90 protein-coding genes and 2 pseudogenes (1 of these 92 only partly in view) are annotated in these 114,744 nt (G+C 72.8%); 40 read left to right on the top strand and 52 right to left on the bottom strand.

Annotation, left to right across the window (positions count from 1 at the left end):
* Nucleotides 1-314: the 5' portion of a WapI family immunity protein gene (locus HNQ79_RS11535; RefSeq protein WP_185029732.1), read on the bottom strand. Its footprint begins 172 nt before the window's first position; the window shows 314 of its 486 coding nt (coding positions 1-314); it begins with the start codon at nt 312-314; its stop codon lies off the left edge, out of view.
* 170 nt (nt 315-484) lie between these two features.
* Entirely contained in the window at nt 485-913 is a 429-nt protein-coding gene (locus HNQ79_RS11530) for a hypothetical protein (protein ID WP_229923382.1), read from the bottom strand.
* Nucleotides 914-1,131: 218 nt separating this feature from the next.
* On the opposite strand from HNQ79_RS11530, the gene HNQ79_RS11525 reads away from it, so the two are divergent.
* Together HNQ79_RS11525 and HNQ79_RS11520 are read left to right on the top strand one after the other, a co-directional pair.
* Entirely contained in the window at nt 1,132-1,320 is a 189-nt protein-coding gene (locus HNQ79_RS11525) for a hypothetical protein (protein WP_185029729.1), read from the top strand.
* 176 nt (nt 1,321-1,496) lie between these two features.
* A complete protein-coding gene (locus HNQ79_RS11520) occupies nt 1,497-1,721 on the top strand; it encodes a hypothetical protein (RefSeq protein WP_185029728.1) in 225 nt (74 codons plus the stop codon).
* Between the two features lie 155 nt (nt 1,722-1,876).
* Here the strand turns inward: HNQ79_RS11520 and HNQ79_RS11515 are convergent, their stop codons facing one another.
* Both HNQ79_RS11515 and HNQ79_RS11510 read right to left on the bottom strand, forming a co-directional pair.
* Nucleotides 1,877-4,498 (bottom strand): acyltransferase family protein, encoded by a 2,622-nt coding sequence (locus HNQ79_RS11515; RefSeq protein WP_185030235.1) that lies wholly within the window; start codon nt 4,496-4,498, stop codon nt 1,877-1,879.
* 47 nt (nt 4,499-4,545) lie between these two features.
* Nucleotides 4,546-6,306 (bottom strand): glycosyltransferase family 2 protein, encoded by a 1,761-nt coding sequence (locus HNQ79_RS11510; RefSeq protein ID WP_185029726.1) that lies wholly within the window; start codon nt 6,304-6,306, stop codon nt 4,546-4,548.
* 337 nt (nt 6,307-6,643) lie between these two features.
* On the opposite strand from HNQ79_RS11510, the gene HNQ79_RS11505 reads away from it, so the two are divergent.
* Nucleotides 6,644-8,071 (top strand): tetratricopeptide repeat protein, encoded by a 1,428-nt coding sequence (locus HNQ79_RS11505; protein ID WP_185029725.1) that lies wholly within the window; start codon nt 6,644-6,646, stop codon nt 8,069-8,071.
* A 34-nt stretch (nt 8,072-8,105) separates the two neighbouring features.
* Here HNQ79_RS11505 and HNQ79_RS11500 read toward each other — a convergent pair whose 3' ends face one another.
* Nucleotides 8,106-8,873 (bottom strand): NPP1 family protein, encoded by a 768-nt coding sequence (locus tag HNQ79_RS11500; RefSeq protein WP_229923380.1) that lies wholly within the window; start codon nt 8,871-8,873, stop codon nt 8,106-8,108.
* 342 nt (nt 8,874-9,215) lie between these two features.
* Here HNQ79_RS11500 and HNQ79_RS11495 point away from each other — a divergent pair, with 342 nt between their 5' ends.
* Complete coding sequence (locus HNQ79_RS11495) at nt 9,216-9,866, top strand: class I SAM-dependent methyltransferase (RefSeq protein ID WP_185029722.1); 651 nt, start codon at nt 9,216-9,218, stop codon at nt 9,864-9,866.
* A 53-nt stretch (nt 9,867-9,919) separates the two neighbouring features.
* On the opposite strand, the gene HNQ79_RS11490 is transcribed toward HNQ79_RS11495, so the two are convergent.
* The 6 genes from HNQ79_RS11490 to HNQ79_RS11465 form a co-directional block, all read right to left on the bottom strand.
* On the bottom strand, nt 9,920-10,744 hold the full coding sequence (locus tag HNQ79_RS11490; protein ID WP_185029721.1) for an SAM-dependent methyltransferase: 825 nt from the start codon (nt 10,742-10,744) through the stop codon (nt 9,920-9,922).
* 283 nt (nt 10,745-11,027) lie between these two features.
* Nucleotides 11,028-11,609: a TerD family protein gene (locus HNQ79_RS11485; RefSeq protein ID WP_185029718.1), complete on the bottom strand. Its 582-nt coding sequence runs from the start codon at nt 11,607-11,609 to the stop codon at nt 11,028-11,030.
* A gap of 146 nt (nt 11,610-11,755) precedes the next feature.
* Entirely contained in the window at nt 11,756-12,331 is a 576-nt protein-coding gene (locus tag HNQ79_RS11480) for a TerD family protein (protein WP_185029716.1), read from the bottom strand.
* 232 nt (nt 12,332-12,563) lie between these two features.
* Entirely contained in the window at nt 12,564-14,486 is a 1,923-nt protein-coding gene (locus HNQ79_RS11475; protein ID WP_185029715.1) for a CASTOR/POLLUX-related putative ion channel, read from the bottom strand.
* 40 nt (nt 14,487-14,526) lie between these two features.
* On the bottom strand, nt 14,527-16,644 hold the full coding sequence (locus HNQ79_RS11470) for a flavin monoamine oxidase family protein (RefSeq protein ID WP_229923379.1): 2,118 nt from the start codon (nt 16,642-16,644) through the stop codon (nt 14,527-14,529).
* Nucleotides 16,645-16,754: 110 nt separating this feature from the next.
* On the bottom strand, nt 16,755-18,452 hold the full coding sequence (locus tag HNQ79_RS11465; RefSeq protein WP_373312524.1) for a chitinase: 1,698 nt from the start codon (nt 18,450-18,452) through the stop codon (nt 16,755-16,757).
* 385 nt (nt 18,453-18,837) lie between these two features.
* Here HNQ79_RS11465 and HNQ79_RS11460 point away from each other — a divergent pair, with 385 nt between their 5' ends.
* Entirely contained in the window at nt 18,838-19,548 is a 711-nt protein-coding gene (locus HNQ79_RS11460; RefSeq protein ID WP_185029712.1) for a response regulator transcription factor, read from the top strand.
* Nucleotides 19,549-19,611: 63 nt separating this feature from the next.
* Here the strand turns inward: HNQ79_RS11460 and HNQ79_RS11455 are convergent.
* The 4 genes and pseudogenes from HNQ79_RS11455 to lanKC all read right to left on the bottom strand — a co-directional run.
* Nucleotides 19,612-21,606 (bottom strand): annotated as a pseudogene (locus HNQ79_RS11455) (ATP-binding cassette domain-containing protein); the annotation flags it as partial.
* Between the two features lie 143 nt (nt 21,607-21,749).
* On the bottom strand, nt 21,750-23,516 hold the full coding sequence (locus HNQ79_RS11450; RefSeq protein WP_185029711.1) for an ABC transporter ATP-binding protein: 1,767 nt from the start codon (nt 23,514-23,516) through the stop codon (nt 21,750-21,752).
* A gap of 143 nt (nt 23,517-23,659) precedes the next feature.
* Complete coding sequence (gene ramS / locus HNQ79_RS11445; RefSeq protein WP_185029709.1) at nt 23,660-23,788, bottom strand: mycelium formation morphogenetic lantipeptide SapB; 129 nt, start codon at nt 23,786-23,788, stop codon at nt 23,660-23,662.
* Nucleotides 23,775-26,534: a class III lanthionine synthetase LanKC gene (gene lanKC / locus HNQ79_RS11440; protein WP_185029708.1), complete on the bottom strand. Its 2,760-nt coding sequence runs from the start codon at nt 26,532-26,534 to the stop codon at nt 23,775-23,777. Before lanKC ends, ramS begins: the two co-directional genes overlap by 14 nt.
* A 632-nt stretch (nt 26,535-27,166) precedes the next feature.
* Between lanKC and HNQ79_RS11435 the strand changes: the two genes are divergently transcribed.
* Complete coding sequence (locus HNQ79_RS11435; RefSeq protein ID WP_185029706.1) at nt 27,167-27,340, top strand: hypothetical protein; 174 nt, start codon at nt 27,167-27,169, stop codon at nt 27,338-27,340.
* Nucleotides 27,341-27,753: 413 nt separating this feature from the next.
* Here HNQ79_RS11435 and HNQ79_RS11430 read toward each other — a convergent pair whose 3' ends face one another.
* Nucleotides 27,754-28,359 (bottom strand): GOLPH3/VPS74 family protein, encoded by a 606-nt coding sequence (locus tag HNQ79_RS11430; RefSeq protein WP_185029704.1) that lies wholly within the window; start codon nt 28,357-28,359, stop codon nt 27,754-27,756.
* Nucleotides 28,360-29,114: 755 nt separating this feature from the next.
* Between HNQ79_RS11430 and HNQ79_RS11425 the strand changes: the two genes are divergently transcribed.
* Nucleotides 29,115-30,425, top strand: a complete 1,311-nt coding sequence (locus HNQ79_RS11425; RefSeq protein ID WP_185029703.1) for a cation:proton antiporter — start codon at nt 29,115-29,117, stop codon at nt 30,423-30,425.
* Nucleotides 30,426-30,533: 108 nt separating this feature from the next.
* Here HNQ79_RS11425 and HNQ79_RS11420 read toward each other — a convergent pair whose 3' ends face one another.
* Together HNQ79_RS11420 and HNQ79_RS33675 are read right to left on the bottom strand one after the other, a co-directional pair.
* The gene (locus HNQ79_RS11420; protein WP_185029701.1) at nt 30,534-31,442 is read right to left on the bottom strand and encodes an aminoglycoside phosphotransferase family protein; all 909 of its coding nucleotides are present in this window, start codon (nt 31,440-31,442) and stop codon (nt 30,534-30,536) included.
* A 337-nt stretch (nt 31,443-31,779) separates the two neighbouring features.
* Nucleotides 31,780-32,052, bottom strand: coding sequence for a DUF3253 domain-containing protein (locus HNQ79_RS33675; protein WP_185029699.1), 273 nt, complete (start codon nt 32,050-32,052; stop codon nt 31,780-31,782).
* A 373-nt stretch (nt 32,053-32,425) separates the two neighbouring features.
* Here HNQ79_RS33675 and HNQ79_RS11410 point away from each other — a divergent pair, with 373 nt between their 5' ends.
* The 3 genes from HNQ79_RS11410 (at nt 32,426) to HNQ79_RS11400 (ending at nt 38,395) form a co-directional block, all read left to right on the top strand.
* Complete coding sequence (locus HNQ79_RS11410; protein ID WP_185029697.1) at nt 32,426-34,624, top strand: discoidin domain-containing protein; 2,199 nt, start codon at nt 32,426-32,428, stop codon at nt 34,622-34,624.
* A 362-nt stretch (nt 34,625-34,986) separates the two neighbouring features.
* Nucleotides 34,987-37,134, top strand: coding sequence for a discoidin domain-containing protein (locus HNQ79_RS11405; RefSeq protein WP_185030223.1), 2,148 nt, complete (start codon nt 34,987-34,989; stop codon nt 37,132-37,134).
* 172 nt (nt 37,135-37,306) lie between these two features.
* On the top strand, nt 37,307-38,395 hold the full coding sequence (locus tag HNQ79_RS11400; RefSeq protein ID WP_185029696.1) for a DUF1996 domain-containing protein: 1,089 nt from the start codon (nt 37,307-37,309) through the stop codon (nt 38,393-38,395).
* A gap of 145 nt (nt 38,396-38,540) precedes the next feature.
* Here the strand turns inward: HNQ79_RS11400 and HNQ79_RS11395 are convergent, their stop codons facing one another.
* The 3 genes from HNQ79_RS11395 to HNQ79_RS11385 form a co-directional block, all read right to left on the bottom strand.
* On the bottom strand, nt 38,541-39,581 hold the full coding sequence (locus HNQ79_RS11395) for a LacI family DNA-binding transcriptional regulator (RefSeq protein WP_185029694.1): 1,041 nt from the start codon (nt 39,579-39,581) through the stop codon (nt 38,541-38,543).
* Between the two features lie 67 nt (nt 39,582-39,648).
* Nucleotides 39,649-42,138 carry a glycoside hydrolase family 3 C-terminal domain-containing protein gene (locus HNQ79_RS11390; protein WP_185029692.1) on the bottom strand — a complete coding sequence of 830 codons (2,490 nt, stop codon included), beginning with the start codon at nt 42,136-42,138 and terminating at the stop codon, nt 39,649-39,651.
* Nucleotides 42,139-42,400: 262 nt separating this feature from the next.
* On the bottom strand, nt 42,401-43,735 hold the full coding sequence (locus HNQ79_RS11385; RefSeq protein ID WP_229923378.1) for an ROK family transcriptional regulator: 1,335 nt from the start codon (nt 43,733-43,735) through the stop codon (nt 42,401-42,403).
* Nucleotides 43,736-43,917: 182 nt separating this feature from the next.
* Between HNQ79_RS11385 and HNQ79_RS11380 the strand changes: the two genes are divergently transcribed.
* The 4 genes from HNQ79_RS11380 (at nt 43,918) to HNQ79_RS11365 (ending at nt 48,685) form a co-directional block, all read left to right on the top strand.
* The gene (locus tag HNQ79_RS11380) at nt 43,918-45,228 is read left to right on the top strand and encodes an ABC transporter substrate-binding protein (protein WP_185029691.1); all 1,311 of its coding nucleotides are present in this window, start codon (nt 43,918-43,920) and stop codon (nt 45,226-45,228) included.
* Nucleotides 45,229-45,241: 13 nt separating this feature from the next.
* Complete coding sequence (locus HNQ79_RS11375) at nt 45,242-46,240, top strand: carbohydrate ABC transporter permease (protein ID WP_185029689.1); 999 nt, start codon at nt 45,242-45,244, stop codon at nt 46,238-46,240.
* The gene (locus HNQ79_RS11370; RefSeq protein WP_185029688.1) at nt 46,233-47,126 is read left to right on the top strand and encodes a carbohydrate ABC transporter permease; all 894 of its coding nucleotides are present in this window, start codon (nt 46,233-46,235) and stop codon (nt 47,124-47,126) included. Before HNQ79_RS11375 ends, HNQ79_RS11370 begins: the two co-directional genes overlap by 8 nt.
* A gap of 203 nt (nt 47,127-47,329) precedes the next feature.
* Nucleotides 47,330-48,685 carry a GH1 family beta-glucosidase gene (locus tag HNQ79_RS11365; RefSeq protein WP_185029686.1) on the top strand — a complete coding sequence of 452 codons (1,356 nt, stop codon included), beginning with the start codon at nt 47,330-47,332 and terminating at the stop codon, nt 48,683-48,685.
* Between the two features lie 132 nt (nt 48,686-48,817).
* On the opposite strand, the gene HNQ79_RS11360 is transcribed toward HNQ79_RS11365, so the two are convergent.
* Nucleotides 48,818-49,165: a MerR family transcriptional regulator gene (locus HNQ79_RS11360; RefSeq protein ID WP_185029684.1), complete on the bottom strand. Its 348-nt coding sequence runs from the start codon at nt 49,163-49,165 to the stop codon at nt 48,818-48,820.
* A 926-nt stretch (nt 49,166-50,091) separates the two neighbouring features.
* Nucleotides 50,092-51,054 (bottom strand): glycoside hydrolase family 5 protein, encoded by a 963-nt coding sequence (locus tag HNQ79_RS11355; protein WP_229923377.1) that lies wholly within the window; start codon nt 51,052-51,054, stop codon nt 50,092-50,094.
* A 326-nt stretch (nt 51,055-51,380) separates the two neighbouring features.
* Here HNQ79_RS11355 and HNQ79_RS11350 point away from each other — a divergent pair, with 326 nt between their 5' ends.
* On the top strand, nt 51,381-52,214 hold the full coding sequence (locus tag HNQ79_RS11350) for an aldo/keto reductase (RefSeq protein ID WP_185029681.1): 834 nt from the start codon (nt 51,381-51,383) through the stop codon (nt 52,212-52,214).
* 223 nt (nt 52,215-52,437) lie between these two features.
* Here HNQ79_RS11350 and HNQ79_RS11345 read toward each other — a convergent pair whose 3' ends face one another.
* On the bottom strand, nt 52,438-52,593 hold the full coding sequence (locus tag HNQ79_RS11345) for a DUF6131 family protein (RefSeq protein ID WP_185029679.1): 156 nt from the start codon (nt 52,591-52,593) through the stop codon (nt 52,438-52,440).
* A 355-nt stretch (nt 52,594-52,948) separates the two neighbouring features.
* Nucleotides 52,949-53,308: a hypothetical protein gene (locus tag HNQ79_RS11340; RefSeq protein ID WP_185029678.1), complete on the bottom strand. Its 360-nt coding sequence runs from the start codon at nt 53,306-53,308 to the stop codon at nt 52,949-52,951.
* Nucleotides 53,309-53,412: 104 nt separating this feature from the next.
* On the opposite strand from HNQ79_RS11340, the gene HNQ79_RS11335 reads away from it, so the two are divergent.
* The 4 genes from HNQ79_RS11335 (at nt 53,413) to HNQ79_RS11320 (ending at nt 57,956) form a co-directional block, all read left to right on the top strand.
* Nucleotides 53,413-53,712 carry a hypothetical protein gene (locus HNQ79_RS11335; RefSeq protein ID WP_185029676.1) on the top strand — a complete coding sequence of 100 codons (300 nt, stop codon included), beginning with the start codon at nt 53,413-53,415 and terminating at the stop codon, nt 53,710-53,712.
* A 348-nt stretch (nt 53,713-54,060) separates the two neighbouring features.
* A complete protein-coding gene (locus HNQ79_RS11330; RefSeq protein ID WP_185029674.1) occupies nt 54,061-55,326 on the top strand; it encodes a serine hydrolase domain-containing protein in 1,266 nt (421 codons plus the stop codon).
* 306 nt (nt 55,327-55,632) lie between these two features.
* Nucleotides 55,633-56,418 (top strand): polyprenyl diphosphate synthase, encoded by a 786-nt coding sequence (uppS, locus tag HNQ79_RS11325; protein ID WP_185030218.1) that lies wholly within the window; start codon nt 55,633-55,635, stop codon nt 56,416-56,418.
* 107 nt (nt 56,419-56,525) lie between these two features.
* Entirely contained in the window at nt 56,526-57,956 is a 1,431-nt protein-coding gene (locus HNQ79_RS11320; RefSeq protein WP_229923424.1) for an oxygenase MpaB family protein, read from the top strand.
* A 64-nt stretch (nt 57,957-58,020) separates the two neighbouring features.
* Here the strand turns inward: HNQ79_RS11320 and HNQ79_RS11315 are convergent, their stop codons facing one another.
* Nucleotides 58,021-58,992, bottom strand: coding sequence for an LLM class F420-dependent oxidoreductase (locus HNQ79_RS11315; RefSeq protein ID WP_185029673.1), 972 nt, complete (start codon nt 58,990-58,992; stop codon nt 58,021-58,023).
* 497 nt (nt 58,993-59,489) lie between these two features.
* Between HNQ79_RS11315 and HNQ79_RS11310 the strand changes: the two genes are divergently transcribed.
* The 6 genes from HNQ79_RS11310 (at nt 59,490) to HNQ79_RS11285 (ending at nt 66,128) form a co-directional block, all read left to right on the top strand.
* Complete coding sequence (locus HNQ79_RS11310; RefSeq protein ID WP_229923423.1) at nt 59,490-60,185, top strand: hypothetical protein; 696 nt, start codon at nt 59,490-59,492, stop codon at nt 60,183-60,185.
* Nucleotides 60,182-60,571, top strand: a complete 390-nt coding sequence (locus HNQ79_RS11305; protein WP_185029671.1) for a GntR family transcriptional regulator — start codon at nt 60,182-60,184, stop codon at nt 60,569-60,571. The genes HNQ79_RS11310 and HNQ79_RS11305 overlap by 4 nt, the downstream gene beginning before the upstream one ends.
* A gap of 458 nt (nt 60,572-61,029) precedes the next feature.
* A complete protein-coding gene (locus HNQ79_RS11300; protein WP_185029669.1) occupies nt 61,030-62,340 on the top strand; it encodes a polyprenyl synthetase family protein in 1,311 nt (436 codons plus the stop codon).
* Between the two features lie 34 nt (nt 62,341-62,374).
* Entirely contained in the window at nt 62,375-63,952 is a 1,578-nt protein-coding gene (locus HNQ79_RS11295) for a phytoene desaturase (RefSeq protein ID WP_185029668.1), read from the top strand.
* Nucleotides 63,949-64,986: a phytoene/squalene synthase family protein gene (locus HNQ79_RS11290; protein ID WP_185029666.1), complete on the top strand. Its 1,038-nt coding sequence runs from the start codon at nt 63,949-63,951 to the stop codon at nt 64,984-64,986. Before HNQ79_RS11295 ends, HNQ79_RS11290 begins: the two co-directional genes overlap by 4 nt.
* A 152-nt stretch (nt 64,987-65,138) precedes the next feature.
* Entirely contained in the window at nt 65,139-66,128 is a 990-nt protein-coding gene (locus HNQ79_RS11285) for a Rieske (2Fe-2S) protein (protein WP_373312535.1), read from the top strand.
* Nucleotides 66,129-66,193: 65 nt separating this feature from the next.
* On the opposite strand, the gene HNQ79_RS11280 is transcribed toward HNQ79_RS11285, so the two are convergent.
* The 4 genes from HNQ79_RS11280 to HNQ79_RS11265 all read right to left on the bottom strand — a co-directional run bounded on the left by HNQ79_RS11280 (nt 66,194) and on the right by HNQ79_RS11265 (nt 70,685).
* Nucleotides 66,194-67,744 (bottom strand): FAD-dependent oxidoreductase, encoded by a 1,551-nt coding sequence (locus HNQ79_RS11280; RefSeq protein ID WP_185029664.1) that lies wholly within the window; start codon nt 67,742-67,744, stop codon nt 66,194-66,196.
* Nucleotides 67,741-68,505: a class I SAM-dependent methyltransferase gene (locus HNQ79_RS11275; protein WP_185029662.1), complete on the bottom strand. Its 765-nt coding sequence runs from the start codon at nt 68,503-68,505 to the stop codon at nt 67,741-67,743. The genes HNQ79_RS11280 and HNQ79_RS11275 overlap by 4 nt, the downstream gene beginning before the upstream one ends.
* An 89-nt stretch (nt 68,506-68,594) precedes the next feature.
* Nucleotides 68,595-69,776, bottom strand: a complete 1,182-nt coding sequence (locus tag HNQ79_RS11270; protein WP_185030196.1) for a lycopene cyclase family protein — start codon at nt 69,774-69,776, stop codon at nt 68,595-68,597.
* 264 nt (nt 69,777-70,040) lie between these two features.
* A complete protein-coding gene (locus HNQ79_RS11265) occupies nt 70,041-70,685 on the bottom strand; it encodes a sigma-70 family RNA polymerase sigma factor (protein ID WP_185029660.1) in 645 nt (214 codons plus the stop codon).
* 96 nt (nt 70,686-70,781) lie between these two features.
* On the opposite strand from HNQ79_RS11265, the gene HNQ79_RS11260 reads away from it, so the two are divergent.
* Nucleotides 70,782-71,792 (top strand): MerR family transcriptional regulator, encoded by a 1,011-nt coding sequence (locus HNQ79_RS11260; protein WP_185029658.1) that lies wholly within the window; start codon nt 70,782-70,784, stop codon nt 71,790-71,792.
* 136 nt (nt 71,793-71,928) lie between these two features.
* Here HNQ79_RS11260 and HNQ79_RS11255 read toward each other — a convergent pair whose 3' ends face one another.
* A complete protein-coding gene (locus HNQ79_RS11255) occupies nt 71,929-72,423 on the bottom strand; it encodes an NUDIX hydrolase (RefSeq protein WP_185029656.1) in 495 nt (164 codons plus the stop codon).
* A gap of 176 nt (nt 72,424-72,599) precedes the next feature.
* Between HNQ79_RS11255 and HNQ79_RS11250 the strand changes: the two genes are divergently transcribed.
* Complete coding sequence (locus HNQ79_RS11250; protein WP_185029654.1) at nt 72,600-73,163, top strand: DoxX family protein; 564 nt, start codon at nt 72,600-72,602, stop codon at nt 73,161-73,163.
* Between the two features lie 384 nt (nt 73,164-73,547).
* Here HNQ79_RS11250 and HNQ79_RS11245 read toward each other — a convergent pair whose 3' ends face one another.
* From HNQ79_RS11245 to HNQ79_RS11230, 4 genes are read right to left on the bottom strand one after another with little or no spacing between them, the layout of a single operon-like run.
* Nucleotides 73,548-74,063 (bottom strand): MarR family winged helix-turn-helix transcriptional regulator, encoded by a 516-nt coding sequence (locus tag HNQ79_RS11245; RefSeq protein WP_185029653.1) that lies wholly within the window; start codon nt 74,061-74,063, stop codon nt 73,548-73,550.
* A gap of 51 nt (nt 74,064-74,114) precedes the next feature.
* Nucleotides 74,115-74,531: an STAS domain-containing protein gene (locus HNQ79_RS11240; RefSeq protein ID WP_185029651.1), complete on the bottom strand. Its 417-nt coding sequence runs from the start codon at nt 74,529-74,531 to the stop codon at nt 74,115-74,117.
* Entirely contained in the window at nt 74,528-75,679 is a 1,152-nt protein-coding gene (locus tag HNQ79_RS11235; RefSeq protein ID WP_185029649.1) for a cobalamin B12-binding domain-containing protein, read from the bottom strand. Before HNQ79_RS11235 ends, HNQ79_RS11240 begins: the two co-directional genes overlap by 4 nt.
* Nucleotides 75,676-77,256 carry a PP2C family protein-serine/threonine phosphatase gene (locus HNQ79_RS11230; RefSeq protein WP_229923421.1) on the bottom strand — a complete coding sequence of 527 codons (1,581 nt, stop codon included), beginning with the start codon at nt 77,254-77,256 and terminating at the stop codon, nt 75,676-75,678. The genes HNQ79_RS11235 and HNQ79_RS11230 overlap by 4 nt, the downstream gene beginning before the upstream one ends.
* A 420-nt stretch (nt 77,257-77,676) precedes the next feature.
* Between HNQ79_RS11230 and rph the strand changes: the two genes are divergently transcribed.
* Nucleotides 77,677-80,364 (top strand): rifamycin-inactivating phosphotransferase, encoded by a 2,688-nt coding sequence (gene rph / locus HNQ79_RS11225; protein WP_185029646.1) that lies wholly within the window; start codon nt 77,677-77,679, stop codon nt 80,362-80,364.
* Nucleotides 80,365-80,383: 19 nt separating this feature from the next.
* On the opposite strand, the gene HNQ79_RS11220 is transcribed toward rph, so the two are convergent.
* Nucleotides 80,384-81,325 carry an aminoglycoside phosphotransferase family protein gene (locus HNQ79_RS11220; RefSeq protein ID WP_185029644.1) on the bottom strand — a complete coding sequence of 314 codons (942 nt, stop codon included), beginning with the start codon at nt 81,323-81,325 and terminating at the stop codon, nt 80,384-80,386.
* Nucleotides 81,326-81,605: 280 nt separating this feature from the next.
* On the opposite strand from HNQ79_RS11220, the gene HNQ79_RS11215 reads away from it, so the two are divergent.
* Nucleotides 81,606-83,198 carry a sodium:solute symporter family transporter gene (locus HNQ79_RS11215; protein WP_185029642.1) on the top strand — a complete coding sequence of 531 codons (1,593 nt, stop codon included), beginning with the start codon at nt 81,606-81,608 and terminating at the stop codon, nt 83,196-83,198.
* On the opposite strand, the gene HNQ79_RS11210 is transcribed toward HNQ79_RS11215, so the two are convergent.
* Complete coding sequence (locus HNQ79_RS11210; protein ID WP_185029641.1) at nt 83,146-83,802, bottom strand: TetR/AcrR family transcriptional regulator; 657 nt, start codon at nt 83,800-83,802, stop codon at nt 83,146-83,148. The genes HNQ79_RS11215 and HNQ79_RS11210 overlap by 53 nt on opposite strands.
* A gap of 53 nt (nt 83,803-83,855) precedes the next feature.
* On the opposite strand from HNQ79_RS11210, the gene HNQ79_RS11205 reads away from it, so the two are divergent.
* Nucleotides 83,856-85,241: an aldehyde dehydrogenase family protein gene (locus HNQ79_RS11205; protein ID WP_185029639.1), complete on the top strand. Its 1,386-nt coding sequence runs from the start codon at nt 83,856-83,858 to the stop codon at nt 85,239-85,241.
* A 34-nt stretch (nt 85,242-85,275) separates the two neighbouring features.
* Here HNQ79_RS11205 and HNQ79_RS11200 read toward each other — a convergent pair whose 3' ends face one another.
* Nucleotides 85,276-86,184, bottom strand: a complete 909-nt coding sequence (locus HNQ79_RS11200; RefSeq protein ID WP_185029638.1) for a helix-turn-helix domain-containing protein — start codon at nt 86,182-86,184, stop codon at nt 85,276-85,278.
* Between the two features lie 117 nt (nt 86,185-86,301).
* On the opposite strand from HNQ79_RS11200, the gene HNQ79_RS11195 reads away from it, so the two are divergent.
* On the top strand, nt 86,302-87,360 hold the full coding sequence (locus HNQ79_RS11195; protein WP_185029636.1) for an NAD(P)-dependent alcohol dehydrogenase: 1,059 nt from the start codon (nt 86,302-86,304) through the stop codon (nt 87,358-87,360).
* 194 nt (nt 87,361-87,554) lie between these two features.
* Here HNQ79_RS11195 and HNQ79_RS11190 read toward each other — a convergent pair whose 3' ends face one another.
* The gene (locus HNQ79_RS11190; RefSeq protein ID WP_229923420.1) at nt 87,555-88,136 is read right to left on the bottom strand and encodes a hypothetical protein; all 582 of its coding nucleotides are present in this window, start codon (nt 88,134-88,136) and stop codon (nt 87,555-87,557) included.
* Between the two features lie 114 nt (nt 88,137-88,250).
* Between HNQ79_RS11190 and HNQ79_RS33205 the strand changes: the two genes are divergently transcribed.
* The 5 genes from HNQ79_RS33205 to HNQ79_RS11165 all read left to right on the top strand — a co-directional run bounded on the left by HNQ79_RS33205 (nt 88,251) and on the right by HNQ79_RS11165 (nt 95,844).
* Nucleotides 88,251-88,616, top strand: a complete 366-nt coding sequence (locus HNQ79_RS33205; RefSeq protein ID WP_221507618.1) for a VOC family protein — start codon at nt 88,251-88,253, stop codon at nt 88,614-88,616.
* Between the two features lie 192 nt (nt 88,617-88,808).
* Entirely contained in the window at nt 88,809-90,053 is a 1,245-nt protein-coding gene (locus HNQ79_RS11180; protein WP_229923376.1) for a serine hydrolase domain-containing protein, read from the top strand.
* Between the two features lie 581 nt (nt 90,054-90,634).
* Nucleotides 90,635-92,863, top strand: coding sequence for an alpha-xylosidase (yicI, locus tag HNQ79_RS11175; protein ID WP_185029634.1), 2,229 nt, complete (start codon nt 90,635-90,637; stop codon nt 92,861-92,863).
* Between the two features lie 132 nt (nt 92,864-92,995).
* Nucleotides 92,996-94,756 (top strand): cellulase family glycosylhydrolase, encoded by a 1,761-nt coding sequence (locus HNQ79_RS11170; RefSeq protein ID WP_185029633.1) that lies wholly within the window; start codon nt 92,996-92,998, stop codon nt 94,754-94,756.
* Nucleotides 94,757-94,860: 104 nt separating this feature from the next.
* Complete coding sequence (locus tag HNQ79_RS11165) at nt 94,861-95,844, top strand: acetylxylan esterase (protein WP_185029631.1); 984 nt, start codon at nt 94,861-94,863, stop codon at nt 95,842-95,844.
* A 113-nt stretch (nt 95,845-95,957) separates the two neighbouring features.
* On the opposite strand, the gene HNQ79_RS11160 is transcribed toward HNQ79_RS11165, so the two are convergent.
* From HNQ79_RS11160 to HNQ79_RS11145, 4 genes are all read right to left on the bottom strand, one after another.
* Nucleotides 95,958-96,158: a hypothetical protein gene (locus HNQ79_RS11160; protein WP_185029630.1), complete on the bottom strand. Its 201-nt coding sequence runs from the start codon at nt 96,156-96,158 to the stop codon at nt 95,958-95,960.
* Between the two features lie 415 nt (nt 96,159-96,573).
* Nucleotides 96,574-97,290: a glycoside hydrolase family 12 protein gene (locus HNQ79_RS11155; RefSeq protein ID WP_185029629.1), complete on the bottom strand. Its 717-nt coding sequence runs from the start codon at nt 97,288-97,290 to the stop codon at nt 96,574-96,576.
* Nucleotides 97,291-97,776: 486 nt separating this feature from the next.
* Nucleotides 97,777-98,790, bottom strand: coding sequence for a LacI family DNA-binding transcriptional regulator (locus tag HNQ79_RS11150; RefSeq protein ID WP_185029627.1), 1,014 nt, complete (start codon nt 98,788-98,790; stop codon nt 97,777-97,779).
* Nucleotides 98,791-98,936: 146 nt separating this feature from the next.
* On the bottom strand, nt 98,937-99,338 hold the full coding sequence (locus HNQ79_RS11145) for a cupin domain-containing protein (protein ID WP_185029626.1): 402 nt from the start codon (nt 99,336-99,338) through the stop codon (nt 98,937-98,939).
* A gap of 52 nt (nt 99,339-99,390) precedes the next feature.
* Here HNQ79_RS11145 and HNQ79_RS11140 point away from each other — a divergent pair, with 52 nt between their 5' ends.
* The gene (locus tag HNQ79_RS11140; RefSeq protein ID WP_185029624.1) at nt 99,391-100,386 is read left to right on the top strand and encodes a GlxA family transcriptional regulator; all 996 of its coding nucleotides are present in this window, start codon (nt 99,391-99,393) and stop codon (nt 100,384-100,386) included.
* Nucleotides 100,387-100,538: 152 nt separating this feature from the next.
* Here the strand turns inward: HNQ79_RS11140 and HNQ79_RS11135 are convergent, their stop codons facing one another.
* From HNQ79_RS11135 to HNQ79_RS11125, 3 genes are all read right to left on the bottom strand, one after another.
* Nucleotides 100,539-102,260, bottom strand: a complete 1,722-nt coding sequence (locus tag HNQ79_RS11135; RefSeq protein WP_185029622.1) for an acyl-CoA dehydrogenase family protein — start codon at nt 102,258-102,260, stop codon at nt 100,539-100,541.
* 203 nt (nt 102,261-102,463) lie between these two features.
* Nucleotides 102,464-103,372: a PaaX family transcriptional regulator C-terminal domain-containing protein gene (locus HNQ79_RS11130; protein WP_185030191.1), complete on the bottom strand. Its 909-nt coding sequence runs from the start codon at nt 103,370-103,372 to the stop codon at nt 102,464-102,466.
* Nucleotides 103,373-103,413: 41 nt separating this feature from the next.
* Entirely contained in the window at nt 103,414-104,073 is a 660-nt protein-coding gene (locus HNQ79_RS11125) for a GNAT family N-acetyltransferase (protein WP_185029621.1), read from the bottom strand.
* Between the two features lie 843 nt (nt 104,074-104,916).
* Here HNQ79_RS11125 and HNQ79_RS33670 point away from each other — a divergent pair.
* Complete coding sequence (locus HNQ79_RS33670; protein WP_229923375.1) at nt 104,917-106,056, top strand: helix-turn-helix domain-containing protein; 1,140 nt, start codon at nt 104,917-104,919, stop codon at nt 106,054-106,056.
* Between the two features lie 39 nt (nt 106,057-106,095).
* Here the strand turns inward: HNQ79_RS33670 and HNQ79_RS11115 are convergent, their stop codons facing one another.
* From HNQ79_RS11115 to HNQ79_RS11090, 6 genes are all read right to left on the bottom strand, one after another.
* Nucleotides 106,096-106,836 (bottom strand): bestrophin-like domain, encoded by a 741-nt coding sequence (locus HNQ79_RS11115; protein WP_185029619.1) that lies wholly within the window; start codon nt 106,834-106,836, stop codon nt 106,096-106,098.
* Nucleotides 106,837-106,884: 48 nt separating this feature from the next.
* Complete coding sequence (locus tag HNQ79_RS11110) at nt 106,885-108,585, bottom strand: hypothetical protein (protein WP_185029618.1); 1,701 nt, start codon at nt 108,583-108,585, stop codon at nt 106,885-106,887.
* Between the two features lie 66 nt (nt 108,586-108,651).
* Entirely contained in the window at nt 108,652-109,221 is a 570-nt protein-coding gene (locus tag HNQ79_RS11105) for a 2'-5' RNA ligase family protein (RefSeq protein ID WP_185029617.1), read from the bottom strand.
* 233 nt (nt 109,222-109,454) lie between these two features.
* Nucleotides 109,455-110,126, bottom strand: coding sequence for a molybdopterin-dependent oxidoreductase (locus HNQ79_RS11100; protein ID WP_185029616.1), 672 nt, complete (start codon nt 110,124-110,126; stop codon nt 109,455-109,457).
* Between the two features lie 410 nt (nt 110,127-110,536).
* On the bottom strand, nt 110,537-111,592 hold the full coding sequence (locus HNQ79_RS11095) for a GNAT family N-acetyltransferase (RefSeq protein ID WP_185029615.1): 1,056 nt from the start codon (nt 111,590-111,592) through the stop codon (nt 110,537-110,539).
* Nucleotides 111,593-111,783: 191 nt separating this feature from the next.
* Nucleotides 111,784-113,229, bottom strand: a complete 1,446-nt coding sequence (locus HNQ79_RS11090) for an acyl-CoA synthetase (RefSeq protein WP_185029613.1) — start codon at nt 113,227-113,229, stop codon at nt 111,784-111,786.
* Nucleotides 113,230-113,581: 352 nt separating this feature from the next.
* Here HNQ79_RS11090 and HNQ79_RS11085 point away from each other — a divergent pair, with 352 nt between their 5' ends.
* Both HNQ79_RS11085 and HNQ79_RS11080 read left to right on the top strand, forming a co-directional pair.
* Entirely contained in the window at nt 113,582-114,136 is a 555-nt protein-coding gene (locus tag HNQ79_RS11085; protein WP_185029611.1) for a YbaK/EbsC family protein, read from the top strand.
* Nucleotides 114,137-114,548: 412 nt separating this feature from the next.
* Nucleotides 114,549-114,744 (top strand): annotated as a pseudogene (locus HNQ79_RS11080) (MFS transporter); the annotation flags it as partial.

Here is a 114,744-nt window from a genome sequence, read left to right as displayed (position 1 = left end):
CCGCCCTCGCTCCGCCCGGCGAGACCGAGGGCCACGAGCGGCTCGATGAACGTCACATCCGGTGACAACGCGCCCTCGGCATCGGGTGGGGTGACGGGTACCGTCCCGGCGGCCACCGCGCGCAGCCACGAGGTCACCTCACGGGCCTCGTCGGTCAGCAGGCACGGTTCGACGAAGGACCAACTGCCCTGCGGAGTCGTCACCGTGCCGTCGATGACCAACCAGTTGTCGTCGTAGGCGTCGCCCCGGGTTGTGGCGAACTGATAGCGCACGGGACGGAGTCCGACGCTGCTTGTGGGATCGCTCAAAAGCATGCGGCCAGGGTGTCACGCGCCGCCGGGCGCCTCGCACTGCGCCCTGCCTGCCGTCGCGCAGGTTGGCGCGCAGGCCGGCGCCGACAGCCGGGGCGAAGCGCCGGCCGGTCGAGGGGCCGGGGATTTCCCTCCCAGGGGCCGCACGCCCCCGCGCGCATCGCCGGCCGGGCTCAGCCCGGGCCCCGGCACGGCCGTCGGGCCCGCAGGCGCAGCAGAGCGGCGACCCCGCCCAGGACAGCGGCCGCACCTGCCAGCACGCGGATAAGCACGTGGTACGTCGGGGAGAGGTGCTCCACTGTCGAGCCGTCGGAGTAGACACAGGCATTGCGGAGAGGCCAGAAAGTCTGCGTCTGGGTTTCGACCCGGGCACCGGCGGCGTTCTCGTCCGCGCACACCACCGGGAACGGGCCGCCCAGGGTGACCGCAAACCAGCCGCAGCAGTACACGAGGACCGCCGACGCGAGGAAGCACAGAGCGAGCAGCGCGCAGAAGCCGGGCCACGGCACCGGACGGATCCGCGACAGGACCGCTGCGACCGTCGCAGCCGCTCCCGCGGTGGCCAGGGCGAGGAACGACAGGATGCCCATCAACGGCAGCAACAGGGCGGCCTCTCTCCTTCGGTCGCCCACGGAACGCGGAGGCCCGGTACGCCGTGCCCGGCGGGCAGGGACGGGCGGCACGGCGACCGGGTCATTGAATCAGCGCACCCGGCACGCCCGGGGACGGGGGCTCGACAGGGCGGCCCGCGGCAGCCACGCGGCCACCGACGCCGGACGCGCGGGCACCCGGCCCGGCACTCGGGTCATTCGGTTGCACGGTGGCGATGGGCGCCATGGCCGCCGAGGCCGACTTCGACACGGCCTCGGCGAAGTCCCAACTCACCGCGTTCGTGACGGCTTTGGTGATTTCGGCGATCGCGATCACGCTGTGCTCCCGGCCCGGCACGAAGGACTACGTCGGCGGCCGTCGCCCCTCCGCCGCCCGCATGCCTCCTCGAATCGGCTGACGCCCTCTCTCTGCGCGTCGCGACCGTTCGGCGTGGCGCAACCGCGGGAACACTGCCCGATGGTCACGGAGAGTAACTGATCGAAGTGCGGAGGGCGTGGGTCCGTGTGAGCCTGGTCGAGGGTTCAGGGGCATCCGCCCCGAACCCTCCCCACACCTCCCTAGGAGTGACATCTCATGGGCATTGGCGACCAGTTCAAGGACAAGGCGCAGGAACTGAAGGAGCGGGCCGAGAAGACCATGGACAGCGCGAAGGACCGGAAGCAGGAGTCCGGCCAGCAGGCTCGCGAGCGCGGTCAGCAGGCCCAGGAGCGCGGCGGTCAGGCCCGGGAGCAGGTCGGGGAGCGGGCCGACAGGGCACGCCGGGCGCGCGACGACGCCGACAAGCGCTACGGCAACTGACGCCTGGTCGCCGACCGTTCCCCGTGTTCCGGATCCGGGACACGGGGAACGGTTCTGTCCGGAACGAACATCGGTGCGTGACCGCGGCCGTACTCCCGACGGCAACCCGCCTGTTGCCCCGCGGCCGTACAGAACTCCGGGACGGGCGCCCGGGGTCAGAGCGATGCCTCCCTCGTGGCGACCCTCACGAAGTCGACGCGCATCGCATGGCCCGGTTGCGTTGCCGGACCCGGCACGGCTCCGTAGACCTCCGGAAGCTTCCCGCCGATGGCCACGTTGAGGATCAGGAACACCCCGTGGTTCACCGCCCTGTCCCAGGTGGTCCGGTCCATGCCGGCCGCGCGCACCCGGTGATGGACGCGGCCGTCCACGTACCAGCGGATCTCCTCGGCGCCCGGGGCGAGGTCCACCTCCACCGCGTAGGTGTGGAAGGCGGTGCGGCAGCCCGGGCAGCAGGTGCCGAGGTCGTACTGCCAGTGGGCGGAACGGGGACGGCTGCGGGCCGGGCCCTCGAAGCCGTCGCGGAACACCTCGGTCCAGCCCGCGGCGTCCGGCTCGGTCCCGGTGCCCGGCATCCCGGCGTCCGGCTTCGTGCCGGCGCCGGGCCTCGCCCCCGCGGGCGTGGCGGGCGGCGGCAGTGCGCCCGTGCTGGTCAGGAGGCGTTCCAGACGGCCGGTGAGGAGCACAGCGGCGACGTTCGTGAGGTGGGCGTCGTCACGGTAGAGGAGGATGCCGTCCCGGACGGCGGGGCACGTGGGCGCGGCGGGCGGGCACAGGACCTCGTTGACGCCGACGCCGTGTACACCGGGCACGGCCCCCGCGGCGATCAGCTGGGGCAGCGGGTCGGGGCGGAGGGCGTCGGAGCGGGGGAAGTCGCACGCCTGCGGGTCGTCGAGGTGGCCGGAGACGCACGCCGGGATGTCCTTGCCCGGTACCGGGGTGTCCTCCAGGCGGACGATCGGCGCGCCCGTCCCCCGCAGCGCGGTGAGGGTGTGCTTCCAGGCCTCCTTGAGCAGCTTGTGGTCGGCGGTGTAGCGGTTGAGCGAGGACACGACGATCAGCCGGGGCCGGGGCCCGCGCTTCAGCCGGTCGAGGGTGTCGGCCCGCCAGGTGTCGCACTCGTGGTAGGTACGTCCCAGCTGCGGGTTGTGGACGGTGAGCCGGGGAAGCGGGCAGCCCTGTTTCACCAACTCCTGAAGGGCCCAGCCGCGTTGGGAGGCGAGGGCGAGCAGCGGGGAGAACCACTGGCCGGCGTGCGAATCGCCGAGCAGGACGATGCGGCCGGGGCTGTCGGCCGCGCCGAACAGGCAGGTGGGGCTGCGGGTTTCGGCCGGCGCCACCTGGCACGCGCCGTCCGGCGGGAAGTCCTTGCGCGCCTGGAGGGGGCTCGGCTCGGGCGGGCCCTGCGGGGGGCGGGTGCCGGGGGTCCTGGCGAGCAGGCCGGGCCCGGTGACTGCGCCCTGCGGCAGGCCCTTCAGGTCCACCGGCTGGGCGGGGCCGAGGTGTTGGAGGGCGGTGGTGCCCATCACCAGGGCGAGCACGACGGGCAGCACCACGGCCGAGACGCCGACCGCGAGGCCGCGCCGTGGCAGTTCGGAAACGGTCCGGCTGCGGCGCAGCGGCTGTTCGACCCAGCGCAGGGTGGCCAGGGCGGGCAGGACGGCCGCCAGCGTCAGGGCGGTCTTCGCGGGCCAGTCCAGGGGGCCCAGGCGGACCTCGGCGAGGACGAGCACGGGCCAGTGCCACAGGTAGAGGTTGTACGAGAGCCTGCCGATGGCTCGGGGCGCGCGGCCCGCGAGGAGCCGTCCGACTCCGTAGGCGCCCTGGACGTTCCGTTCGCCCCGGCCGGGGATGGCGGCCAGGATGACGGCAGCGGTGCCAAGGGTCGGCACGAGGGCCGCGGTGCCCGGGTACGGGGTGGTGGCGTCGTACACCAGGACGCTGCCGACGACGGCCGCCACGCCTGCCCAGCCGCACAGCAGCCTGAGCGGGCGCGGTCCGCGCAGCAGGTGCCACGGGAGCAGTGCGAGCAGTGCGCCGACGCCGAACTGCCAGACTCTGGCGGGGGTCGAGAGGTACGCGAGGGCCGCCGACTCGCCGGTCCAGTACAGGCTCAGCGCGAACGTGCCGAGGACCAGCGGTACCGCGAGGAGGGCCACCGCCCCCCGGACGGCCCGGCCCCTGCGGGCGGCGCGCAGCCCCCGTACCGCGGCGAAGGCGCACAGCGCCAGCAGGGGGGCCCAGAGCAGGTAGAACTGCTCTTCGACGGCCAGGGACCAGAAGTGCAGCAGTGGGCTCTGGTCGTGGCCCGCGGCGAGGTAGTCGGTCTGCTGGGACACGAAGCGCCAGTTGGCCACCGACAGGGCGGCGGCGAGGACGTCGTTCGCCAGGTCGGTGCGGCGCAGCGGCGCGGTGAGCCACGCTCCGGCGACCGCGACGGCGGCGAGCACCACGGCGGCGGAGGGCAGCAGTCGGCGGGCGCGCCGGGAGAAGAAGTCGCCGAGCCGGACGCGGCCGGTGCTGACCGCCTCCCGGGCCAGCAGTCCGGTGATCAGGTAGCCGGAGATGACGAAGAAGACGTCCACGCCGACGAATCCGCCGGCCAGGCCGGGTATGCCGGCGTGGAAGGCGAGGACCGCGAGGACGGCGACGGCGCGCAGGCCCTCGATGTCGGGTCGGAACACGGACCGGTGCGGATGCGGACCGGACTCGCCCGCGGGCCGCGCGGGGCCCTGACGGCGGGTGGTGCCGGTCCGGGCGGGCGGCCGTTCGGGCACGACGGGGAGGTTCACGGCGAGAGGACCTTTCGACTCGGCCGCGGGCGTCAACTCAGCCACGGCAGCATCGGGTTGACCCAGCCGGACGCCAGCAGGGCGGTGAGCAGAAGGAGCGCGGAGGCGGCCAGGGTTTCCGGCCAGCGGCGGGGCAGCACCCGGGCACGCGGTGAGGCGTCCGGTACGTACGTCACCCGCGCGTCGCGCACGGCCGTGCCCCGGAGCACGGTCGCGGCACGCCGTACCCGGTCGGGCAGGGGGCGCCGCGCCTCGGCGGGACGCGGCCGTCCCGCCGCACGGCGTTCGGCCCAGAGGGCGCCGATGAGGGGCACGTTGATGTGGCACTGGACCAGGAAGTAGAGGAGCAGGCCCCAGTTCGGTTCCCACCCGTTGCGGGCGACGGCCAGGGCGAGGCCGGCCGCGGCCGCTCCGTTGGACAGGACGAGCCAGCACAGGGAGACGGCGATGACCCGTCCGGCCATGCCGCCCCCGGACTGCGCCCCGCGTGCTCCGGTGGGGACCCAGGCGGCGCTGCGGCCCCGCACCGTGTGCAGGAACGCGGTCGCGGCGGCGACGCTGGTCAGGACGTTGGCGCGGACGACCTCGACGCGCCAGCGGGTACGGCTGACGCGTGGCAGCAGGACGTGCCACAGCCACAGCGGGGCGAGCAGCGGCAGGACGTGCCAGGGGCGGATGTCGTCGGGGTGGAAGTACAGCATCACCAGGGGCGGCAAGGGTGCGGCGAAAGTGTTGACGGCCGTCGTGAGGTAGCCGACGACGCCCTCGTAGAAGCACAGCCGCATCCGCCAGGGGGCGCGCATCCGGCGCAGCACCGGGTGGGAGAGCAGGTGCAGGTTGCCCATCGCCCAGCGGTACTGCTGGTTGACGTAGGCGCCCAGTTCGTCGGGAGAGGTGCCCTTCGCGACGAGGACCGGGACGTACTGGGTGCGGAAGCCCTGTTCGTGCAGGGCGAGTCCGGTGTACAGGTCCTCGCTGTGGGCGATCCTGGCGAATCCGCCGGCGAGGTCGAGGGCGCGCCGCCGGTAGACGGCGTTGCTGCCGCAGCAGATGGCGGCGTCGCTGGCGTCCCGGGAGGGCTGGATCCAGCGGAAGAACCATTCCTGGGCCGACCCGGCGGCGCGCTGGACCCAGCCCATGGTCTCGTCGGTGTCGAAGCACTGCGGGCTCTGCACGATGCCGACCCGGGGATCGGTGAGGTACGGGACGAGGTGGTGCAGGAAGTCCGCGCGGGGCGCGAAGTCCGCGTCCAGGATGGCGACGAGTTCGGCGTCGCTCAGGGTGAGGGCGTGGTTGAGGTTGCCCGCCTTCTTCAGGTGTCCGCGGTCGGGCCGTACGACGTACCGGTAGCCGTGTGCGGCGGCGAGCCGTGCGACCTCGGGCCGGTCGGCGTCGTCCAGGACCCAGACGGTGAGCGGCCCGTTCCAGTCCATCCCGGCCACCGCGCGGTAGGCGTTGGCGAGGACCGGCAGCGGTTCGCCGCAGGTCGGCAGGTACAGGTCGACGCCCGGCGGATCGGCGGGCGCCCAGGCGCGGACGAGGACCTCGTGCGACTGCCGGGTGAGCCTGCGCTGTCGCAGGCTGTTGACGGACGAGAGCACGAGGGCCACGGCGTTGAGACAGAGGACGGCGAGGAAGGCCCACAGGGCGGGCGTCCGGAGCGCGAAGGTGAACATGGTGGCGGCGAGCACGAAGGCGAGCGAGGTACTGACCAGGACCCAGCGGCGCTGCGGGCCGAAGTACCAGAAGAGCTCGTCGTCGGAGGGAGGCTGCGGAAGATGATGCATCGTCATAAAGCACCCCTTGGCTGCGTATAAGGGTCTTTCTGCTTCCTTCAGCGCCTCACTGTAGTGCCAAAGGTTTAGACCAATAAACAGCGACAGCGACAACTGGCTTGATACGACACGTAATTGACATGGCGCATTGGTCCAGACCTCTACGGGTATTCGATCAAGCGGGAGAGCCGCACCGGGGTGGGCGGAAGACACCCTCGGGTGAACTGCCCGTGAACACCTGCCGTGCCGTCACGGGGCCGTCGGGCCGTCGGCAGTCGTCGAGCGCGACTCCCCGGGCAGGATGGGGACACGCCCCGCCCGGCGCAGTCCTTCCTCCAGAGCCCTGGGAGCCCCGATGACAGTGGACCGGCACCGACTCACCATGAGCGACACGAGCCGTGACGCCGCGGAGCACTACGAACGGGCCCTGGACTCCCTGCTGTTCTTCCGACCCGATGTCTCGGACCGGGCGGCGGACGTCCTGAAGGCTTCCCCCGGTTCCCCGATGGGGCACGCGCTCCACGCCTATCTGGCGGTCCTCGGTACCGAGCAGACGCAGGCCGCCGCGGCCCGCGGCCCCTTCGCCCGCTTCCGCGCCGCGCTCGACCACGCGCGGACCACTCCCCGGGAACGGATGCACCTGGCCGCGGCCGGAGCGTGCCTCGACGGTGACCTCCACGGAGCCGCCCGGCTGCTCGACGAGCTGTCGGTCGGCTGGCCCCGGGACGCGCTGGCACTGGCCGCGGGCCACCAGCTCGACTTCCTCACGGGCGACGCGAACCGACTGCGCGACCGCATCGGCGGGGCGCTGGGGGCCTGGGACGAGACGGACCCGCACTACGGCCCGCTGAAGGGGATGTACGCCTTCGGGCTGGAGGAGTCCGGCCACTACGAGCAGGCGGAGGAAGCAGGCCGGGAGGCCCTTGCCCACAACCCGCGTGACGTCTGGGGCGTGCACGGCGTGGCGCACACCTTCGAGATGCGCGGCCGGTTCGCCGACGGCATCCGGTTCCTCGACGCGCACGTGGCCGACTGGTCCACCGGCAACTTCCTGAACGTTCACAACTGGTGGCACTACGCGCTGTTCGCCATGGAAACGGGCGGCACCGACCGCGTCCTGGACGTGTACGACGCCTCGATCCTTCCCCGCGAGTGCGGCACGGACGCACTCGCCATGCAACTGCTGGACGCGTCGGCCCTGCTGTGGAGGCTGTTCCTCTCGGGCGACGCGCAGCCGGCGCGCTGGAACCGGCTCGCGGACATGTGGGCCGCGCGCGCGGACGCTCCGCACTACGCGTTCAACGACGCCCACACCGTGATGGCGTACGTGGGAGCCGGCCGTTTCGCCGACGCCGAACGGCTGGTCGCCGACCGTCGCCGCTGGCTGGCAGCCCCTCGGGACGCGGCCGGACGCCCGGTGTCGAACCGGGCCATGACCGCCGACGTCGGCCTGCCCGTGTGCGAGGCGCTCCTCGCACACGGAACAGGCCGCTACGAAGCGGTGGTCGAGCTACTGCTCCCGGTCCGCCACCGGCTCGCCGGGTTCGGCGGCAGCCACGCGCAGCGGGACGCCGTGCACAAGACCCTCCTGGAGGCCGCACTGCGCTCGCGTCGAACCGACCTGGCCCGTTCCCTGATCAGCGAGCGTCTCTCCCTGCGCCCGGCCTGCCCGTACAACTGGCTCGCCCAGGCGCGGCTCGCCGACCAGCTGGGCCGTCATGCCGAGGCCGCGACCGCCCGGCACCGCGCCGGCCACCACGCCGGTTCGGCCGACTCCGCCTGACCGTGCCGCTTTTCGACGGGCCGCGTCCCGGTGCCTAGGCGTATGGATCGAAGGGGATTCCGGACGGCTTGGCCTTCGCGAGGTGCGCCGCGAAGCTGCCGTCCTTGAGGCCGAACACGGCGCTGCCGAAGTCGGTCCGGCTGAGCTTGTCGCGCAGCCCCTCGGGGTAGCCGTTCCAGCCCACCAGGGCGGGGAACTGCCAGGCGCGCCTGTGGTTCTCCGGGGGCTCGTCGTTCGCGTTCGCGGCGCGGAAGCAGTGCGTGCCCGCGCCGTCCTTGTGGTAGACGACCTTGGGGTGCGTGCCGTCCCAGCGGATGCGGTCGCGGGAGTGGACGGCGAAGTTCCCGTGCGCCGAAGTGGCCACGTACCGTGCCTCGTTGTTCTGCACCCACACGACGACGTGCTCCCAGTCGTGACGGTGTCCGCCGAGGCCGCTGCCCGCCACCGCCTGGTCCTTCTCGAAGTACAGGCCGTACATGACGGCGCACCAGCCGTTGTTGCACTTCTGACGCGCGTAACCGTTGGTGTTGTCGAGGTCCCAGGCGTCGCGGCACTGGCCGTTGAGGGCGCCGGAGGGCTTCAGGCCGCCGTTCGTCGTCCCGTCCGGGCCGATGGCGGCCGTCGGGTAGCAGCCGTCCGTGTCGTAGTCGAAGGCCGGCTGGTACGTCCGTTCCAGCGCGTCCGCGTTCGCGGGCAGGGCCCGCGGCGGCTCGGCATGGGCGTTGCCGGACGCCGCGACGACCAGCGCGACGGCACTTGCCAGCACGAGCGGGATTCTGCGGGTCCGTGACGTCCTCTTCACTGTGTCCCCTGTCGCGTCGGTCTCCGGCACGCCCTGTCTTGACATGCCCATCGCAGGTTGAGTGAACCTCGTGACCGTTCCGGCGTCCAGGGGTGTCGCCGGGATGAAGCGTCGGCCAACGGTCACCCGCAGGGACCCGCGCCCACGCCCCCCGGCACGCGAAGTCCCGCGCTCCCCGGCGCGCGAAGTGCGGTGCGGGACGGCGGCGTTGTGGACCGGCAGCAGCCATGGAACGATGCGCGGACGCAGGGCGCGACGGGCCCGGCGGCGCATCCGTGACGACGCCGGGCAGGTCCGCGGCGCACCGGGCGGCCGGAGGAGCACGACGAGGGGACGCACGCCATGGACGACGGGCACACGCACCGGGCGGCGGCCGTCTTCGACGCCCTGGGCGCCGAGTACGAGCGCGCCTTCGGCGGCTCCGCCGCGCACCACGAATCCCTGCGCCGACTGCTGGACGCCCTGGCCCCCGGCAGCCGGATTCTCGACGTGGGCAGCGGCACGGGGAGGCCCACCGCGGCCACCCTGGCCGCGGCCGGACACCACGTACTGGGCGTCGACGTCTCTGCCGTCATGGTCGATCTCGCGCGGCGGCAGGTGCCCGAGGCGGAGTTCCGGCACGCGGACATCCACGAAATGCCCTTGCGGGAAGCCTCGTTCGACGCCGTCTGCGTCTACTTCTCGCTGCTCCAGATGTCACGCGACGAACAGTCCGCCCTCCTCCGCCAGCTCACCCGGGCCCTGCGACCGGGCGGGCTCTGCGCGCTGGCGACGGTGCCCCTGGACGTCGAGGACGTTCCGGGCGTCTTCATGGGCCGGGACGTACGGGTGACGAGCTTCGCCGCCGAGGACTTCGCCGCCGCGGTACGGGAGGCGGGGCTGACCGTGACCCACCAGGAGAGCCTTCTGTACACACCCGCGCACCCCGGCGCCGGCCCCGAGCCCCACCTCTTCGTGCACGGCCGCCGGGCACACCCGCAACAGGCGGCCTGAGCCGGCGGCTTCTCCGGAGGCGGAGCGGCGTGCGGGCCGCTCCGCCGGCCGGGCTACGGCTTGCGGCCCACCCCGCCGTAGGCGTCGACGGCCACCGGGGCGCCGGACGGGTCGTCGGAGTCCGGACGCCAGCGCGTGACCTCGACGATGCCGGGCTCGACGAGGTCCAGCCCGTCGAAGAAGTTCGAGATCTCCTCGACCGTGCGTACGTGGTAGGGCACCGCGCCGCTCTTGTTGTAGGCCTCCGACGCCGCGATCATGCCCGGACTGGTCGAGGTGCTGTCGCTGATCACCAGGTGGCTGCCCGACGGCAGACCGGCCATCAGCCGGGACACCAGCGTGCGCGCCTGGCCGTGGTCGGCGACATGGCCGAGCGTGTTGAGGATGACGAGGGCCACCGGCCGCGAGAAGTCAAGCGTCTCCGCCGCCGCCTTGAGAATTGCCTCGGGCTCGTACAGGTTGGCGTCGATGTAGGCGGTCTCTCCCTCCGGCGTGCTCGTGAGCAGAGCACGGGCGTGCGCGAGCACCAGTGGATCGTTGTCCACGTACACGATCTTCGAGTCCGGTGCGGCCCGCTGGGCGACCTGGTGGGTGTTGTCGGCGGTCGGCAGCCCGGTGCCTATGTCCAGGAACTGGCGGATGCCCTCGTTCTCCGCGAGGTGGCGGATCGTACGGCCCAGGAACTGGCGGCTCGTGCGCGCCACGTCGGCCAGGCCGGGGAAGATCTCCCTGATGTGGTCGCCGAGTTCGCGGTCCACTTCGTAGTTGTCCTTGCCGCCCACGAAGTAGTTCCAGAAGCGTGCGGAGTGCGGTGTGGCCGTATCGATCCGCTCGTTCAGTTCGGCGGCCGAGACAACAGGGGGATTACGGTCGGACACGGGGGCCTCCTGCGGCGCGTCTTGAATGATCAGCCCCCAACTTAAGCCGTTTTCCCCCGGACAGGCGGTGGTTGGCCGAGGTGAATACCGGCCGGGGTTCGCCGTGGCACCGGTCACCGTCTTCCGCGCCCGCGCTTCCCGGCCGGCCGGGCGTGTTCGGACCCGGGAGGTACGTGGCCGCCGTACCCCCGACGACCCGGGGGGGAGTGGTTGCGGGAACGCCGGTCCCGTCGACCGGCGTTCCCGCAACTCACACACAGCGCGCGGGGGTTCCTTGGTCCGCCTACAGGTGCGAGGCGATGGCGGGCATCAGGTCCTGGAACGTGCGGCCGTCGGCCGGCGAGCCGAGGGCCGCCATCTGCCAGCCCGTTCCCTGCCGGACCACCTTGGCCATGACCTGCGCGGTGTGACGCCCGCCGCCGGTGAGGGTGTAACGGGCGAGTTCCTGGCCGTTCGTCTCGTCCAGGAGCCGGCAGAAGGCGTTGTCGACCTCCTCGAAGGTCTGTCCCGTGAAGGAGTTCACGGTGAAGACGATCTGGTCGACGTGGACGGGAACCCGGGAGAGGTCGACCACGATGGACTCGTCGTCGCCGCCCTGTCCCGCGCCGCCCACGCGGTTGTCCCCGGTGTGGGTGACGGAGCCGTCGTCACTGACGAGGTGCTGGAAGAAGACCACGTCCACGGGCTGCTTGTCGGCGAACAGGACCGCCGAGGCGTCCAGATCGATCTCGCGGGCGGTCAGCTTGGCGAGGAAACCCTTGCGAGGAGCGGCCTTCCAGCCCAGGCCCATGCGCACGACGGTGAGTGCGCCGCCGTCGGACTTGCTCAGGCTGATCTGCTGGCCCTTGGTCAGGTTCACGGACACGCGGTGTCTCCTTCTTGTGGCGTGCGGGTGGTGCGGGGGGGTACGGACGGACGTCCGGTCGGCAACGGGGCGGAACCCGTCGGCTACGTGTCCGGCCGCATGGCCCGGGTGCGGGCGCACCGCCCGCACCCGCCGGCGCAGCGCAATCAGACCTCGACGCCGAAGTCCGAGGCGATGCCGGCCAGTCCGCTCGCGTAGCCCTGTCCGACCGCGCGGAACTTCCACTCCGCGCCGTTGCGGTACAGCTCGCCGAAGACCATGGCGGTCTCCGTGGCGGCGTCCTCGCTCAGGTCGTACCGGGCGATCTCCGCGCCGCCGGCCTGGTTGACGACGCGGATGAACGCGCCTCGGACCTGGCCGAAGCTGTGCCCGCGGGACTCGGCGTCGTGGATGGAGACCGGGAAGACGATCCGCGACACCTGGGCGGGCACGGAGGCCAGGTCGACCTTGATCGATTCGTCGTCGCCCTCGCCCTCACCGGTGAGGTTGTCACCGGTGTGCTCGACCGAACCGTCCGGGCTCTTCAGGTTGTTGAAGAACACGAAGTGCTCGTTGGACAGCACTTTCCCCGCCTCGTCGACGAGCAGTGCGCTGGCGTCCAGGTCGTAGTCGGTGCCCGTGGTGGTCCGTACGTCCCACCCCAGACCCACCACGACGGCGGTCAGCCCCGGGGCCTCCTTGCTCAGCGATACGTTGCCGCCCTTGGCGAGGCTCACGCCCATGTCGTTTCCCTTCGTCGGTGCCGGGATGCGCGCACACCCCGGCAGCAGGTGTTCCCGGATCAAAAATCTACAGCACTGTAGAAGAGTTGGCGGGTGCGAACTGCGACTGTCACCGGAGGATTTCCGGCCACGCCGGGACCTGCTGCGACGGCGTGCGAGGGGCTTCGATGGCCGGCATGACCCTCCTGCTGCGTTCGGATCCGCGGTGCCGACCGGTCAGCCGGTCAGCCGGTCAGCCGGTCAGCACGATGATCCGGTCCAGGTCTTCGTAACTGACGCGCTCCGTCTTGTCCGGGTTGAGGATGTTCCCGTACCGGGGCGCCAGGTGGGCCCGTGCGTGGATGCGGTGCCCGATGGCGGTCTCGCCCCGGCGCCGGGCCGCGTCGACGACGGCGTAGAAGTCGGTCACCTCCCCCAACGGGACGTAGTCACCGGCCGCTTGCAGCGCGATCCGGCACCCCTCCGGCGAGAACAGCTCCTCGAAGATCACGTCCACCCGGGGGTTCTCGGAGACCTGGGCGAGCCGCAAACTCAGCAGGTTGCCGCTCACCACGAAGTCGTCGGGTTTCGCGGCCTGGGCGAGGGCCCGGTGTCGGTCGTAGGCCATTTCCGTGACCACCGAGTAGGTGTGGGTGTGCAGTTCGGAGAGGTCCCGCAGGTTCAGTAGGACGGTCAGGGTGCGGGCGTCGGCGCGGTGCGGGTCGCAGTCGTCGGGGCTGATGACCAGAACGTGGTCGTAGCTCTCCAGCCCGAGGGCTTCGAGGACGTCCCTGCGGGTGACGTCCGCCCGGCGGAAGCTCACCGTCGTGGGATCGTCCGTGTCGTCCGCCGCGTCGCTGTGCCCGAGGCCCAGGGCTTCGGCCGCGTACGGGAGGCCGCCGTCTTCGTGCGCGGGGGAAAGGTCCCGGCCCCGGTCGGCGACCACGTCGATGCGGGAGCCGACGGGCAGATGGGCGCGGAGCTGTCCGACGACGTCGGGAAGCCTCTGGTTGCTGCCCAGGATCAGCACCGCCCGGCCCCTGCGCACCGCCCCGGCCGGCGTCCGCAGGGGCGCCGAGGCGGGCAGGGCGGGGGCCTGGGCCGTCTCGACGGTGCTGTCGTCCTCGCTGATGACGACGATCTGGTGAGCGGCTCCGATCCGGGTCCCGCCGGGCGGGTTGAGCACGATGCGGCCGTCGCCCTCCAGCAGTCCGATGGCACTGGAGGTCCGGTAGGCGAGCTGGGCGTCCGCGAAGGTCCGGCCCACCAGTTCGGGCTGCGGCCGGATGTAGATCTCGTCGCCCGCGAATTCGAGGAGTTCGGTGTAGACGGAGGAGAGCCCGGTGTGCAGGCTCGTCTGCACCAGCAGCCGGGCGATGAAGCCCTGGACGCTGACGAGGCGGCAGTTCGCGCCGCCCGCCAGCCGTGCCGCGGGCAGGTTTTCCTTGTCCTTGATCCCGGCCACGATGCTGGGCCCGGGCCCGTCCCCGCGCCGGGTGCGGGAGACGGCGAGCAGGGACTTGATGACTGCGAAGTCGGGCCGGTCCTCCTCGGGGGCCACCACGATCACCGACCGGGCACGCTCGGGGCACACCAGCGCGAGATCGAGGACGTCCGCCGGGTCTCCGGTCCGGCAGACGACCCTGGTGCTCGCCAGGTCGCCGGCCCGTTCCCGGATCTCGGTCTCCATCTCGGTGCGGTCCTTCTCGGCCAGGACGACCACGCAGGCGCGCCGCCTGCTCCGGTTGGCCTCCACCAGTTCCGCGACGATCACGTGCACCTGTGACGACCAGCCGAGCAGGACGACGTGCCCCGTCTCGACCACCGGCGACCTGCCCTGCCGCAGCCGTGCCAACTGGTTCTGCAGTCCCGCGCTGATCACCGGAATGAGGGTGCTCATCAGCAGGATGCCGCCGAAGGCCATGACCACGGCCGACGCCAGGAACGGCGCCGGCCCCCGGTCCCGCGCCAGGTGTGTCGGGCTCAGCACACGCAGAAAGCCCGACCAGAGGGAGGAGCCCACGCTCCGGTGGTGGAGGGCCTCCGGGGCCAGCAGCAGCAGGAGTGCTCCGTTGAGCAGGGTGAACAGGCAGCACGCGGCGGCCAGGAGACCGATCAGGGCGGGGGTGCCACGCGCCATGACGTTGTCGAACCTGTAGTGCAGACTCCGCAGCAAGAGCGGCTCCTCCTTCTCCCGGCCGCCCCGCGGCGGGTTCTCAGCGCTGGAGATGGACTTCGAGTGCCGTACGGACGGCGGACTCCAGGGCACCCTCGATCCACGCGGGTTTGACGGAGGTGTGGCAGCCCGCGAAGTGCAGCGGGCCCTCGGCTGCGGGGACGTCCGGCATGAGCTCCAGGTGCTGGCCCGGGGTCAGAACCGCCGCTTCGCCGTAGGCGTAGGGGTCCCGCATCCAGCTCTGGGTGCGGCCGCTGCCGGTGAAGAAGACCTCGATGCGCCGCCCGTACACCTCCTGGAGGCCGCGCAGCGCCATCGGGTAGCGCTCGTTGTCGTCGTAGGAGTCCCAGCGCAGGGCGTCGTCCGCCCAGCTGTAGGAGGCGAGGACCACGCCGCCCTCGCTGCCCTCGATCCGGTGCGAGGGGTGGAACATGAACCGGTTGGAGTTGTCGCTGACGGAACCGCCGCCGGTTGCCCCGGTGGCCTCGCTGACCTCTCGGGTCTCCCAGCCGTGTGCGGCGTACTGCACACGCATGGCCGGCGGGATGCGGCCGTCCGGAACGGAGGGGTGGGCGCCGAGCATCCTGCCGTCGTCGGGCAGCCGGTGCTTGAGGTAGGCGTCGTACGTGCCGGGGCGGACGGCCTCCAGCTCCCGCTTCCAGTCGTCCTCGCTGAACTCCCACCAACGGCGGCTGAACTCGAGCAGCACCTTGGTGGCGGCGTCGTAGTGCATCTCCATGACGGCACGACGCTTGGGGTACGACAACTGCGGGGTGAACTGCACCTGGCGGAGGCCGGAGAAGGGCACCGTGATGATGGCGGCGTCCGCGGTGAACTGCTCCCGTTCGGCCCTGCCGTCCGGGCCGCGGCCCTCGGAGACGGTGTCCACCCACACCTTCGGTCCGCGCGGGCCGGTGTGCGTGTGCACGGCGGAGTCCCGGCCCCCGTTCCAGTACTCGATGCGGGTGACGCGGCGGTTCATCCGGACCACGTCGCCGCCGAGTTCCCTCAGCATGGCGTCGGGCAGCTCGGCCGTGCCGCCGGGCAGTTCCCAGAACGTCATGCCGGGCCGGATCAGGGAGGAGCCGATGAAGCTGTGCAGGAACGACAGCGGCAGCCGCGAGGTGAGGTTCTCCAGGGTGCCGATCAGGTCGACGGTACGGTCGTCGAGTCCGGCGTGCTGGGTCAGGAACTGGTACATGGACTGGTTCCCGAACCGCTGCACGACCCTCGCCCAGCCCTCGACCAGTTCGCGCTGCGGCTTGTTGGTGCGGGTGCCGTCCGGGCCCCGGACGCTGAACTCGTCGCGGACCGGATCGAGGAGATCCCCGAGGATCTTCCCCGCGGTGACGTGGCGGTACTTCCCCGGCACCCCGAAGGACGCGTTCACCCTTGCGGGCGCGCGCAGGTAGTCGGCGCGCCGCACCCGCAGGCCGTTCACCTTGATCCAGGTGCGGTGGGCGGGCTCGGGCATGGCGAAGTCGGTCCGCTCGGGGCCGCGCCGCCACTGGCTGCCGTCGGGCGAACGGTGCACCACCGCCGGCGGTGCGGCCAGCGGATTCCCGGTGCCGTCCACGGCGTCGAGGTAGTGGAACGGCCTCCTGGCGATGCCCAGTTCGTCGATGAGGGCAAGGACGAGCGGGTGCGTCTCGGGAATGCGCATCGCGCCGGCTTCCGCGTACTGCGCCGGGTCGGTGAAGGGCGGGGCCTCGCCGGGCAGGGTACGGAAGGTTTTGATCCTGCCGCCGACCCGGTTGCCGTTGGCCTCCAGCACCGTCACCCGGTGTCCGGCCCGCCGCAGCAGCATCGCCGCCGCCAGGCCGGCCGGTCCCGCCCCGACGACCAGAACGTCCTTGGGGCGGGTCCGGCTCCGCGGCAGTCCGTTGTCGATCAGGACCTCCAGGTACCTGCGCTTGAGGTCGGTGCCGTCGGCGGCGAGCACCAGCACCTGCCGGGCCACTGCCAGGCAGCGCTCCCAGTCGGGGGCCGCGGGGGCGAGGGGCGGTGATGCGTGCGGCGTGGCCGGGGCCGTGGCGTTCGCGGGTCCCGCCGACGCCGTCCCGGCGGCGAGCACGGTCGCACCGGTCACGGCGGTGAAGGTGCGGCGGCTGAGGCCCGCATCGCTCGGGGTGGCGGCGTCGTTCACTGTTTCGTTCACACCCCCAGGGAGCGCCCACCGCGTGCGGGAGTCGGCGCGGCACGCCGACTCCCGCGCAACAAGGCACCCTTCGGCCGAACGGAAACGGTCCGGCCGTGTCGTACGGGTGCCTACGGCAGGCCGTGCACGTGCGGGCCGACCGCGTTCGACCAGACGTTGCCCGCGGTGGCGTCCCAGTTGGTCGACCAGGTCATCGCGCCGCGCAGGGCCGGGTACGTCTTCGCCGGCTTGAAGGCGCCGCAGCCCGTGCCCCTGGTGAGGCAGTCCAGGGCGTTGTTGACGATCGCCGGGGAGACGTAGCCGCTGCCCGCGCCGCGGGTCGAGGCGGGAACTCCGAGGCCGACCTGCGAGGCGTCGAGGCCGCCTTCGAGCTGTATGCAGGCGAGGGCGGTGAGGAAGTCCACCGAGCCCTGGCTGTACACCTTTCCGTCGCAGCCCAGCATGGAACCGCTGTTGTAGTACTGCATGTTGACGACCGTCAGGATGTCCTTCACGGCGAGGGCCGTCTTGAAGTACTCCGTGCCGGTGGACTGCATGTCGATGGTCTGCGGGGCCATGGTGAGGACCATGTCCGGGCCCGCCTTGGCGGACAGCTGCCGCAGCGCCTTCGTCAGGTAGGTCGAATTGATGCCGTGTTCGAGGTCGATGTCGACGCCGTTGAAGCCGTACTCCTGCATCAACTGGTGGGTGCTGTTGGCGAAGGCGGTCGCGGAGGCGTCACTGTTGATGGTGACGTTGCCCTTCTCGCCGCCCACCGAGATGATCACCGACTTGCCGGCCGCCTTCTTCGCGGCGATGTCCGCCTTGAAGTCGGCGACACTGGCGTAGCCCACCGCCGGGTCGAGGTTGAAGACGATCTGGCCCGGGGTGGCCGTGGAGTCCGCGAAGGAGACGGCGATGATGTCGTACTGGGCCTGCACGTCACGCAGCTTCTGCACGGCGGCGCCGTTGTCGAAGTTCTGCCAGTACCCGGTGAGGGCGTGCCTGGGCACGCGGGGGTTCGGGCTGGTGCCGCCCTTGGCGGTACGTCCGCTGGCCACGGCCGACTTGGCGGACTCGCCCGCGGCGTTCACCGCGGAGACCTGGAAGTCGTACGCGGTGTCGGCGGTCAGTCCGGTGACCGTCGTTGAAGTGCCGCTCACCGTCTGCACCTTGGCGGCGCCGCGGTAGACGTGGTACGAGGTGGCGCCCGCGGCGCCGGACCAGGACAGGGTGAGGGAGGAGGGGGTGGGCGAGCCGACGGTCAGCCCGGTGGGGGCGGCCGGGATGCCGGGCTCCGGGTCGGTGCCGCCGCCGCCGTCGGGGCCGAAGACGGAGACGTCGTCGACGTAGTACGCCGCCTGTCCGTACCAGCCGTGGGTGTAGACGGTGACGGACTTGGTGTTCGGGCCGGCCTTGAAGGTGGTGGTCAGCTGCTTCCAGGCGGTCGATCCCGGTGACCAGGTCGACACGTCTGTGGTGCCGGTGCCGCTCGCACCGAGGTAGGCGTATCCGCCCTGGGTCCAGGCGGACAGGCTGTAGGTCGCGCCGGGCTTGACGGCGACGGTCTGTGAGCAGCGTGCGTGGTCCTGGCCGGCCGGGGTGGCCTTGAGGGCCGCGGTGCCGCCGTGCACCGGGGTGGTGACGGAAGTCCCGGCCGTGCAGGTCCAGTTGGCGAGGCCCGATTCGAATCCGGCGTTCTTGGCGACGTTGAGGTCGGCTGCCTGGGCGGCGGGAGCGGTGGCCAGGCCGACGGCGGCCAGGGCGGCTGCGGTCAGGCCGGCGGCGAAGGCCGAACGGCGTCGTGCGGGCAGGCGTTGGCGGTCCACTTGCTTCCTCCGGGGAGAGGTGTGGGGGAGGTGCGGGGATGCGGTGGCCACCGTTGGAGGTACAAGCTGGTCCAGACCATTGCTGTTGTCAAGATGTTCGACAGGAAACGCGGCAGCACTTCACCGGGCGTGCGGGCGCATTCGGTGGCCTCGGCTTCCGCCCTCTCGCGGCGGGGGTCCGGACAGCTGGGGAAACAGGGGGACGGGATGCGCGAGTGCGGAGCCACGCGCTCCATGGACCCGCACACCTGTCCGGGGCGCACGGTGGCGCACAGCGACGGATCATGTGCCCCCTGTGCTTCACGGGGTGGACATCAGTACGTTGGGTCCTGCGCGGCGTGGGAACTGGTGTGGCAGTGTCCCGCCGGATCCCTCCGGCTGCCGGATGAAGGAGCGCAGTGTGATACGCGTCCAAGTCGACCAAGCGGCAGGGCTGTTCAGCTCGGCCCTGGCGTCCCTGCTGCGCGAGGAGGAGGATCTCGACGTCTCCTGCGGAGTCACGGACCCCTGCACGCAGGACCCGGGCTGGGCGGAGGTCTGGGTGACGGACGCGGAGAAGCTGCCACCCCGGTTCACCGCTCCGTGCGTGCCGACCGCGAGAAGAGCCAGGGGCGCGGGAAGGAGGCCGGGCGGAGACCCGCGAGAGGGGCGGGCGTCGGTGGTGGCCCGGCGGCCAGGTGTGGGCCGGACCGTCGGCCCCGTGATGCCCAAGGGTGCCGGGCTGCTGGTCCTGGTCGCCGCCCGCCGGCCGGGGGTGCTGCGGCGTGCCCTGGAGGCCGGAGCGCTCGGCTACGTCGACAAGGAGGGGTCGCCGCAACGATTACTGGAGGGGGTCCGCAGCGTCGCCCGCGGGGAACGGTACGTCGACGGGTCCCTGGCCGCCGACCTGCTGCACGCCACCGACATCCTGTTGACGCCGCGGGAGCTGAACGTGCTGTCCCTCGCCGGGGCCGGGGCCGGGGTCCGCGAGATCGCTCTCGCCCTGCACCTGTCCCCGGGGACGGTCCGCAACTACCTCGCGGCCGCCATCCGCAAGACGGGCGCCCGCAATCGCGTGGACGCCATCCGCATCGCGCACGGCGCGGGCTGGGTGTGACCGGACGCACCCGGCACCCGGCCCGGCACCCGGCCCGGCGCCCTCCCGCGCTCCTTCCTCCTGCCAGTGCCCCGTCAGGTCCCGGTAGAGGGCGGAACGTTCCAGCAGCTCCGCGTGGGTCCCGCAGTCCACCCGGGTGCCGTCCAGCACGAGGACCCGGTCGGCGCGCAGGGCGGAGGACATCCTGTGCGCCACCACGACAAGCGCCCCGGGCCTGGCTGCCAGAGCCCGTTCGGCGCGCCCTTCCCACTCCTGGTCCAGGTGGCAGGTCGCCTCGTCCAGTACCAGCAGCGGCGCGGGCGACAGATGGGCGCGTGCGAGGGTGAGCAACTGGGCCTCCCCCTCGGAGAGTTGCGCCGGTACGAGAGGGGCGTCGAGGCCGCCGAGCCGCGCGGTCAACGGGCCGAGGTGCAGCGCCTCGACCACCTCCGCGAGCTCGGCGTCCGTCGTGCCGGGGCGCAGATGGGTGAGGTTGTCGCGCAGGGACGCGGTGAAGACGTACGCCTGCTGGGGAACGAGCGCGCGCCACCGGGCCAGTTCGGCGGGCGTACGACCGCGGAGCGGATGGCCGCCGAGGAGAACCGATCCCCGGCCCGGTACGAGCAGTCCCGCCAGGACGTTGGCGAGGGTGGACTTGCCGACTCCGCTGGGACCCACCACCGCCAGGTGCTCGTCGGGGCCGACGGTCAGGCTGAGCCCGTCCAGTACGGGCCTCGCACCGGGCCCGTACGCGAGGGTGACGGCACGCAGCTCGGCGGCCGGGGTGCGAATGGCGACGCGGGAGTCCGGGCCGGCAAGTTCTGGCACAGAGCGCGGAGTTGGACGCTGACCAGGTGCTAGGCCGTGCGGTTCTTGCGTGAGCGGCGGAGTAGGGCGCGGGTCCGGCACGGGGTCCTTCGGCGCGTCGCCGTCCTCGGGCGGGCGCGCGAACCGGTCCAGTACGACCAGCAGCCGGGTTCCCGCCGCGCCCAGTGCCGTCATGAGCGTGTGCAGGGCGGGCAGCAGCGACTGTACGAGGTAGGTGAGCGCGCCCGTCAGCACCCCTGCGGTGAGCCCTCGGTCCAGTAGCCACGGGACAGCCAGCAGCAGGAGCACGGGCGGGAGTTGACCTGCGACGCCGAGGGCGAGGACGCGCACACCGGCCCATCGCGCCAGCACGCGTGCCGCGCGCTCGGCCTCTTGCGCCGACCGTACGACCCGGGCGCCCAGTTCCGGCTGCACTCCGCAGGCGACGGCGTCACGCAGTCCGGCCGCCGTCGCGCGGACCCGGTCGGTGAAGTCCTCCTCCGCGTCCAGCGCTGCCCGCTGCGCCCCGGCCATCGGCCTCAGCGTGGCCAGGAACAGACCCAGTCCCAGTACCAGCGGAGGAGTCGTGACCAGCAGCAGCTCCGGTGCCAGCGCGAACATCCCGGCGAGCGCGCCCACCGCGGTGAACACGAACGAACGCGCCGTGAGGACCAGTCCCGCGAAACTGTCGCGGGCGATCTCGCTCTGCTGCGAGAGGCGCGAGACGGCGACCCCGGACGTACCCGCCGGGGCGGCTAGGGCGGGTGTGGTCGCTGTGCCCGCCGTGCCGGGTGTGTTCTCGGAGACGGGGGTCGTGTCGGTGGGAGCCGTGCCGGTGGGCGCTGTGCCGGTGGGCGCTGTGCCGGTGGGCGCTGTGCCGGTGGGCGCTGTGCCGGTGGGCGCTGTGCCGGAAGGGGCACCTGTCGCAGCCCGCGGGCGCGCTGTCGCCGTGCCGTACCGGCCCGTGACCGTGCTTCGCAGCGCCTGGTCCACCGCCCGGCGCACCAGGGCGTCCCTGAATGGCTCGACCAGGTGCGCGAGTTGGGCGAAGACGCCGCGCGCCACCGGGCCGCCCGCGAGGATCGCGAGCGCGGCGACCGACAGCCAGGCCGTACCCGCCCCCGGCCGCCCCGCGAGAAAACCCTGGTCGAGGGCCTGCGCCAGGCAGTAGCCGCCGAGGAACGTCTGCGCCGACTCCACCAGGGACCACGCGGCGAGCCGTGCCAGCACTCCCTTGCGCCGGGCGAAGAACCTGCGTCCGTCCCGCCGCAACTCGGCACGATCGGCACCGCGCCGCCCCGCACCGACCCGCGCGCCCCTCCTTCCGGCGCCGCCCCTCGCGTCACCACCGCGGCGGCCGTTCCCCGGGGCGTCACCGTTCCGGGCGCGATGCCCCCGGGCCGCACCCCGCGCCCTCACCGTCGCTCCCCCGGCGCCGTGGCGGACCTCCGTGGCCCGGGCCCGTCGTCCACCGCGAAGACTTCCCGGTAGGCGTCCTGTTCCCACAGTTCCCGGTGCGGGCCGACCGCGCGCACCCGCCCGCCGTCCAGCCAGACGACCTGGTCCGCGCGCGCCGCCGACGAGAGCCGGTGCGCGACGCACAGCCGGGTGCCGGGGCCGACGTCGCGGGCGAGTGCCTCCTCGACCCGGCGTTCCGTGGCCGTGTCCAGGCTGGAGGTCGCGTCGTCGAGTATCAGCAGGCGCCCCGCGTGCGCGAACGCCCGTGCCAGGCCGAGCCGTTGGAACTCGCCGCCGGAGAGCGGGGCATCGCCGGGGGCGGTTTCGTACCCCAGCGGCAGCAGCCGTACGAAGTCGTCCGCGCCGGCCGCGCGGGCCGCCGCGCGCACCTCGTCGGATGAGGCCGTGCGGGCCCCCGAGGCAAGCGCTTCGGCGAGGGTGTCACCGAAGAGCGCCGGCCGTTCGAACGCGTATGTCACCTCGTCTCGGAGCTGCCGGACGCCCAGCTCGCGCAGCGGTACGCCGTCCAGCAGGACGCTTCCCGCGTCCGGGTCGCACAGCCTCCCCGCGACCGCCGCCAGGGTCGACTTGCCCGCCCCGCTGCGCCCGACGACGGCCGTGGTCGTCCCCCCGGGGAGGGTCAGTGACACGTCCTTGAGCAGGGGCTTTCCGTCCTGAACGACGTCGACGCCGCGCAGTTGCAGTGTGCCGGGGCCGTCCGGCGGCAGGACGCGCTCGCCGTGCGTCAGTCCGGGCAGCGTGAGGATGCCGGACATCCGGCGGGCGGCGGTGCGGCTGCGGACCAGGGTGCCGAGCAGTCCGGCGACCGCGCCGATGCCGGCGGCGAGCGCCGCGTACCGGGAGGCGGCCAGGAGTTCGCCGACGCTCACACGGCCCGACACCACGCCGAGGCCGCCGACCAGCACCACGACGGTCGTCAGCAGAGGGAGCAGCACCCCGCTGCGGGCCACGGCACGGCCGTGCACGGACCACATGCGGCGCCCCTGGACGCCGAGTTCGGGCAGCGGGGCCAGGATCCGGGCGCGATCGCGCTCCACGGTGCCGGCGGCTGCGATGCTGCGTGCCCCGGCCAGCGCCTCGGTCAGCAGCGAGGCGAGCGTCGACTGGACCTGCTGGTAGCGGGCGACGCTGTCGGACGACCCGACGGCGAAGGCACGCAGCACCAGGAGCAGCAGCGGCAGCCCGGCCGCGAACGCCAGCGCGCACCACGGATCCACCAGCGCCAGCGCGACGAGTGCGCCCACCGGGGCGATCAGCGCCGCGACCAGGGCGGCGGCGGCTCCCGGGGCGGCACCCGCCTCGGTCGCGTTCGCGGACAGCCGGGTGGCGGTGTCGCCCGGCGGGAAGTGGGCGGCGTCCCGCGGCGCACAGCCCAGCAGCCGGGACACCGCCCGAGTGCGCAGCCATGCCGTGGAGCGGGCCTGGGCGGTCCCGGTGAACAGGGCTTCGAGGGCCTCCAGCAGCATTTCGGCGGCCACCAGGGCCGCGCACAGCACGAGCCAGCCCCGGGCCGCGGGATCCCGGGCGAGCAGCAGGTCGAGGGTGCGCCCGACGACGGCGGGCAGGGCGACGGCCGCGCAGGCGGACAGGGCGGAGGCCGTGAACACCCCGGCGGCGCGGCCCTTGTTGCGGCGGGCCACGGCCAGCAGGAGCGTGTCCGCGGGGGAGGACAGGTGCTTGCGTGTGCGGTCCGGGTTCCTCATGGGCGGCGTCCCTCCCTCGTGCCCGCGCCTGGTGTCCTCGCGCAGTGACGTGCGCCCGCGCGGTCGCGCCCCGGGCGCGTGATGTCGCAGTGCGGGCCCCGGGCGAGGAATTCGCCCGGGGCCCGCACCTGTGACTGACGACGTCAGTTACAGGTGGTGATGCTCAGGCTGCTGTCGCCGCAGAGCAGCAGGCTCGCGCGGCTGCCCGACTCGACGTCGCCGATCGCTTCTTCCTTCGGGGTCTCCATCGACTGGAGGTCAAGAATGCTCATGACATTTCCTTTCACTGGGGACGATTTCTTTCTGTACGGCCCAGGTATCGGGCCGGTTCTGGGGCCGCCGCAGGGGCGGCAGGAAGGGCAGCTGCGCGGGCCGGTCCTCGACGGTCGGCAGACCGGAGGCGGCGGCGAGTGCCAGCAGGCAACCGGCGGAGCCGGTCGCGAGGTCCATGGACAGGCGCATCATCTGCTCGCCAGGGAAGGCGAGCCGCCCCTGGTGGGGTACGGCGTGCCAGGCGAGCGTGTCGATCTGGCGCCGTACGTCGGCGGGCCCGGTGCCGGGGCCGCCGGTGGTGGTGCGGCTGAGGTGGAGCACCATTCCCGCCGCACCCCGGAACAGGCCGGGCTGCGCGTAGAAGGTGGCCTGCGCGGCGCTCACGATGTCACGGCGGGCGCGGGCGAAGTCGCCCTCGGGGCCGTCGTGGTCGGGCCGGTGGACGTGGTGGTCGTCGAGCACCGCGCCGATGCCGACGCTGCCCGCGCCGAGGTAGGGCATCGTGCGCCAGCCCTCGTCGACCTGGAGGGTGCCGCTCGCGCTGCGCACACAGCGGTCGAGGTCGCGGCGCAGCGCGTCGGTCGCGTGGTCGAGCAGCGCGGCGTCACCGGTGCGCTCGTACAGCCGCAGGAACAGCAGGGCGCTGCCGGTCGCCCCGTACAGCAGCCCGGCGCGCGGCGCCCTGCCGTCCGGTGCGCCGCCGTTGGGACGTACGAGCAGGTCGGCGCAGCGCAACGCGGCGTCGTGCAGGGTGTGTTCGCCGGTCGCCGCCGCGAGTCCTTCGAGGGCGAGTCCGAGTCCGGCGAGCCCGCTGTGCAGGTCGGGGGAGAGCGCTTCCCACGGCTGGCCGAGGGCGAGTTCGGCCAGTTCCAGGGCGCGGGCGCGATGGCCGAGCCGTTCCAGGGTCCAGGCGATGCCCGCGAGTCCGTCGTAGAAGCCCAGCGGGGTGCCGGAGTCCGGTTCCTTGGTGCGGGCGAGCAGCCACTCCTCCCCCGCGGCGAAGCGCCCGGCCCCGCTCTCGGTCAGGGCGTAGAGCACCCCGGCCGCGCCGTACCCAAAGCTCTGGCCGCCGCCGGCGGTGGCGAACTGGGCGATGTCGCCGGGGAAGAGGCGGTCCGTACGGCCGGGCGTGGCGGAGGCCGTGATCGCGCCCGCCAGGGAGTCGCGGCTGGCCGGCCAGTCGCCGGGCTCGACGGGCAGATACGGTTCTGCGGCTTCCGTCGCCGGGGCGGTGGCGATCGCCGGGGCGGTGACCGTCGTCGTGGCGGTGTCCTTCGCCGCATCCGGCCCGTTCCCGCTCGCGGGCGGCGTGGCCTGCGGGTCGCGGCATATCTCCTCGACCGCCTCCCGCAGGAAGGACTCCGCCACCGGGAACTGCCGGGCCGCGATCTGTGCCAGGTGTGCGGACTTCCCGCGGTCCAGCGCGAACAGGCTGGTCAGAGGTATGAAAAGGGCGAGCCGCAGACACGCCAGCGCATAGCGGTCGACGTCGAAGCCGCGCCGGTCCGCCGGTGCCACGAACGCCGGGTTGGCGACGGTCTGCCGCCGGTTCTCGGCGGCGGGCGCGGCGGCCTCGAAGTCCAGCAGCACCACCGACGACTCGTCCTCGGACACCATGATGTTGAACAGGTGCAGGTCGTTGAAGACCACACCACGGGCGTGGACGGCGGCCACCGCGTCGGTGACCAGCGCGTGGATGCGCAGCGCCCACTCGGTGTACTCGGCGAGCCGCTCGGGCCCCGGGTCGGCCTCGATCAGCGGATGGCGGCGCGCGAAGAAGGAGTTGAGCGGCTTTCCCTCGACGAACTCCAGTACCAGGAAGTGGTGTTCGCCCAGGACGAAGGAGTCCAGCACCTCGGGGGTGCATCCGAGCCCCGACAGCCTTTCCAGGGCGACCTGTTCGCGCCGGAGCCGGGCGACCGCGTCCGCGCCGTCCGCCGCGAGTCCCGCGTACGGCCTGGCCTCCTTGAGCACGACCTTGGCCCCGGTCCTGCGGTCCGTTCCCGCGTACACGCCGCCGCCGTTGGAGAAGTGCAGCGCCTTCTCGAACACGTACGGCAGGTCCGCGACGTTCGCCTCGGCGCGCGCCTCAAGGTGCGGCTTGAGCCACTCCGGGAATTCGACCCATTCCGGCGTACGGAAGACCGGACCGCGTACGTCGGGTACGAGCACGCCCTCCGCGTTCTCCAGTGCCGGACACAGTTCGCCCCGCTCGTCGTAGCAGTGCCGCCGGGTGAAGCTGCCGTACCGCAGATGGACCGGGCCCCGGCCCCAGCGCAGGTCGCTCAGGATGTACGGGCCCGGCTCCCCCGCGAGGAGCGCGTCGAGGTCCGTGGCCACGGTCCGGCACTGCTCGTCGTCGGCCGGGTAGACCGTGACGAACTTGCCGCTGGCGCTGCGGTCCGCGTACTTGGCGTTACGGGTGTGCAGCAGGTACCGGCTCGGCACGAACTTGAAGGCGACACCACGCGGTACGCAGTACTCCGCGACCCGCTCCAGGACCGACTCCGCGTTGTCCAGGGTGGCCGACACGTGGATCTTCCAGCCCTGGGCGGGCAGCGGGCTCGTCGCGGGCCGCAGTGCGAGCCAGTCCCCGGACCGGTGACGCTGCCAGCCCTCGGGCACCGGGCGGGTGGCCGCGGCGTACAGGGCGTTCCGGCCGCCATGGGCGTCGGCGCTCATCCGGTGCGGCGCGTCGTAGAAGTGCCGGTCCGCATCGCAGAACACGGCGTACCCCTTGTTCACGCGCTCTCCTTCGCCCTCGCCGCGCTCTCCGGTCGTGCTGACGGACCGAATCTGTCACGGTGCGAGGACGGCGAACAGTCACAGTTGTCACCGTCCGGTCACGCAGAACTCATGCGTAACCGCGGCGAGGACGAGGGCGTCGCGGAGCAATCGGGGTTTCTTGCGCTCGTGCTTGCCGAGGTCATCCGCGGAAAGGCCCGGGGCCGGCAAACCCGGGCGGCGTCCCCCGGGCCCGGCCCCCACGCCTCAGCGCTTCTTCCTCTTCGGCTGCTGTACGGGGGCCCACTCGCCCCTGTGCAACTGGCAGCGCGAGTATCCGACCATCGCCGGGTTCTGACACGGTTTGCCGGTGGCGGTCCTGGTCGAACGGCACTTCACCTGTTTGCCCATACATCCTCCCGGGACCGTGCAGACGGCACGTCAGGCACCCGTTGTCCCTTCCCGGCCGCGGGTGCGGCAGATCGGGTCGGCGTCACTTTTGTCCGGTACGCGCTCCACAACGGCCGATTTCCTGGCCCGCCCCCGCTCCCGCCTCCTCGCCCGGCCCGGCGGCGGGCCGGGCGTGCCGCCGCCCGTTTTCCGGGCGCGCCAAGGGGCAGACGCAGCTTTGTACCAACAACGAAGGGATCGCCATGAGCGCCGGAGAAAAGGCAAAGGCCAAGGCCGAGCAGGTTGTCGGGAAGGCCGTGAAGAAGACGGCCCACGCGGCCGGCAAGGACACCACCGCTGCCAAGGGCGCCGCTCTGGAGGCACGGGGCGAGGCCCGGGAGTCCAAGGAGAAGGCCAAGGACACCTTCAAGCACTGACACGCGGTCGGCGCGCGCCCGACACGAGCGAGGCGGGGCCGGGGCAGCTGCCCCGGCCGCGCCCTTCGCGTCCACGTGCCGACCACCAACTGCTGCCGACGGTCGTCATCCTTTCTCGGCGGCACCCGTGACCAGTCGGACCGTCGGGCGTTGTACGAGGCAGTGCGCCCAGCACACCCCCCATACAGATGCCTCCCGGCGACGTGCACCCGGGAGGCATCTGGGGTGGGGTACCGCACTTCCACGTGGCGCACGCGACGTCGGTCACGCGCTCGATCCGACCCCGGCCGAGATCAGCGCTCACGTCGCCGCAGGACGCTTCCCCGACGGCGTAACGCGGAGCGCTCCCTACGGTGCATCTGCGCGAACAGGCCGGCAGTGCCCGTCCGGTGCTCTGCGGGACCGCGCCCGGCTCAGGGTCCGCGCCAGATGTTGGCGAAGGCCGCGTTCTCGATGGTCCGCCGCTGCCGCACCGCTTCCAGCTCCGTCACCGCGTCGTGCACGACCGCGATCACGGTCGACACCGCCTCGTTCTCGACGCCGGGCTCCTCGCCGGTCCCTTCGACGTCGACACCCACCGCCGAGGCGAGCGCCACCAGTACGGGTTCCCGCCGGTCCCGGCGTTCGGAAGCCCGTCGGCGCGCGGGCGTGTCGACAGGTTCCACGCGGGCCGAGCCGAAAAAGCGCCGGCCGCTGCGCTCCTGCGCCAACTCGCCCTCCTCCTCCAGGACGTCCTGGTAGGCGGCCGAGAGGTCACGTCCGCGACGCCACAGCCAGTCCTCGATCAATTCGTACGGCGCCTGCCGGACGAGACCTGCCGCCGCCTCCGCCAGGAGCCGGTCGTCCGCCGTCGACGGTTCGCCCGGAACGACACGGTCGCCGTCCACCGCGACAGCCCCCGCACCGATGAGATCGATCAGCTCGGCCCCCGCGAGGGCGAGCGACAGGTCGCCCTGGCCCACGGACTGCCCCGGCCCCGGGTCCATGGCGATGATGAACAGGTCCTTCGCCGTGGTCATGAACGGCCCCCCTCGCAGACAACGACCAGTACGCGTCCCCACCGAGCCGGCCCACGTCCGGCCCGGCAACGGGGAGACTGACACGCCCAGTATCGCCCCGGGCGCGCGACCGGACGAAGCGGCAGGGCGTGCGGGAAGAGGCCGGACGCGAGGGCGGGCCGGGGGACTCCTACGCCGGGGCGCCCGGGTGCCGGTGCCGTGCACGCGTGGGCGGGCGAGCCCGGAAGTCGTGGACGGTCCCCGCACGGCACCGGGTACGTCTGTGATCGGCGACACCGGCGGCTACCGGGGCGCGACCGGGTTCATCCGTCGGGCCAGTTCCGCGAGGCGGTGGCGCTGGACGTTCGTCGCACGGCCGACGACCAGAGCGGACCGCACTTCCGGCCCCGTCCGCACCCCAGAACGCCACGCCCCGACGCAGGACCCGATGAACGAGCCGCACCGCCCGTGCGCTGCCACGATGCGTCCCATGGATGTCGAGGACACCGGTCGGCCCCCGAACGACCCCGTGCGAGCTCCGGCCCGGTCGGCGTCGCAAGGCTCCGACCAGGCCGGAACGGCAAGCCGGGGCCCGGTCACAGGGATAACACGCGGACGGCGGGCACAAGAGGCAGCGGGTGCGCGACGCACGTCAAGTGCCGTCGCGGACCCGGACGAGACCCCGCGCCTCCCTGAGCCGCGCACGACGGGACTCGGACCGCCCGGAGCCGAGTCCGGTGGCATCCGGGGACCGGCCGCTGACGAAAGGACCACAAGTGACCCTCAGTGACGGGCTGTTCGCCTGTGCCGGCGCGGGAGCGCTGCTCGCGGCGGTGCTCCCGCGGGCCCTGGCCGGGCGCCCGGTGTCGCTCCCCCTGGTGTTCCTGGTGGGCGGCTTCTGCATATACCTGCTGCCGCTGCCGCTCCCGGCGATCGACCCGGTCCAGGACCGGCTGCTCACCGAGCACGTCACCGAGATCGGCGTGATCATCGCGCTGATGGGCGCCGGGCTGGCACTCAACAGGCCTGTCGGACGGCGGCGTTGGGGCTCCACCTGGCGGCTGCTGGGGCTCACGATGCCGCTGACGGTGATCGCCACCACGCTCGTCGCGTGGTGGCTGCTGGACTGGCCGCCGGCCGCCGCCCTGCTGCTCGGCGCCGTCCTCGCGCCGACCGACCCGGTGCTGGCCTCGGAGGTGCGGGTGGGAGAGCCGACCGAGCACGAACACGACGAGGACGAGGTGCGGTTCGCCCTCACGAGCGAGGCCGGCCTCAACGACGGGCTGGCGTTCCCCCTGACGTACGCCGCCGTGGCCCTGGCCGCCGCGGCGGGGAGCGGCTGGTCGACGGACTGGGTCGGCGGCTGGGTGGTCGAGGACGTGGTGTTCAAGTGCGTCGTCGGCGTACTGGGTGGCATCCTCGTCGGCCGGCTCCTCGGCTGGCTGTTCTTCCGGCCCCGCTCGTCGATACTGCGCCTGTCCGACCACCGCGAGGGCTTCGTCGCGGTCGGCGCCACCTTCCTGGCGTACGGAGTGACCGAACTGGCCGGCGGCTACGGATTCCTCGCCGTGTTCACCACCGCCTGCACGATCCGTGCGGCCGAGCGGGCCCACGGGTTCCACAACGTGCTGCACGACTTCGTGGAGCAGGTCGAGCGCCTGTTCACCGCGGGCGTGCTGTTCCTGCTCGGCGCCTTCATCGCCCTGGGCGGGCTCGCCGCCCTGACCTGGCGGGGCGCCCTCACCGCACTGGCTGTCCTGCTCGTGATCCGCCCGCTGGCCGGCTGGGCGGGACTGCTCGGAGGCAGCCTGCGGGGCAGGGAGCGCTGGGTGGTGGCGAGCTACGGCATCCGGGGCATCGGCTCGCTGTACTACCTCGCATACGCGCTGGGGGCGGCGGAGTTCCCCGTACCGCAGGAGGAGCTGTGGGCGGTGGTCACCTTCACCGTCCTGGTGTCGGTGGTCCTGCACGGCGTCACTTCGGGCCCGGTGGTCTCCCGCCTGGACCGGCAGCGGGAGAAGGAACGCGGGAAGGAAGCCGCGGAGGATCCCGGGTCGCCGGACGGGGAGAGGCCCGCGACCGTATGACGGCGCCCCGCGCCCGACGGGTCGGCGGAAGCGACGGGGCCTGCCGTCGTGGAGGGACCGCCCGCAGCATCCGGCCGGACCGGCCGGACCGGGAGCACCGGTCCGCCGTCAGGCCGGGGAGGGATGGCTGAGGATGGCCTGTAGCCGGTTCCGGCACTCGGTGACGAACGCGGGAAAGGTGTCCCAGTAGTACGGGATGCCGCTGGCGGCGACTGCCACGGCCCAGGCGCGGGCGCGCAGCCACGTCGCGTCGTCGAGGCCCAGGGCGTCCCAGTACGCCTGTCGTGCCTGGGCCGGCAGGTCCCAGACGGTGGAGTGCTCGGCGTCGGGAAGACCGACGGAGAGTCCTCCGAAGTCGATGACCGCGTGCAGCCTGCCGTCGCGGACCAGGAGGTTGGCCGGCTTGAGGTCGCCGTGCAGCCACACGTGCGGCCCGGAGGCCTCCGGCAGTGCGAGGGCGGCTCGCCACATGTGTTGCAGGGCGTCGACGTCGAGCTCGTCGCCCAGCAAGCCGCGGCAGCCGTCGAGACTCTCGCCGACCCACTGGTCGCACTCCCCCAGGCTCCCGCCGCGGTACCAGCTGAGCCCGCCGGCGCGGGTCGCCCCCATGAGGTCGACACGGTGCAGCTCCCGCACGAACACCGCCAGATCCGCCCCGAAGGTGGCCCAGTCCGCCACGGTGTCCGGACCCGCCTCGGCACCTTCGATCCACCGGTGGACCGACCAGCCCACCGGAAAGGCCCCGGTGGGCGTACCGGCGTGGACGGGCTCGGGGACCGGATACGGAAGGAACGGCGCCAGGCGCGGCAGCCACGTCTGTTCCTTCCGTACGGACTGCCCGTTGCCGGCGGTCCGTGGAAGGCGCACGAGCAGGTCGTCGCCCAGTCGGTACATGGTGTTGTCCGTGCCCGCCCCCGCGGGCGACAACGGCAGGTCGGCCCACTCGGGGCGCTGCGCTTCGAGCAGCGACCGGACCAGCGTCTCGTCGACCGGGATCTCGTTCTCGTGAAGGGGCATGGCGGGAAGTCTCGTCCCTCGGGGCGCGGGGAGCGAGTGACTTTCGTCGGCCGCGGCGGACGGTGCTGAGGTGCGCGGGAGCACCAAGCGGAGCAGGCGGGTGCACCCCGCTTCGTGCCATGTCGTTCCCTCGGACATGCCGTCCGGGGACGGAGCCGGGGGGGCACACGAGTGCAGGTCCGCAGCCTCTTCACGGTGTCGTCGGGCAGTCGGCCCTGCCGGGCGCAGGAAGCGCGACATCAGGCAGGGACCCGATTTCCGGCGCCGCACCTCCGACGCTTCCCGTGCCGACGTCACCGAGCCCCGCACTACCGACGCCGCGCTCCCCGTACCGACCTCACCTCGCCCTGCGGATGCGGATGGGGCCGCGGGCCTGGGTCGGCTCCACCCTGCGGCCGCCCTGGGTGATCTCCACTTCCCCTTCCGCGACGAGCAGCCGGGCCGCGCGGCGGGCCGGCTCCATGAGGGCTCGCCAGCCCTCGTCCTGACCTCCGTACACCGCCCTGGCTGCGTCGGAGGGGCAGATCGACGCCTCCGGACCGCGCCGCTGCAACAGCTCCACGATGGCCTGCCGCAAGCGCAGGTCCGTTTGCCCCTCGCTGTCCGTCACCCTCCCAGTATGGCCACGGCGCGCGGTCGCGGCACGAGATCCCGGGCGCAGGCGCGCGCCGGCACTTGCGCCACTCGGAGGCCCCGGCACGTCCCACGGCGCAGGCCCACCTTCAACCGTCGTCGGGTCGTTCGAGCGGGCTGCGACCCCATCCCCCGGCTCGCACACGCCGGCAGCGCGGACCGGCCGGTTTGCCATGGCCGAGTCGGGCGGAACCGCGCGCCCGGTCGAGGCGGGGCGACGAGCACGTGTGGAGGAAACCGCTCCGGAAATACCGAAAGTCGCTGCACACACCTTGACCCGCGCTCCCCGCAGCAGATATCCCTCATTCGGGAGAGCGCTCTCCCGCCCCCTCTCGAAGGAGATCCGTCCCATGCGTACTGTCGGCATATCCGTCGTTCCTCCGCCCCGCAGACGTGCGGTGGCCGTACGCCGCGGGGTGGCGGGTGCGGTCGTCTCCGCGCTCGTCTCCACGCTTCTGCTGTTCGTTCCGACCGGCTCCGCCCACGCCGCCCCCGTGCTCCTCTCGCAGGGCAAGCCCGTCACGGCGTCCAGCCAGGAGCACTACGGCACTCCGGCCGCCTCCGCGGTCGACGGCGACCCCGGCACGCGCTGGTCGAGCCTCGCCGCGGACCCCCAGTGGATCCAGGTCGACCTGGGTACCCCTGCCGCGGTGAGTCAGGTCGTGCTCCGCTGGGAGGCGGCATACGCGAAGGCGTACCGCGTCGAGTTCTCGACCGACGGCACCAACTGGTCGACCGCCCACTCCACCACCACCGGCCAGGGCGGCACCGAGACCCTGAACGTCTCCGGCACCGCCCGGCACGTCCGCGTGACCGGGACCGTCCGCGCGACCGGGTACGGCTACTCGCTGTGGGAGTTCCAGGTGTACGGCACCGCCGGCGGCACCGGCCCCGGCCCGGTCACTCCGGGCGGCGACCTCGGCCCGAACGTGCACGTCTTCGACCCCTCCACCCCGGGCATCCAGGCCAAGCTGGACCAGGTCTTCAAGGAGCAGGAGTCCGCGCAGTTCGGCAGCGGACGGCACCAGTTCCTCTTCAAGCCCGGCACCTACAACAACCTGAACGCCCAGATCGGCTTCTACACCTCGATCTCCGGTCTCGGCCTCAAGCCCGACGACACCACCATCAACGGCGACGTGACCGTCGACGCCGGCTGGTTCAACGGCAACGCCACGCAGAACTTCTGGCGTTCGGCCGAGAACCTTGCGGTCAACCCGGTCAGCGGCACCAACCGCTGGGCCGTCTCCCAGGCGGCCTCGTTCCGCCGCATGCACGTCAAGGGCGGCCTCAACCTCGCGCCGAACGGCTACGGCTGGGCCTCCGGCGGCTACATCGCCGACTCCAAGGTCGACGGTCAGGTCGGCAACTACTCGCAGCAGCAGTGGTACACCCGCGACAGCGCGATCGGCGGCTGGTCCAACGGCGTGTGGAACCAGACCTTCTCCGGCGTGGAGGGCGCCCCGGCGACCGGCTTCCCCGACCCGCCGTACACCACCCTCCAGAACACACCGATCTCCCGTGAGAAGCCGTTCCTGTACCTGGACGGCAACACCTACAAGGTCTTCGTCCCGGCGAAGCGGGACAACGCCCGCGGCGTCTCCTGGAACGGCACCCCGCAGGGCCAGTCGCTCGGACTGGACCAGTTCTACGTGGTCAAGCCCGGCGCGACCGCGGCCACCATCAACCAGGCGCTCTCCCAGGGGCTGAACCTGCTCTTCACCCCCGGCGTCTACCGCGTCGACCAGACCATCAACGTGAACCGCGCGAACACCGTCGTGCTCGGCCTCGGCCTCGCCACGATCATCCCCGAGGGCGGCGTCACCGCGATGAAGGTCGCCGACGTCGACGGCGTCAGGCTGGCCGGCTTCCTGATCGACGCCGGCACGGTCAACTCCCCCACCCTGCTGGAGCTCGGCGCGCAGAACTCCTCCGCCGACCACGCCGCCAACCCCACCACCGTCCAGGACGTCTACGTCCGCATCGGCGGCGCGCACGCCGGCAAGGCCACCACCTCCATCGCCGTGCACAGCGACGACGTGATCATCGACCACACCTGGGTGTGGCGCGCCGACCACGGTGACGGCGTCGGCTGGGAGACCAACCGCGCCGACTACGGCGTACGGGTCTACGGCGACGACGTACTGGCCACCGGCCTGTTCGTCGAGCACTTCAACAAGTACGACGTCGAGTGGTACGGCGAGCGCGGCCGGACGATCTTCTACCAGAACGAGAAGGCGTACGACGCGCCCAACCAGGCCGCCATCCAGAACGGCGCCACCAAGGGGTACGCGGCCTACCGGGTCGACGACTCGGTCAACGTCCACGAGGGCTGGGCGATGGGCAGCTACTGCAACTACAACGTCGACCCGACCATCCGTCAGGACCACGGCTTCAAGGCACCGGTCAAGCCGGGCGTGAAGTTCCACAGCCTGCTGGTGGTCTCGCTCGGCGGCATGGGCCACTACAACCACGTCATCAACAACACCGGGGCCTCCACCGTCCCGGCGGGTACCTCGACGGTGCCGTCGACCGTGGTCTCCTTCCCCTGAGCGGCGCCGCCGCCCGGTAGAGACCGCACCACGGAAGCCCGCGCCGCAGCACCCACCGTGCGGCGCCGGCTTCCCCACCGGTGGTCACGCGACCGTCGCGTGACGCCTCCCCGAGCCGTCGGGGTCCGGACCTACTCCCGTGGTGACGGGAGCCGGACCCCGGCGGCTTCGCGCGCCCTGCGGAAGCCGGATGCGGGGCGGGGCCGACTCCGCCCGCCCGTACAGAAGTTGACGTCCGAGGCGTTGACAGGCACACGACGGCGCGCCACTCTCGGAGAGCGCTCTCCGGCGCGGCTACGGGATGCCGGCGCCTCTCTCCCCCATTTCTGCCAGGAGCCCACGTGTTCAGACCCCCTTCCGTCATGACCGGCCGCCCACGCGCCGCGGCCCTTCTCCTCACCGTCGGCGCCGTGATGGCGTCGTCCCTCACGCTGGTGGGCGCACCGAGCGCCGCGGCCGCCGACACCCTGCTCTCCCAGGGCAGGCCCGCCACCGCCTCGACCCAGGAGGGCGGGTTCACCGCCTCGGCGGCCGTCGACGGCGACCTGACCGGAACCCGCTGGGCCAGCGAATGGCGTGACCCGCAGTGGATCCAGGTCGACCTGGGACGGCAGGCGAATCTCAGCCGTGCCGTCCTGACCTGGGAGGCCGCGTACGGCAAGGCGTACACGATCCAGGCGTCCGACAACGGCACCGACTGGCGGACCCTGAAGACCGTCACCCAGGGCGACGGCGGCACCGACGACCTCGCGCTCTCGGGCTCCGGCCGTTACGTGCGCATGCTCGGCACCGAGCGGGCCGGCGGCTACGGGTACTCGCTGTGGGAGTTCCAGGTCTACGGCGACACCGACACCACCACCCCGCCTCCCGGCGGCGCGGTCAAGGTGACCGGCTCGCAGGGCGCCTGGCAGCTGCAGGTGGGCGGCCAGCCGTACACCGTCAAGGGCCTCACCTGGGGACCGTCGGTCGCGGACGCCCCCAAGTACCTGCCCGACGTGCGGTCCATGGGCGTCAACACGATCCGCACCTGGGGCACCGACGGCTCCACGAAGCCGTTGCTCGACAGCGCGCAGGCCAACGGGCTGCGCATCGTCAACGGCTTCTGGCTCCAGCCCGGCGGCGGCCCCGGCAGCGGCGGCTGCGCCAACTACGTGACGGACACGACGTACAAGAACACCATGCTCACCGAGATAGCCAAGTGGGTCGACGCCTACAAGAGCCATCCCGCCACCCTGATGTGGAACGTGGGCAACGAGTCCGTCCTCGGCCTGCAGAACTGTTACAGCGGCACGGAACTGGAGGCGCAGCGCAACGCCTACACCAGCTTCGTCAACGACGTCGCCAAGAAGATCCACACCATCGACCCGGACCACCCCGTCACCTCCACCGACGCCTGGACCGGCGCGTGGCCGTACTACAAGCGCAACGCCCCCGACCTCGACCTGTACTCGATGAACTCCTACGGCGACATCTGCAACGTGCAGAAGGACTGGGTGGCGGGCGGCTACACCAAGCCGTACCTGATCACCGAGGGCGGTCCGGCCGGTGAGTGGGAGGTGCCGGACGACGTCAACGGAGTCCCCGACGAGCCCACCGACGTGGCGAAGGCCGAGGGGTACACCAAGGCGTGGGACTGCGTCACCGGTCACCGCGGGGTGGCGCTCGGTGCGACGCTCTTCCACTACGGCACGGAGTACGACTTCGGCGGCGTCTGGTTCAACCTGCTCCCCGGCGACAAGAAGCGGCTTTCGTACTACGCGGTGAAGAAGGCGTACGGCGGCAACACCGCCGGCGACAACACGCCGCCGGTGATCACCAACATGGCGGTGTCCCCCGCTTCGGCGGCCCCGGCCGGGCGCGAGTTCACCGTACGGGCCGACGTGCGCGACCCCGAGGGGGATCCGCTCACGTACAAGATCCTGCTGAGCGGAAACTACGCCACCGGTGACAAGGGCCTGGTGGAGGCCAAGTGGCGGTCCACCGGCAACGGGACGTTCGCCGTCACCGCACCCGAGAAGCTGGGTGTGTGGAAGGTGTACGTCCAGGCCGAGGACGGCCGCGGCAACGCCGGTATCGAGACGAAGTCCGTCAAGGTCGTCCCGCCGCCCGTCGCGGGCACCAACGTCGCCCTGAACAAGCCGACCACCGCGTCCTCGTACCAGAAGGAGTACGGCGACTGCCCCTGCGCACCGGGCCGCGCGACCGACGGCAACACGGCCACCCGCTGGGCCAGCGACTGGAGCGACCCGCAGTGGATCCAGGTCGACCTGGGCGCGCGCACCGACATCCGCCGGCTGCAACTGCACTGGGACCCGGCGTACGCCAAGTCCTACGAGGTGCAGGTGTCCGACGACGGCACCACCTGGCGTTCGGTGTACTCCACCACGACCGGCAACGGTGACGTGGACGCCCTCGAAGTGGCCGCTACCGCCCGGCACGTACGGCTGCACCTGACCGCGCGGGGCACCGGCTGGGGCTACTCGCTGCACGACTTCGGCGTCTACAGCTGAGACACCGGATCCCACGACCGGGGGTGGCGGGGCCTGCAGAAGCACTCCGCCACCCCTGCACCACCCCCGCACCGCCGCACCACCGCACGAACCGGAAAGGCCCGTCCACCCCACCAGTCGCGTGGCGCCTTCACCGACACGCGAGACCACCCCCCATGGGCAGGAGATCCCCATGCGATCGAGTCCCAAACGGCTCCCCGCACTTCTCGTCGGCACGGCGCTCATCGCCAGTGTCCTCGGCATCGGCACCATGGCTTCCGCCGCCGACACCCACAGCGGCACCCCGGCCGTCGTCGCGGCCGCCACGCACAGCGGGCACACCATGGCCGCGTCCACCCGGGCCGCGAGCGAGGATGCCGACGCGGACGGTTACATCCCGGCGGTCCCGCAGGTCACCGGTGTGACGCCGTCCGACAGGACCCCGCCGCCCGCCTACCACCACGAGTTCCAGGCCGGCTGTTCGGTCACGCACACCGCCCCGGACGACCCGATCGTCTACCCGGGCCAGTTCGGCAGGTCCCACGACCACACGTTCATGGGCAACACGACGACGAACGCGGCCAGCACGACGGCGAGCCTCTCCGGCAAGAGCACCACCTGCAAGGCGCCGGCCGACGCCTCCGCATACTGGATGCCCTCGCTCTACAAGGGCGATCAGAAGATCCTGCCCACCGGCCCGCAGGTCATCTACTACAAGGCAGGTGTCACCGACTACACCAGTGTGCGGCCCTTCCCGAAGGGCCTGCGGTTCGTCGTCGGCGACCCCATGCAGAGCGCCGAGCAGTTCCGTGCGCACAAGGGCTTCGTCGAAGGCTGGGAATGCGGTGACAGCTTCTTCAACACCGACATCCCGGCGAGCTGTCCGAGCCGGCCCGACGTGCAGCTCAACCTGCGTATGCAGGCGCCCAGTTGCTGGGACGGCAAGTACCTCGACACCCCCGACCACAAGAGCCACATGGCGTATCCGGTCGTCAAGCCCGGTACCAACGACAACATGTGCCCCACCTCCCACCCGGTCGCCCTGCCGATGATCGAGTTCAAGATGGCGTGGCCGGTCAACGGCGACATGAGCCAGGTCCGCCTGGCCAGCGGCCGCGGCTACTCCTTCCACTACGACTTCTTCAACGCGTGGGAGGACCGCACCCTCAAGGCCATGGTCGACCACTGCATCGTCGGCGGCCTCCAGTGCGACACCCGAGGCTTCGACCTCTACCGCCCCGAACGCGGCACGGTCCTGAACGCCGACCACCGACTGCCCTGACCGGGCCGCTCCGGCGGCCCTCCGATCGCCCGGCCCGTCCCGTCCTCCCCGCGTCGGGACGCGCCGGGCTTCCTCATGGCCGGAGGGGCACCGGGCATCGTGGGGCCGGACGTGACCGGCCGGGGCAGAAGGACGCGGCGGGGCGTCAGGCCGATGCGCGGACCACGAGTTCCGCGTCGAAGATGACGGACGTGGGGCGGGTCCGGCCGCCCTCGATCTGCTCCTGGAGGAGACGCGCCATCGCGGCGGCCATCTCCTCCATCGGCTGGCGGACCGTGGTCAGCGGCGGCCGGCAGTCGTACGCCGGGCTGGAGTCGTCGAACCCGATCACCGCCACGTCGTCCGGCACCCGTCTGCCGCTCTCGTGCAGGGTCCGGCAGACGCCCTGCGCCATCAGGTCGTTGGCCGCGAAGACCCCGTCGATGTCGGCGTGTCCGGCGAGCAGACCGGCCATCGCCGACGCACCGCTGTCCGCGGTGAAACCGCCCTCGGCGCTCAGTACGTAGGGATGACCGTGACGCGCCATGGTGTCCTGGAAGCCGGTCAGCCGCTCCTGCGCCGCCGGCAGGTCCAGCGGCCCGGTGATGGTGGCGACGCGCCGGCAGCCGCGCGCCAGCAGGTGCTCCGCGGCCAGCCGCGCGCCGTCCCGGTGCGCGAGGTCGACGTAACTGACCGGCGCGGGGAGCGCGGGACGCCCGAACAGCACGCAGGGGAGGCTCTCCTCGGCGAGCATCGCCGGCAGCGGGTCCCCCGCGTGCGTGGAGAAGATCAGCGCGCCGTCCGCACTGCCCTGCCGCAGGTACGCGACCACGTCGCGGCGTGCGGCACCGGTCTCGGCGAACATCAGCACCGGGTACATCGACCGGGGGCGCAGGAAGCCGACGACCCCGCTGACCACCCGTCCGAAGAACGGGTCGGCGAGCACTCGGGCGGCGAACAGGTTCTGTTCGCTCTCCGAGTCGTCGCCCGCGCCGGAGACGACCAGGGCGATGGTCTCCGCGCGCCGGGTCACCAGGGAGCGTGCGGCCCGGTTCGGGGCGTAGCCGGTCCGTTCGATCGCGCCGCGCACCGCGGCCTGGATCGCCGGGTCCACGTTGCGGATGCCGTTGACGACCCGGGACACGGTCGCGCGGGAGACTCCTGCCTCCCGCGCGACGTCCTCAAGGGTCGGCGCCTGTCTGGTCATGCCGGTAACCCTACCGGCGGCCCCTCGGCGCCGTGTCGCGCACAGGGGAGCGCTCTCCCGGTCGTGCTCAGCCGCTCACGTCCGCGGTCCCGGCCCAGTGCGCCTCGGCGGTCAGGGGCAGCTTCCCGGCCGACGGACCGGCGAGCACCCGGTAGGTGCCGCCTTCGGTCCGCCAGCCGTGGTGCCCGGGTGACCAGTGGCGCAGTGCCCGTACCGGCACACGTACCGGCACGGTGACCGCCGCACCCGGTTCCGCCTCGGCGCAGGCGTACCCGGCGAGCCAGCGCGCCGGGCGCTCGACGGCCGATCCCGGCCGGGCCAGATAGACCTGCACCACCTCCCGGCCCGCCCGCGGTCCCGTGTTGCGCAGCCGTACGGAGGCGGTGAACGCCTCGTCGTCCGGCGCGGCCTCCGCCGCGCGCCCACGGGCGGCCGCGTCCCCCTGCCAGGCGGACACCGTCATCGCCTCGTACGCCCACGTCGTGTACCCGAGGCCGTGGCCGAACCAGTAGGCGGGTTCGCGGCCCGCGCGCAGCCAGGCGCGGTACCCGACGTGCAGGCCCTCCTCGTAGCGCAGTACGCCGTGCTCGGGCCGGGTCGCGGTGACGGGTACGTCGGTGAGGGCGGCGCCCCAGGTGGTGGGCAGCCGGCCGCCGGGCTCGGTGCGGCCGAACAGCACGTCGGCGAGACCGGAGCCCGCCTCCTGGCCGGGGAACCAGGACAGGAGCACCGCCGCGGCCTCCTCGCGCCACGGCATCTCGACCGGACCCCCGGCGTTCACGACCACCACGGTGCGCGGGTTGGCGGCCGTCACCGCGCGCACGAGTGCGTTCTGGGCGGCGGGGAGGGCGAGGTCCGCCCGGTCGTGGCCCTCGGACTCGCTGTCCTCGGAGGTGCCGACCACCACCACGGCGACGTCCGCGGACCGCGCTGCCCCGGCCGCTTCCGCGAGCGCGGCGGCGGGCTCCGGCAGCGGCGGCGAGGCGGTGAACAGGGTGGCCCGGCCGGTGTCCGGGGCGAGTTCGCGGCGGGCCACCACGTGCACGGAGTGCCCGCTGGCGAGGACGGTCCGCCCGTACTGGCAGGGCGGGTTGACGTGCACCACGGCGGGATCGTCGGTGGCACGCGGGAACTGTCCGCGGACCAGGACCCGGCCGTCGACCGTCAGGCTCATCCGGCCGAATCCGCCGACGCCGAACGTCCACTCGCCGCCCGCCGCGGGCAGCAGCCGGGCGCTGATCTCCACCGTGTGGGCGCCGGGCGGCTGCGGTGGCTCCAACTGCCGTCCGGAGAAGCGGTGTCCGGCGTACAGCTCCCGGCCCCGCGCGTCGAGCACCCGCAGCAGGACGCCGGGGTGCCCGTCCCGCGGGTCGGTGCACTCGCGGACGTCCAGCGGCGGCGGGGAAGCGGACGCGGGTCCCGGTGCGTGCAGCAGGCGCACCTCGGGCCCGAGGGCTGCGCGGATGCCGTCGAGCGGTGTCGTGACGTGCTGCGGGTAGACGCCGGCGCTGCCGCCGCCCTGGATGCGGGGCCGCACGGCATGGGTTCCGATCACCGCGAGCGTGCGCAGTCGGGCGGGTGCCAGCGGCAGTACGCCGTCGTTGCGCAGCAGGACGGTGCTCGCGGCGACCGCACGCCGCAGCAGCCCGCGCACCGCGCGCGGTGCGGGCCCGGCCCGGTCCTGCAGGGCCCGCGGGGTCGGGTGCAGCGCTCCGACCCGGTCGGCGAGGCGCAGCAGGCGGCTCACCTTGTCGTCGATCACTCCCTCGGGTACGACGCCGTCCCGTACCGCGCGCACCAGGGCGTCCCCCCAGAGGCTTTCGGGGCCGGGCATGGCGAGGTCCTGCCCGGCGAGCGCCGGGCCCACGGTGGAACGGAGCGCGCCCCAGTCGGACACGACGGCTCCGTCGAAGCCCCACTCCCCCTTGAGGGGTTCGTCCAGCAGCGGGTTCTCCGTCATGGTGCGGCCGTTGAGGCCGTTGTAGCCGGTCATCACGAGCCAGACGCCGGCCCGTACGGCGGCTTCGAAGGGGGCGAGGTAGACCTCGCGCAGGGCGCGTTCCCCGACGCGGACGTCGACGGACAGCCGGTCGGTCTCGGAGTCGTTGGCCGCGAAGTGTTTGGCTGTCGCGGCGACGCCGTGCGCCTGGATGCCCCGGATCAGCGCGGCTCCGGTGCGGCCGGTGAGTTCGGGGTCCTCGGAGAAGCACTCGAAGTGCCGGCCGCCGAGCGGCGAGCGGTGCAGGTTGAGGGTGGGCGCGAGCACGATGTCCACGCGCTTGCGCCGGGCCTCGGCCGCCAGCAGCCCTCCGAGGTGTGCGACGAGTTCCTCGTCCCAGAGCGCGCCGAGTGCCGAGGCGGAGGGCAGCAGGACGGACGTGTCGCGTTCGTCCCAGGCTTCGCCCCGCACCCCTGCCGGGCCGTCGGACATGGTCATCCCCCGCAGCGCGACGGCGGGTTCGGCGGCGGTGCGCCAGGTGGTCGCGCCGGTCAGCAGGCGCACCTTCTGGGGCAGGTCCAGCTTGTCGAGCAGTCGGGCGAGCTCTTCTTCCGTCATCTGTCCCCTCCGGAAGCGCTCACTGGGAGAGCGCTCTCCGAGAGGATGACCAGGCGGCCCCGGGCTTGTCAACGCATGCGCGGCCCGCGCCGGGCCACAGCGGGCAGGACGGCGCTGCCGATCGCGGGCGCGGTCCGGGTGAACACGCTGGTCGGGCCCGCCTCGCGGTGCGTCGTCGTCCGGACCCGCCGCCCGGCCGGCCGGCGGGACTCGCGGGTGCCGCACTCTTCTCGCGGGCACGGGAGCGGCGTCGCCGCCGCACTCAGGGCGCCGTGCGTTCCCTCACGGTCCGGTGCCAGGCGGGCTCCGGTTCCTGCTGCTCGGTACGGGCCGGGTGGCCGCCGCGGGCGAAGAAGTCGGCGAGGGGGAGGATCGCCGCGCCGACCGTGACGGCGTCGGGGCCCAGCGTGCCGAGGCCCAGGGTCACCCGGCCCGCCGGGTAGGACAGGGCGTACGAGGTGGCGTGGGTGCGTACCAGGTCCAGGAACCGCGAGCCCAGCTGGAGGCCGGCCCAGCCTCCGACGAGGATCCGCTCGGGCTGGAAGAGGTTGATCAGGTCGGCGAATCCGGCACCCAGGTATTCGGCGGTCTCCTCCAGGACGGAGAGGGCGGTGGCGTCGGCCGGGACGGGGGTGCCGTCCTCGTGCGGCGGCGGGTAGGCGGCGGCGAGCATCGCGGTGAGCGCCGTCTCCTCGTCGGCCCCCTCCGGCGGCCGGCCGCCCGCTTCCGCCCAGCGCTCCAGGAGCGCCTCCGCCCCCGCGTACGCCTCCAGGCAGCCCAGGGCGCCGCACCGGCAGCGGCGGCCCCTGACCCGTACCGTCAAGTGCCCCCACTCCAGGGCGCGGCCCGGGGTGGCCTCGTCGGTGACGACGCAGGCGCCGACGCCCGAGCCGAACAGCACCACGACCGCGTCGCGCGCGCCGCGACCGGCACCGAACCACATCTCCGCCTGGCCGAGGGTCATGGCGCCGTTGTCGATGCGGTACGGGACGCTGTCGGGCAGCAGCGCGGATTCCCGCAGCAGGCGTTCCAGGGGGACGGCGTCCCAGCCGATGGTCTGGCCGTGCACGACGGCCCCGTCCTCGGCGGAGTGGGCGACGATGCCCGGGACGCCGATGCCGACGCCCAGCAGACTGCCGGGATCGATGCCGCCCCCGGCCAGGACCTCGGTGATGCCCTCACGGAGGTGGGCGACGACCACGTTCACGTCGTACCGGTCGGTGCGCGTCCCGCCGGTGGCCTCCAACGGGCATTCCACCCGGGCGAGTTCGGCGAGCGTGAGGTCGAACAGCTCGATGCGGATGCGGGTCTCACCGATGTCGACGCCGATCAGGTATCCGCTGCCGGGGGCGATGCGCAGCAGGGTGCGGGGGCGGCCACCCGCGGAATCGACGCTGCCCGCCTCCTCCAGCAGGCCGTCGGCGACCAGTTCGGCCACCACGTTGCTGACCGAGCCGGAGCTCAGTCCGGTCGCGGGGCCGAGCGTGTGACGGCTCAACGGGCCGTCGAAATACAGGCGTTGAAGCACCGCGGTGCGGTTCTCCCGCCGCAGGTCACGTACCGTACGCCCGCCGCTCGCCATCGCCCTGTCCCCCATGTGCCGCCCCGCGTGTCGAATTCGTAACGGAAACATACCTCTGCGAGAGCCCTTGACGCGACCTTCGCTTGAGGTTTAACTCACGCCATAAATTAAGCCATGTGGACCAGTGGAGCGAACACGGAACGGCCCCCGCCACTGGCCCACCGGCGCCCAGCCTCTTTCCGAAAGGCCCTGGAGACATGCGCAGAAACAAAGCCGCATCCGTAGGCGCCCTCGTCCTGTCCCTCGCACTCACCTCGGCCGCCTGCGGCGGGGGAACCTCGGGCGGAAGCAACGAGCAGCCCAAGACCCTCACCTACTGGGCCTCCAACCAGGGCGCCAGCATCGAGGTCGACAAGAAGGTCCTCCAGCCCGAACTCGACAAGTTCGAGAAGGAGACGGGCATCAAGGTCAAGCTGGAGGTCGTCCCCTGGAGCGACCTGCTCAACCGCATCATGACCGCCTCGACCACCGGCCGTGGCCCCGACGTGCTCAACATCGGCAACACCTGGAGCGCCTCGCTCCAGGCCGGCGGCGCGCTGATGCCGTGGGACGACGCGGCCTTCCAGAAGATCGGCGGCAAGGACAAGTTCGTCGAGTCGGCTCTCGGCTCGACCGGCGCCGAGGGCAAGCCACCGGCCGCGGTCCCGCTGTACTCGATGGCGTACGCCCTCTACTACAACAAGAAGCTGTTCAAGGAGGCGGGCATCAGCAAGCCGCCGGCCACCTGGGACGAACTCGTCTCCACCGGCAAGAAGCTCACCAAGGACGGCAAAGCCGGTCTGGGCGTGGAGGGTTCGAACCTCTCCAACAACATCCACCAGGTCTTCGTCCTCGGCAAACAGCACGGCGTGGACTTCTTCACCCCCGATGGCAAGGCGGACTTCACCTCGGACGGCGCCGTCGCCGCCGTCAAGCAGTACGTCGACCTCATGGCCACCCACAAGATCGTCCCCAGGGGCAACGCCGAGTACGAGCAGAACCAGTCCCTGAGCGACTTCGCCACCGACAAAACGGCGATGGTGCTGTGGCAGACCGCCGCCGCCACCTTCGCGGCCAAGGGCATGTCCGAGGACGAGTGGGGAGTGGCTCCCGCGCCCGTGCAGTCCGGCGCCCCCGGACAGGGCAAGGGGACCAACTCCATGGTCGCCGGCATCAACCTGGCGGTCTTCAAGAACACCAAGAACTCCGAAGGCGCCATGAAGTTCGTCGAATTCATGTCAAGTGATGGCGAGCAGAAGATCCTCAACAAGGCGTACGGGTCCATCCCGCCGGTCAAGACCGCCCAGCAGGACCCGGCCTTCAATGGCCCCGGCATCGCGACGCTCCGCGAGACCCTGACCACCAGCGCCGCCGCGCTGCCGCAGGTCCCCGAGGAGTCCCAGTTCGAGACGGTCGTGGGCACCGCGGTCAAGGAGCTCTTCGCCGAGGCCGCCGCCGGACGGCCGGTGACGGACCAACTGGTGCGCGCCAAGCTCGACAAGGCCCAGCAGCAGATGCCGAAGAAGTGAGCGCGGAAATCCCATGACCACCACCGCTTCCCCCGAAGCAGGTGAGCGGACGGCCCGTACGGACCGCCCCGGAGCGCAGGCGCCGCGTGCGCCCCGCTTCGGGCGGCTGCGCCGCATCGGCCTGCCCTACCTGCTTCTGCTGCCCGCGCTGCTGCTGGAACTCCTGGTCCACCTGGTGCCGATGGCCACCGGCATCGCCGTCAGCTTCAAGGAACTGACGCAGTTCTACCTGCGCGACTGGATCAACTCCCCCTGGGCCGCACTCGAGAACTACCGGGTCGCCCTCGACTTCGACGCCCCGGTCGGCCAGGCGCTGCTCTCGTCCTTCGCCACCACGTGCCTGTTCACCGCCCTGTCGGTGGCGCTGTGCTGGGTCCTCGGCGTGAGCGCGGCGATCTTCCTCCAGGAGAGCTTCCGAGGGCGTGGCATCCTGCGGACGCTGTTCCTCGTCCCGTACGCACTGCCCGTGTACGCGGCCGTCATCACCTGGTCCTTCATGTTCCAGCGGGACAACGGGCTCATCAACCACGTCCTGCACGACCAGCTGGGCCTCGCCGACACTCCGCCGTTCTGGCTCATCGGCGAGAACAGCTTCGTCGCGCTGCTCGTCGTGTCGGTGTGGAAGGGCTGGCCCTTCGCCTTCCTGATCGTCACCGCGGGCCTGCAGAACATTCCGCGCGACCTGTACGAGGCCGCCGCGCTGGACGGCGCGGGCATCCCGCAGCAGATCCGCCGGATCACCCTGCCGTCGCTGCGCCCGGTCAACCAGGTGCTGGTCCTGGTTCTGTTCCTGTGGACCTTCAACGACTTCAACACGCCGTTCGTGCTGTTCGGGAACGCGGCGCCGGAGTCGGCGAACCTGATCTCACTGCACATCTACCAGTCCTCCTTCCAGACCTGGAACTTCGGCCTCGGCTCGGCGATGTCGGTCCTGCTGCTGCTGTTCCTGCTGGCCGTGACGTCGGCCTATCTGCTGTTCACCTCCCGAGGAAGGCAGGCCGGCGATGCCTGAGCGCAGCGTGCGCGTCCCGCGCTCCCCGCGTACCCCGCGCTCCCCCATGGCGGCGCCGCCCTCGTTCCTGTGGATCCGCAGGGTCTTCCTGACCCTGCTCACCGCGTTCGTGGTGCTGCCGGTGTTCGTGATGGTCACCAGTTCGCTGAAGCCGCTGGAGGACGTGTCGGGGAAGTTCCGGTGGATTCCCTCGGGTCTGACCATCCGGCCGTACATCGACATCTGGTCGACCGTGCCGCTCGCCGACTACTTCGTGAACTCGCTGATCGTGGCGGGGACGGCGACCGTGTTCTCCGTGGTCGTCGCGGTGTTCTCGGCGTACGCGGTGAGCCGGTACTCCTTCCGTGGCAAGCGCGTCTTCACCGTCACCGTGCTCTCCACGCAGATGTTCCCGGGCATCCTCTTCCTGCTCCCGCTGTTCCTGATCTTCGTCAACATCGGCGACGTGACCGGCATCCCCCTCTTCGGGTCCCGTCTCGGCCTGATCATCACGTATCTGACGTTCTCGCTGCCGTTCTCGATCTGGATGCTCATCGGATACTTCGACTCGGTGCCCCGGGAGCTGGACGAGGCCGCCAAGGTCGACGGCTGCGGCCCGGTCGGGGCGCTGCTGCGGGTGGTGGTGCCCGCGGCGAGGCCCGGCATCGTCGCCGTCGCGGTGTACGCGTTCATGACGGCGTGGGGCGAGGTCCTCTTCGCGTCGGTCATGACCAACGAGACGACCCGCACCCTCGCGGTCGGTCTGCAGGGCTACTCCACCCTGAACGATGTCTACTGGAACCAGATCATGGCCGCGTCCCTCGTGGTGAGCGTGCCCGTGGTCGCCGGGTTCCTGCTGCTCCAGCGCTACCTGGTCGCGGGACTCACCGCGGGCGCGGTCAAGTAGGCGCAGCTGCATGGCGTTGGGCGTCGCGCACTCCCGTGCGGCACGGCGCACCACCTGCACCGCCTGCACCACCTGCACCGCCCGCACCGCTGTGCGGCACCACGCCCGGCGTCCCCTGCTGTCCCGGACGCGCCCTCCCCACCCCGTTCTGCCCTCCCCTGCCCCGCTACCCGACCCTGCCCTGCTCCTCCGAAAGGTTTCCTGTGTCCGACTCGTTTGATCTCGCCGCCTTCCCGAAGGGGTTCTCCTGGGGAACCTCCACCGCCGCCTACCAGATCGAGGGCGCAGTCGCCGAGGACGGCCGCTCCCCGTCCATCTGGGACACCTTCTCCCGCACCCCGGGAAAGATCGACAACGGTGACACCGGCGACGTGGCCTGCGACCACTACCACCGGTGGCGCGAGGACATCGCCCTGATGAAGGAACTGGGCACCGACACCTACCGGATGTCCGTCGCCTGGCCCCGGGTGGTGCCGGGCGGCGACGGCCCCGTCAACGACCCCGGCCTGGACTTCTACGACCGGCTCGTCGACGGCCTGCTCGACGCCGGGATCACTCCCTCCGTCACCCTCTACCACTGGGACCTGCCGCAGATCCTCCAGGAGCGCGGCGGCTGGACGGTCCGCGAGACCGCCGAGCACCTCGCCTCGTACGCGAGCGTGGTCGCCACCCGGCTCGGCGACCGCGTGACCCGGTGGGCCACCCTCAACGAACCCCTGTGCTCCGCGTGGATCGGGCACCTGGAGGGCCGGATGGCACCGGGGCTCACCGACCTCACCGCCGCCGTCCGCGCCTCGTACCATCTGCTGCTCGGCCACGGCCTCAGCGCGCAGGCGGTTCGCGCCGCCGCGCCCGGCGCACGCATCGGCCTGGTCACCAACCACTCCCCCGTCGTGCCCGCGAGCAGCCGCCAGGAGGACGTCGAAGCGGCCCGGCGCATGGACGGCCACCTCAACCGCTGGTGGCTCGACCCGGTGTACGGCCGCGGTTTCCCCGCCGACATGCGAGCCCACTACGGGGTCGAACTCCCTATGCGGGAAGGCGACTTGGACATCATCTCGACGCCGCTCGACTGGCACGGGGTCAACTACTACTTTCCCGCCACGGTCGCCAACGACCCCACCGGGCCGGTCCCCCATGCCCGTGAGGTCCGGCTGCCGGACGTACCGCGCACCGGCATGGACTGGGAGATCGACGCCGGCGGCCTGGAGACCCTGCTGATGCGGCTCACCGACGACTACGGGGTGCGCGAGCTGTACGTCACCGAGAACGGGTCGGCGTTCCCCGACACCGTCGGACCCGATGGCACGGTCCACGACCCGGAACGCATCCGCTACCTGGAACAGCATCTGGCGGCCTGCGCCCGCGCCCTGCGCAAGGGCGCCCCGCTGACCGGTTACTACGCGTGGTCCCTGCTGGACAACTTCGAGTGGAGTTACGGCTACGCCAAGCGCTTCGGCCTGATCCACGTCGACTACGCGACCCAGCAACGCACCGTCAAGTCCAGCGGCCACTGGTACGCGGACCTCATCAGCGCCCACCGGGCGGGCGGCGCCTGAGAAGGCACGCCCGCGGTGGCGGAATTCCCGGGCGGTGGCCGGCCCCTGCTCCGCCGCATCGCCACCGGGGTACATCTCCCGGCCACCTCGCCCTGCGGGTGGAGGGGTTGGCGAGGACGGGGCGGCGGGTTCTCAGCCGTCCGCGCCCGCGGCGGCCGGGCCCGCCGCCTCCGCGGTGCGACGGTACTGGGCGTTGATCCGCTGCGCCTCTTCGAGCTGGTCCTCAAGGATGATGATCCGGCAGGCCGCCTCGATGGGGGTGCCCTGGTCGACGAGTTCCCGGGCCCGGGCGGCGATGCGCAACTGGTAGCGGGAGTAACGGCGGTGGCCGCCCGGCGAGCGCAGCGGGGAGATGAGGCGGGCTTCGCCGAGGGCGCGGAGGAATCCCTGCGTGGTGCCGATCATCTCGGCGGCCCGGCCCATGGTATAGGCGGGGTAGTCGTCGTCATCGAGTCGGTCGTACGAGTTGTCTGCTGTCATGGGCTCTCCGTCAACGCGCTGGAGGGGCCCGGGTGCCAACTGGCACCCGGGCCCCGAAGGAACTGCTACACCATCCGCCGGCTCATGCTCTGTGCCGGCTCTCTGTATCCGCTGGCCCGACCGCTGTGGCCGGGGCGCGGGGATCGCGGTTGCTTGACCGGAGACCACCTCACTGTCGATGTCCTGCGGTACCCGGGCTGAGCCCGGGCGATCCCGATGGCGCCCGCTCCTCCGTTCTTCCCTCTGTGATCTACGTGATGCACTGCGATTTCTACCCGGTGCGCGCGCCCGCAGCCGACGCCTTCACCGGGATACTGCTCTCTCAACTGCGCTGCTGTGCACTGCACTTGCGGGTACTGCTTGTCGGTACTGCCGGCGGCGGCCCCTGATTACTGCGGGCCACCCGGTCCGGCGGTCAGCCCCGTCACCGTCCTGCGACTTCTCTGGCTTCGGAACTCCACCGCCGCACCGTTCTGCGGGTACTGCTGTTGCGGGTACTGCTGCCCGGCAGTTCGTCTCTGCCGGGCCTTGCGGTCTCTCTGGCTACGAGAGAAACCATAACCACGTCGCGCCCCAATGTCTACTCCAGCCACGACAGATTTTTGTGTTCCGGGCGCGAAGGAATCCATGTGCGGATCGGGGAGGAAATCGCACGCAGACCCCGCAGGCCCGCATCGCGCGACGGCGTGGCCGGTCCAGGGGCCGAGGGCGTCGAGCAGCCGCCCGAGCACTCCGTCGAGCACGGCGCGCAGCAGATCCTGCCGGCCGTCGAAGTAGTGGTAGGCCGCGGACTTCGGAAGCCCGCGGCCTCGGTGATCCTGTTGTACGAGGCGCTCTCCGCACCGTGTTCGGCGACTCACGGGCGCGAGGGTGTGTACCGCCAGTACACACCCTCGGTTCCCTTCCCTCCGGACGGGGCTCGCGGATCAGGCGCGGAGCCTGGCGCGTATCCAGACGCCCGCTTCCTTCAGGACGGAGGTGCCCGCCCAGGTGTCGTCGGTGTCGCACACGCCGTCCTTGAAGACGGCGCCCGAGCGGTGGTCGTCGGAGTAGTTCCAGTTGGCCCACGAGATCTTCTTGCGCTTCATGAGGTCGAGGTACTTCTGCGACATCGCGAAGTCGTTGGCGCCCTCGCCCTCGTAGTTCTGGGTGCCGAACTCGGTCACGAAGACGGGCAGCCTGTCGGAGGCCCGGTCGAGGGCCGCCAGGTACTCATCGCGGTGCGAGGCCGCGTAGAAGTGGAACGTGTACATGATGTTCGAGGCCCGGACCGGGTTCTTGACCACCTCGGACTCGTCGGCCCCCTCGGAGACCCCGAAGGACGACCAGGCGCGGGTCCCCACCAGTACCACCGCGTCGGAGTCCTGCGCCCGGACGACCGGGATGATCTGCTCGGCGTACGACTTGATCCGGGACCAGCCGACCCCTGACGGCTCGTTGGCGATCTCGTAGAGCACACCGGGGTGGTTCTTGTACTTCTTCGCCATCGCGGTGAAGAAGGTACGGGCGCGGTCCAGGTTGAAGTGGGGATCGCCGGGGCTGAGCATGTGCCAGTCGATGATGGCGTACATGCCCCGGGCGTGGGCCATGTCGACGAACTCCTGCGCGCGGGCGGTGAATTTGGCCGGATCGTCCTCGTAGCCGCCGTCCTGGACGTAGGTGGAGACGCGCAGGACGTCCGCACGCCAGTCGTGGGCGAGGGCGTCGAGCGACTTGCCGGTGACGCACTTGGGGAACCACTGGGTGCCGTGGGTGCTCATGCCCCGGAGCTGGACGGCCTTGCCGCTGTTGTCGCAGAGCTGCGTGCCGCAGACCTTCAGGGGGCCGTTGATCGCCCGTGCCCCCGCGTCGCGGGATCCGGGTCCGGCCGCGAGAGAACCGGCAGCCATGGACATGACAGATCGACTCGTGCGAGGCGTCGCGGACTCCAGGGGTGGGGGGTGGGCGTGCTTCCCGGCGTGAAAGCTAGGGCCGTTCACAAGGGGGCGTCAAGAGTGTTGGGAAACCTTCCTAACGATTAAGCGGAACGGTGTCGCTCACCTCGCCCGGCGGTCTCGGGGCCGCCTCCGCGCCGGGCCGCACTCCCCGCAGATCAGACGTCCCGGCGCAGACGGAACGAGCGCGCGGCGGAGGGATCCGTCGGTTGTGCGCGCCCCCGTGGGCGTGGTGGGGTGACCGGTACGGGCGCGACGCGTGACACGAGAAAGGACCCACGATGACAGCGGCCAGAACGGTGACGCTCCCTTCCGGTGCGAAGGTGCCCGCCCTGGGTCAGGGCACCTGGCGCATGGGCGAGGACCGCGCGCGGCGTGGCGAGGAGATCGCCTCGCTCCGCAGGGGTCTGGACCTGGGCATGACCCTGATCGACACCGCCGAGATGTACGGCGACGGCGCGGCCGAGGAACTGGTCGGCGAAGCCGTCCGTGGGCGTCGCGACGAGGTGTTCCTCGTCAGCAAGGTGCTGCCGGCCCATGCGCACGCACGCGGCACCGTGGACGCCTGCCGCGCGAGCCTGCGCCGCCTCGGCACGGACCGCATCGACCTGTACCTGCTGCACTGGCGGGGCGGTGTTCCGCTCGCCGAGACCGTCGAGGCGCTCGAAGGACTGGTCGACGACGGCAGCATCGGCGCCTGGGGCGTGAGCAACCTGGACGTCGAGGACCTGGCCGACCTCCCCGCGGGCGCCGTGCCGCAGACGAACCAGATCCTTTACAACCTCACCCGCCGGGGCCCGGAGTACGACCTGCTGCCGTGGTGCCGGGAGCGCGCCGTACCGGTCATGGCGTACTCCCCGCTGGAACAGGGGCGGCTCGCGGGGCACGAGGCGCTGGACGCCGTGGCGGGCGCGCACGGGGTGACCCCGCTGCAGGTGGCGCTCGCCTGGGTGCTGCTCCGGGACGACGTCATCGCCATCCCCAAGGCCTCCGGCTTGGCGCACGTGGAGGACAACCACGCCGCCCTCGGCATCCGCCTCACCGACGAGGACTTGAGGGCGCTGGATGCCGCGTTCCCCGCGCCGACGGGCAAGCAGCCGCTGGAAATGCTGTAGCGGGCTCCCCCGCGGGGGCTGCCGATCCGTGCGCGGGGGACGGCACGAGCCGTCCCCCGCACGGACGCGGTCCGTGCGGTGCCCCGGCCCCGCACGCAAACCGGCAGCGCGCCGCTCGGTCGGAGCCCGTTTCGGGCTCCGGGAGCGGCGCGCTGCCGGTGCTGTGGAGGCAGATCCGTTACGTGGATCCGTCCGCAGTTCGCAGGGGAATTTCGGGCCGGGTCTAGAAGTAATGCTTGCGGCCACCGACGGCGCGTCCCATCGCACCGAGGATCCACAGGACGGCGCCGACCACGACGAGGATGCCTCCGATGGTGGTCAGAAGCGAAACATGGGCCAGCATGCCGATGAGGAGGAGGATGACACCAAGGATGATCATTTCGATTCCGATCTTCAAGTCTCTTCGGATCGCGCGGCCCTGCCGGCCACGCGAAAGCACCTTTGTACCCACTCGCCGCACGAGCAGGTGCTCTGTCGTGCGCTCTGTCGTGCGACCTGCGTGTGCCCCGCCCCGGCGGCCCTATGCATGGCATGTCACCTGCATCTTTCGGCCCGTGCCGGGCACCAGGACCTGCTCGGCGACGGGCGTCCCCGCGACAGGCCGCGCAGAGGCGCACGCTGCCGCCGCGGGAAGGTGTCCGAACAGCGGTGGGGGCCGGATCGGCGCACCGATCCGGCCCCCACTCGTGGCCCCGGGTTCTCGTCCCGGTCGCCGCTCCCGCCCCGTTGTCGTGTCAGTGGTCGGAGTAGCTGAAGTCGCCGACGGTCCAGGCGCTGATGTCCTTGATCGCCACGCGGTACATGCCTCCGGTCTCCGGGATGCCCACCGTGCCCTGCAGGATCCGGGCGACGTGGAAGTGCAGGTGCGTGGGCGGCCCCTCCTTCTGCGAGGGTGTCTTGAAGACGGCGGAGAACTCGCCCAGGAGGTCCGAGTCGGAGAGCACTTCCGACACCCGTGCCCTCCACACGGCTTCGGGTGCGAGCCGACCGGTGATGACAGCACCACCGGTGACCACGGTCAGGGACATCTGGTTGCTCTGCCCGGCTTCCACCAGGGCTGCGACGTCAACGAGCAGATCGTCAGGCTTCGACATGGGGCAGATTATATTCAACGGCCGACCGGCTGTTTCACGGGCGGCCCCCGGCCGGTCCGGTGCGGGGACGTGCGCCCCCCGGACCCATCATGCAGGGAGCGGACTTGAGGGACGACAGTGTGGCCGAATGCCGATGCCGCCACTCGTGGACGGTTCATCTGGAGGGCCGCTGCGGCGGTACGGACGGCAACTGCGCCTGCCGGGGCTTCTGCCCCGGCGACTGGCGGCCCCACACCACCGCCACGTGCCGTGGCTGCGGCCACCGCAGGACCCAGCACGGTGTGAGCTGCCGCGTCGTCACCGGTCAGGACACGACCACCGAGCGCCACTCCGGCCACGAGGGCGACACGTGGACCACGGACGGCACGGTGGAGATCCGCTGCACATGTCAGAACTTCTGGTGACGGGACGGGCGTCGCGGACTGCACCTCCTGGCCGATGACGCGGGAGGGCTCCGGGCCGGACGGACGGGGCCGGGCCGGGTCCGTCCTGACGCCGAGCCGGCCCCCGGGGCGGGCAGCCGGGTCCGGCCCGGCGGCATTCCGGCCACCGCGCGGGCGGCCGGAACCTTCTCGCGGGACGGCAGCAACTGCCCCCGCGTCTCCCGCGGGTGCACCTGAGTGCCCCGCGCGGTGGGGCTGGCCCCCAGTGCGATGCGCCTGCTGACCGTATGGGCTGGTGGATCTTGAACGGAGAGTCTGGACGAGTCCGGCCGCCACCGCGCCGGTGCCCGTGTCCAGAAGGGGTTCTCCATGTCCGATCGTTCCGCCGTGCGTTCTCCCCGGCAGCAGCCCGCGACGTCCGCACGCGTCCTGTCCCCGGCCGGGCGCCGTCGCGGCATCGCCGCGGTGGCCGTACTCGCGGCGGCCCTCGCCGCGGGAGGCGTCCTGCCCGCGTCCGCGACGCCCGCCGCGGCCCCGGCGGCCTCCGTCACCGCCGCCACCGCCAACACCTCCGCCGGCAAGCGGGACGTCGCCCTGCGCCAGGGACTGACCGATCTCGTCCGGAAGGACAAGTACCCCGCGGCCCTCGCCTCCGCTGTCGGCCGGGACGGACGGGCCCGCAACTACGCTGTGGGAACGGGCGACTTGAGGACCGGTGCGCCCGCCCCCGTCGACGGCCGGGTGAGAGCCGGAAGCAACACCAAGACGTTCGTCGCGGCCGTCGTCCTGCAGCTCGTCGGCGAGGGGAAGGTCGACCTCGACGCCCCCATCGAGGACTACCTGCCGAAGCTGGTACGGGGCGAGGGCATCGACGGCCGGAAGATATCGGTCCGTCAGCTCCTCAACCACACCAGCGGTCTGCCGAACTACACGGAGTACATGCTCGACGATCTGCTCGGCAACGACCGTCACACCTACGTCCAGCCGCGCACCCTCCTCGACGTGGCGCTGGAGCACAAGGCCCTGTTCGCGCCGGGAAAGAAGTGGTCGTACAGCAACACCAACTACGTGCTCGCCGGGCTGCTGATCGAGAAGGTCACCCGGCGTCCGCTGGACGAGCAGATCGCCCACCGCGTCATCGACCGCATCGGGCTGCGGCACACGTACTTCCCGGGCGTGGGCGAGCAGCGCATCCGCGGCGAGCACCCCAGGGCGTACCACTCGCCGAAGCAGGGGGCACCGCTGGTGGACTTCACCGAACTGGACCCCTCGTGGGGCTGGGCCGCCGGGCAGATCGTGTCCACGCCGAGTGACCTGAACCGGTTCTTCAAGGCCCTGTTGGACGGGAAGCTGCTGAAGCCCGCGCAGGTCGGGCAGTTGCGGACGACCGTCGCGGTGCCCGAGGAGTGGGGCGGCAAGGGGGTCCGTTACGGGCTCGGGGTGACGAGCACGCCACTGAGCTGCGGCGGCACCATGTGGGGGCACGGCGGCGACATCCCGGGTCACGCCACCCGTACCGGCGTCACGGACGACGGCCGCGCGACGGCCATCGCCCTGACGGCGAACATGGCACCGACACCGCAGGGACCGGAGCACGCGCTGACGGTGCTCGACGCGTCGTTCTGCAAGAAGTAGCCCGTTGCGGGCCGTCCCGGCCGTGCGCCCCGGCGCCGGCCGGGACGCCCACCACCACCCCTGTCGGACTGGCGTCCCAAGGGTGAACGCGACGGCCTTTTCGGGCCCCGCCCGGTCGCCCGGTGCCAATCTGATCGTGTTGATCGGATCAGCGCACCGCCCCGGTGATACCCGCCGACGCGGCTCGCCGCACCGCACCGCACCGGCCGTCCGGGTCGGGTGCGGTGCCGGGGCCGGGCCGTCCGGGTGTCCACCCCGTCCACGCGGCGGCGGGGAGGCGTGAGAGGCCCCAGGGAAGGCATGAACATGCAGCAGACGGCCGACGGGGCCGCCCCGTCCCCGGACCTTCCCGGGCCTTCCGACGGCGGGCCGGGCCGGGTACCGCACCACGTCGCCTGCGTGATGGACGGCAACGGCCGGTGGGCGCAGTCGCGGGCGCTGCCGCGCACCTCCGGGCACAGTGCCGCGGAGGCGACCGTGATCGACGTCATCGAGGCGGCGCGGGCGGCCGGGGTGGGGTGGCTGAGCCTGTACGCGTTCTCCACCGAGAACTGGGGCCGGCCGAGCAACGAGGTCGACTTCCTGATGCGGCTGGTACGGCGCGTGGTGCGCAAGCACGCGGTGTTCTTGCACGCACGCGGCATCCGCTGCCGCTTCCTGGGCGTGACCGACCCGCGCATCCCGCCCAAACTGGCCCGGGACTTCGACGACTTGATGACGCTCACCGGTGACAACCGGGGCATGACGCTGACCGTGGCCTTCGACCACGGGGGCCGCAGGGACATCGTCGAGGCGGCGCGTTCACTGCTGCGCAGCAACACCCCCGCCGAAAGCGTGACCGAGCAGACCTTCGCCGACCACCTTCCCTACCCCGACACGCCCGACGTGGACCTGGTGATCCGTACCTCCGGAGAGCAGCGGATCTCCAACTTCATGCTCTGGCAGGTCGCTTACGCCGAGTGGGTCTTCCCGCCCGTCCTGTGGCCCGACTTCCGTGCCTCCCACTTCCTGGAGTGCCTGCACTCCTACCGGCAGCGCGACCGCCGCTTCGGCGGCGTACTGCCGAACGAGATCGGAGAACCCCGACTGTGACCATTCCGGACGCGCCCCGCCCCGGCGGCTTCCCCTTCGACGACGCCGACCGCCAGGACACCGGGGCCAGGCCACCCGCGTCGGACACCGGTGCGCCGCACCGGCCCCTGGGAAGTCCGGACGCGCGCTTCGAGACGTTCTTCAACGACCCCCGGTGGGCGCTCGCCATGATCCGGGCGACGGTACTGGAGGCCGCCCACCCCACCATCGGGGCGGCTCTCATCGACAACTCCACGTTCGTCACCCACCCCTGGCGGCGCCTGCGCAACACCTTCCTGAGCATGCAGCGCATGACCGGGGCGGACGAGGAGGCACGCAGCAGGGAGGCGGCGCGGCTGAACCGCATGCACGCGCGGCTGAAGGGGACGGATCCGCACCGCCGGCCCTACGACGCGATGGACCCCGGTGCGCGCGCCTGGGTGGTGGCCACCCTGTTCGAAAGCTCGGTCACCATGTGCCGGCTGAGCGGCCAGCCCCTGGAACAGGGGTTCATGGAGGCGCTCTACGCCGAGTTCCAGGCCATGCTCGCGGAGATGGGCGACGAGCCCGGTCATCTGCCCGACACGCTCCCCGAGTTCTGGCAGTACTACGACAGGGTCGTGGCGGAGGAGCTGGAGAACACGGAGGCGATGCGCGTCATCCTGTACAAGCTCTTCGACCACCTCCCCGCTCCCCCGCTGCTGAGCGGTCTGCCCACGGTGTGGGCGGCCGGCCGTGCCGTCGTGGGTCCGGTGGTCGGGGCGATCGCGGTGGCCTCGCTGCCCGAGCCGTTCCGCCGCCGTGCCGGGCTGCCGGAGATGCCCGGCGCCCAGACCCTGATGCAGGGCGCCTACCTGGCGGTGGGCCTGGCCCGCTTCCTCCCCACGAGCTGGATGCAGCCCGCGAACATCATCGGCCTCCTGGAAATGACGCCCGACAGCGACGATCCGCGCGCCAGGACCCTCGCGGAACTCCAGGCCAGGATGAAGCGGGCCGGCGCGCTGCTCCGGCTGCTGACCCCGCTCCCCGACCGGCCGGAACCCGCCGCGCCTCCCGCGACGGCCGCCGCTGCCGAGCAGCGGCAGGACACGGAGAACTTCTTCCGGCAGGTACTGGACCAGACCGGCAACGGCTCCCTGGACTGGCCCGACCTGGCCGCCATGGCCCGGGAGCTGTGCAGCCGCCTCGACCTGGACGAGCCCGAGGAGACCAGGCTCTACGACGCCTACGCGGCCTGGTGGCGCGAACTCCAGGCGGCCCTGGACACCGACGGCGACGGCAGCATCAGCGCCCAGGAGTACGCCGCCGCCGCGCCCTCCCTCGCCGGGCCCGCGCTCATCAGGGTCGCCGAAGTCCTCTTCGACGTCACCGACAGGGACGGCAGCGGGCACATCGACGCCGCCGAGTACCGGGCGCTGTTCCGTACCGCCTTCCACCGCGACATGCCGGGGGCCGGCGGTGCGACGTACACGCGCAGTGCCTTCGTGAAGGAGTTCCTGGCGTTCATGTCCGGCCGGCAGCGCACCACGGCGTTCGACCCGCTGATCGCGGGGGCGTGACGGCGGGGTGGGCGGCGGCGCCTGCCGGGCCGGGCCCGGCAGGCGCGCAACGGACGCCGGAGCGTCAGGCCTCCGGCGTCCGGTCCCGCAGCCGGGGCAGGACGCGGGAGCGGTAGAAGTCGAAGAAGCCCTGCTGGTCGGGGCCGATCTGGTTGACGTAGACCTCGTCGAAGCCGGCCTCGGTGAAGGCGTGCACCGCCTCGACGTGGGCGTCCTCGTCGTCGCCGCAGACGACGGCGTCGGCCACCATGTCCTCGGTGACGAGCTGCGCGGCCTGCTCGAAGTGGGCGGGCGTGGGCAGGACCTGGGGAAGTTCGCCGGGCAGCTGTTCGTTGGGCCACAGCCGGTGCACGGTTTCGACCGCCTGTGACCGGTCGGTGCCCCAGCAGACCTTCAGGCCGCCGAGAACGGGCTTGCTGCCGCCGCCCGCGTCACGGAACCGGTCCACCAGGTCGGCGTCCGGCATCATCGTCACGAAGCCGTCGCCGGCCCGTCCTGCCAGCTCCGCGGCCTTCGGGCCGAACCCGGACACGTACAGCGGCGGCGGCTCGTCGGGGAGGGTGTAGAGCCGGGCGTTCTGCACGGTGTAGTGCGTGCCCCGGTGGGTGATCTGTTCACCGGTGAACAGGCGGCGCATCACCTCCATCGACTCCTCCAGCATCTCCATGCGCCGGTCGGCCTCGGGCCAGGGGTCGCCGAGGATGTGCTCGTTCAGGGCCTCGCCCGTACCGATGCCGAACCGGAAGCGGCCTTCGGTCAGCACTGCGGCCGTGGCCGCAGCCTGCGCGTTGACCGCGGGGTGCATGCGCACGGTGGGGCAGGTGACGAACGTCGTCACGGGCAGGGACGTGACCTGGGACAGCGCTCCGATCATCGACCAGACGAAGGAGCTCTGGCCCTGTGCGTCGTTCCACGGGTGGAAGTGGTCGGAGATCGCCAGCGCCTGGAATCCCGCCTGTTCGGCGGCGCGGGCCTGGGAGAGGAGTTCGGCCGGGGTGAACTCCTCGGACGACAGGAAGTAGCCGTAAATCGTCATGCCTCACCTTTCACGCGTCTCTCGAACCGGTCGTGCGGCCGCGGCTCCGGTGCCGTGCGCACCCCGGTGGTCTGCGCCGGCCGGGTGACTCGGCGCCCTTGCGCGCCACGGCCGGGCGGCCGTCCGCAGGAGGGGGTGCGCGGGCATCGAGCCGTACGGCACGAGGGGGCGGCCCCTTCCTTCGCCGTCCTCCGCCTCCGCTCCCGCGCCTCCGTTCGCCTCCTGCGTACCCGCTTCCCCGGAGTGCCGCCAGGCGGAGCGACCCGGACGCGGGGGCAACCCCGGCACCCGGGTGCGGGTTCCGCCGTCCTCCCCGCCGAGGTTCTCCCCTTCCTGCGGGACCGAAACTGTGTCATCTCCTTGACACAGCTATCCACATGGCCAATTGTGTCAGGTAGTTGATACACATTGCCGATGGGGAGGGGCCGAACGGTATGCCTGTTGCTTCACGGACACACGGCTTCTGGCGAGCGGGGATGGAGACCTCGGTGCGATGGATGGGCGCGGTGGCCGGGCTGGCGGTCAACGCGCTGGTCACCTTCAGCTCCGAGTCCGACGTGGACCTGCTCTACGGGTTCGCCGTGTTCGGCCTGTGCGTCATGGGCGGGGTGTACGCCACCGACGTCCTCGCCCGGCCGGGACCCGGCCAGCTGCGGGCGGCCGACATCACCAGGCGCCGGATCAGGGACTACGTGCCCCGGGGGCTCACCGCCTCGCTCGCCGTGCAGGCCGTCGTCCTGCTGGCCCTGGTGACGGTGGCCGCCGCGACCGCCACGGCGGACGCCACCGGCCGTCCGGGGCGCGCCCTGACCGCCACCTGCTCGACGGGCACCTACACCCATGCGCCCTGGCCGGGCCCGCACTACCTCGGGCCGGCCCTGGGCGGTCTCGCCGTCGGCACGGTCGCCTGCGTACTGCTCCTGCACCGCGTCACCACCCGGTCCGGGGACGACGCCCTGCGCCGCGCCAACGCACGGGCGACGGTGGGCGCGTGGGGAGTGCTGGTGACCGCTCCGCTGTTCGCCGTCGCGGTGACGACGGGTCAGGCGCTGCTGGGCGTGCCGTGCGGGGGCGCGATGAGGACCGCGGCCATGGTGGGGCTGCTCGTCGCCGCCGTCATCTCCGCACTGTCCGCAGGACACTGTCTGGGAGTCCTCCTGCTCCCGCAGGTCTATCTGAAGGCGCGCTCATGACGACCCACGGCACCCTCGTCACCGTCAACCACGCTTCCCCGGTTCCGCCCTACGAGCAGCTCCGCTCCCAGCTCGCCGACCTGATCTCCGTCGGCCGGCTCGTCCAGGGCGCGAAGCTGCCGTCGGTACGGCAACTGGCGTCCGACCTCGGTCTGGCCAACAACACCGTGGTGCGGGCGTACCGCGAGCTGGAGAGCGCGGGGCTGGTCAGCACCCGCAGGGGCTCGGGCACGCGGGTCGTCGCCCTGCCGTCCGGTGCGGAGGTCAAGACCAGGCTGGCGGAGCACGCGAGCGCCTTCGCCTCGTCCGTCCGGCAACTCGGGGCCACCGACGAGGAAGCCCTGGCCGCGGTACGCCACGCCCTCGCGAGCCGCGAACTGCCGTGAGGCGCGCGGCGCGTACGGGGCGCGCGGCACACCGGTGCGGTGCGCGGAGCACTGCCGGACGCCGGGCGCCCCGGTCGCGCAGTACCCCACTGCCCGGGTGACCGCCGGCGCCCGCACGCCCGGTGCGGGCGCGCCGGGGCCCGGGTGCCGTCGCCGCTGCGACAACGCGTCGCCCGGGGCCCGCATGCCGCCCCCCTCCCCCGCGGGTCCGCCGTTTCTGGTGCGTTCGAGTGGGCGGCGGCCCCCGCGTGTTGCCGCGGGCGCGGGCGGGGAAGGGACGAGGCGCCCGGGCCTCCGGCGCGGGCGTGCGTGCTCCGTCGTGGGCGTGGGCCCCCGGGCGCGGCCACGGCTGCCCGGGGGCGTGCGCCGAAATCTGGGGCTCAGGTGCATCCGAACGGGCCCGACGGGGCGAATACCGACCGGATGCAGTCCGGCTGACGCCCAGGAAAGGCAGTGTGATGCGCCGTACGAGGACGGGCGAGAGCTCCTCGGACAGTGAACGGGTCCGCCCCGGGCCGGGTCAGGAGCTGTGGTCGGCGCCCGCCCGGCCGCGCGCCCTGCACGGCCGGGAGCCGGTACGTCCCTCCCGCACCGGTGCGCACGGCGTGGACAGGGATGTTCCGGAGGCCGTACGGCGGGTGCTCCAGGAGGTGCTGCGCGAACGGGTGCGGGAATGCGCCGCGCTGGACGACACGTTCGCGCAGGACGTCGCCGGACGGGTCGCCGACTTCACCCTCAACGGCGGAAAGCGGCTGCGCGCCCAGTTCCTGTGGTGGGCCCTGCGCGCCTGCGGCGGAGGTTCCCGGCAGGCCGAGGCGGACACGGCGCTGCGGCTGGCCGCCGGACTCGAACTCATCCAGACCTGTGCCCTGGTGCACGACGACGTGATGGACGGCTCCGCGGTCCGCCGGGGCAGGCCCGCCCTGCATGTCGCGCTGGCCGCGCGCTACGCCGGGTCCGGCGCGACCGGGCCCGGTGAGCCCTTCGGCAGGTCGGCCGCCGTCCTCGCCGGGGACCTGGCGCTGAGCTGGGCCGACGACGTGGTCGCCGAGGCGTGGGACGCGGCGGCGGTGACCGGGGACGTACGGCAGCGGGTCCGCGGGCTGTGGCGGGCCATGCGGACGGAGATGGTGGCCGGTCAGTACCTGGACCTGCACGGCCAGGTCACCGGCTCCCGCGCGGTGAGCACGGCGATCCGTACCGCCACCCTGAAGAGCGCCCTGTACTCGGTGGAACGGCCGCTGGCACTGGGCGCGGCCCTCGCCGGGGCGGACGACCGGACCACGAGCGCGCTGTGCTGCGCGGGCCGGTGTGCGGGCATCGCCTTCCAGCTCCGCGACGACCTGCTCGGTGTGTTCGGCGACCCCCGCACGACGGGCAAGCCGTCGGGCGACGACATCCGGGACGGCAAGCTCACCTACCTCACGGCGGTCGCCAGGGCCCGCGCGGAGGCCGGCGGCGACCGGGCCGTGACCGCCCTCCTGGACACGTCGCTGGGGGACGCGTCGTTGAGCGACGAAGGACTGGCACGGGTCAGGGAGGCGCTGGTGGAGACCGGCGCCCGGGACCTGGTGGAGGCGAAGATCGAGCGGCTCGTGGCGGTGGGCCACCGGCACCTGGCGTCGGTGCCACTGGCCCCGCGCGGCGAGACCCGGCTGCGGGCACTGCTGAATTCGGTCGCCGCCGTGTCCGTACCGGCCCCCGTGCACGTGGGACGGACGGTGGACGGTCCGCGTCCGGCCGAGATCTGCGAGGAGAGGGCCCGATGACGAGGACGAGCACCCGAGGACGGGGGCCCGGCGGATGACGGCGAGGACGTTGAAGGGCCCCACCGGCCACGTCGTGGTGGTGGGCGCGGGGCTGGCCGGACTGTCCGCCGCCCTGCACCTGCTCGGCGCGGGACGCCGGGTCACCGTCGTCGAACGCGCGGACGAACCCGGCGGCCGGGCGGGCCTGTTGCAGCGGGGCGGCTACCGCATGGACACCGGCCCGACCGTACTGACCATGCCGGACCTCGTCGAGGACGCCTTCGCCGCCGTCGGCCACTCCATGGCCGGGCGGCTGGAACTGCTGCCCCTGCACCCCGCCTACCGGGCCCGGTTCGCCGACGGGAGCGCGCTGGACGTGCACACCGGGGGCGCGGCGATGGAGGCGGAGGTCGCCCGGTTCGCCGGGGCCCGGGAGGCTTTGGGCTACCGGCGGCTGCGGGTCTGGCTGGAGCGGTTGTACCGGGTGCAGATGGACCGGTTCATCGACGCCAACTTCGACTCGCCGTTCCAGCTCCTGCATCCCGACCTGGCGCGGCTCGCCGCCCTCGGCGGGTTCTCCCGGATGGACGCCCGGATCGGCCGCTTCCTCTCCGACGAGCGGTTGCGCCGCGTCTTCACCTTCCAGGCCCTGTACGCCGGTGTGCCGCCCGCCCGGGCGCTCGCCGCGTACGCCGTGATCGCCTACATGGACACCGTGGCGGGGGTGTACTTCCCGCGCGGCGGCATGCACGCCCTGCCGCGGGCCATGGCGGACTCCGCAGCGGAGGCCGGCGCGGACTTCCGCTACGGGCACGAGGTGACCCGGCTGGAACGCTCCCCGTCCGGCGAGCGCGTCACCGCCGTCGTCACCGACCGGGGACGCATCCCGTGCGACGCGGTGGTACTCACCCCCGACCTGCCCGTCGCCTACCGGCTGCTCGGACGTCTCCCGCGCAGGCCGTCGCCGCTGCGCCACTCGCCGTCCGCGGTGATCCTGCACGCGGGCACCGACCGGACCTGGCCCGGGCTGGGGCACCACACGATCTCCTTCGGCGACGCCTGGAAGGAGACGTTCCGCGAGCTGACCCGTACCGGGGACCTGATGTCCGATCCCTCGCTGCTGATCACCCGGCCCACCGCCACGGACCCCTCGCTCGCCCCGCCCGGCCGGCATCTGCACTACGTCCTGGCGCCCTGCCCCAACACCACCGTGGGGCCGGACGCCCGCGAGTGGGCCGACCTCGGTCCCCGCTACCGCGACAGCCTCCTGCGCACCCTCCAGGCGCGCGGGCTGGAGGGCATCGGCTCGGCGATCGAGGAGGAGTGCCTGGTGACGCCCGCCGACTGGAGCGCCGACGGCCACGGGGCGGGCACGCCGTTCTCCGCGGCGCACACCTTCCCGCAGACCGGGCCCTTCCGCCCGCGCAACCTGGTGCGCGGCACCGAGAACGCCGTCCTGGCAGGCTGCGGCACCACCCCCGGCGTCGGGGTGCCGACCGTCCTGATCTCCGGCAAGCTCGCCGCGGCCCGCGTCACCGGCGGCGCCCGCGCCACGGGTGCCGCCCGGGTCGTCGCCCCCGCCCGCCGCCCCCGCACGCCCGACCCCGAAGCCCGGAGGTCCCCTTCCGCATGACCGATCGTGAACTCGACGCGGCCGGCATCACCGAGCCCCGTCTGCGCGCCGCCTACCGGCGCTGCCGGCAGCTCAACGCCCGGCACGGCCGCACGTACTTCCTGGCCACCCGGCTGCTGCCGGTCGAACGCCGTCCGGCCGTCCACGCGCTCTACGGCTTCGCCCGCTGGGCCGACGACATCGTCGACGACCTGCACTCCTCGGCGACCACCGCCGACCGGGCGGCGGCGCTCGACGCGCTGTCCGCCCGTCTGGCGGCGGGGCTCGCGGGGGCGGACAGCGAGGAGCCGGTGGTGCGCGCGCTGGCGCACACCGCCGCCCGGTACGACATCGATCACCGGCACTTCACCGACTTCATGGCGTCCATGCGCAGCGACCTGCACGTCACGGACTACGCGACGTACGAGGACCTGCGGGCGTACATGCACGGTTCGGCGGCGGTGATCGGCCTCCAGATGCTGCCGGTCCTGGGCACCGTCGTCCCGCGCGCCGAGGCGGCCCCGCGCGCCGCGGCGCTCGGCGTCGCGTTCCAGCTGACCAACTTTCTGCGCGACGTGGGCGAGGACCTCGACCGGGGACGGGTCTACCTGCCGGCCGACCTGCTCGCCGCGCACGGCGTCGACCGCGACATGCTGGCGTGGAGCCGGCTGACGGGCCTGCCGGACCGGCGGATCACCGCCGCGCTGGGCGCCGCCGCCGACCTGACCCGCACGGTGTACCGGGAAGCCGCCCCCGGTCTCGCGCAGCTCGATCCGGTGGCCCGCCCGTGCATCCGTACCGCGTTCGTGCTGTACGGGGCGATCCTGGACGCGGTCGCCGACGACGGGTACCGGGTGCTGCACCGGCGGGCCGTGGTGCCCCGGCGGCGGCGGGCGGCGGTGGCGCTCGACGGCCTGGTGCGCGTCGCGGTGGCGCGGGCGTCCGCCTCCGGGGCGCGGCGGCTGCCCGGCCGGCCGCCCGCACCGTACGCACCGGCGGGCGCGCCGGACGGTGTGCCGGCACGCGGTGGCCGGTCCTGGAAGGAGACGGTGTGAAACCGGAAGAGGTCGGCGGGCGCAAAGACGGTGGGCAGGGCCGCTGGGCGGGCGGCGCGCTCCCGCCCAGCGGTGGCAGGGGCGACGGCGGCGCGCTCCCGCCCGGCGGTGGCAGGGGCGACGGCGGCGCGCTCCCGTCCCGTCGCGGACGCCTGCCGCTGCGGCTGCGGCGCAGTCCCGTGCCGTGGGAGCGGCAGCGGCCCACCTGGCGCGCTGCCTCCCCGGGGGTGATCGCCGCCGCCCTGAAGCGGGCGCAGGCCCGCCCGTCGGGCAACTGGTACGTGGTGGGGGCCTCCCGCGACGTCCCCGCCGGCCGGCCGGTGGGACGCACCGTCGCCGGGACGGAGGTCGTGCTGTGGCGGGGGGAGGACGGCGGGCTGCGCGCGGGTGCGGGGGCGTGCCCGCACCTGGGCGCACCGCTGAAGGACAGCCGGGTACGGTGCGGCACCCTGGTCTGCCACTGGCACGGGCTGGCGCTGGACGGCGCCCCGTTCGCCGGGTGGGAGCCGTTCCCGGTGCACGACGACGGGGTGCTGGTGTGGGTGCGGCTCGACCGGGTGGGCGGCGAGGTGCCGCTGGAACGTCCGGTGGTCCCGCACCGGCCCGACCCGGCGGGCTCGGTGGCGGCGGTCTGCACGGTCGTGGGGCGGTGCGAGCCCGAGGACGTCGTCGCCAACCGGCTCGACCCGTGGCACGGGGCGTGGTTCCACCCGTACTCCTTCGTCGACCTGACGGTGGTCGGCGCGCCGGGCCCGGACGCGGACGACGGCGGGGACGGGGACGCCTTCGTCGTGGACGTCTCCTTCAAGGTCGCGGGGCGGGCCGTGGTGCCGGTCCGTGCCGTCTTCACCGCGCCCGAACCGCGGACCGTGGTCATGCACATCACCGAGGGCGAGGGCCTGGGTTCCGTCGTCGAGACGCACGCCACCCCGCTGTCCCCGGACGCCTCGGGCCGGCCGCGCACCGCGGTGGTGGAGGCGGTCGTCGCCGCCTCCGACCGGGCGGGCTTCGCGGTCGCGAGGGCGGCCGCGCCCGCGCTGCGCCCGCTGATGCGGGCCGCGGCGGGACGTCTGTGGCGTGACGACATCGCCTATGCGGAACGGCGTTGGGCGCTGCGCAGCACCGGGCGCTTCCCCGGCTGAGGGCCGGCGGTCCCGCGCCCGGCCGGTGGAGCGCTCCATCGGCCGGGCGCGGGACCGCCACCTGCCTAGGTACCGGCCAGGGCGGCCAGGGCCCGCAGGGCGGGGACGCGGCCCCGGTCGGGGACCGTCCAGAGGGTCTGGCCGCGCAGCCCCCACCGTCGCAGCAGCGCGTTCGCGGCGAGGAAGCCCGTGGTGGCGGCGCGTTCCATCAGCGCGACGGGCAGGGTGGTCCGTACGAGATCGCCCGCGAGCACCACGGCCGGGTCGGGAGTGTGCACGCCGGGCCGGTCCCGGTGACCGCCCACCTCGAACAGCGGGCAGTCGGCCCGCCATTCGTGCCGGGCGTCGACGACCTTCGCGTCGCGGGTCTCGGGGTACAGGCGGTGCAGTTCGGCCAGCGCCCGGTCCTGGACGGCTTCGCGGTCGGCGGCGGGATCGACGGCGTAGGCGTGGAGTTCGACCACGGAGCCGCCGGTGCGGGCGGCCCACCGCGCGGCCTCGCCCTCCCACCGGTCCAGCACGCTGACGTTGTCCAGCGGCCCGTACCCGCCGGTGCCCAGGAAACCGGGCCGGCCGGCCGCGACCGGGCGGTCCAGCCACAGCCGGGAGACCAGGAAGGGCGGCGTGGTGCGCAGCCGGGCGATCCGCTGCCGCCAGGAGGCGTCGCCGAGCGTGGGCGAGCCTCCCACGACGTCCTTCAGGCCGCCGGTGTCCAGGGCGAGGACCAGTCCGTCGTACGCCACCTCCTCGCCGTCCGTACGGACGGTGACCCGGCCGTCGCCAGCCGGGGCGGCGCCGAGCACGGCCTGTCCGGTGCGCAGCCGGACGCCGTGCCCGGCGAGGTAACCGGCCAGGGGGTCCCACAGGGCGGCCGGGAAGGGCTCGCGGGGGACGTCGAAGAGCAGGCCCTCGCTGGAGCCGAGGAAGTAGATGTGGAACATCAGGACCAGTTCGGCGGCGGACAGCTCGCGGGGGTCGGCGAAGAAGCTGCGGGAGAACACCTCGAACGCCAGGTGGTCGGCGGCCTCGGGGAAGCGGATGCGGGTGAGGAAGTCGCGTGCGCTGACGCCGTCCAGGCGGTCGTACACCTCGGGGACGCGTACGTCGAGCAGGGGCAGCGCGGCCCGCGGGTTCATCCGGGCGAGGTCGCGCCAGCCGAAGGCGGGGCTGAGCGCGACGAAGCCCAGGGCGCTCCACGGCGGGGTGCGCGGCACGCGGGCGAAGCTGTCGCGCAGTCCGTCGCTGTGCTGGAGGGGGTAGTCGGGCAGCCCGGTGAGGGTGTCGAGGCCGGGGTCGACGCGGCGCAGCAGGCCGCGCAGGTTGTAGTACTGGCGGAAGAAGGCGTGGAAGCCGCGGCTCATGGTTGCCGGGGAGCCGTCGGCGAGTTCGACCGGCCAGCCCGCGAGCCGGCCGCCGAGGCTGTCGCCGCGTTCGTACAGGGTGACGTGGACGCCCCGTTCGGCGAGGGCGGTGGCCGCGGCGAGACCTGCGATGCCGCCGCCCGCGACGGCGACGGTGGGTGCCGCGCCGAGGACGCGTGCGTGTCCCGCGGGCCCGGGGATGCGGACGGCCCGGCGGTCGCGGCCCCGGCGGGCGCCGGCGGGGCGCGCGCTCACCGGTGCGCCTCGGCGCCCGCCGGGACGGCTTCCCGCCCGGTGCGCCCGGTGGCACGGGGCGCGGCGGCGAGGACCGTGTGCACGATGCCGGTCTGCCAGCCGGGCAGCGGCAGCACCCGTACCGAGGTGAAGCCGGCACGTCGGACGCGTGCCGCGAACCGGTCGGCCGTGTCGAACTCCACCACGCTGCGCAGCAGATGGCGGTAGAGGTCCCCGTCGCCGGACGCCCGGCCGGCGGGCAGCACGATGCCGTGGCACACCGCGCTCCACACCGCGCGGTCCAGGGGCCTGCCGCTGAGGGTGTACTCGTGCACCGCGAGCCGCCCGCCGGGGGCGAGGAGATCCCGCACGGAGGCCAGGACGGCGTCCGGGTCCTGCACGTTGCGCAGCAGGTACGCGGCGAGCACGGCGTCGAACGGCCCCTGTACGCCGGCTTCTTCGAGACGTTCGGCGGGTGCGTGGACGAAGGACACGTTCCGCGGCCAGGGCTTGGCGGCCGCCTGGTCGAGCATGCCCTGCGAGGCGTCCACCGCGACGATCTCCGCGAGCGGGGCGGCCTTCAGCAGCGCGGCGGTGGAGGCGCCGGTTCCGCAGCCGAGGTCGAGCAGCCGCAGCCCCGCCCCGTCGTCCGGCAGCCCGAGCCGGCGCGCTGAGCGGCGGAGGTGGGCGTGGTAGCCGGGGTTGGCGGCCGTCAGCCGGTCGTAGGTGCGCGCGGCACGGTCGAAGGCGGTGGACAGTGCGTCGTCGCGGAGCAGGGTCATCTGGTTCTGGGATCCTTTCGGTCGGTTCCTGGATGGCTCACAGCTGAGGTCACCCGAGGTGTGCGTCGCCTTCACCGGCGGACTCGCTCTCACTCACCGGCGCGAACGCGCGTGGGCAGCCAGGGCAGTTCCGCCGCCGTGCGCAGCATCGGCAGTACGGGGGTGCGCAGGCCCACGGCGAAGTCCTCGCGCCAGGTGGTACGGCCGTCCAGGAAGCGGAGCATCCGCTCCGGCCCGACCTCCCGGAACAGCTGGGTGAAGAACCGCGCCCCGTCCACCCGTCCGGTGGCGAGCGCGCGCAGCATGACGCCGTCCATGGCCCGGGAGCGGGCCGGGTAGGCGGGCGGCGGCAACGGTGTGCGGCCCCGCGCCCAGGCGTCGGCCACGGCCGCGCTCTGCCGCTGCACGGCGGCGAAGGTGTAACCGGTGGACGGGCGGGTGGCGCCGCCCGCGGTGCCGATGCGGAAGGCCGACGAGCCGGTGCGGCGCGGGAAACGGGCGTCGGTCATCGGGATCACCCCCTGTTCGACGCCGGTCACCTCGAACGCGCCCAGGTCCAGGACCCGGGACGTGTAGTGCCGCAGGGCCCGCTCGTACCCGGCGTCGTCCAGCGGCTGCGGGGAGAACTCCGTGTACTCCACCAGCGCTTCGTACGCATTGAGCGGCAGTACGTAGCCGAAGGACAGCCCGCGCGGGGGCTGCGGGGTGCGGAAGTCCATCAGGTCGGCGGTGGAGGGGTCGAAGGACGGCTGCCGGGTGCGGACGAACCAGCCCCGGAAGTGCTGGAGCAGCAGCGTGCGGGACGGGGGCAGGGCGCGCGGCGGGCGCGAGTCGAACACCCACCGGGCCCGCATCCGCAGCGGCGCGCCCTGCGGGGTCGTGCCCCGTACCTCGGCGCCGGGCCGCAAATCGTCGATGCGGTCGACCGTCGCGGTCACCCGGCGCAGCTGCGGCGACGCGTCGAGCCGGGCGCCCACCAGCCGTTCGAAGTCCGAGGAGCGCAGCATCTTGTACCGCGAGGGGGTCAGCGGGCAGTGCACCTCGTCCCCGTCGCGACCGCGCAGCCGCAGCCGGTCCCAGGAGGCGCTCAGCACGTCGTCGTACGCGCCTCCCGGCCGCTCCCAGAAGCACCAGGTGCGTTCCGGGGGGCGCAGCGGGCCCGGTGGCGCGTCGACGAGGGTCACGGTGGGCCGGGCGCGTCCGGCGGGGGGCGCCGCGCAGAGCCGGTGGACGAGGGAGAGACCGGCGGCCCCGGCGCCGACGACGACGATCTCCGTGTCGTACGCGCTGCCGGGCGCCGGGACGTACGAGCCGCTGGGCGAGGTGCCGGACGGCGCGTCGGGCGGAGCGTCGCGAGGGGCGTCGGAAGGCGCGGCGGGCGGGTGCGGGAGTTCGTGCGGTGGTGACAAGGTGCGCCTCCGTCCCTTCCTGATCGCGCCGAGGACCGCTCGCCCAGCATTCCGCACGGGAGGGGCATTCGGATGCACGTGAAGCGGGCGCGTTGGGGCCGGCCCGTCCTCCGGCAGCTGAAACGTTCATGCGTCGGTCTTGGCGCGCGCCTCCTCGGACGCCGTCCTCGCGGCGGGCACCCTGCCGAAGCTGCCCGCAAGACCGGCGCGCAAGGTGGCCAGTCCGCGCCGGGAGTGGCTCTTGACCGTCCCCAGCGGCAGGCCGGTGAGGGCGGCGATCTGGCTCTGCGGGAAGTCGCCGTAGAAGGCCAGGCGCAGCACCTGGTACTGGGCCTCGGGCAGCTTCGCCAACTCCTGGGCGACCAGGACCCGGTCGAGCAGGTCGTCCTGCCGGAAGTCGGCGGCCGGAGCGGGTGCGGACACCCCGACCGCGGCGGCCACCTCCGCACGGCGGGCGCGCGCGGCCAGTGCGTCGGCGGTCTTGTGCCGGGTGATGCCCACCAGCCAGGCGGCCAGCGGGCCGCGGTCGGGCCGGTAGCCGCCGCGTCCGCGCCAGGCGGCGAGGAACACCTGCTGGGTGACGTCCTCCGCCTCCCGGGCGTCGCCGAGCGCGCGGGAGGCGAGACCGTGCACCAGCGCGCCCCACCTGCGGTACGCCGCCGCCAGACTCTGCTCGTCCCCGCGCACCAGGCCGTGCGCGATGCCCTCCCACTCCTCGGCCGTCTCCCCCGCCGGCACGTCGACCGCCACCGCCTCCACACGCACCCCCACGTCCCGCGGCCCGCGCCGCTCCTGTTGACAGGCCACAGTGGTCGGGGCGGGGCCTGCGGGGCAAAGTGAATCGATGTTGCGTCGTATGCTCTGGCCATGAGTTCTTCGCCCGTAAGGGAACCGGTCGGCGCCGCCGCGGCGGCGCTGAGCACCGGTGCGGTCGCCCGTCGTCTCGGGGTCGCCCCGACGACGCTGCGCACCTGGCACCGGCGCTACGGCATCGGTCCGGCGGGCAAGGGCGGGCAGCACAGGCGGTGGGAAGCCCGCGACGTGGAAGTGCTGGAGCGGATGTGCCGCCTGACCGCATCGGGCGTCCCGCCCGCCGAAGCGGCCCGCGCCGCGCTCGCGGCACCGTCCGGCCCGCCCGCGACGGGCACCGCCCCGGGCGACGACCCGGCCGACGCCCCCTCCACCACGCCCGCCCCCGGCCGCACCCGTCCGGCGGCCCGGTCCCTGTCCCGCCCGCTCGCCGAGTCCCGGGGGCTCACCCGGGCGGCGGCCCGGCTCGACGCACCCGCCGTCGACCGGCTGCTGACGGCCTCGATCGCGGAACGCGGACTGGTCGCGGCCTGGGACGACGTGATCATGCCCGCGCTGCACTCGGTGGGCCGCAGGTGGCAGACCTCGGGCGACCGGTACGTGGAGGTCGAGCACCTCCTGTCCTGGCACGTCTCCCGGGTGCTCGCGCGCAGCGCCCCACCCCCCGCCGACCGCACGCCGCGCCCGTCGTCCCCGCCGGTGCTGCTCGCGTGCGTACCCGGGGAGATACACACCCTGCCGCTGGAGGCGCTGGCGGCGGCACTGGCCGAACGGGACGTGGCGGTGAGCATGTTCGGGGCCTCGGTTCCGGTGCCGGCCCTGGAGGAGGCGGTGCGCAGGACGGGGCCGGGCACCGTGGTGCTGTGGTCCCAGGCGCGGAGCACCGCCAGCCGTCCGCTCGCCCAGCACCTGGGCTCGATCACCTGGGGGGTACGGGGCGCCAGGACCGGCCCCGCCATGATGCTGGCGGGCCCCGGCTGGGCCGGCCCGCACCTGGCGGGGGCCCTGCGCCCGCGAGGGCTCCGCGAGGCCCTGGACATGCTGCTGCCACCGGGCGCACCGCACTGACGCGGGGCGGCCGGAGCTGCCTGGGCGAGGTCCGCCCGGCCCGCTGCGGCTCCCGTCCCGAAGTCCGGGGCGGTGCGGCCCTGCTCCGGGGCGGGCGGCCTGCTCCCAGACCGTCCCGGAGCCCCGCGCGGCCCCACTACGCGCCCGTCCCGCCACGCACCAGGGCACGCAACCGGTCGACGAAGACCCGCTGGCCCGACACCAGCCGCTCGGCCGCCTGCTCCGGGGTGCACCAGGCGAACCTGTCCATCTCCGGGAACTCCTGCTGCACACCCGACCCGCGCGGCCACTCCAGGACGAACGTACCCGGCACGACGGCCGACGGGTCGAGTTCCGCCTCCAGTGCCCACACGACGACCGTCTTGCCGCTCTTCTGGCGTGCCTCGCCCAGCGGCAGCCAGGGTCCGTCGGGGACGGGCAGCCCCAGCTCCTCGACGAATTCGCGGCGGGCCGCGGCCACGGGGTCCTCGTCGGGTGCGTACTCCCCCTTGGGCACCGACCAGGCGGCAGCTTCCCGCCGCTGCCAGAACGGGCCGCCCATGTGCCCGATCAGCACCTCCACGTCCCGGTCGGCTCCTCCGCCCGTGATGCGGAAGAGGAGGAGTCCGGCGCTGCGCCTGCCCGTCGACATGTCGTCAAGTCTGCGTCCGCCGCGCGCGCCGCGCCCGCCCGTGGCGCGCCGGGCCGCCGGGTCGTCTCCCGTACGGAGCAACATCGCACCGCCCGGAGGCCCCGCGCCACGCAGAGTGGGGACGGTGGCCCGTGCCTCACCCGGGCTCCACGGTTCCACGACTCCAGGGAGACCCCATGGCCCGCTGTTCGCACCGCCACCCCGCCCTCGGCACGAGTCGCCGGCGCGACCTCGGTCTGCTCGCGCTGCGTGTCGGTACCGGGGCGGCGCTGGCCGCGCACGGCTCGCAGAAGCTCTTCGGCTGGTTCGGGGGCGGCGGCATCGAGGGGACGGGCACCGCGATGGAGGCCATGGGGTTCGCCCCGGGCAGGCAGAGCGCGCTCGCCGCGGGCCTCGGGGAGGCGGGCGGGGGCGCGCTTCTGGCGCTCGGTCTCGCCACTCCGGCAGCCGGGGCTGCTGCCGCGGGTGCCATGGCGGGCGCCGTGGCCGTGCACGCCCCCGCCGGGTTCTTCGCCCAGTCGGGCGGTTACGAGTACCCCGCGTTCCTCGGCTTCACGGCCGCCGCGATCGGTCTCGCGGGCCCGGGTCGGTACTCGCTCGACCATGCCACCGGCCACCGTTTCGACCAGCACTGGACAGTGGCCGTCGCCTTCGTGGCCAGCGCGGTCGCCGCGACCGTGGTGGTGGGCAGGCGGCAGCGCCGCACGAACGCGGGCGCGGACGGCGACGCGGGGCACTGACCGGGGCCGAACCGGGCCGCGTGCGCGCGTGCGGCCGGACTCCGCGCGCTCGTCCCGGGGCGGGAGCCGCCGGTGAACGGACCCACCGAACCCGTTCGGCACCGCTGTGTCCCGAGTCACCGCCGGGTGCGGGACGCAGCGGGAACACGCGGTGGGGGCCGTGCGTTGAGCCAGGTGTGACCGCGGAGGGGACAGTGTCCCCGGGCCCTATCCGCAGCCCATGGGGAAGATCGTTCGGCTGAAGCCCCATGGAGCCCCTCGCCGAGAGGCGACCGCCCTCCGCGTGTCACACCCCTTGCCGCCCCGGCTGGTCTCCCCCGTCCAGTCGGGGCTTTCGTCCGTCCGGACGCCGGACGTCCGGGACCTTCGTGGGCTCCGTCTCCGTCAGGCAGCCGGGTGCCGACCGGGCCTCACGGGGCTTCTCAGATCCTCGTCGGAGGCGGCGGTGAGCTGGGTGGCGAGCCCGGCGAGCCCGGTGGCCAGGGCGCGGCGTTCGTCCACAGGCATGTTGTCGATGGCCCGGTGGAGCATCGTCTCGCGCTGCTCGCGGATGCGCCGCAGGTGTCTCTTGCCCGAGGGGGTCAGTCGCAGGGTGATCTCGCGCCCGCTGCCGGGGCACGGCAGCCGTTCGACGAAGCCGATGGCCTGGAGGCGGTCGCACATGCGGGTCACGTTCGGCGGCGAGGAGGCCAGGAGCTGGCACACCGCCCGCATCCGTATGCCGTCCTGGCGGTCGACGACGTACATCAGGCGCAGTTGTGACGTGGAGACGGGAGCGGTCGCCTGCGCGGTGGAGTCCCTGGCGCGCTCCCACATCACGTCGAGGAACTCGGCGATGGTGCCGGCGGACCGGGTGGCGTCCTCGCTGATCGTGCTGGGGACGGCGTCTGGTGAAGGCATGGCTCCCCGGTCGGGTGGGTGCTTCTGCCCAGGGGTCGGCGGGGCAGTGGCTCAGTGGTGGCTCTCCGGCCCGGTGGGGCGGGCCGCCGCCTGTTGCTCCTCGGCTTCCGAGGAGCCCGCGGTGCCGGTGGGGGACGACGCCGTGGTGAGGTATTCGAGGGTACCTGTGACGTCCAGCAGGCGGTCCAGTCTCTCGGACCGGTCGTCCAGGTGCAGACGTACCTTCGCCGCGGCGGTCCGCCGGTGGACCATCAGCAGTACGGACAGGCCCAGGGAGTCGACGGTGGTGACTCCGCCGCAGTGCAGGTGCAGGTCCCGCAGGTGCGGGCGGGCGGCCAGCTGACGGTCCACCTCGGCGAGGAGGAGGTCGGCGTGGTCGTGGTCGAGGTCGCCGTGGAGCTCCATGCGGACCCGGTGTGCGGAGTCGCTCGTGGTCAGGCGCAGGGGGGCGGCGGGCAGCGAGGTCATGCGGGTTTCCCGGCTGTCGGCTGGTCGGTAACGGGGTGATCGGTACCCGTGCGGTCCGTGGCGGTGGGGGCCGTCGTGGCGGTTCCGGCGGTCAGAGCGTGTGCCGCGCAGCCGAGCAGGCGGACGGCCCGCGGGAAGTCCTTGAGCTCATGGGCCAGCAGGTCCAGGGCCGGAGGCAGGCTCTGGGCGGGCACTGCGCGTGCGGTGAGGATCCGCGCGGTCCAGGTGACGAAACCGGTGAACAGTTCCTCATCGCCGAGGTAGAGGGCGGTGGCGAGGAACTCCACGATGTGCGCGAGGTCCTGCGCGGTGCGTTCGCGCTGGAGGTCGTCGTAGGAGCGGACGGCGGGGAAGGCGTCGTGCAGAGCGGTGAAGACGGCCCGTACCAGGGAGTCGCTGTTGCGGGTGACCAGCGTGTACTCCTGATCGGCCAGGTGCGGCAGGTCGTCCAGCTGCTGGTGGTCGGGGTTCGGGCGCGGCAGCGGACCGCGGGCCAGCAGGTCGGCCGCGGTGCGGGCGTCGGGGGCCCAGGCGTCGGCGCCCAGCAGCGTCGCGTACCGGCCCTCGGGGCCGAAGGCGGCCCCGCCGGCGAGGACGGGCACCCCGATGGCCTGGCACGCGGTGATCGCCGCGTGCGCGGTGGGCAGCCGGGTCGCGATCGAGCCGGACAGGGCGACCGCTTCGGCGTGCGTGGTGTGCAGGTGGGCGATGAGGTGCGGGGCGGGGACCTGGGCGCCGAGGTAGTCGACCTGCCAGCCCCGGAGCTTCAGGACCTCCGCCAGCAGGCGGGCGGGCAGCGCGTGCCATTCGCCGTCGGCGCATGCCACCGTGATCCGGCGTCCCGAGGGCGTGGCGCGGGCGGCGGGATGGGTGCCGAGGGCCGCGACGGCCCGTTCGTTGATGGCGGTCGCGGCGTGCTCCTGGGCCACGCCGATCCGGTTGGCCGCCCATTCCACGCCGACCCTGGCCTGCACCACCGCGATGACGTCCAGCAGGACGCTCTCGGGGCCGACGCCCTCGTCGAGGGCGCGCGCCACGACCGCGGTGGCGGCGCGCTCGTCCGCCACGGACACGGCGTTCCACAACTGCTCCGCCCACTCGGCGGGCCCGGTGCGGCCGGGGAGTCTGGAGGGGGTGCTGGTGCTCATGCGGTGAACCTGCCCCGGGTGTGGCCGTCCACCGCACTCAGGTGGTGGGTTCGAGGCGCGGAGATGACGACGACGGCCATGTCGTCGTGCCGCCGGTTGCCGAGCCACTGCGCCGCCAGCATCTGGACGTGTTCCGCGATTCCCTCCGACGGCATGCCCGCGCAGTCGGCCAGCGCCCGCTTGAGGCGTTCCTCACCGAACTGGGCGTCGCCCATGGGACCGCCCCTGGCCTCGGTGATGCCGTCGGTGTACAGCACGCAGGACTCGCCCGGCCCGAGTGTGAGCTGCGCGGTCCGGGCGCTGACCTTGGGCATCGCGCCGACCAGGGTGCCGCGGGTGTCCGCCTCCTCCACGCTGCCGTCCGCGCGGACGATCAGCGGGGCGGGGTGCCCTCCGCTGGTGAGCCTCAGGTCCACCTCGCTGCCCCGGCGCACGGCGGAGGCCAGGACCAGGGTCGCGAACCGGGTGTGCTGGGAGTTCAGCAGTGCCGTGTTGAGCAGGTTCAGCATCCGCTCGTGGTCGTCGGCCAGCGGCAGCAGCGCGTGCAGCGTGTTGCGGATCTTGCCGGTCAGTACGGCGGCCTCCAGACCCTTGCCGCACACGTCCCCGAGGGCGACCAGGGACGCCTCGCCCTCCACGGGGGCGGGGTGGACGTCGTAGAAGTCGCCACCGATCCGCTCGTCGTCCGCCGAGGGGCGGTAGTGCCCGGCGAAGTCCACCCCGGAGATCTGGTGCAGGGTCGGCGGCAGGAGTTCCCGCATGAGGACTTCGGTGAGGGCGGTCTGCTCCGCGTAGAGACGGGCGGCCGACATCGCGGCGCCCGAGCGGGCGGCGAAGAGGCGGGCGAAGACCTCTTCCTCGCTGGTGAAGGCGGTGCTGTCGGCCCTGCGGAGCAGGACCAGGGCACCGGCGGCGACGCCGTGGCCGGGCAGCGGGGTGATCACTATCGAGCCGACCGGACCGAAGTCCCCGGGAACCATCCACTCCGGTGCCGTCGAGGGGTCGATCCAGCGCGAGGGCACCGGCGGGAATCCGCGCAGCGCCTCGCCGAGGCCCGGTACGTCGTCCGGGTCCATGGTCTCCTGCGAGAGGACGGGCGTGCCGCCGCGCACGCAGGTGACCACGGGCAGCCGGTGACCGCGGGACGGCGCGATGGCGAGCGCCGCGTCGGCGAGGTGCTCGGCCGCCATGTGCGCGGTGACGTCCATGCAGCGCCCCAGGTTGAGCGAGGAGAGCAGGACATTGGACGCCTCGGCGAGGAACGCGGTGCGCTCCCGCTCGACGTGCAGCGCCTCGCGGGCAAGGTGGCGGTCGGTGTCGTCGACGAGCCACCACGCGACCGCGCCGTCGTCCCGCACGCCGGGATGCGCTTCGTAGTGGCGCCCGGCGATCTCGCCGCGGTGCGGTGCGTCGGCTTCGGGGGCGGTGTGCGGGCCTGCGCTCCGCAGGGAGCGGTGCGCCTCGGCGAGCCAGGCCGGGGCCACGGCGGCCAACGGTGCGCCGGGGTCCGCCCCGGGCAGGAGGGCTCGGGCGGCGTCATTGCGCTGGACGACGGCGTCACGGGCGTCGGCGACCAGGACCGGGTAGGGGGCACGGTCCCACGGGAAGGCCGGCTTCGGTGCTGCGACGGTTTGCGCTTGGCTGAAACCCAAATAACGAGGATCCGCTGCGCGAATCCCTCACCTCATCAACTCGACGGGAACGTTGCCTTTGAGCAACCTTCCCTCACTTCGTTGCCTTCTGGCAACCAACCCCGTCTCCGCAGGGCTCTCGCGGGCCCCGGTGGGGCGACTCCGCGCGGCACACCCGCACACCGGGGCCGAAAAAACAAAAGGGCAAGGAGAGTTCTCCCTGCCACTCACAACCTATAGCGCGGACCGGGGCTTGCCGCAAGACCCCGATCATGGAGCAGAATCGGCCGACACGGCCGCCACCTGCGAAAACGGGGTGACTGCTGGGCAAAGAAGACCGCCGGCGGGAGAAACGGGGATCAGGGCATGCACGGGAAGTCCGGCAGGACGCAGGGCAGCGGTGACGCGAACGCACCACGCGGTACGGCGGAACAGGCCCGCCCGGCGGGGGACGCCGCCCCCCACCGGTACGTGGTGGACCTCCACGAGGTCGACGGGACGCAACTCGCCCTCGTCGGCGGCAAGGGCGCACACCTGGGCGCGCTGTCGCGGATCGACGGCGTCCGCGTACCCGGGGGCTTCTGCGTGACGACGGAGGCCTTCCGGCGGACGGTGGCGCAGGCGCCGCCCGTCGCCGCCCGGCTCGACCGGCTGGCACGCGTGGCTCCGGACGACCGGGAGGCGCTGCGCACGCTCAGCGCGGAGATCCGCCGGACGATCGAGGCGATCCCGCTCCCGGACGAACTCACCGCGGCGATCACCGGTGCACTCGGCCGGCACGGCGAGGAGGCCGCCTGTGCCGTACGTTCCAGCGCGACGGCGGAGGACCTGCCGACGGCGTCCTTCGCCGGTCAGCAGGACACGTATCTCAACGTCGTGGGGACCCAAGCGGTCCTCGGGCACGTCAGCCGGTGCTGGGCGTCCCTGTTCACCGAACGGGCGGTGACCTACCGCCGGCGGAACGGCATCGACGACCGAGCGGTCCACATGGCGGTGGTCGTGCAGCGGATGGTCGTCCCCCGAGCGTCCGGCATCCTGTTCACGGCCGACCCCGTCACGGGCAACCGCAAGGTCACCACGGTCGACGCGGGCTTCGGCCTCGGCGAGGCGCTGGTCTCCGGCCTGGTGAACCCGGACGTCTTCAAGGTGCGCGGGGGCGAGATCGTCGAGCGGACGATCGCCGCCAAGCGGCGCGCCGTACGGGCACTGCCGGGCGGCGGTACGCAAGAAGTGGTCCTCGACGCGCACGAACAGCGGCTGCCTGCCCTGACGGACGAGCAGGTCGTACGGCTCGCACAGCTCGGGCGGCGCATCGAAGCGCACTTCGGTCGCCCGCAGGACATCGAGTGGTGTGTGGCCGACGAGGACTTCCAGATCGTGCAGAGCCGCCCGATCACCACGTTGTTCCCCGTTCCCGACGCCGCCGACCAGGACAATCACCTCTACGTCTCCGTCGGCCACGGGCAGATGATGACCGATCCCATGAAGTCCCTCGGGTCCTCCATGTGGCAGCTGACGGCCCTGGTGCCGATGCAGGAGGCGGGCGGCCGGCTGTTCGTGGACGTCGCCGCGCGCCTGGCATCGCCCGCGGGCCGGGCCGGGCTCCTGGACGCCATGGGGAAGGCCGACCCGTTGATCAGGGACGCGCTGGAGACCGTCCTGGACCGCGGCGACGTCGTCCCGGTGCTCCCGGACCCGGCCCCCGCCCGCCCGCCGGCCGGCGGGGCGCCCGCCCCGATCGAGACCGACCCGGCGATCGTCACCGGGCTGATCGAGCGGAGCGAGGCGTCCGTCGCCGCCCTGGAGCGGGACATCCGCACCAAGAGCGGACCGGCGCTGTTCGACTTCCTGCTGGAGGCCTTCGAGGAGCACAAGCGGGTCCTCGGCGACCCGCTGAGCATGCAGGTGATCATGGCGGGGACGGAGGCCACCTGGTGGCTCAACGACAAGCTCCAGGAGTGGCTGGGGGAGAAGAACGCCGCCGACACGCTCACCCTGTCCGCCCCCGACAACATCACGTCCCGGATGGGGCTCTCCCTGCTCGATGTCGCGGACGCGGTCCGTCCGCACCCGGAAGTGGTGGCGTACCTCCGAAACATCGACGACGAGGACTTCCTGGACGGGCTGGCGGAGCTCCCCGGCGGGGCCGGGGCGCGCGACGCGATCGGCGCCTACCTCGACCGCTACGGCATGCGCTGCGCCGGCGAGATCGACATCACCAGGCCGCGCTGGCGCGAACGCCCCAGCACGCTCGTACCCGTCATCCTCGACCACGTGCGGAACTTCGAACCGGGCGCCGCCGCCCGGCACTTCGCGCAAGGGCTGCACCGGGCGCAGGCGAAGGAGCGGGACGTGCTCGCCCGGCTGCGGGCCCTGCCGGAGGGGGAACGCAAGGCCGACGAGACCCGGCGGATGATCGACCGGGTGCGCACCTTCATCGGATACCGCGAGTACCCGAAGTACGCCATCATCAGCCGCTACTTCGTCTACAAGCAGGCTCTGCTGGCGGAGGCCGACCGGCTCGTACGGGCGGGCGTGCTGCCGGACCGGGAGGACGCCTTCCACCTCACGTTCCAGGAACTGCACGAGGCCGTCCGCACCCACCGGGTGGTCCCCAGGCTCGTCGAACAGCGCAAGGAGGCGTTCCGGGCGTACCACGCGCTGACCCCGCCCCGGGTGCTCACCTCCGACGGCGAGGCCCTCACCGGGGCGTACCGGCGCGACGACGTGCCCGACGGCGCACTGGCCGGCGTACCGGTATCCGCGGGAACGATCGAGGGCCGGGCCCGTGTCGTGCTCGACATGGCGGACGCCGACCTGGAACCGGGCGACATCCTCGTCACCGCGTTCACGGACCCGAGCTGGTCGCCCCTGTTCGTCGGCATCGCGGGCCTGGTGACGGAGGTCGGCGGCCCGATGACCCATGGCGCGGTGATCGCGCGGGAGTACGGCCTGCCCGCCGTCGTCGGCGTGGAATCGGCCACCCGCCTGATCCGCGACGGTCGGCGCATCCGCGTGCACGGAACGGACGGTTACGTCGAACTCCTCCCCTGACGGGGGGCGGGCCGTCGTGCTACGGGGTGTCGCCCAGCAACTCGCCCAGGCGGTCCGCGAACGCGGTCAGCCAGTCCAGTTGCGGTCCGCTCCTGGCGATGCGGAAGCCATGGCGGCGGCCCCAGAACGCGGCGCGGACGGCGTGGAACTGGGCCCACCGCCGGACGCGTTCGCGGTCGAGTTCCGCCGCGTCGGCGAAGACGGACAGGGCGTGATGGACGGCCTTGTGCAGGTCGTCCGCTTCGAGAAGGGCGAGCGCGCGGGCCTTGAGCAGAGTGCCGGCGTCGTAGGCGGGGTCCCCGACGTACCCCTTGGGGTCGACGGCCAGCCACGGCTCCCGGTCGGCACGCAGGATGTTCCCGGCGTGGAAGTCGCCGTGCAGGAGGGTGTCGGGCTGGACCGCGCCCAGTTCCCGGACGGTCGCCGCGGTGGCGTCCAGCGTCCGGCGCGGCAGCGTGTGCGTCAACTCCGCGGCGTCACGCCACAGTTGTTCCTCCCACGCACCGGCCTGCCCGGACAGCCGGGGCAGGCCGGGCGGCGCGGGGACGGTCAGGCGGCGGTGCAGCCGCCCGGCGGCCTCCAGCATCCCGTCGCCGTCCGTGCCGGCCGCGGCCTGCGCCAGCGTCGTCGGCCGGGCTCGTTCCAGCAGCATCGCGAACCGCTCGTCGTCGCGCTCGTGCAGCCGGACGGCACCGCGCCCACCCCATGCGAGGAACGCGTCCGGTTCGTGGACGTTGCCGGGATGCGGGAACGACACCTTCAGCACGGCTCGTTCCCCGCCCGGCCGCCGTACCGGCACGACCACGCCGACGCCGCCGTGCAGGATCTCGCCGTCCGGCACGCACTTCCATTGCTCCAGCAAGTCCTCGATGATCCGGGGTAGTTCGGCGAGCCAGGCCGTACCGGCCTCCCCCTCACGGCCGACGGTGCTCCGTACGAACTGCTGCGGTATCGCCCTCATCCCGGCACCCTACGCGCCGCCGTGAGGGCCGCACGGGCGGACGGCGCCCATGCGACGGTCGCCCGGGGCGGAGTCGTCGGGCGTTGGCCATCGGGCGTTGGCCAACGGGCGTTGGTCGTCCGCACAGCCGGGGGCCGGGGCGGTGTGCCGGTGACCCGTTCGCGGGCGAGTGCCTTCACCGGCGGGCCCGGCCGTGTTCTCGTGGCCTCCTTCCCCGCCCGCCCCGAACGTCCCGGAGAGCACATGGCCGTCCACGCCCCTGCCCGTCGCGGAGCCGACCGTGTCCGGGGGTGACACCCAGGGTGCCGTCCTGATCAGCTTCCTCCTCCTCGTGGTGGCGGCCCTGTTCGCCTGCCTGCTGCTCGGGCCGCAGCGGGAGGAGGCGGAGAACTTCTACATCGGCCGGCGGAAGAACAAACCGGTGCGCAACGGCCTCGCGCTGGCCGGGGACTACATCTCGTCGGCCACCGTGGTGGGCACGGCGGGGTCCGTGGCCCTGATGGGCTTCGACGGTCTGTTCGTCGCGGGCAGTACGGTGGCCGCGCTCGCCGTCATGGCGCTGCTCGCCGGGCCGCTGCGGGCCCGCGGGCGGTACACGCTCGCCGACGTCTTCGCGGACCGGGCGCCGGGGACGGCCGTGCGGGTCGCGGCGGCGGTGGTGACCCTGCTGGTGTGCCTGCTCTACTTCGTCGTGCAGCTGTCGGCGGTCGCCCTGGTGACGGCGCAGCTGCTGGGCCTGGAGGCCGTCGGCGCGCAGCGGGCGATAGCCGTGATGATCGGCGTGCTGATCGCCTGCGCGACCGCCGTCGGGGGGATGCGGGGGGCGACCGCTTTGCAGGCCGCGAAGACGGTCATCGTCCTCGTCGCGCTGCTCCTCGTCGTCGGCGCGCTCCTCGTCCGCTTCGAGTGGAACCCGCTCGCCCTGCTGGAGGCCGCACAGGCGCACAACGGGTCGGGGTCCGCGTACTTCCGCCCCGGCCTCCTCCAGGCGTCCAACCCCAGTGCGAGCTGGACCTTCGACTTCGTGGGGCTCCAGCTCAGCATCGTGCTCGGGGCGGCCGTCATGCCGCATGTCGTGATGCGGCTGCACGCGACCCCCGACCCCGAGGCGGCACGCCGGTCCGTGCGCGCGGCGCTGGTCGTCGTGGCGGTCGTCGTCGCGTGCACGGTGGTGATCGGCCTGGGTACGGCGGCGAGTGTCGGCGGCGCGAAGCTGGCCGCGGTGAGCCCCGGGGGGACCGGGGCGCTCATGCTGGTCACCGGGACGCTCGCCGGCGGGCCGGGGTCCGCGTCCGGGGCGGCGCTCTTCGTCCTGGTGTCGACCGCCGTCTTCGCGACCTCCCTCGCCGTCATCGCGGGCCTGACCCTGACGGCGTCCGCGGCGGTCGGGCACGACCTGTACCGGCAGGCCATGCGCCGGGCGGAGGGCGCCGACAGGGGGGCGGAGATCAGCGCCGCGCGCTGGGGGGCGGCGGCGGTCAGCGCGGCCGGCATCTCCCTGACGTACGCGGCCCTCGACTGGAACATCCAGATGTTCAGCTGGGTCGCTCTCGCCGTGGCCGCCTCCAGCCTGCTGCCCGCGCTGGTCTACACCCTGTTCTGGGGGCGGTTCACCGGACGCGGCCTGCTGTGGACGCTCGTCGGCGGGTCCGGCTGCGTCGTCGTCCTGCAGACGTTCACTCCGATGGTCTCCGGTCTGCCCTCGTCCTTCCTCCCCCAGGCCGACTTCGCCTGGCTGCCCTTCCAGTCCGTCGCCCTCCTCTCCGTGCCGTGCGGCTTCCTCCTGGGCTGGCTGGGCAGCGTGACGGATCGTCGGGGGCTCAGCGGGGGGACACGCCCAGGGCCCGCAGCAGGAAGGGCCTCAGTTCGCTGATCATGGCCTCGCCCGCGGGCGGCGGGGGTCCGGCCTCCCGGCCGGGGCCGGCGGGCTCGGGCGGCGGGGTGAGGAAGACCCGGCTGACCATGGCTCCGACCACGAGGTCGGCCAGGACGCGCGGGTTCTGCGCGAGCGGGATCTCACCGCGGGCGACGGCCCGTTCCAGCAGGGCGGCGGCGCGGTCCCGTACGGGCTGGACGACGGCGTCGTCCAGGACCCGGGCCAGCGCCGGGTTGTGCGCGGATTCGCCGATCAGGACGTGCAGGAGTCGGCCGCCCGGCCCGTCGAGCGTGCGGGCCTTGTCGGTGAGGAGGGCGGTGAGGTCGCCGTGCAGGGATCCGGTGTCCTTCCCGGGGCCGAGGTCGTGGGCCCAGCGGACAGCAGTGCCGACGACCAGGTCGTCCTTGGACTTCCAGCGGCGGTAGAGGGTCGCCGTGGAGACGCCCGCCCGTTTGGCCACGGCGGACGTGGTGAGGCCGCCGTAGCCCTTCTCGTACAGGACCTCCAGGGTGGCTTCCAGGAGGGCACGGTCCAGGGCGGCGTCCCGGGGGCGGCCCCGGGCGGCAGGGGCGGGATCGACGGGCGGGGAGGGGTTCGTCACATCGTCAGGATATACGAAACGAAACCTTTTCGTTTCGATTAGGCTCGGGACTCATGAACTCCCCGCACCACACCCCCGCGCCCGAGTCCGCCCCCGAGACCGCCACCTCCACCGGCGCCGCCGGCCTGGACGCGCCCCGTCTCGTCGGCCGGCTCCGCGCCACCTTCGCCACCGGCCGCACCAAGCCGCTCGCCTGGCGCCGCACCCAGCTCGAAGCCCTCCGTTCACTGCTCGTCGAGCACCAGGAGGCCCTCCTGGCCGCGCTCCACGCCGACCTGGGCAAGGGGCCCGAGGAGGCGTACCGCACCGAGGTCGGCTTCACCGTGAACGAGATCGACCACACCCTGGCCCACCTCGACGACTGGCTCGCCCCGCGCCCGGTCGCCCTGCCCGACCGGCTGCTGCCCGCCGAGGGCCGCGTCGTACGCGAACCCCTCGGCGTCGTCCTGGTCATCGCCCCCTGGAACTACCCGCTCCAGCTGGCCCTGGCCCCCGTCGTCGGCGCGCTCGCGGCGGGCAACGCGGTGGTCGTCAAGCCCAGCGAACTCGCTCCCGCGACCTCCGCCGAGATCGCCCGCCTGCTGCCGCGCCACCTCGACCCCGATGCGGTGGCCGTGGTGGAGGGCGCCGTTCCGGAGACCACCGCCCTGCTGGAGCAGCGCTTCGACCACATCTTCTACACCGGCAACGGCACGGTGGGCCGCATCGTGATGACCGCCGCCGCCAAGCACCTGACCCCCGTCACCCTGGAACTCGGCGGCAAGAGCCCCGTGGTCCTGGACGAGGGCGTCGACCTGGCCGCCGCCGCCCGCCGGATCGTGGCGGGCAAGTTCCTGAACGCGGGCCAGACCTGCGTCGCCCCCGACTACGTCCTGGCCGTCGGCGACACCGCCCGCGCGATCGAGCCGCACCTCGCCGCCGCCGTCACCGAGCTGTACGGCACCGACCCGGCCGCCCGAGCCGAGTACGGGCGCATCGTCAACGACCGGCACTTCGACCGGCTCACCGGCCTGCTGGACAGCGGGCGCACGGTGACGGGCGGCACCCACGACCGTTCGACCCGCTATCTCGCGCCCACCGTGCTCGCGGACGTCCCCGCCGACTCACCGGTGATGGGCGAAGAGATCTTCGGCCCCGTACTGCCCGTCCTCGGCGTGCCCGACCTCGACGCCGCGCTCGCCTTCATCAACGAGCGGGACAAGCCCCTCGCGCTGTACGCGTTCACCGACTCGTCGGCCACCAAGCAGCGGCTGCTTCACGAGACGTCGTCCGGCGCGCTCACCTTCGGCATCCCCGTCGCGCACCTGACCGCTCCGGAACTGCCGTTCGGCGGGGTGGGCGAGAGCGGCATGGGCCGTTACCACGGCGAGTACTCGATCGACACCTTCAGCCACAGCAAGGCGGTCCTGGACAAGCCGCTGCCCGAGACGACCGGCTGACCGGCACACCCGGCGCGGGACGGGGGCACGGGGTCTAGCTGCCCGTGCCCGCCGTCCCGGCCCGCGTCGCGTCCGCGCCCCAGCTGGCGAGCAGGCGCAGCGCCTGGGCCGAGGCGGAATCCGGTTCCGCGTGGTAGGTCACCAGGGACTGGTCGTGGTCGTCGGGCAGGCGCAGGGTCTCGTACGCGAGGGTCAGCTCGCCCACCAGCGGGTGGTGCATGCGCTTGACCCCGTGGCCCTTCTCGCGCACGTCGTGCGTGGCCCACAGACTGCGGAACTCCTCGCTCTTCACGGAGAGTTCGCCGACCAGGGCGGAGAGCAGCGGGTCGTTGGGAAAGCAGCCGGCCTCCATCCGCAGGAAGCTCACCATGTCGGAGGCCTTCTGCTCCCAGTCCACGAACAGTTCGCGCGCCCCCGGGTGCAGGAAGCAGATCCGTGCCCAGTTCCGTTCCTCGGCGGGCAGGGCCGCCCAGTCGCCGAAGAGGGCCGCGGCCATGCGGTTCCAGGCGAGGATGTCGGAGCGGCGGCCGACCACGTAGGCGGGGATGGAGTCCATCGCGTCCATGAGGTGGTGCAGGGCGGGACGGGCGTGCTGGGGGCGGGCCGGGCGCTTCTTCTTGTGGTGCTTGGGCTTGGCGAGGTGCGTGAGGTGGGAGTGTTCGGCGTCGGTGAGGCGCAGGGCGCGCGCGATCGCGTCGAGGACCTCACCGGAGACGTTGCGGCCGTTCCCCTGTTCAAGCCGGGTGTAGTACGCGACGGACACGCCCGCGAGCTGGGCGAGTTCCTCGCGGCGCAGGCCCGGGACCCGGCGGTGGCGGCCGAAGTTCGGCAGCCCGACGTCCTCCGGCTGCAGCCGGGCCCGGCGGGTGCGCAGGAACTCGCTGAGTTCGGCGCGGCCGTCGAGCGGCTCGGGGGCGGGGGGAGGTGTCGGCGCGTCGTGCATGGTGTCCAGTATCCAGGGTCGTACGCACACGAGGGTGTCCCCGCCAGTAGTAGGACCAGTGGTCGTAGGCAAGACGGTGACCTGGGTAAACGCCCGTCCGCCGGGCACGGTGGAGGCATGACTGCAACGACCGGCACCACGACCGTTTCCGCATACGCCGCACCGTCGGCCAAGGCTCCCCTGGAGCGGACCACCGTTCCGCGCCGCCCGGTGGGCGCCTCGGACGTACTCATCGACATCAAGTACGCCGGCATCTGCCACTCGGACATCCACCAGGCGCGCGACGGCTGGGGCGAGGGCATTTTCCCGATGGTCCCCGGCCACGAGATCGCCGGCGTCGTCACCGAGGTCGGCCCGGCCGTCACCAGGTTCGCCGTGGGCGACCGGGTCGGCGTCGGCTGCATGGTCGACTCCTGCCGCGAGTGCGTGAACTGCGAGGCGGGGCTGGAGCAGTACTGCCTGGAGGGCAACGTCGGCACGTACAACGCCCTCGACAGGAACGGCGAGCCCACCTACGGCGGCTACTCCACGCACATCGTCGTCGACGAGGCCTTCACCGTGCGCATCCCCGACGGCCTCGCGCTGGACGTCGCCGCGCCGCTGCTGTGCGCCGGCATCACCACGTACTCCCCGCTCGCGCACTGGAACGCGGGCCCCGGCAAGAAGGTCGCCGTCGTCGGCCTGGGCGGTCTCGGGCACATGGCCGTCAAGATCGCGCACGCGATGGGCGCCGAGGTGACCGTCCTGTCGCAGTCCCTGCGCAAGAAGGACGACGGTCTCAAGCTGGGCGCCGACCACTACTACGCGACCAGCGACGAGTCGACCTTCGAGCAGCTCCGGGCGAGCTTCGACCTGATCGTCTCCACCGTCTCGGCGCCGCTCCCGCTGGACAAGTACCTCGGCCTGCTGCGGACGGACGGCGCCATGGTCAACGTCGGCGCCCCGGAGGAGCCCGTCTCGCTCAACCTGTTCTCCGTCATCGCGGGCCGCAAGACCCTCGCGGGCTCAGGAATCGGCGGCATCCAGGAGACGCAGGAGATGCTGGACTTCTGCGCCGAGCACGGCCTGGGCGCGGAGATCGAGCTGATCGACGCCGACAGGATCAACGAGGCGTACGAGCGGGTCCTGGCCAGCGACGTGCGCTACCGCTTCGTGATCGACGCGTCGACGATCTGAGCCGTACGGCAGGGGCAGCACGAGGTACGGGCTGCGGCGGACCTACGGCGGGGCGGACCCCGGCGGGGCCTTCGCCCGTACGGTGAACCTTCGAGCGGGCCCGGTCATCGCCACCGGGCCCGCTCGCCGTCGTGTCCGTTCCCTACCGTCGCCAAGTCCGCGCCGACAGCGCCCGTACGGGCCGTCGCGCCTGTCTACTCCCCGCTCTTCGGGCCGAGTTCGACCGTCGTCGTCACCCGGGTGAGGGCGGGCCTGCGCGGTACGGAACCGAACCCGAAGCGCACCGGCGGTTCGACCGGCGCGCAGGCGCCCAGGTCGTGCCCGTCGTACGTCGCGGACAGCGCGACGACGGGCCGCAGGTCGCGCGCCCCGTACCACTCGCGCCGGCCCCCGCCCGCGCTGCCGCGGGTCCGCACCCCCGCCAGGAACAGCCGGGCGGGCCGGTCGATCAGCGCGCTCCACGCGGGACGGCGGGCCAGGCCGCCGGGCACGGCACGCAGAAGAACCCCGAGCGGGCCGCGCCTGCCGACGGTGAACCGCAGGTCCAGCAGACCTGCCGCGACCACCCAGGTGTCGCCCTGGACCGCCACCCGGACCGGGACGACGAGGACGGTGTCGAAGGTGTACGTGCTCCGGATGAACTCCGCGGTCTCCTCCGTCGGGGCCAGCAACAGCCTTTCCCCGTCGGGCCGTTCCACCATCACGTCACTGAACGCCCCGTACGGCGAGCGCGGCCAGTGTCCCACCACGAGGCGCGTCCCGGAGACCGTGCCCATCCCCGCGATCCACCCGCCGAAGCACAGCCTGCGACGGCCCAGGGCCCTGCGGGGGTTCCGGTTCACCTTGCACACTCCTGCGGGTCGGGCGGCCGCGTTACCGTGGGCCCGACCTTGCCAGAACTCCTCGGGATCAACCATCTGACGCTGTCCACCACCGACCTCGACCGGCTCGTGGGGTACGGCGCCGAGTTCCTCGGGGCCACGCTCGCGTTCGCGCGCGGCGACCGCTTCGGGCCCCGGATCGCGGCGCCGGACACCGGCGGCGACGGGGTCGTGACACCGCCCACCCGGTGGACGACGGCCGCGCGCGATGCTGATGGGCGCCCCGTCGACGTGCGCGCGTGGAGAGGGGGTCGAGTCCCGCACGGCGGGCGGGTACGCGGTTTCCGGCCGCTGCCAGTGTCCACACCCGCCCGCGCTGCGGCGCAGGGCGCCCCCCGTACGACCGGCCAGGGCGCACGCTCCGCCGAACAATGACCTCCGTCGGAGCAATCCCACGCCGTCGCACGGAATATCGGCACGCCGTGTCCGGAACCGACGCGACGCGCAGGTACTCATGACCCATGGGGGTGCGGGGGCAACCGCGCGCAGCGGTCGCTCCCGCCGGCCCCCGCGGCGCTCCCCACGCGCGCGCCGTACTTCAGTCGAGTCGAGAACGAGGAATGTCACGTGCCCCTGACGACGCACAGACGCCTGGCCATGAGCGCCACCCTGATCACCGCCCTCGCCTGCGGCCTCGCCCCCGCCACCGCGGTCGCCGCCGCTCCCGCGGCCCCTGTGGCTCCCGCCACCCCCGCCCCCGACATGGACGGCGTGAACGCCGCCCTGAACGCCGCCATGGCCGACGGCGCCCCCGGCGCGATGGCCCGCTACACCGGTCCCGGCGGCGTCCGCACGGCTACCGTCGGCGTCCGCGACCGCGTCTCCGGAGCGCCCATGGACAGCCGGGCACGGTTCCGCATCGGCAGTGTCAGCAAGACCTTCTCCAGCGTCGTACTGCTTCAACTGGCCGACGAGAAGCGGCTGGAACTCGACGCGCCGGTCAACCGCTACCTTCCGGGGCTGCTGCCCGACGACCGCATCACGGTCCGTCACCTGCTCACCCACCGCAGCGGTCTGGCCGACTACACCAACGCCATGTTCGACAAGACCGTGCCCGGCTTCGAAGCCGTGCGCAACCACGTCTTCACGTACCACGAGCTGGTCGCTCTCTCGCTCGCCGAACCCCGCACGACCGAGCCCGGCGCGGCCTACAAGTACTCCAACGCCAACTTCGTCGTCGTCGGCATGCTCATCGAGAAGCTCACGGGGACCCCGGTCGCCCAGCAGTACGAGCGGCGCATCATCAAGCCGCTGAGGCTGCGCAACACCTCCTACGTCCACCCGGAGACCCGGATCGACGGCAGGCACGTGCGCGGCTACCTCCACCCCGACGAGGCGGGGGCGCCACTCGTCGACTCCACGGAGCAGACCGTCTCCTGGGCCCAGTCGGCCGGCGCGGTCATCTCCGACCCGGCCGACCTGAACACCTTCACGAGCGCGCTGATGCGGGGCCGGCTCCTCTCGCCCCCGATGCTGGACGCGATGACCACGGTCACCCCCACGGACACCACCCAGACCCGCTTCTACGGGCTCGGGCTGCGTCGCTACGACCTGTCGTGCGGCGCCCAGGTGTTCGGCCACACCGGCACCGTGCAGGGCTTCTACACGTACGCCTTCGCCACCCGCGACGGCCGGCGCGCACTCTCCGCCATGGCGAACACCTCGAACCGGGGGTCGGTGAACACCGTGCTCGGCGGGACCCTGGAGGCGGCCTTCTGCGGGAAGAAGACCGCGCCCGCGGCGTCGTCGGCCAAGATGTCCCGCTCGCTCACCGCCCGGCCCGCGGAGGCAGACCTGCCCGAGCGTCGCTGAGCCCGCCCCGGCCTGGGCCGGGACGGGCGGAGGGCCGGCCGGGCGGCGCGCCTCGGGCATCCCACGGATGCGCGGTGCCGTCCCGCCCGGCTGCCCCGCGGCCCGCACCGGCGGGCACCGGGGACCGCCGGCTGGGCCGGACGCGGGGCCGCGGACGCCCCGTCGGGCAGAGGGCTTCCCGGCGGGACGGCACGCAGTGAGGGCCGGCGCGGGGTTGCCGTGCCGGACGGAGTGACCGTCCGTCTTCGGCCGCGTTTTGTCTGCCTTGACAACGATTCGGCCGCCTTGTCGAAGCGCTGGTCCTGTCTTCCCCGCCCTCCCCGGCAGAGGCGCTGCACCAAGCTGGAACAGAGCGTCGAAGCGCTTCAACAATTTTCCCTCTTCGGCCTTGCCCTTTCGATTTCCGTGCGCTCAAATGGCGTGGGCGGCAGTCCCGCCTTCATGACCGGAAGCGATTCGAAGGGCCGTCGGGCCGCGCCCTCGCGCGAGCGGCCTCGGCCGGGCCCGAGGAGGCCGATGCCTTCCCCCTTACCGTCACCCGCCCTGCCGACCCGGACCACTCCTGCTCCCCTGGGAAGATCATGAAGTTCACCGACGGCTTCTGGCTGATGCGCGACGGGGTCAAGGCCTCGTACGCCACCGAGGTCCGAGACATCCGCGCGAGCGCCGACCGGTTCACCGCGTACGCCGCGGTCAAGCGCGTCGAACACCGCGGTGACACCCTCAACTCCCCTTTGCTGACCGCCGATTGCTTCTCCCCCGCCGAAGGCGTCATCGGCGTCCGTCTGACGCACTTCGCAGGCAAGCGCCAACCGGGCCCCGACTTCGCGCTGTCCGGCGCGCCCGCCTCCGCGGGGCAGGTGCGCCGCGACGGGGCCGTGGTCGAGCTGACGAGCGGCGCCCTGTCCGTCCGCCTGGACACCGCTGCCCCGTGGACGCTGTCCTTCCACGACGCGGAGGGACGCGAAGTGACACAGGCCGGCCGCAGGGGAACCGCCTTCGTCACCACCGCCGACGGCGCGCACCACATGTCCGCCCAGCTGGCCCTCGGTGTCGGGGAGCAGGTCTACGGCCTCGGCGAACGTTTCACCCCGTTCGTGAAGAACGGCCAGACCGTCGACATGTGGCAGGCCGACGGCGGCACCAGCAGCGAACAGGCCTACAAGAACGTCCCGTTCAGCCTGCACCTCTCCCCCGCCGGCGCGTACGGGGTGTTCGTCGACCACCCGGGCAGGGTCGGCTACGAGATCGGCTCCGAGTCCGTCGGCCGGATGCAGTTCAGCGTGCGGGACCAGACGCTCACGTACTACGTCGTCGCGGGCCCCACGCCCAAGGACGTCCTGCGCCGCTACACCGCGCTCACCGGCCGCCCCGCGCTGCCGCCCGCCTGGTCCTTCGGCCTGTGGCTGACCACGTCGTTCACCACGCAGTACGACGAGGGGACCGTCGCGTCCTTCGTCGACGGCATGGCGGAGCGCGACATCCCACTGTCCGTCTTCCACTTCGACTGCTTCTGGATGCGCGAGTACCAGTGGTCGGACTTCACCTGGGACCCGGACGTCTTCCCCGACCCGGAGGGGATGCTGGCCCGGCTCCGGGAACGCGGGCTGAGGATCTCCGTGTGGATCAACCCGTACATCGCGCAGAAGTCCGCCCTGTTCGAGGAGGCGGCACGGCACGGGTACCTGGTGCGGCGGCCGGACGGCGACATCTGGCAGTGGGACCTGTGGCAGGCCGGGATGGGCCTGGTCGACTTCACGAACCCGGACGCCTGCGCCTGGTTCCAGGGGAAGCTGAAGGTCCTCCTCGACCAGGGCGTCGACTGCTTCAAGACGGACTTCGGCGAGCGCGTCCCCACCGACGTCCGCTGGCACGACGGCTCCGACCCGGAGCGCATGCACAACTACTACACGCACCTGTACAACCAGGTCGTCTTCGAACTGCTGCAGAAGGAGCGGGGCATCGGGGAGGCGGTGCTGTTCGCGCGTTCGGCCACGGCCGGGGGGCAGCAGTTCCCGGTGCACTGGGGCGGCGACTGCTGGGCGTCGTTCGGCGCGATGGCGGAGTCCCTGCGCGGCGGGCTCTCCCTGTCGCTGTCCGGGTTCGGTTTCTGGTCGCACGACATCGGCGGCTTCGAGGGCACGCCCGATCCGGCCGTCTTCAAGCGCTGGCTCGCCTTCGGCCTGCTGTCCTCCCACAGCCGCCTGCACGGTTCCGGTTCCTACCGGGTGCCGTGGGAGTTCGGGGACGAAGCGGTCGACGTGACACGGCAGTTCACCCGGCTCAAGCACCGCCTGATGCCGTACCTCTACGGTGCCGCCGCCGAGGCCCACCGGGACGGCGTGCCGCTGATGCGGCCCATGCTCCTGGAGTTCCCCGACGACCCGACGACCCGCGCGCTCGACCGTCAGTACATGCTCGGCCCCGACCTGCTGGTGGCCCCGGTGTTCACCGAGGACGGCGACGTCGAGTTCTACCTCCCCGAAGGGACCTGGACGCACCTGCTGACCGGTGAGCGGGTACGGGGTCCGGGGTGGCGCCGGGAGAAGCACGGCTTCGACAGCCTGCCGCTGTACGTCCGGCCGGGCGCGGTGCTCCCCCTCGGCGCCGACGACGAGCGTCCCGACGGCGACTGGGCCGACGGCCTCACCCTGCTGGTCGCCGCCGGGGCCCAGGACACCACCGTCACCGTTCCCGACCGCGAGGGCCGCACGGCGGCCACGTACCGGGTGACCCGGGAGGCGGACAGCGGGCCGGTGACGGTGACGGCGGCCGACGGGGGCGCGGTGCCAGAGGTCAGGGAGTGGTGAGCGGCTGACACCGCCTCGCCGCAGGCCCCTGCGCCGTGGACCGGCACCGTCCGCGCCGACCGGTTCGACCACGAACCCCTCACCGGCTGAACCGAGCCGGTCCCTCCGCACCCCGACCGGAAGGCACGACCCGTGAAGCACCCGCAAAGACCCGCTCACCACCGCAGCCGCGGCCCCGGACGCCTGACCGGCCTGCTGACGGCACTGCTCGTCGTCCTGGGGCTGTCCGGCACCGCGCTCGCCGCGCCCGGCGGCACGGCACGGCAGGCACCCGCCGCCGTCCAGGTCCCGGCCCGTGCCATGGACGCCGTCGCGGCGATGCAGCCCAGCTGGAACCTGGGCAACAGTCTGGACGCGATTCCGGACGAGACGTCCTGGGGCAACCCCAGGGCCACCAGGGAACTGTTCAGGACCGTGCGGTCCCAGGGCTTCCGCAGCGTCCGCATCCCGGTGACCTGGAGTGCGCACCAGTCCGACGCCGCGCCGTACGCCGTCGAAGCCGCCTACCTGAGCCGCGTCAAGGAGGTCGTCGACTGGGCGCTCGCCGAGGACCTCTACGTGGTGCTCAACGTCCATCACGACTCGTGGCAGTGGGTCGAGAAGATCTCCCAGGACCACGACCGCGTACTCGCCCGCTACCAGGCGCTGTGGACCCGGATAGCCGCGGCGTTCCGCGACGAGCCGCGCGCCCTGCTCTTCGAGAGCATCAACGAGCCGGTCTTCGGGGACGCGACGCCCGCGCGGAAGACGGAGCTGATGCACGAGCTGAACACCTCGTTCCACGGGATCGTGCGCGCTTCGGGCGGCCGGAACAAGGACCGCCTGCTCGTCCTGACCACCCAGGGCGGCACTCCCTCGCAGGAACTCATGGACGACCTGCACACCACGATCACGGCGCTGCGCGACCGGCACCTGATCGCGACCGTGCACTACTACAGCTGGTACCCGTTCAGTGTGAACGTCGCGGGCGGCACCCGCTACGACGCCGCCGCCCGGAACGACCTGACCGACGCCTTCGCCCGGATGCGCGACACCTTCACCAGCAAGGGCATCCCCGTCTACCTCGGCGAGTACGGCCTGCTGAGCTGGCCCGACCACTTCCACCCGGACCGCGTCGAGCGGGGCGAGGCACTGAAGTACTTCGAGCACGTCGGGCACGCGGCGCGCCGGGCCGGCGTCACCACCGCACTGTGGGACCCCTTCGCGTACCTGGACCGGGCCACCCTGAAGTGGCGCGACCCCGCCCTGTTCGCCTGGATCAGGTCGAGCTGGACCACCCGTTCCGGGACGGCCTCCTTCGACAAGGTCTACGTCGCGAAGTCGAAGCCGGTCACGGCCCAGTCGCTCACCCTGCACCTGAACGGCACCACTTTCCGGGGGTTGTGGCACGCCGGCACCAAGCTCGCGGAGGGCAGGGACTACAGCGTTTTCGGCAACCGGATCACCCTCACGGCACGGACGCTGACGCGGCTGGCCGGCGACCGGGACCACGGGATCAACGCAACGCTGGAGGCGCGTTTCTCCCGCGGACTGCCCTGGAGGATCGACGTGGTCACCTATGACACACCGGTGCTGTCGGACGCCACGGGCAGCGCGACGGCGTTCGCCGTTCCCACCCGGTACCAGGGTGATCAGCTGGCGACGATGGAGGCCACGTACGGCGACGGGACCAACGCCGGACCGACCGGTTGGACGCCGTTCCAGGAGTTCAACGTGGCCTTCTCGCCCGACTACCCGAAGGGCACGATCGTCCTGACCCGCGCGTTCCTCGACGCGCTGCGGGAGGGCGGGACGGCGCATCTGACCTTCCACTTCCACAGTGGCGCCAAGGTGCAGTACAAGGTCGTCAAGTCCGCGGGCTCTGTCACCGGTACGGCCGTCAGGGAGTCCTGACCCACCGGCCGGTGCTCCGGCCGCCCATGACCCGGGCGGCCGGAGCACCGGCGTTCGTCCGTCGCGGTCCGCCCTCCCCGTCCCCTCCTCCCCGAAGGGCCACCATGTCTGCGCACGATCAGGTTCCCGACGATCTCCGCACCTACCGGCCGGAGTTGTCCGTACCGGAGGACTTCGACGCCTTCTGGCAGAAGACCCTCGCCGAAGCCCGCACGCACGACGCAGAGGTGCGGACCGAGCGGGTCACCGGGAGGTATCTGCTGAGCACCGTCGAGGTGGACGACGTACGCCTCCCCGGCTGGCGCGGCGAGCCCGTGGCCGCCTGGCTGCTGCGTCCGCGCGGCGCGGAAGGGCCGCTGCCGGTCGTCGTCACCTACGCGGGCTACTGCGGCGGGCGCGGGCTGCCCACCGACCACCTGCTGTGGTCCGCCGCCGGTTACGCCCAACTCGTCGTCGACAGCCGCGGCCAGGGCCACGACACCCCGGACCGCGGTGAGGGCGACGGCACCCAGTGGGTCGAGGGGTTCATGACCCGCGGCATCGAAGCCCCCGCCCACCACTACTACCGGCGCCTGATGACGGACTGCGTGCGCGCCGTGGACGCGGTCGCCGAGCTGCCCGGACTGGACAGCGGGCGGGTCGTGGTGGCGGGAGGCAGTCAGGGCGGCGGCCTGGCCCTCGCGGTCGCCGCTCTCGCCGCCGGCCAGGTAGCCGCCGCGCTGGTCGACGTGCCGTTCCTGTGCCACTTCCGGCAGGCGGCACGGATCAGCGAGGACGGTCCGTACCAGGAGCTCGTGAAGTACCTGCGCTGGCACAGCCCGCACCGCGTCGGGACGGCCTTCGAGACCCTCGACTACTTCGACGGCGTCCACTTCGCCGGCCGCGCGGCGGTCCCGGCGCTGTTCAGCGTCGGTCTCATGGACCCGACGTGCCCGCCCCTGACGGTCTACGCCGCCTTCAACCACTACGCGGGCACGGACCGGACCATGACCGCCTGGCCCTTCGCCGACCACGGAGGCGGCTTCGGCCACAACACCGCGCTCCAACTGGAGTGGCTGCACCGGCGCGGGCTGGCTCCGCAGCAGTAGGTGAAGGGGGGCGGGCGGCCCGCCCGGATCCCCCGAGTCATGGGCACGCTGCCGGGGTACGCGAAAGCGCTGCCGCCATCCCCGTGAGCCCCGCCGGACCTGCCGCGCGGGGCTCACGCCCGTTCTCCCGCTGCCCGCACCTCGGCGGCCGATTCCCGTGCGGACTGATCGGCAATCCTCTTGGCCTCTCCCCGGGTGAAGGCCTCCGTCACCGCCGCGGGCACGGCAGGGACCCCGGCATCGGCGACCGTGCCGACCGGCTCCGCCGCCCCGGCGTACGCCGCGACCACTGTTTCGGCCCGACCGTCACCCACCGCGACCCGCGTTCCCGGCGCGATACCGCGCCGCCCCCGTCGGCACAACGTGCGCAGCCCCCCGTCCGCCATGGAGTCGCCACCGCCTACGAGGCGGGGGACGGGAACGGCGCCTGCCTGTTCGGCCCGAGCCCCGACCTCATGGTCGCGGCCTTCGTCGCCGGGGGACGGCAACGGGTGCGGCGGCACGATCCGGCTCACCGACATTCACGGCGAGCGGCTGACCGTCCCCGGGATTCGGGTGCGGCCGGGCGTCGTGCAGCCCACGGGGGTCCGGTTCGCCCGGCGCTGACCGACGGTTCCGGGCACGGAGGGCCGACCGCGACCGCGCCGTGCGCGAAGGGCCGAGGCGGGTTCGCGCCCGGGGAGGGACGCGGACCCGCCTCGGCCCGGGCGCGGCCGAAGTGCCGGTCCGTCAGCCGCCGTCGATGGTAAGGCTGTTGGTGGTGAAGTCACGCCCGCCGGCCGACGAAGTGATCTCGTAGCCGAACTGGACGTCGCCGATGGTCTCGTTGCCGGGCATCCAGCCCTTGGTGTGCGCGATCCAGTGCAGGATCGGCTTGATGTCCACGGTGCCGGAGTGGGAGTCGGACGTCCGCAGGAACGAGAACACCTGGTTGTGCCCGTTGCTGCCCTTGTAGACGTTCCAACTGTGGCCGCCGAGCGTGACGTTGCCTTGCCAGGTGCCGAGCGGGCCGACGGCTCCGTGGTCGTTGACCCAGAGCATGATCTCGTACTCGTGGTCGGTGTCCCAGATGTCGTACGACGTGTTGTACGCGCCGGACGACGGGACGCTGACGTGGTAGCTGCTGGTGAGGCGGGAGATGGAGTCGATCGTCTTGTTGATCGTCTTCGTCGAGTTCGGGTAGGACTTGATGCCGCCGGTGTTGGGGTGGTCGGCCCACACCCCCCAGTTGGTGGCGGAGTTGGCCCAGAAGCACTGGCTGCCGGCGCCGGAACCCCAGATGTTGTTGTAGAGCTTGTAGCCGCCCAGGCTGGTGTTGCCCCATTGGTCGCAGGTGTTCCAGACCGCCGCCGAAGCGGGTGCGGCGGCCAGGCCGACGACGGCACCGAAGGCCATCGCCGGTGCCAGCACGGCCCTGCCGAGCTTGCGTAGCGCGCTTCTTGCCATGGTGTTCCTTCCACGGGTGGGGGGAGAACGCGGGGGTGCACCACGCCCGTGAGGGAGGGACGCGGTTCTTTCCGGCGACGGGCCCGGGTGGCTGCGCGTCGCGGAAGCAATCGAAGCGCTTCGATATGGCTGCGAGATTAGGTGAACACCCAGTGACACACAAGAGCCATCCCCAAGATTCCTTCGGGAGCCCGAAAAGTCCGGCCCTGAACTCCGGAAGCACCTCACGCCCCGCTTGTGGACGCGACGGCGACGACCTCTTGACACCCCTACGAGTGGACGAGGAGCATCGAAGCGCTTCGCCGCTCTCTTCGCAAGAATGCAGGGAGGTGCCAGGTGGTCGGCTCCCGCGAATGCCAGGCGGGTGCACGCTCACGTCGTACGCACCGCGGCCCGTCGTGCAACGGTTCGGCGGCACCGCGTTCCGCCCTGGTCAGGAGCCGGGGGGCGGCCGCACTGTCGGGTGCGGGGACGCTGCCGCGCCCGTCACCTCCCGGCGGGAGCCGGTCCGCTGCTCGCCCGGACGACGAGTTCGGGTGCGAGCAGGAACACTTCCTCGTCGGCCTGTCCGTCGATCTTGGAGACCAGCCGGTCGACCGCGTGCCGCGCCATCTCACGCGCCGGGATGGTGACGGAGGTCAGCCGGACCGAACCCTGGAGTGCCACCTGCTCCGGGCAGACCGCGACCACCGAGATGTCCTCGGGCACCGCCCGTCTGTCCTGGCGCAGCAGGCTCAGCAGCGGTTCCAGTGCCTGTTCGTTCTGGACGACGAAGCCCGTGACGTCGGGGCGCTCGGTGAAGATCTGCCCGAGGGCGCCGGCCAGCGCGGCGTAGGTGCCCTCGCACGGGCGGTGCAGTACGCGCAGCCCGTGCTGGAGCGCGCGGGTGCGCAGCCCGTCGATGGTGCGTTCCGCGAAGCCGGTCTTCCGCTCGTACACGGCCGGCGCTTCTCCGATGACGGCGATCTGACGGTGCCCAAGCTGCGCCAGGTGCTCGGCGCACAGGGCCCCGGCTTCGGCGAAGTCGAGGTCGACGCAGGTGAAGCCGGTGGTCTGCGCGGGGAGGCCGATGAGCACGGCGGGCCTGCCGCTCTCGCGCAGCAGGGGAAGACGGGCGTCGTCCAGCTCCACGTCCATCAGGATGATGGCGTCGGCAAGACCGCTGCCTACCACCCGGCGCACGGCGGCGGGCCCCTCCTCGCCCGTGAGCATCAGGACGTCGAAGCCGTGCTCACGGGCGTGCGTGGCGACGGCGATGGCGATCTCCATCATCACGGGCACGTACATGTCCGTACGCAAGGGCATCATCAGCGCGATGATGTTGGACCGGCTGCTCGCCAGTGCCCTGGCCCCGGCGTTGGGGTGGTAGCCGAGCTCCTGGATGCTGCGCTCCACCCGTTGCTTCGTCACCTCGGAAATGGTCCGCTTGCCGCTGAGGACGTAGCTCACCGTGCTGGCGGAGACTCCGGCATGCTGGGCTACGTCGGCAAGGGTGACCATCGGATCTCCATCTGATGAAGCGCTTCGACAACGCATTCCACGTCCATATTGGCGAATTGCACGCACGATAGTCTGAGTCGGCGACCCCTGTCCAGGACAGGTTGTCGAAGCGCTTCGACACAGGTTCCGTCACGGAAGGGATCTTCTCAGACCTCCGCCCCCAGCACGTGCCCCTTGGTCGCGTCGACGTGGTCGGGGACCTCGTCGTGCCGGTCGCCCACGGTCGGGGTGCCGGTCGGCTCGAACATCAGGATGGCGGCGCCGCCCGGGGCGGACGGTTTGTGCTCCGTGCCCCGGGGGACGGTGAACACCTCGCCCCTGCGGAGCAGGACCGTACGCTCACCGGACGCCTCCCGCAGGGCGATGCGCAGTTCTCCGTCCAGGACGAGGAAGAACTCGTCGGTGTCGTCGTGGGCGTGCCACAGGTGCTCGCCCTCTACCTTGGCGATGCGTACGTCGTAGTCGTTGACGCGGGTGACGATGCGCGGGCTCCACAGGGCGTCGAAGGAGGCGAGGGCGTCGGCCAGGGCGATGGGTCGGTTGCTCATGACTCCACGATGAACCGTTTCGGCGGGCGGAGGTGAGTGCTAGCAATGGCACATGCCGAAAGAATCCTCGCAGCGCGGGCCGACGGCCGACCGGCTGCACCGGGTCGTCGTGATCGTGGACGAGAACTCCAACCCGTTCGAACTCGGTTGCACCACCGAGGTGTTCGGACTGCGCAGGCCGGAGCTCGGGCGGGAGCTGTACGACTTCCGGCTGTGCTCCCCCGCGCCGCTGACCTCGATGCGCGACGGATTCTTCACCCTCACCGGGGTCGCGGGCCTGGAGGCGGCCGACAGCGCCGACACGCTGATCGTCCCCAACCGTCCCGACGTCGAGGTGCCGCGCCGTCCCGCCGTTCTCGATGCCGTCCGGCGGGCGCACGCGCGCGGGGCACGTCTGGTGGGGTTGTGCAGCGGGGCGTTCACGCTGGCCGAGGCGGGGGTGCTCGACGGGCGGCGGGCGACCGCGCACTGGCAGTGGGCGGACGCCTTCCGGTCCCGCTTCCCGGCGGTACGTCTGGAGCCGGACGTGCTGTTCGTGGACGACGGGGACATCCTGACCGCCGCGGGGAGCTCCGCCGCGCTCGACCTCGGCCTGCACCTGGTGCGCCGCGATCACGGGGCGGAGGTCGCGAACTCCGTGAGCCGGCGGCTGGTGTTCGCCGCGCACCGGGACGGCGGGCAGCGGCAGTTCGTGGAGCGTCCCCTGCCCGACCTGCCGGACGAGTCGCTGGGGCCCGTCCTCGCCTGGGCGCAGGAACGGCTGGACGCCCCGCTCACGGTGGCCGATCTGGCGGCACGGGCGGCCGTGAGTCCGGCGACGCTGCACCGGCGGTTCCGGGCGCAGTTGGGCACCACGCCGCTGGCGTGGCTCAGGGGTGAACGGATGGCGCTCGCCTGCCGGTTGATCGAGCGTGGCGAGTCGCGCATGGATGTGGTGGCGAGGCGCAGCGGGTTGGGGACGGCGGCCAATCTGCGGTTGGCGATGCGGCGTGAGAGGGGGGTTTCGCCGTCTGCGTACCGGAGGAGGTTTGGGCCACGGGTTGCGTGAGGGGCACGCGGGGGGGGGTGGTGGAGGCGGTGGGGGGACGGAGACGGCGCGGGGGCGTACGGGGCGGGGCGGGGCGGGGGGCAAGGGGGCGGCGTCCGGTGGGGGCCGCCCCCTTGCCCGCCCGTTCCGCCCCCCCCGGGGGGCGGTGGGGGCTACTGGGACATTTCGTAGGTTCCGGCGAGGGATTCGACCCGGGTCCAGACCTTGGCGGAGCGGTCGGCGTCCACGGCCGGGCGGCGGATCGCGGACAGCGCCCAGTCCTGCTGCTGCGTGGTGGCGGAGTCCTTGCCGTGCAGTTCCACCGCGTGCGCGGAGAAGTCCCGTACGAGTACGGCACACAGCTCGTCCAGGACGTCCTCGTCGAGTCCGGTCAACTTGGCCTGCTCCAGGACCAGTTGACCATGCACGACGAGTGCGAACAGCTGGCCGACGGAGAGCAGCAGGTCGAGGTCGCGGCTCTGCTCCTCGTCCGGGGCCGCGGTCTTCACGAACTCGCAGAGCGCTTCGGCCTGTTCGCGCAGGAGGGCCACGTTCGGCAGGGCCGCGTACGCGTCGAAAGCGGGCCGCCAGTCGTGGAAGCGGATCGCGCCGAGGCCGCGGGCGGGACCCTGGCGGAAGAGGAAGTCGTCGTCGGCCGCGTCGCGACGGGTCGGGACGCTCTCGTAGGGGGCCGGGTCCAGGAGGTGGTTCCTCATGAACTTCAGGATCAGGGCGAGGTTGACGTGGACCGTGCCCTCCAGCTTGGGCAGGCTGCGGATCTCGACGGCCGCCTGGGCGAAGTAGTTGTCCTTCTCGAAGCCCTTCGCGGCGATGACGTCCCACATCAGGTCGACGACCTTCTCGCCCTCGGTGGTCACCTTCATCTTCGTCATCGGGTTGAAGAGGAGGTAGCGGCGGTCGTCGGGGCCCGCGGTGCGGAAGTAGTCGACGGCGCGGTCGCTGAAGAGCTTCATGCCCACGAGGCGTACGTACGCGTCCGTCAGTTCGCGGCGCACGTGCGGGAACGCGGTGACGGGGCGGCCGTAGAGGATGCGGTTGTGGGCGTGCGTGACGGCCTCGTACATCGCGTGCTCGCAGATGCCGATGGAGGCGGTGCAGAGGTTGAACTTGCCCACGTTGACGGTGTTGAGGGCGGCGTCGAAGGCGGCCCGGCCGGTGTGCAGGACGTCGGCGGCGGTGACCGGGTAGTCCTCCAGGCGGAACTCGCTCACGTACTTGGAGGAGTCGACGACGTTCTTCACCAGGTGGTACGCGTCGTGGCGGCTGTCCGCGGCGAAGAAGACGTAGCCGTCGGGGCCTTCGACGTCCGTGCGCCGGCCGAAGACGGAGACCAGGCCCGCCGCGTTGCCGTTGCCGATGTAGTACTTCGAACCCGTGGCGCGGAACCCGCCGCCCCCGTCGGGGGTCAGCAGCATGTCGGTGGAGTAGATGTCCGCGCCGTGCGACTTCTCGGAGAGGCCGAAGGCGAACACCTCGCCCTGGTCGAGGAGTTCTGCCGCGCGGGTACGGGCGGCGGCGTTGTCGCTCTGCCAGACGGGGCCGAGGCCCAGGATGGTGACCTGCCAGGCGTACCAGTAGTCGAGTCCGTAGAAGCCGAAGATCTCGTTGAGCGCGGCGTTGCGGGCGGTGTCCCAGCGCTTGTCGGCGTTGCCGTCGGCGTCGGACGCCGGGGTGAGGAAGGTCGCGAACAGCCCCTCCTTCGCGGAGAAGGCGAGGAAGTCCGCCAGCCAGGCGCGGGAGCGGTAGTCCTCGATGAGCCGGCGCTTGCCGCGCGCCTCGAACCAGTCGACGGTGGCCCTCAGCAGACGGCGGGTCTCGGGGTCAAAGCCCTGGGGGTCGTACGTGTGGGGGTTGAAGAGGAGGGAGTCGGCCATGAGGGGTCTGCCTTTCGCGGCGGGCGGGTCGCTGGGTCGAGGTGCCACAGCGCGATTTTGCTATGCAACTTGTTGCATAAACAAGCGTGGCAGTCCGGTTGAGACACGGCTCACCCGAACGGGACGCCGACCGCCGCGTGGGCGGGAGGGTGGTCCGGGCCGCCGGACATCCGCCACCAGACGCAGCGCCCCCGGCGTGGCGATCACCGGGTCCAGCCGGTGGTGCCGTCCGAGGCGCCGCGGGCGTCCGTCGTGCCGCGGGCGGCGCGGGCCGCCGCCTCCCGGGCGACTCCGGCGTAGCCACGGAAGAGGGCCGGGCGCGTACCGCCGGTCCCGCCGCCCCCGTCCCGAGCCTGAAGGGCCGCCCAGCTCCGCGCGACGAGTTCGCGGGCCTCGGTGCCGGGCCAGGGCCGGGGCAGGAGTTCGGGCGGCAGCAGGGGATCGGGTTCCAGAGCACGGCTGAGTTCGGCCGCCAACTCGACCGCCAGGGTGAGGCGTTGGGTGGTGGTCAGGGGGTCGGGTCCGGTGAGCAGGTCGAGGCGGGGCCGGGCGACCCGGGCGAGTCGGTGGTAGCGGTCGGCGATCTCCGGCAGCGGCCACAGCTCCCGGGCGAGCGCGGCGGGCTCCCGGGTGTCGCCCCTGCGCAGATCGGTGGTGGTGCAGAGGGTGAGCGCGCCGTGGGCGCCGAGCCGGTGGGCGGCTTCCTCCACGTACGGCTCCCAGGCGCCGGCGCTGACGTACAGCCCGCCCTGCAGGGGCGCGCCGCCGAGGTGCAGCAGCCTTTCTCGCAGGGCGTTCCGGACGGTGCGTTCGGCCTCGGGCACCGCGAAGGCGGCCAGGTGCCAGACGCCGTCCCAGGGAGCGAGGCCGGCGTCCTGGCGGAAGGCGTACCCGAGGAAGTCCGCGTTCGGCGCGAGGGCGCGGAGGGTGGTTCCGGTCGCGCGCAGGGTGGCTCCGCGTCCGCGGCCCTCGTGGGTGAACCGGTCTTCGGCCACGAGGCGCTTGACGCACAGCCGTACCTGCTGGTCGCTCATGCCCAGAGCGCCCGCGACGTCGTACAGCTCGTCCGCGGCGACGGTGCCGTCCTCCCGGACGAGTGCGTGGACGAGCATCCGGGTCGGGATCTCGACGTGGTCTGCGGTGGTGTGGTCCGTCACGAGCCGTTCTCCCGGTTCGGGGCGGCGGCCGGGACGGGGCGGCGCATGGTGGTGACCGCGCCGAACCCCAGCAGTCCGCGCAGGTACGGCGTGCGCACCGTCCGTACGGGCGTGAAGCCGCACCGCTCGTACAGGGCCCTGGCGCGGGGGTTGGTGTCGATGACGTCCAGCCGGACCTCCCGGCAGCCGTGCTCGGCCGCCACTGCGGCCGTCTCGGCGAGGAGCAGGCTTCCGACGCCGCGGCCGCGTACCGCCGGGTCCACGGCGATGCCGTCCATGACGAGTTGCCCGGGGGCGGGGCGGCGTTCAAACAGGGCGAGGAGGAGGAGCCGGGGCAGGCCGCGCAGGCGCCCGTACGCCCGCAGGACGTCGGCGGCCGTGCCGCCGGTGAGGGCCCGGCCGTCGAGCTGGTGGCCGGCCAAGCCGACGAGTCGGCCGTCGAGGAGGGCGCACACCGCACGGTCGGTGTGCAGATGGGCGGCGAGAAGGGGGACCGCCTTGTCCGGCGGGTTCAGGGCGGGGCCGAGTTTGCGGCCGAAGGCCTCCCAGTAGAGCTCTGCCGCCCGCCGCTCGGTGCCCGCCGGGAGGCCGCGCCGCACCGTCACCGGCCCGGTGCCTCCGGCGCGGGCGTCGGCGTGCGTCGTGTCCGGTGCCATGGCGTTCCCCGTTCTTGTCGGTCCCGTCGTCCTCACGCCCCAAAACTATCACTTGCCAAACGGTCGTGCCGGAAACGATAGTTCTCGTCGGCAGCTCGGAAGCAGACAGACCCGAACAGAGGCGGCCCGATCCCATGTGCCCGAAGTCCCGTTCCCCTCGACGCGGTCGGCGGTCCGTCGTCGTCACGCTCGTCACGGCACTGGTCGTGACCGCCGGACTCGCCGGGGTGGTCCTGTGGCAGCACTCGTACGCCATGACGGAGCAGCGGGTCACGATCCGGCACGGCAGCCACACCCTGCACGGCGTACTGACCACCCCCGAGGACGGCCGCGCCCGGCACGGCCTGGTCGTGTTCGTGCACGGCGACGGCCCCGTGAACGCCACCCACGACGACGGCTACAAACCCCTGTGGGAGGCGAACGCCCGCGCCGGATACGCCACCCTGTCGTGGGACAAGCCCGGCGTCGCGGGCGCGCCCGGCAACTGGCTCGCCCAGTCGATGGACGACCGGGCCGACGAGGTGGCCGCCGCGGTCGCCTGGGCGCGCGCCCGCCCCGACGTGGACGGCGACCGGATCGGCCTGTGGGGTGCCAGTCAGGCGGGCTGGGTCCTGCCGAAGGCCGCCGCGAGAACACGGGTGGGCTTCGTCGTCGCGGTGTCACCCGCGGTGAACTGGCTCCGGCAGGGCCGTCATCACCTGCTCGCGACGCTGCGCGCGGAGGGGGCGTCCGAGTCCCGCATCCGGGCCGCGGTCGCCCGGAGCGACACCGTCCGCCGACTGCTGGAGCGCCGGGCGACCTTCGAGGAGTACGTGGGGGGCGGTGGACGGCGACACGGACGGTATGACAGCCGCCCGTTGGGGTTTCGTCTCCAGGAATTACACCGCGGACGCCACCCGCGACCTGGGCGCCCTGCGCGGAGTGCCCGTGCTGCTGGCGCTCGCGGGCCAGGACCTCAACGTGGACACCGCCGACACGGAACGCGGCTACCGCGCCGCACTGGACCCGGGCGGCGCCCTGACGGTCCGCCATTACCCGGACGCCGCCCACTCCATGGTGCGGAAGTCCGTGGAGGACTCCGGGCCCCGACTCGCCCTCACGGCACTCCTGGCCCCCCGCGCGCTCTTCGCCGACGGACTCCTGGACGACCAGCGGCGGTTCCTGGCCGACCCGGCGCCGAGGGCGGCCGTCCGGCCGCAGGTCCCGTCCGGGCAGGCGGGTGGACGCTCGTACGTGCGTGCCCGTCCGCCCGTGTCCGTGTTGAGCCGCCTCAGTGACCTCTCCGGAAAACTGCGTCAACCTCGCTCCCCTTCTCGGACTGGCGCGTTGGACCGGGTGACCGTTCGTACACCGAAGGAGATCGTGTTGAGCCGTACGAGCAGGAAGCACAGGACCGGCCGGACGAGCACGGGCAAGACAGCCAGGAAGGGCCGCAAGCACCGCCGGGTGAATCTGACGCCCCGGCCGGTGACCCCGGCGGCCCGGCGCAAGGACCGGGCGGCGGGCACACAGCCAGGTGCCGAAGGCGCCGCGGCGGCCGGGATCGCACAGGAGGCCCAGGCCGCTCCGACAGCCGAGGTCACCACGAAGGTCCGGGCCGCTCCGCAGGCCGAAGACACTCCGGGGGACGAGGCCGCAGCAGCGGGCGGGGTCGCCTCGGCGGACACCGTGCCCGGAACGGCCGCCCTCGAAGGGCTGAGCCGCAACGCGCAACGCACCCTGAGCTGTCTGTACGGCAGCGGCGCGCACGGGGCCACGCCGGAGGACCTGGGCGAGGCGGTCGGCTACACGGCGCGTACCGTCGCCAAGCACTTGGACGGGCTGGCCCGCAACGGCCTGGTGGTACGACAGGCGGACGGCAGGTGGTGCGCAGTCGGCCCGCAGCCCGGCAGCCCGGACCACGGACCCCGCCTCCCCGCACAGGACTCCGCGCAGAGCCGCGCCCACGACCCCGCGCGGGACGGTCTCAGAAGTGGCGCGTAGCGGCTGCGTCCTCGGCAGCGGCGCGTGAAGGGCGCGGTCTCAGAAGTGGCGCGTGAAGGGTGCGGCGCCGACGGACAGCAGCCCGCTGAACGGTGCGTCGAGCTGGTGGATGAGCAGCACCATGAAGGCGATGAGCCCTGAGAGGCCCATGACCATGACGACGTGACTGACGCTGCGCTGCACCCCGAACATGAACATGAACGCGACGGTGAGCACGCCGCCGACGATCAGCCCGAACCACAGGACGGGCGGCAGTCCGTCGTCCGCGTCGGCCTCGCGACCGCGCCGGGCGTCGTCCAGCAGGACGAGCTGGACGAGCATCTCCTGGGCGGTGGCCTGCTGGGCCCGGGTCGCGCCCTCGGGGACCTGTCCGGCGGACCGCAGGCCGCTCAGCAGCTGCCAGCCGTGCCCGTCGGGCAGCTCGCCCCGTTCCATCGCGGGCCACTCGACGTCCGTGACGTGCCGGACATAGGCCTCCACCCCGGACTTCATCCGCTCCCGCTGCACGGCGGGCAGCCCGTCCGCCAGCAGGTGCACCTGGTGGGCGGCGCCCGCCTCCGCCTGCACGTGCTCCTCGGCGCTGGAGTTCGCGTCCCACACGCTGACCAGTGCCAGGCCCAGCACCAGGGCGTACAGCACGCCGACCATCATGGAGATGTACTCGGCGACGTCCTCGCGTGGTTCCTCGTCGGGTCCCATCGGCCAGAAGTGGTGCTTGACCAGGACGGCGGCTGCGCCGAGCAGCGCGACGCCGAGGACGATCGCGAGGGTTTCGGTCATCGTTACGCTCCGGCTTCCTGTCGTCGACTGCCTCTCGGCAGAGGTGCGTCAATGTCTGCGGGACCCCAGGACCGCGGCTGCCACGGCGGCGGGGATCAGGATGAGGAACAGCGCGACGGCCACCCCGATGCCTGTCGGGCTGCGTTCGCCCCGCAGGAAGCGGCTCACGGCGGCGCGCCCGTCCTGGGGCCGCTGCGCGGCGGACCGCTCGCGCTGTTCGGCGGACCGGTCCGGCTGTGCGGAGGGTTGTTCCGGCTGGTCGGCGGGGTTCTGCGGTACGGCGCCCTCCGGCCGTTCGGCGGGGTCTTCCGGTACGGCGAGACCGGGCGGAAGAGCCAGCCCCGGCGGTACGGCGAAGCCGGGCGGAAAAGCGAGCCCGAACGGCACGGTCAGGCCCGGCGGAACGGCGAAACCCGGCGGGACGGCCAGGCCGAACGGCACGATCAGGCCCGGCGGCACCCCCGGGCCCGGCGGAACCGCGAAACCGAACGGCACGGCGAGTCCTGGAGGCACAGCAGGACCAGGAGGCAGTGCCAGACCTGGCGGAACCGCACCTCCCGGCGGGAAGGCAATACCGGGCGGCACAGCCAGGCCCGGCGGGACCGCCCCGCCCGGTGGAACCGCCGCCCCTCCCGGCGGCATCGCGAGGCCCGGCACGCCGGTGGGGGGCTCCGCCCCGCCCGGGGCCCCCGCCCCCGCTCCGGGCAGCACCTCGGGCGGGATGCCGGGTCGGACCGGCGCCCCTGGCGCCCCGGAGCCGCCCGGGGCCCCCGCCCCGGACGCCGAAGGGTCGCTCGGCGCGGGTCGCTGCGGTGCGGAGGGCCGTGACGACGCGGGCGGCGGCGTCCTGGGGATGACGAAGCGGGCCGAGGAGCGGGCGGTCAGCGGAGGCGGCGCCACGGACTCTCCCCGCCGCCCGAGGGTGCGGATGCGGTCGGTGCCCCGGGCGCGCCCTTCGGCGACGTGGAGGCCGGGCGGGCGCCGGACGGTGGTGGTGCAGGTCGCGGACGTTCCCGGGGTCAGCCGCCCGACGACCGGCCCGCCACCGCCCGCGCACACGATGCGGGGAGCGGCGGCACGGGCGAAGGAGGCTCGGGTGAAGGAGGCTCGGGTGGAGGCGGTACGGGGGGAGGCGAGGGCGGCGTCCGTGACCGTGACGGCGTACACCGTGCGGTTGCCCGTATTGGTCAGTACGTACCGGACTTCGGCCTGCGACGGGCCGGTGACCCGGGCGGTCTGCGTCAGGCTCAGCTTTCCGCCGACCCCGGCGTAGCCGGACCTTGCGGTGGCCCGCACGGTGGCGCGCAGGTACGGGATCCGTCCGGTGGCCACCACCTCTGCGGTCCAGCTTCCCAGCTGTGCGGGGGCCTGTGCCGTGCACGTCACCGTGCGCAGGCCGGGGAGCAGCGGTACGCGGTCGCCGCCGCCGGGGCAGCGGATCCGTGCTCCGGGCATTCCGGGGTCCGACACCCGCAGCCCGTGCAGGTCGGCGCCGCCCCTGTTGATCAGCCGGTAGGACTTGACGACGGGCCCGCGCACCCGGATGCCCGGGTTCTGCGCGCCCAGGCCCGGCCTGGTGTTCACCGTGACCCGGAGCGTCAGCCCGCCGCTCCCCGCCCCGTCGGCGACAGCGAGCGGAGTGCTTCCCGCAGCGGCGACCGAGGCGATCAGGCACGGCAGGAGCAGCCGTGCGAGCCCTCGTGCCCGTGCGGCGAAGGACGCCCCGCGCCGGATCGGCATGATGATCACATCGTCACGGTCGTGAGCGGACCGCACTTCGCGTGCCAGGCGCGCCGGGCGGCGACCGCCCACCACTCAAATGCTTCCCGCGGGAACATGCCGCCGCCGGCCCCGGGGCGGGCCGGGCGGGGCCGGACGCAGGGCGTACCCGGCCCGGTCCTGCCAGCGTTCGCCGTCCCAGGCGATGAGCTGGACCGTGCCGATGCGGCAGGTCAGCGGCAGCAGCGGGGCGAGCTCGCGCTCCAGTGCGTCGTACGCGGCGTCCTGGGTGGCGGGGCCCTCGTTGTTGGCGATGGTCAGATGGGGGGCGAGTCCGGGGCCGAAGATGCCGCGGTACGGGACGGCCTCGGGCCAGCGCCGGGTGAGGTCCTCGGTGAGGGCCCGTACCGGGGCGTGCGGTCGCGGGTCGAGGTAGAGCACGCCGGGGTAGCGGTCGAACCGGGCGAGGGTGAGGGTGAACGCGTCGTGGCCGCCGAGGAGGCCGGCGAGTTCACGGCGGAACGCGGCGTCCATCCGGCTCTCGTGCACGAAGGGATAGAGCACCGTCACATGGGCGGGGAATCCGGCCCGGACCAGCGGATCGGCCTCCGGGACCCGGAGGGTGAGCGCCGTATCGCCGGGTACGTCCGGCCAGCCGTCGGCCATCCTCCCCACCTCTCGCCCTTCGTACGCCGTACCCCTCGTGCCCCCCGCACGCCCGTGATGGTCGCATCCGGTCCGGCGGGCGCGCACACCGGCACCCCCTGGCCCGTCGCTCGCCGACGCCGATGCCCCGCCGACCCCGGGCTCGACGCCAACGCCTGGGACGGCACACGGGCCGGGGAGGCCGACGTGCCGGCGCGGCTGTTGCCGGCACCGTGCTGTTCAGCGGCGGTGGGTCAGCGCGTGCGGCGGCTGCCGCCCCGGGCGCTGAGTGCGCGGATGGGCGCGATCAGCGCCCGGTAGACCGGCCGCACCACCCGGCCGGGAAGACGGCGGTGGCGTTCCTCCTGCCAGACCCGCGCCCTGAAGTGGGCGGCGAGGGGCGAGAAGCGGTCGGGGTCCGGGGGCCGGGTGGTGTGGAAGTCGACGCGGCACAGGTGCTTCGTGCTGACGAAGCCGTACTGGCCGGGGCTGACCAGCCGCACGGGCGCGCCGTGGTCGCTGTTCAGCGGCTGCCCGTCGAGCCGGTCGGCCAGCAGGACGTCATGGGCCAGGGCGTCCTCGATGAGCACGACGGACCGGTAGCCGTCGAGACCCTCGAACACGACGTGGCTGACCGACGTTCCGGGGGCGAGCAGCGGTTCGACCTGTGTGCGGTAGAAGGTCGCGAAGGCAACTCCCTCCCACAGCAGGCCCGTTGCCGACCAGCCGGCGACGCAGTGGAAGTCGGCGCGGAGTTCCTGCCGGGGCAGCTTCGCGAGGTCGTCCACCGGCAGCTCGAGGGACTCGGTCAGCGCGCCGCCGATCACGATCACCGGGTCGGCGGGGACGGGCGGCGGCGGGCGGTGCAGATGCGTGCCGAAGCGTGGGAACCCTGCAACGGCGCGTTGGCCGGGGGGAAGTGACATGTCGATCCTCCGGGAAAGGGGAGTCGAACGGACCCGGCACCGATACGTGTCGGCGTCCGGGTCCATCATGCCGTCCGGCATCCTCCGGGCGGTCGGCGGGGGTCAGCTGGGCGCTTCGGCTCCCTTGCGGGCGTAGAACCACCAGGTGACCGGGACACAGCTCGTGGGAGGGCCGGGCGGCCGCACTCTCCGGGACCTTCGACGGCGGCGTGGAAGGCGGGCACGGGGAGGCACGGAAGGCAGGCACGGAAGGCGCGGAGGCGGGCGCGGGAAGGCGCGAGCGGACCCCCTTCGCCGAACGGGCGAACGGTCGTCGGCCGTGCGCCCCGCAGGTCGGCCGTGCGCCCCGCAGGTCGGCCGCGCGCCCCGCAGGGTGCACGGGACGGCCGCCCCGTCCGGCGCCGTACGCGCTACCGCGCCCCGTCCTCGGGCGCGGCGGTCTCCAGGGCGCGCGCGTATGTCACGGACTCGCGGTCCACCGTGAAGCCGCTCTGCTGGTAGAAGCCCAGCGCGCCGCTCGGGTTGGCCGTGTCCACGGTCAGCGACGCCGTGTCGTATCCGGCGTCGCGTGCGGCCCCCAGCAGCTCCGCCAGCAGGGCCGGCGCCCCTCCCCTGCCGCGCCAGGCCCGGCGCGTACCGAGGTAGCCCACGTGGCAGTCGCGGCGGCCCGTCGCGGCCGTCTTCGCGTCGTTCTCCTCCGCGAGGAGGTACGCCACGACCTCGTCGCCCGACACCAGCAGCCTGGACATCGCGGGCCGGAACGCGCCGGCGCCGGTGACCCTGGTGTGCCAGTCGGCCCGGTCGAGTTCGGTGAAGTTCCAGTGGTCGCGGAAGGCGTCGTTGTGGGCGAGCCGGGTGGCCTCGTCGTACTCCGGGCCGTACGGGACCGATCGGGTGCCCTCGGGGGCCGGCCGGGGGTCGGGACGCCCGGAGTCCAGGGGGTGCTTCATGGTGAACCACCAGCGCGACGGCGCGAAGCCGCACTTCTCGGCGAGGCGCCGCAGCCCCTCGTCCCCGGCCAGCCCGTCGAGCAGCAACTCGCCCTTGAGGTCGGCGAGTTCGGCGTTCTCGGCGTGCCTGGCCGCGGCACGGTCCGCCAGCCAGGTGACGAGCCCGGTTCCCAGTCCGCACCGTCGCAGGTCGGGGTGGACCGCCGCGTCCCCGCCGAAGCGGGCGGCGTCGCTCGCGCCGTGCGGGGTGTGCAGCACGGCGTACGCCACCAGCCGCTCCCCGTCCCACCAGCCGGTACTGTCCCGCGCCAGGTCGAGCTTGGGGTCCTCCAGGACTTCGACGAGCTCCGCCGCGTCGACGTGCTCTCCGGCCCGGTCGATCCGCTCCACGGCCTCGTGGAGTTCGAGCCAGGCCGATACGGCGTCCCGGCTCAGGGGCCGGGCGGTCAGGCCCCGTACGGCGTCGTCCTGTCCCCGTGTGTCGTCCTGCCGGTGCGCGTCGTCCTGTCCCTGCACGTGCTGCCGTCCTTTCGCGAAACCGGCGGGCCCGGGGGCCTGCCGCCTCGAACGATCAAAACACGCAGCGGCCCGGGGGACATGTCGGGGGCCGGGGCTCAGGAGGGCCGGCCCCGGAGGGAAACCCGTCCGGGCCTCCCCTCCGGGTGCACGGTCCCGACGATGCCGTCGTGGGCCCCGGCCGTCCCGTCTCAGGCGTCCTTCAGGGCCTTCTTCATGATCTTCCCCATGTCGTTGCGGGGCAGCGATTCCCGCAGCCGCACCGTCCGGGGCCGCTTGTACGGGGTCAGCTGGGCGGCGACGTGGTCGGCGAGCTCCCGCTCGCCGGGCGGGGCCGCCGGATCCCTGGGGACGATCCAGGCGACGACCCGCTCCCCGAGGTCCGGGTCCGGTTCCCCGGTGACGGCCGCGTCGGCGACGGCCGGGTGCTCCAGCAGCACGTTCTCGATCTCGCCGGCCCCGATCCTGTAGCCGCCGCTCTTGATGAGGTCGGTGGAGCGGCGGCCGACGATCCGCACGGCGCCGTCCGGGTCGGTCGTCGCGATGTCGCCCGTACGGAACCAGTCCCCGTCGAAGGCGGCTTCGGTGGCGTCGGGCCGGCCGAGGTAGTGCAGGAAAAGGTTCGGGCCCTTCACCTGGATCTCGCCGAGCGTCTCGCCGTCGCGGGCCTCGACGGTCCGGCCGTCGTCGTCCACGAGGCGCAGTTCGACGCCGTTCAGCGGGGTGCCCACGCTGCCCGGCCGGGGTGCGCCGCCCGGACGGACACTGGTGATCATGAGCGTCTCGGTCATCCCGTACCGCTCGACGACCTGCTGTCCGGTGGCCGCGGTGAGGGCCTCGTGGTCGCGTCGGGACAGCGCGGCCGAGCCGGAGACGAGGAGCCGGGCGCCGCCGAGGGCGTCCCGCAGCGCCGGGTCGGCGGGCAGGGCCTCGGCGAGCCGGTGGTACATCGTCGGCACCCCGAAGAGCATGGTCGCGCCGTCGGCCAGTGCGTCCCGGGCCCCCTCAGGGGAGAACCTGCCGAGGTGGCGGAGGCTGCCGCCGCTGCGCAGCGGGCCGAGGACGCCCAGGACGAGACCGTGCACGTGGAACAGCGGCAGCCCGTGCACCAGAACGTCGTCCGCGCTCCACTGCCACGCGTCGGCGAGCGCGTCGAGAGTCGCGCGGACCGCCCGCCGGGGCAGCACCGCGCCCTTCGGCGGGCCGGTGGTGCCCGAGGTGTAGACGATCAGGGCGGGAGCCTCGTCGCCCGGCTCCGGCGGCAGGTCGGGCAGCGGTCCCCCGGGCGCCAGGTCGGGATGGACGACGGGGAGGGCGGCGAGCGGCCCCGGCAGCTCGATGCCCGGTGCCGCGAGCACGAGTTCGGGTGCGCTGTCGGTCACCAGGTGGTCGAGTTCACGGGCTCCGCTGCCGGGATTGAGGGGTACGAGGGGAACTCCGGCGAGGAGCGCGGCCAGAGCGCCCACGGCGGTCTCCAGGGTCGGAGTGGCCCACAGGGCAACCCGTCGTGCGCCGCTGAGGTGGACCGCGGTGGCCGAGGCCGCCGCCCGGAGCCCGGCGTAGTCCAGCGCGCGCTCGCCGAACCGCAGGGCGGGCGCGGCGCCGGCTGTGTCGAGGGCGGGGAAGAGAGCGGGCATGTCTGTCTCCTGTGGGGGGCGGGAAAGCGCGGCGGCCGGGGCGGGCACAGGGCGTGCGCGGCGGTGCGGCCCTGCGGAGGAAACCTCTCATGATCCGGCCGGGGCGGAACAGTGCCTCTGCGGCCCCGGGGGCAGCCGGGGGCCGGCAGCGGGCCCTCCCTCGGGCACCACGGACGGCGACGGGCCACGAGAGGTGGGCGACGCGTCAGCCGACGGGGCGCTCCGGGCTCCCCTGTTCACGGGACCCCGCGCCCCTCCAGTCAAAGGCCGGCAGCACAACGGCAGTTGTCCCCGCGGCCCGCATGGCGGACGCGAACCGTCTCCGCGTTCCCGTTTGGGCACCATGGCCCCTATGCAGACACCTTTCGATGTTTTCGAGGAACTCGCGCCCGCCCCCGGCCGTCTGGACGAACTCGTCGCCCCCGTCGCAGCCGCCCTCCGCGACTGGCGCGGGCCGGTTCCGGCGTCCGAGGTGCGCTACGTCGAGACCGATCCGGCGGTCGCCGACACCGCCGCCTTCGTCGAGCGCTACGGAGCCGGTCTCCTCGCCGCGTCGGCGACCTGCGTGATCGTCGCCGCCAAGCGCGGCGGCGAGACCACCCTGGCCGCCTGCCTGATCCCCTCCGCGGCCCGCGCCGACGTCAACGGGGCGGTACGACGCCACCTGGGTGCCCGCAAGGTCTCCTTCGCCCCGATGGACACGGCCGTCGGCCGTACCGGCATGGAGTACGGGGGCATCACCCCGATCGGCCTGCCCGCGGACTGGCCGCTGCTCGTCGACGCGTCCCTGCTGGACCTGGAGCGGGTCCTGATCGGCAGCGGCCGACGGGTCGGCAAGCTGGTCGTGCCGGGAAAGGTCTTCGCCCAGCTTCCCGGGGTAGATGTCCTGCCTGGCCTCGCGGGCTGACGGGCCGTCGGGGCAGACGGGTTGACGGACCGTCGGGGCGGCGAGCTGACGGGCCGTCGGGGCGGCGAGCTGACGGGCCGACCGCGCACGCCAACGAAAAGCGGAATAGTTCATTCAACTCCGGACGGATATCGACCAGTTCAGGTTGCCCCTGTGACCTGAATCTGTCACCAGGTGACTACTTTCGGACATACCTGCGCCGCCGACCCGGATCTTTCCGCCGCAGGCCGTACACACCTGTGAACAGCACCCCGCACACCTCCCACACAAGTCCGCAAGTGGCAGCAGTTCATCTACTGGTCGCCCGCATCTGCCGGAATATTTACGTTTGTTGGACGCCGGGGAAGGAAAAAAGTCCGGAACTCTCAAGTCCGCTTTGACTCTTGATCTTCCCTTGGTGAAGGTCACGTGCATGCCCACCTCGACACGAGCCGCTCCCGGCGGCCTCCTTCGCCTGCGCGATTTTCGCCTGCTGCTCGCGGGGGCGACCGCCGGGCAGGTAGGCGCACAGGTCACCCTCGTCGCGCTGCCGCTCGTCGCCGTCCTCGAACTCCGGGCCCCCGCCTTCCAGGTGGGCCTGCTGACGGCCGCCGAGACGGCCGCGTTCC

It is taken from the genome of Streptomyces candidus, from assembly GCF_014207445.1.
Taxonomy (GTDB): domain Bacteria; phylum Actinomycetota; class Actinomycetes; order Streptomycetales; family Streptomycetaceae; genus Streptomyces; species Streptomyces candidus.
This window is presented reverse-complemented; position numbering and strand designations above follow the sequence as displayed.

What these genes read in the sequence shown, in the direction of transcription:
- ramS (WP_185029709.1), bottom strand. Translation starts at nt 23,788, where the DNA reads ATGAGCATTCTTGACCTCCAGTCGATGGAGACCCCGAAGGAAGAAGCG.
- HNQ79_RS11510 (WP_185029726.1), bottom strand. Translation starts at nt 6,306, where the DNA reads ATGACGATGCATCATCTTCCGCAGCCTCCCTCCGACGACGAGCTCTTC.
- HNQ79_RS11155 (WP_185029629.1), bottom strand. Translation starts at nt 97,290, where the DNA reads ATGGCAAGAAGCGCGCTACGCAAGCTCGGCAGGGCCGTGCTGGCACCG.
- HNQ79_RS11300 (WP_185029669.1), top strand. Translation starts at nt 61,030, where the DNA reads ATGCGCCGTACGAGGACGGGCGAGAGCTCCTCGGACAGTGAACGGGTC.
- HNQ79_RS11135 (WP_185029622.1), bottom strand. Translation starts at nt 102,260, where the DNA reads ATGGCCGACTCCCTCCTCTTCAACCCCCACACGTACGACCCCCAGGGC.
- HNQ79_RS11520 (WP_185029728.1), top strand. Translation starts at nt 1,497, where the DNA reads ATGGGCATTGGCGACCAGTTCAAGGACAAGGCGCAGGAACTGAAGGAG.
- HNQ79_RS11345 (WP_185029679.1), bottom strand. Translation starts at nt 52,593, where the DNA reads ATGATCATCCTTGGTGTCATCCTCCTCCTCATCGGCATGCTGGCCCAT.
- HNQ79_RS11480 (WP_185029716.1), bottom strand. Translation starts at nt 12,331, where the DNA reads ATGGGCGTGAGCCTCGCCAAGGGCGGCAACGTATCGCTGAGCAAGGAG.
- HNQ79_RS11505 (WP_185029725.1), top strand. Translation starts at nt 6,644, where the DNA reads ATGACAGTGGACCGGCACCGACTCACCATGAGCGACACGAGCCGTGAC.
- uppS (WP_185030218.1), top strand. Translation starts at nt 55,633, where the DNA reads ATGCAGCAGACGGCCGACGGGGCCGCCCCGTCCCCGGACCTTCCCGGG.
- HNQ79_RS11140 (WP_185029624.1), top strand. Translation starts at nt 99,391, where the DNA reads ATGCCGAAAGAATCCTCGCAGCGCGGGCCGACGGCCGACCGGCTGCAC.
- HNQ79_RS11295 (WP_185029668.1), top strand. Translation starts at nt 62,375, where the DNA reads ATGACGGCGAGGACGTTGAAGGGCCCCACCGGCCACGTCGTGGTGGTG.
- HNQ79_RS11430 (WP_185029704.1), bottom strand. Translation starts at nt 28,359, where the DNA reads ATGACCACGGCGAAGGACCTGTTCATCATCGCCATGGACCCGGGGCCG.
- HNQ79_RS11240 (WP_185029651.1), bottom strand. Translation starts at nt 74,531, where the DNA reads ATGACCTCGCTGCCCGCCGCCCCCCTGCGCCTGACCACGAGCGACTCC.
- HNQ79_RS11420 (WP_185029701.1), bottom strand. Translation starts at nt 31,442, where the DNA reads ATGCCCCTTCACGAGAACGAGATCCCGGTCGACGAGACGCTGGTCCGG.
- HNQ79_RS11200 (WP_185029638.1), bottom strand. Translation starts at nt 86,184, where the DNA reads ATGCACGACGCGCCGACACCTCCCCCCGCCCCCGAGCCGCTCGACGGC.
- HNQ79_RS11390 (WP_185029692.1), bottom strand. Translation starts at nt 42,138, where the DNA reads ATGACGGAAGAAGAGCTCGCCCGACTGCTCGACAAGCTGGACCTGCCC.
- HNQ79_RS11165 (WP_185029631.1), top strand. Translation starts at nt 94,861, where the DNA reads ATGTCTGCGCACGATCAGGTTCCCGACGATCTCCGCACCTACCGGCCG.
- HNQ79_RS11220 (WP_185029644.1), bottom strand. Translation starts at nt 81,325, where the DNA reads ATGAGGGCGATACCGCAGCAGTTCGTACGGAGCACCGTCGGCCGTGAG.
- HNQ79_RS11370 (WP_185029688.1), top strand. Translation starts at nt 46,233, where the DNA reads ATGCCTGAGCGCAGCGTGCGCGTCCCGCGCTCCCCGCGTACCCCGCGC.
- HNQ79_RS11350 (WP_185029681.1), top strand. Translation starts at nt 51,381, where the DNA reads ATGACAGCGGCCAGAACGGTGACGCTCCCTTCCGGTGCGAAGGTGCCC.
- HNQ79_RS11380 (WP_185029691.1), top strand. Translation starts at nt 43,918, where the DNA reads ATGCGCAGAAACAAAGCCGCATCCGTAGGCGCCCTCGTCCTGTCCCTC.
- HNQ79_RS11495 (WP_185029722.1), top strand. Translation starts at nt 9,216, where the DNA reads ATGGACGACGGGCACACGCACCGGGCGGCGGCCGTCTTCGACGCCCTG.
- HNQ79_RS11405 (WP_185030223.1), top strand. Translation starts at nt 34,987, where the DNA reads ATGACCGGCCGCCCACGCGCCGCGGCCCTTCTCCTCACCGTCGGCGCC.
- HNQ79_RS11360 (WP_185029684.1), bottom strand. Translation starts at nt 49,165, where the DNA reads ATGACAGCAGACAACTCGTACGACCGACTCGATGACGACGACTACCCC.
- HNQ79_RS11205 (WP_185029639.1), top strand. Translation starts at nt 83,856, where the DNA reads ATGAACTCCCCGCACCACACCCCCGCGCCCGAGTCCGCCCCCGAGACC.
- HNQ79_RS11400 (WP_185029696.1), top strand. Translation starts at nt 37,307, where the DNA reads ATGCGATCGAGTCCCAAACGGCTCCCCGCACTTCTCGTCGGCACGGCG.
- HNQ79_RS11375 (WP_185029689.1), top strand. Translation starts at nt 45,242, where the DNA reads ATGACCACCACCGCTTCCCCCGAAGCAGGTGAGCGGACGGCCCGTACG.
- HNQ79_RS11410 (WP_185029697.1), top strand. Translation starts at nt 32,426, where the DNA reads ATGCGTACTGTCGGCATATCCGTCGTTCCTCCGCCCCGCAGACGTGCG.
- HNQ79_RS11090 (WP_185029613.1), bottom strand. Translation starts at nt 113,229, where the DNA reads ATGCCCGCTCTCTTCCCCGCCCTCGACACAGCCGGCGCCGCGCCCGCC.
- HNQ79_RS11385 (WP_229923378.1), bottom strand. Translation starts at nt 43,735, where the DNA reads ATGGGGGACAGGGCGATGGCGAGCGGCGGGCGTACGGTACGTGACCTG.
- HNQ79_RS11245 (WP_185029653.1), bottom strand. Translation starts at nt 74,063, where the DNA reads ATGCCTTCACCAGACGCCGTCCCCAGCACGATCAGCGAGGACGCCACC.
- HNQ79_RS11235 (WP_185029649.1), bottom strand. Translation starts at nt 75,679, where the DNA reads ATGAGCACCAGCACCCCCTCCAGACTCCCCGGCCGCACCGGGCCCGCC.
- rph (WP_185029646.1), top strand. Translation starts at nt 77,677, where the DNA reads ATGCACGGGAAGTCCGGCAGGACGCAGGGCAGCGGTGACGCGAACGCA.
- HNQ79_RS11105 (WP_185029617.1), bottom strand. Translation starts at nt 109,221, where the DNA reads ATGGCCGACGGCTGGCCGGACGTACCCGGCGATACGGCGCTCACCCTC.
- HNQ79_RS11315 (WP_185029673.1), bottom strand. Translation starts at nt 58,992, where the DNA reads ATGACGATTTACGGCTACTTCCTGTCGTCCGAGGAGTTCACCCCGGCC.
- HNQ79_RS11435 (WP_185029706.1), top strand. Translation starts at nt 27,167, where the DNA reads ATGAGCGCCGGAGAAAAGGCAAAGGCCAAGGCCGAGCAGGTTGTCGGG.
- HNQ79_RS11340 (WP_185029678.1), bottom strand. Translation starts at nt 53,308, where the DNA reads ATGTCGAAGCCTGACGATCTGCTCGTTGACGTCGCAGCCCTGGTGGAA.
- HNQ79_RS11305 (WP_185029671.1), top strand. Translation starts at nt 60,182, where the DNA reads ATGACGACCCACGGCACCCTCGTCACCGTCAACCACGCTTCCCCGGTT.
- HNQ79_RS11330 (WP_185029674.1), top strand. Translation starts at nt 54,061, where the DNA reads ATGTCCGATCGTTCCGCCGTGCGTTCTCCCCGGCAGCAGCCCGCGACG.
- HNQ79_RS11310 (WP_229923423.1), top strand. Translation starts at nt 59,490, where the DNA reads ATGGGCGCGGTGGCCGGGCTGGCGGTCAACGCGCTGGTCACCTTCAGC.
- HNQ79_RS33670 (WP_229923375.1), top strand. Translation starts at nt 104,917, where the DNA reads ATGACAGCCGCCCGTTGGGGTTTCGTCTCCAGGAATTACACCGCGGAC.
- HNQ79_RS11260 (WP_185029658.1), top strand. Translation starts at nt 70,782, where the DNA reads ATGAGTTCTTCGCCCGTAAGGGAACCGGTCGGCGCCGCCGCGGCGGCG.
- HNQ79_RS11150 (WP_185029627.1), bottom strand. Translation starts at nt 98,790, where the DNA reads ATGGTCACCCTTGCCGACGTAGCCCAGCATGCCGGAGTCTCCGCCAGC.
- HNQ79_RS11130 (WP_185030191.1), bottom strand. Translation starts at nt 103,372, where the DNA reads ATGCTCGTCCACGCACTCGTCCGGGAGGACGGCACCGTCGCCGCGGAC.
- HNQ79_RS11450 (WP_185029711.1), bottom strand. Translation starts at nt 23,516, where the DNA reads ATGAGGAACCCGGACCGCACACGCAAGCACCTGTCCTCCCCCGCGGAC.
- yicI (WP_185029634.1), top strand. Translation starts at nt 90,635, where the DNA reads ATGAAGTTCACCGACGGCTTCTGGCTGATGCGCGACGGGGTCAAGGCC.
- HNQ79_RS11275 (WP_185029662.1), bottom strand. Translation starts at nt 68,505, where the DNA reads ATGACCCTGCTCCGCGACGACGCACTGTCCACCGCCTTCGACCGTGCC.
- HNQ79_RS11255 (WP_185029656.1), bottom strand. Translation starts at nt 72,423, where the DNA reads ATGTCGACGGGCAGGCGCAGCGCCGGACTCCTCCTCTTCCGCATCACG.
- HNQ79_RS11195 (WP_185029636.1), top strand. Translation starts at nt 86,302, where the DNA reads ATGACTGCAACGACCGGCACCACGACCGTTTCCGCATACGCCGCACCG.
- HNQ79_RS11190 (WP_229923420.1), bottom strand. Translation starts at nt 88,136, where the DNA reads ATGGGCACGGTCTCCGGGACGCGCCTCGTGGTGGGACACTGGCCGCGC.
- HNQ79_RS11145 (WP_185029626.1), bottom strand. Translation starts at nt 99,338, where the DNA reads ATGAGCAACCGACCCATCGCCCTGGCCGACGCCCTCGCCTCCTTCGAC.
- HNQ79_RS11460 (WP_185029712.1), top strand. Translation starts at nt 18,838, where the DNA reads ATGAAGGAGCGCAGTGTGATACGCGTCCAAGTCGACCAAGCGGCAGGG.
- HNQ79_RS11125 (WP_185029621.1), bottom strand. Translation starts at nt 104,073, where the DNA reads ATGGCACCGGACACGACGCACGCCGACGCCCGCGCCGGAGGCACCGGG.
- HNQ79_RS11355 (WP_229923377.1), bottom strand. Translation starts at nt 51,054, where the DNA reads ATGGCTGCCGGTTCTCTCGCGGCCGGACCCGGATCCCGCGACGCGGGG.
- HNQ79_RS11115 (WP_185029619.1), bottom strand. Translation starts at nt 106,836, where the DNA reads ATGACCGAAACCCTCGCGATCGTCCTCGGCGTCGCGCTGCTCGGCGCA.
- HNQ79_RS11100 (WP_185029616.1), bottom strand. Translation starts at nt 110,126, where the DNA reads ATGTCACTTCCCCCCGGCCAACGCGCCGTTGCAGGGTTCCCACGCTTC.
- HNQ79_RS11250 (WP_185029654.1), top strand. Translation starts at nt 72,600, where the DNA reads ATGGCCCGCTGTTCGCACCGCCACCCCGCCCTCGGCACGAGTCGCCGG.
- HNQ79_RS11085 (WP_185029611.1), top strand. Translation starts at nt 113,582, where the DNA reads ATGCAGACACCTTTCGATGTTTTCGAGGAACTCGCGCCCGCCCCCGGC.
- HNQ79_RS11395 (WP_185029694.1), bottom strand. Translation starts at nt 39,581, where the DNA reads ATGACCAGACAGGCGCCGACCCTTGAGGACGTCGCGCGGGAGGCAGGA.
- HNQ79_RS11290 (WP_185029666.1), top strand. Translation starts at nt 63,949, where the DNA reads ATGACCGATCGTGAACTCGACGCGGCCGGCATCACCGAGCCCCGTCTG.